This is a genomic window from Gillisia xinjiangensis (genome assembly GCF_046298265.1).
GTDB lineage: Bacteria > Bacteroidota > Bacteroidia > Flavobacteriales > Flavobacteriaceae > Gillisia > Gillisia xinjiangensis.
Window position 1 is genome coordinate 1 of the sequence record NZ_JBKAHK010000006.1, and the last position, 115343, is coordinate 115343.

General features: G+C 37.2%; 94 protein-coding genes (1 of these 94 running past the window's edge). 55 read left to right on the top strand and 39 right to left on the bottom strand.

Annotated features, from left to right (window positions below; all coding sequences use genetic code 11):
• The 3 genes from ACKGJN_RS11095 to ACKGJN_RS11105 form a co-directional block, all read left to right on the top strand.
• Positions 1–2989, top strand: a 2989-nt coding sequence (locus tag ACKGJN_RS11095; RefSeq protein ID WP_409539567.1) for a DUF7507 domain-containing protein, incomplete at its 5' end; no start/stop codon positions are given.
• 49 nt (positions 2990–3038) lie between these two features.
• Complete coding sequence (locus ACKGJN_RS11100; protein WP_409539568.1) at positions 3039–3968, top strand: PorP/SprF family type IX secretion system membrane protein; 930 nt, start codon at positions 3039–3041, stop codon at positions 3966–3968.
• Between the two features lie 19 nt (positions 3969–3987).
• Positions 3988–5913, top strand: a complete 1926-nt coding sequence (locus tag ACKGJN_RS11105; protein WP_409539569.1) for an OmpA family protein — start codon at positions 3988–3990, stop codon at positions 5911–5913.
• A gap of 502 nt (positions 5914–6415) precedes the next feature.
• On the opposite strand, the gene ACKGJN_RS11110 is transcribed toward ACKGJN_RS11105, so the two are convergent.
• From ACKGJN_RS11110 to ACKGJN_RS11135, 6 genes are all read right to left on the bottom strand, one after another.
• Positions 6416–7819 (bottom strand): Ig-like domain-containing domain, encoded by a 1404-nt coding sequence (locus ACKGJN_RS11110; RefSeq protein ID WP_409539570.1) that lies wholly within the window; start codon positions 7817–7819, stop codon positions 6416–6418.
• 55 nt (positions 7820–7874) lie between these two features.
• Positions 7875–9653, bottom strand: a complete 1779-nt coding sequence (locus ACKGJN_RS11115) for an Ig-like domain-containing domain (protein WP_409539571.1) — start codon at positions 9651–9653, stop codon at positions 7875–7877.
• Positions 9654–9687: 34 nt separating this feature from the next.
• Entirely contained in the window at positions 9688–11169 is a 1482-nt protein-coding gene (locus ACKGJN_RS11120; RefSeq protein ID WP_409539572.1) for an SLC13 family permease, read from the bottom strand.
• Entirely contained in the window at positions 11169–11924 is a 756-nt protein-coding gene (locus ACKGJN_RS11125; RefSeq protein ID WP_409539573.1) for a hypothetical protein, read from the bottom strand. The genes ACKGJN_RS11120 and ACKGJN_RS11125 overlap by 1 nt, the downstream gene beginning before the upstream one ends.
• A gap of 23 nt (positions 11925–11947) precedes the next feature.
• Complete coding sequence (locus ACKGJN_RS11130) at positions 11948–13366, bottom strand: SusD/RagB family nutrient-binding outer membrane lipoprotein (RefSeq protein WP_409539574.1); 1419 nt, start codon at positions 13364–13366, stop codon at positions 11948–11950.
• Between the two features lie 105 nt (positions 13367–13471).
• A complete protein-coding gene (locus ACKGJN_RS11135) occupies positions 13472–16720 on the bottom strand; it encodes a SusC/RagA family TonB-linked outer membrane protein (RefSeq protein ID WP_409539575.1) in 3249 nt (1082 codons plus the stop codon).
• Positions 16721–16899: 179 nt separating this feature from the next.
• On the opposite strand from ACKGJN_RS11135, the gene ACKGJN_RS11140 reads away from it, so the two are divergent.
• On the top strand, positions 16900–18045 hold the full coding sequence (locus tag ACKGJN_RS11140; RefSeq protein WP_409539576.1) for a hypothetical protein: 1146 nt from the start codon (positions 16900–16902) through the stop codon (positions 18043–18045).
• A gap of 6 nt (positions 18046–18051) precedes the next feature.
• On the opposite strand, the gene pckA is transcribed toward ACKGJN_RS11140, so the two are convergent.
• Both pckA and ACKGJN_RS11150 read right to left on the bottom strand, forming a co-directional pair.
• Complete coding sequence (pckA, locus tag ACKGJN_RS11145; protein ID WP_409539577.1) at positions 18052–19668, bottom strand: phosphoenolpyruvate carboxykinase (ATP); 1617 nt, start codon at positions 19666–19668, stop codon at positions 18052–18054.
• Between the two features lie 429 nt (positions 19669–20097).
• Complete coding sequence (locus ACKGJN_RS11150) at positions 20098–20523, bottom strand: Lrp/AsnC family transcriptional regulator (RefSeq protein WP_409539578.1); 426 nt, start codon at positions 20521–20523, stop codon at positions 20098–20100.
• Between the two features lie 128 nt (positions 20524–20651).
• Here ACKGJN_RS11150 and ACKGJN_RS11155 point away from each other — a divergent pair, with 128 nt between their 5' ends.
• The 9 genes from ACKGJN_RS11155 (at position 20652) to ACKGJN_RS11195 (ending at position 29935) form a co-directional block, all read left to right on the top strand.
• Positions 20652–21368, top strand: coding sequence for a sulfite exporter TauE/SafE family protein (locus tag ACKGJN_RS11155; protein ID WP_409539579.1), 717 nt, complete (start codon positions 20652–20654; stop codon positions 21366–21368).
• Between the two features lie 928 nt (positions 21369–22296).
• Entirely contained in the window at positions 22297–22512 is a 216-nt protein-coding gene (locus ACKGJN_RS11160) for a helix-turn-helix transcriptional regulator (protein ID WP_409539580.1), read from the top strand.
• A complete protein-coding gene (locus ACKGJN_RS11165; RefSeq protein ID WP_409539581.1) occupies positions 22512–22826 on the top strand; it encodes a HipA N-terminal domain-containing protein in 315 nt (104 codons plus the stop codon). Before ACKGJN_RS11160 ends, ACKGJN_RS11165 begins: the two co-directional genes overlap by 1 nt.
• Positions 22823–23764: a HipA domain-containing protein gene (locus ACKGJN_RS11170; RefSeq protein ID WP_409539582.1), complete on the top strand. Its 942-nt coding sequence runs from the start codon at positions 22823–22825 to the stop codon at positions 23762–23764. Before ACKGJN_RS11165 ends, ACKGJN_RS11170 begins: the two co-directional genes overlap by 4 nt.
• 1194 nt (positions 23765–24958) lie before the next feature.
• Positions 24959–25336: a BfmA/BtgA family mobilization protein gene (locus ACKGJN_RS11175; RefSeq protein ID WP_409539583.1), complete on the top strand. Its 378-nt coding sequence runs from the start codon at positions 24959–24961 to the stop codon at positions 25334–25336.
• A gap of 32 nt (positions 25337–25368) precedes the next feature.
• Entirely contained in the window at positions 25369–26400 is a 1032-nt protein-coding gene (gene mobB, locus ACKGJN_RS11180) for a MobB family relaxase (RefSeq protein WP_409539584.1), read from the top strand.
• A 5-nt stretch (positions 26401–26405) separates the two neighbouring features.
• Positions 26406–28115 (top strand): type IV secretory system conjugative DNA transfer family protein, encoded by a 1710-nt coding sequence (locus tag ACKGJN_RS11185; RefSeq protein WP_409539585.1) that lies wholly within the window; start codon positions 26406–26408, stop codon positions 28113–28115.
• A 160-nt stretch (positions 28116–28275) separates the two neighbouring features.
• Positions 28276–29052, top strand: coding sequence for a type IV toxin-antitoxin system AbiEi family antitoxin (locus ACKGJN_RS11190; protein WP_409539586.1), 777 nt, complete (start codon positions 28276–28278; stop codon positions 29050–29052).
• Positions 29039–29935: a nucleotidyl transferase AbiEii/AbiGii toxin family protein gene (locus ACKGJN_RS11195; RefSeq protein ID WP_409539587.1), complete on the top strand. Its 897-nt coding sequence runs from the start codon at positions 29039–29041 to the stop codon at positions 29933–29935. Before ACKGJN_RS11190 ends, ACKGJN_RS11195 begins: the two co-directional genes overlap by 14 nt.
• 277 nt (positions 29936–30212) lie before the next feature.
• On the opposite strand, the gene ACKGJN_RS11200 is transcribed toward ACKGJN_RS11195, so the two are convergent.
• Positions 30213–30578 (bottom strand): arsenate reductase family protein, encoded by a 366-nt coding sequence (locus ACKGJN_RS11200; protein WP_409539588.1) that lies wholly within the window; start codon positions 30576–30578, stop codon positions 30213–30215.
• Positions 30579–30622: 44 nt separating this feature from the next.
• Positions 30623–31339 carry an SOS response-associated peptidase gene (locus ACKGJN_RS11205; protein WP_409539589.1) on the bottom strand — a complete coding sequence of 239 codons (717 nt, stop codon included), beginning with the start codon at positions 31337–31339 and terminating at the stop codon, positions 30623–30625.
• A gap of 67 nt (positions 31340–31406) precedes the next feature.
• On the opposite strand from ACKGJN_RS11205, the gene ACKGJN_RS11210 reads away from it, so the two are divergent.
• From ACKGJN_RS11210 to ACKGJN_RS11235, 6 genes are all read left to right on the top strand, one after another.
• Positions 31407–31823, top strand: a complete 417-nt coding sequence (locus ACKGJN_RS11210; protein ID WP_409539590.1) for a LexA family protein — start codon at positions 31407–31409, stop codon at positions 31821–31823.
• Position 31824: 1 nt separating this feature from the next.
• Positions 31825–33087: a Y-family DNA polymerase gene (locus ACKGJN_RS11215; RefSeq protein WP_409539591.1), complete on the top strand. Its 1263-nt coding sequence runs from the start codon at positions 31825–31827 to the stop codon at positions 33085–33087.
• A 358-nt stretch (positions 33088–33445) separates the two neighbouring features.
• Positions 33446–33940, top strand: coding sequence for an alpha/beta fold hydrolase (locus ACKGJN_RS11220; protein WP_409539592.1), 495 nt, complete (start codon positions 33446–33448; stop codon positions 33938–33940).
• The gene (locus ACKGJN_RS11225) at positions 33931–34836 is read left to right on the top strand and encodes a helix-turn-helix transcriptional regulator (protein ID WP_409539593.1); all 906 of its coding nucleotides are present in this window, start codon (positions 33931–33933) and stop codon (positions 34834–34836) included. Before ACKGJN_RS11220 ends, ACKGJN_RS11225 begins: the two co-directional genes overlap by 10 nt.
• Before the next feature lie 155 nt (positions 34837–34991).
• A complete protein-coding gene (locus ACKGJN_RS11230) occupies positions 34992–36068 on the top strand; it encodes an AAA family ATPase (RefSeq protein WP_409539594.1) in 1077 nt (358 codons plus the stop codon).
• 200 nt (positions 36069–36268) lie between these two features.
• Positions 36269–37330: a type I restriction enzyme HsdR N-terminal domain-containing protein gene (locus ACKGJN_RS11235; protein WP_409539595.1), complete on the top strand. Its 1062-nt coding sequence runs from the start codon at positions 36269–36271 to the stop codon at positions 37328–37330.
• A 375-nt stretch (positions 37331–37705) separates the two neighbouring features.
• Here ACKGJN_RS11235 and ACKGJN_RS11240 read toward each other — a convergent pair whose 3' ends face one another.
• Complete coding sequence (locus tag ACKGJN_RS11240) at positions 37706–37984, bottom strand: hypothetical protein (protein ID WP_409539596.1); 279 nt, start codon at positions 37982–37984, stop codon at positions 37706–37708.
• Positions 37985–38103: 119 nt separating this feature from the next.
• Here ACKGJN_RS11240 and ACKGJN_RS11245 point away from each other — a divergent pair, with 119 nt between their 5' ends.
• The 18 genes from ACKGJN_RS11245 (at position 38104) to ACKGJN_RS11330 (ending at position 54402) form a co-directional block, all read left to right on the top strand.
• Positions 38104–39525: a PcfJ domain-containing protein gene (locus ACKGJN_RS11245; RefSeq protein ID WP_409539597.1), complete on the top strand. Its 1422-nt coding sequence runs from the start codon at positions 38104–38106 to the stop codon at positions 39523–39525.
• Between the two features lie 210 nt (positions 39526–39735).
• Positions 39736–40017, top strand: coding sequence for a hypothetical protein (locus ACKGJN_RS11250; protein ID WP_409539598.1), 282 nt, complete (start codon positions 39736–39738; stop codon positions 40015–40017).
• Between the two features lie 227 nt (positions 40018–40244).
• Positions 40245–40571, top strand: coding sequence for a hypothetical protein (locus ACKGJN_RS11255; protein WP_409539599.1), 327 nt, complete (start codon positions 40245–40247; stop codon positions 40569–40571).
• Positions 40572–40660: 89 nt separating this feature from the next.
• Positions 40661–41155, top strand: a complete 495-nt coding sequence (locus ACKGJN_RS11260) for a hypothetical protein (protein ID WP_409539600.1) — start codon at positions 40661–40663, stop codon at positions 41153–41155.
• Between the two features lie 16 nt (positions 41156–41171).
• A complete protein-coding gene (locus ACKGJN_RS11265; RefSeq protein ID WP_409539601.1) occupies positions 41172–41606 on the top strand; it encodes a hypothetical protein in 435 nt (144 codons plus the stop codon).
• Between the two features lie 168 nt (positions 41607–41774).
• On the top strand, positions 41775–42233 hold the full coding sequence (locus tag ACKGJN_RS11270) for a hypothetical protein (protein ID WP_409539602.1): 459 nt from the start codon (positions 41775–41777) through the stop codon (positions 42231–42233).
• A 98-nt stretch (positions 42234–42331) separates the two neighbouring features.
• Positions 42332–43441 (top strand): hypothetical protein, encoded by a 1110-nt coding sequence (locus ACKGJN_RS11275; protein WP_409539603.1) that lies wholly within the window; start codon positions 42332–42334, stop codon positions 43439–43441.
• A gap of 373 nt (positions 43442–43814) precedes the next feature.
• Positions 43815–45410 (top strand): hypothetical protein, encoded by a 1596-nt coding sequence (locus tag ACKGJN_RS11280; RefSeq protein ID WP_409539604.1) that lies wholly within the window; start codon positions 43815–43817, stop codon positions 45408–45410.
• Between the two features lie 9 nt (positions 45411–45419).
• A complete protein-coding gene (locus ACKGJN_RS11285) occupies positions 45420–46421 on the top strand; it encodes a hypothetical protein (RefSeq protein WP_409539605.1) in 1002 nt (333 codons plus the stop codon).
• Between the two features lie 11 nt (positions 46422–46432).
• Positions 46433–48970, top strand: a complete 2538-nt coding sequence (locus tag ACKGJN_RS11290) for an Hsp70 family protein (RefSeq protein ID WP_409539606.1) — start codon at positions 46433–46435, stop codon at positions 48968–48970.
• Between the two features lie 10 nt (positions 48971–48980).
• Positions 48981–49574, top strand: coding sequence for a hypothetical protein (locus tag ACKGJN_RS11295; protein ID WP_409539607.1), 594 nt, complete (start codon positions 48981–48983; stop codon positions 49572–49574).
• The gene (locus ACKGJN_RS11300; RefSeq protein ID WP_409539608.1) at positions 49571–51352 is read left to right on the top strand and encodes an AAA family ATPase; all 1782 of its coding nucleotides are present in this window, start codon (positions 49571–49573) and stop codon (positions 51350–51352) included. Before ACKGJN_RS11295 ends, ACKGJN_RS11300 begins: the two co-directional genes overlap by 4 nt.
• An 11-nt stretch (positions 51353–51363) precedes the next feature.
• The gene (locus ACKGJN_RS11305) at positions 51364–51870 is read left to right on the top strand and encodes a tellurite resistance TerB family protein (protein ID WP_409539609.1); all 507 of its coding nucleotides are present in this window, start codon (positions 51364–51366) and stop codon (positions 51868–51870) included.
• An 80-nt stretch (positions 51871–51950) separates the two neighbouring features.
• Complete coding sequence (locus ACKGJN_RS11310; protein ID WP_409539610.1) at positions 51951–52346, top strand: hypothetical protein; 396 nt, start codon at positions 51951–51953, stop codon at positions 52344–52346.
• Between the two features lie 7 nt (positions 52347–52353).
• Positions 52354–52770, top strand: a complete 417-nt coding sequence (locus tag ACKGJN_RS11315) for a J domain-containing protein (protein ID WP_409539611.1) — start codon at positions 52354–52356, stop codon at positions 52768–52770.
• Between the two features lie 3 nt (positions 52771–52773).
• Positions 52774–52980, top strand: a complete 207-nt coding sequence (locus ACKGJN_RS11320) for a hypothetical protein (protein WP_409539612.1) — start codon at positions 52774–52776, stop codon at positions 52978–52980.
• 272 nt (positions 52981–53252) lie between these two features.
• Positions 53253–53687: a DUF1810 domain-containing protein gene (locus ACKGJN_RS11325; protein ID WP_409539613.1), complete on the top strand. Its 435-nt coding sequence runs from the start codon at positions 53253–53255 to the stop codon at positions 53685–53687.
• A gap of 316 nt (positions 53688–54003) precedes the next feature.
• Positions 54004–54402 (top strand): hypothetical protein, encoded by a 399-nt coding sequence (locus ACKGJN_RS11330; protein ID WP_409539614.1) that lies wholly within the window; start codon positions 54004–54006, stop codon positions 54400–54402.
• A 334-nt stretch (positions 54403–54736) separates the two neighbouring features.
• Here the strand turns inward: ACKGJN_RS11330 and ACKGJN_RS11335 are convergent, their stop codons facing one another.
• Entirely contained in the window at positions 54737–55330 is a 594-nt protein-coding gene (locus ACKGJN_RS11335) for a CHAP domain-containing protein (protein ID WP_409539615.1), read from the bottom strand.
• A gap of 259 nt (positions 55331–55589) precedes the next feature.
• Here ACKGJN_RS11335 and ACKGJN_RS11340 point away from each other — a divergent pair, with 259 nt between their 5' ends.
• From ACKGJN_RS11340 to ACKGJN_RS11395, 12 genes are all read left to right on the top strand, one after another.
• Positions 55590–55826 carry a hypothetical protein gene (locus ACKGJN_RS11340; protein ID WP_409539616.1) on the top strand — a complete coding sequence of 79 codons (237 nt, stop codon included), beginning with the start codon at positions 55590–55592 and terminating at the stop codon, positions 55824–55826.
• Between the two features lie 70 nt (positions 55827–55896).
• On the top strand, positions 55897–56457 hold the full coding sequence (locus ACKGJN_RS11345) for a hypothetical protein (protein WP_409539617.1): 561 nt from the start codon (positions 55897–55899) through the stop codon (positions 56455–56457).
• 84 nt (positions 56458–56541) lie between these two features.
• A complete protein-coding gene (locus tag ACKGJN_RS11350; RefSeq protein ID WP_409539618.1) occupies positions 56542–56934 on the top strand; it encodes a hypothetical protein in 393 nt (130 codons plus the stop codon).
• Positions 56935–57346: 412 nt separating this feature from the next.
• Positions 57347–57760: a hypothetical protein gene (locus ACKGJN_RS11355; RefSeq protein ID WP_409539619.1), complete on the top strand. Its 414-nt coding sequence runs from the start codon at positions 57347–57349 to the stop codon at positions 57758–57760.
• An 82-nt stretch (positions 57761–57842) separates the two neighbouring features.
• A complete protein-coding gene (gene rmuC / locus ACKGJN_RS11360) occupies positions 57843–59543 on the top strand; it encodes a DNA recombination protein RmuC (RefSeq protein ID WP_409539620.1) in 1701 nt (566 codons plus the stop codon).
• A gap of 48 nt (positions 59544–59591) precedes the next feature.
• A complete protein-coding gene (locus tag ACKGJN_RS11365) occupies positions 59592–64757 on the top strand; it encodes a DEAD/DEAH box helicase (protein WP_409539621.1) in 5166 nt (1721 codons plus the stop codon).
• A gap of 3 nt (positions 64758–64760) precedes the next feature.
• A complete protein-coding gene (locus tag ACKGJN_RS11370; protein ID WP_409539622.1) occupies positions 64761–67565 on the top strand; it encodes a helicase-related protein in 2805 nt (934 codons plus the stop codon).
• Positions 67566–67810: 245 nt separating this feature from the next.
• Positions 67811–71737 carry an Eco57I restriction-modification methylase domain-containing protein gene (locus tag ACKGJN_RS11375; protein WP_409539623.1) on the top strand — a complete coding sequence of 1309 codons (3927 nt, stop codon included), beginning with the start codon at positions 67811–67813 and terminating at the stop codon, positions 71735–71737.
• Between the two features lie 6 nt (positions 71738–71743).
• Positions 71744–72721, top strand: a complete 978-nt coding sequence (locus ACKGJN_RS11380) for a hypothetical protein (RefSeq protein ID WP_409539624.1) — start codon at positions 71744–71746, stop codon at positions 72719–72721.
• On the top strand, positions 72721–74709 hold the full coding sequence (locus ACKGJN_RS11385) for an McrB family protein (protein WP_409539625.1): 1989 nt from the start codon (positions 72721–72723) through the stop codon (positions 74707–74709). Before ACKGJN_RS11380 ends, ACKGJN_RS11385 begins: the two co-directional genes overlap by 1 nt.
• Positions 74693–75994, top strand: coding sequence for a 5-methylcytosine restriction system specificity protein McrC (locus ACKGJN_RS11390; RefSeq protein WP_409539626.1), 1302 nt, complete (start codon positions 74693–74695; stop codon positions 75992–75994). The genes ACKGJN_RS11385 and ACKGJN_RS11390 overlap by 17 nt, the downstream gene beginning before the upstream one ends.
• 161 nt (positions 75995–76155) lie before the next feature.
• On the top strand, positions 76156–78405 hold the full coding sequence (locus ACKGJN_RS11395) for a type I restriction-modification system subunit M/S (RefSeq protein ID WP_409539627.1): 2250 nt from the start codon (positions 76156–76158) through the stop codon (positions 78403–78405).
• A 56-nt stretch (positions 78406–78461) separates the two neighbouring features.
• Here ACKGJN_RS11395 and ACKGJN_RS11400 read toward each other — a convergent pair whose 3' ends face one another.
• The 18 genes from ACKGJN_RS11400 to ACKGJN_RS11485 all read right to left on the bottom strand — a co-directional run bounded on the left by ACKGJN_RS11400 (position 78462) and on the right by ACKGJN_RS11485 (position 101249).
• Positions 78462–80096 carry a nuclease-related domain-containing DEAD/DEAH box helicase gene (locus ACKGJN_RS11400; RefSeq protein ID WP_409539628.1) on the bottom strand — a complete coding sequence of 545 codons (1635 nt, stop codon included), beginning with the start codon at positions 80094–80096 and terminating at the stop codon, positions 78462–78464.
• Positions 80097–80115: 19 nt separating this feature from the next.
• On the bottom strand, positions 80116–83451 hold the full coding sequence (locus ACKGJN_RS11405; RefSeq protein WP_409539629.1) for a UvrD-helicase domain-containing protein: 3336 nt from the start codon (positions 83449–83451) through the stop codon (positions 80116–80118).
• The gene (locus ACKGJN_RS11410) at positions 83444–86560 is read right to left on the bottom strand and encodes an exodeoxyribonuclease V subunit gamma (protein ID WP_409539630.1); all 3117 of its coding nucleotides are present in this window, start codon (positions 86558–86560) and stop codon (positions 83444–83446) included. Before ACKGJN_RS11410 ends, ACKGJN_RS11405 begins: the two co-directional genes overlap by 8 nt.
• 2 nt (positions 86561–86562) lie before the next feature.
• On the bottom strand, positions 86563–88392 hold the full coding sequence (gene recD / locus ACKGJN_RS11415; RefSeq protein ID WP_409539631.1) for an exodeoxyribonuclease V subunit alpha: 1830 nt from the start codon (positions 88390–88392) through the stop codon (positions 86563–86565).
• Positions 88393–88429: 37 nt separating this feature from the next.
• The gene (locus tag ACKGJN_RS11420; protein ID WP_409539632.1) at positions 88430–89527 is read right to left on the bottom strand and encodes a GTPase; all 1098 of its coding nucleotides are present in this window, start codon (positions 89525–89527) and stop codon (positions 88430–88432) included.
• A complete protein-coding gene (locus tag ACKGJN_RS11425) occupies positions 89514–90677 on the bottom strand; it encodes a YcjF family protein (protein WP_409539633.1) in 1164 nt (387 codons plus the stop codon). The genes ACKGJN_RS11420 and ACKGJN_RS11425 overlap by 14 nt, the downstream gene beginning before the upstream one ends.
• Before the next feature lie 184 nt (positions 90678–90861).
• Positions 90862–91071, bottom strand: a complete 210-nt coding sequence (locus ACKGJN_RS11430) for a DUF6140 family protein (protein WP_409539634.1) — start codon at positions 91069–91071, stop codon at positions 90862–90864.
• A gap of 29 nt (positions 91072–91100) precedes the next feature.
• Positions 91101–91784 carry a hypothetical protein gene (locus tag ACKGJN_RS11435; protein WP_409539635.1) on the bottom strand — a complete coding sequence of 228 codons (684 nt, stop codon included), beginning with the start codon at positions 91782–91784 and terminating at the stop codon, positions 91101–91103.
• A gap of 489 nt (positions 91785–92273) precedes the next feature.
• Positions 92274–92540: a hypothetical protein gene (locus ACKGJN_RS11440; RefSeq protein ID WP_409539636.1), complete on the bottom strand. Its 267-nt coding sequence runs from the start codon at positions 92538–92540 to the stop codon at positions 92274–92276.
• A gap of 412 nt (positions 92541–92952) precedes the next feature.
• Positions 92953–93534 carry a hypothetical protein gene (locus ACKGJN_RS11445; RefSeq protein ID WP_409539637.1) on the bottom strand — a complete coding sequence of 194 codons (582 nt, stop codon included), beginning with the start codon at positions 93532–93534 and terminating at the stop codon, positions 92953–92955.
• Between the two features lie 498 nt (positions 93535–94032).
• The gene (locus ACKGJN_RS11450) at positions 94033–94395 is read right to left on the bottom strand and encodes a YqhG/Tai3 family protein (RefSeq protein ID WP_409539638.1); all 363 of its coding nucleotides are present in this window, start codon (positions 94393–94395) and stop codon (positions 94033–94035) included.
• Positions 94396–94402: 7 nt separating this feature from the next.
• Entirely contained in the window at positions 94403–95272 is an 870-nt protein-coding gene (locus tag ACKGJN_RS11455; protein WP_409539639.1) for a DUF4138 domain-containing protein, read from the bottom strand.
• Positions 95273–95284: 12 nt separating this feature from the next.
• Complete coding sequence (gene traM, locus ACKGJN_RS11460; protein ID WP_409539640.1) at positions 95285–96223, bottom strand: conjugative transposon protein TraM; 939 nt, start codon at positions 96221–96223, stop codon at positions 95285–95287.
• Complete coding sequence (locus ACKGJN_RS11465; protein WP_409539641.1) at positions 96213–96827, bottom strand: conjugal transfer protein TraK; 615 nt, start codon at positions 96825–96827, stop codon at positions 96213–96215. Before ACKGJN_RS11465 ends, traM begins: the two co-directional genes overlap by 11 nt.
• Positions 96828–96852: 25 nt before the next feature.
• Entirely contained in the window at positions 96853–97698 is an 846-nt protein-coding gene (locus tag ACKGJN_RS11470; protein WP_409539642.1) for a hypothetical protein, read from the bottom strand.
• The gene (locus ACKGJN_RS11475) at positions 97698–98267 is read right to left on the bottom strand and encodes a conjugal transfer protein (protein WP_409539643.1); all 570 of its coding nucleotides are present in this window, start codon (positions 98265–98267) and stop codon (positions 97698–97700) included. The genes ACKGJN_RS11470 and ACKGJN_RS11475 overlap by 1 nt, the downstream gene beginning before the upstream one ends.
• 18 nt (positions 98268–98285) lie before the next feature.
• Positions 98286–100691, bottom strand: coding sequence for a TraG family conjugative transposon ATPase (locus ACKGJN_RS11480; protein WP_409539644.1), 2406 nt, complete (start codon positions 100689–100691; stop codon positions 98286–98288).
• 270 nt (positions 100692–100961) lie between these two features.
• Positions 100962–101249 carry a hypothetical protein gene (locus ACKGJN_RS11485; RefSeq protein ID WP_409539645.1) on the bottom strand — a complete coding sequence of 96 codons (288 nt, stop codon included), beginning with the start codon at positions 101247–101249 and terminating at the stop codon, positions 100962–100964.
• A gap of 529 nt (positions 101250–101778) precedes the next feature.
• Here ACKGJN_RS11485 and ACKGJN_RS11490 point away from each other — a divergent pair.
• The 4 genes from ACKGJN_RS11490 to ACKGJN_RS11505 all read left to right on the top strand — a co-directional run bounded on the left by ACKGJN_RS11490 (position 101779) and on the right by ACKGJN_RS11505 (position 104307).
• On the top strand, positions 101779–102462 hold the full coding sequence (locus ACKGJN_RS11490) for a class I SAM-dependent methyltransferase (RefSeq protein WP_409539646.1): 684 nt from the start codon (positions 101779–101781) through the stop codon (positions 102460–102462).
• A 200-nt stretch (positions 102463–102662) separates the two neighbouring features.
• Complete coding sequence (locus ACKGJN_RS11495) at positions 102663–103052, top strand: hypothetical protein (protein WP_409539647.1); 390 nt, start codon at positions 102663–102665, stop codon at positions 103050–103052.
• 187 nt (positions 103053–103239) lie between these two features.
• Complete coding sequence (locus tag ACKGJN_RS11500) at positions 103240–103890, top strand: N-acetylmuramoyl-L-alanine amidase family protein (RefSeq protein ID WP_409539648.1); 651 nt, start codon at positions 103240–103242, stop codon at positions 103888–103890.
• Between the two features lie 165 nt (positions 103891–104055).
• Positions 104056–104307, top strand: coding sequence for a hypothetical protein (locus tag ACKGJN_RS11505; RefSeq protein ID WP_409539649.1), 252 nt, complete (start codon positions 104056–104058; stop codon positions 104305–104307).
• 374 nt (positions 104308–104681) lie between these two features.
• Here the strand turns inward: ACKGJN_RS11505 and istB are convergent, their stop codons facing one another.
• Positions 104682–105401, bottom strand: coding sequence for an IS21-like element helper ATPase IstB (istB, locus tag ACKGJN_RS11510; protein ID WP_093407962.1), 720 nt, complete (start codon positions 105399–105401; stop codon positions 104682–104684).
• 24 nt (positions 105402–105425) lie between these two features.
• Complete coding sequence (istA, locus tag ACKGJN_RS11515; RefSeq protein WP_409539650.1) at positions 105426–106949, bottom strand: IS21 family transposase; 1524 nt, start codon at positions 106947–106949, stop codon at positions 105426–105428.
• Positions 106950–107219: 270 nt separating this feature from the next.
• On the opposite strand from istA, the gene ACKGJN_RS11520 reads away from it, so the two are divergent.
• Both ACKGJN_RS11520 and ACKGJN_RS11525 read left to right on the top strand, forming a co-directional pair.
• Positions 107220–107708 carry an ATP-binding protein gene (locus ACKGJN_RS11520; RefSeq protein ID WP_409539651.1) on the top strand — a complete coding sequence of 163 codons (489 nt, stop codon included), beginning with the start codon at positions 107220–107222 and terminating at the stop codon, positions 107706–107708.
• Complete coding sequence (locus ACKGJN_RS11525) at positions 107696–107935, top strand: ATP-binding protein (protein WP_409539653.1); 240 nt, start codon at positions 107696–107698, stop codon at positions 107933–107935. Before ACKGJN_RS11520 ends, ACKGJN_RS11525 begins: the two co-directional genes overlap by 13 nt.
• Before the next feature lie 112 nt (positions 107936–108047).
• Here ACKGJN_RS11525 and ACKGJN_RS11530 read toward each other — a convergent pair whose 3' ends face one another.
• The 7 genes in view from ACKGJN_RS11530 to ACKGJN_RS11560 are tightly spaced (at most 56 nt apart) and all read right to left on the bottom strand, a layout consistent with a single transcriptional unit that may run on beyond the window.
• A complete protein-coding gene (locus ACKGJN_RS11530; RefSeq protein ID WP_409539654.1) occupies positions 108048–109061 on the bottom strand; it encodes a nuclear transport factor 2 family protein in 1014 nt (337 codons plus the stop codon).
• Positions 109062–109116: 55 nt separating this feature from the next.
• Positions 109117–110115 (bottom strand): ester cyclase, encoded by a 999-nt coding sequence (locus ACKGJN_RS11535; RefSeq protein ID WP_409539655.1) that lies wholly within the window; start codon positions 110113–110115, stop codon positions 109117–109119.
• A 20-nt stretch (positions 110116–110135) separates the two neighbouring features.
• The gene (locus ACKGJN_RS11540) at positions 110136–110876 is read right to left on the bottom strand and encodes an SDR family NAD(P)-dependent oxidoreductase (RefSeq protein ID WP_409539656.1); all 741 of its coding nucleotides are present in this window, start codon (positions 110874–110876) and stop codon (positions 110136–110138) included.
• A 9-nt stretch (positions 110877–110885) separates the two neighbouring features.
• Positions 110886–112496: a sodium:solute symporter family transporter gene (locus ACKGJN_RS11545; protein WP_409539657.1), complete on the bottom strand. Its 1611-nt coding sequence runs from the start codon at positions 112494–112496 to the stop codon at positions 110886–110888.
• A 56-nt stretch (positions 112497–112552) separates the two neighbouring features.
• Entirely contained in the window at positions 112553–113839 is a 1287-nt protein-coding gene (gene hisD / locus ACKGJN_RS11550) for a histidinol dehydrogenase (RefSeq protein WP_409539658.1), read from the bottom strand.
• The gene (locus ACKGJN_RS11555) at positions 113829–114926 is read right to left on the bottom strand and encodes an alpha/beta hydrolase family protein (protein WP_409539659.1); all 1098 of its coding nucleotides are present in this window, start codon (positions 114924–114926) and stop codon (positions 113829–113831) included. Before ACKGJN_RS11555 ends, hisD begins: the two co-directional genes overlap by 11 nt.
• Positions 114923–115343 carry the 3' portion of a cupin domain-containing protein gene (locus ACKGJN_RS11560; RefSeq protein ID WP_409539660.1) on the bottom strand. It continues 596 nt past the right edge of the window, so 421 of the gene's 1017 nt are visible here — the last part of the coding sequence; its start codon lies off the right edge, out of view; the stop codon is at positions 114923–114925. Before ACKGJN_RS11560 ends, ACKGJN_RS11555 begins: the two co-directional genes overlap by 4 nt.

Below are 115343 nucleotides of genomic sequence, written 5' to 3' on the forward strand. Positions count from 1 at the left end.
TACGGACGAAACCTATGCGTTCAGTGTAACGGATGTGACTGCATCAGCAGGCACCGACTATACCGGCACCCCATTGTTCAGCGATGGAGTGATTGACAATGGCGACGGCACGATTACGGTACCAGCCGGGGTGACCAGCTTTACGGTTACCTTCCCAGGATTAACAGACTTGTTGGATGAAAACGACGAGACTTATACCTTAAGTGTAGGCGGACAAACAGCTACCGGTACGATCACCGATGATGATACGGCAGCGGTACAAAGTGTATCGGATGCGACTGAAATCGAGGGTACGGATCTGACTCATACGGTGACGATGACCACGGCTTCGGCTACGGATGAGACCTATGCGTTCAGCGTAACGGATGTGACTGCAACAACTGATGTAGATTATACCGGCACCCCATTGTTCAGCAATAGCGTGACTTATGATCCGATCACGATGACCATCACCGTACCTGCAGGGGTAACAGAATTTACGGTTACCTTCCCAGGATTAACAGACTTGTTGGATGAAAACGATGAGACTTATACCTTAAGTGTAGGCGGACAAACAGCTACCGGTACGATCACCGATGATGATACGGCAGCGGTACAAAGTGTATCGGATGCGACTGAAATCGAGGGTACGGATCTGACTCATACGGTGACGATGACCACGGCTTCGGCTACGGATGAGACCTATGCGTTCAGCGTAACGGATGTGACTGCATCAGCAGGCACCGACTATACTGCAACTCCGGTCTTCAGCAATGGCGTGACTTATGATCCGATCACGATGACCATCACCGTACCTGCAGGGGTAACAGAATTTACGGTTACCTTCCCAGGATTAACAGACTTGTTGGATGAAAACGATGAGACTTATACCTTAAGTGTAGGTGGAATCGAAGCCACAGGAACAATCCAGGATGATGATACGGCAGCGGTACAAAGTGTATCGGATGCGACTGAAATCGAGGGTACGGATCTGACTCATACGGTGACGATGACCACGGCTTCGGCTACGGATGAGACCTATGCGTTCAGCGTAACGGATGTGACTGCAACAACTGATGTAGATTATACCGGCACCCCATTGTTCAGCAATAGCGTGACTTATGATCCGATCACGATGACCATCACCGTACCTGCAGGGGTAACAGAATTTACGGTTACCTTCCCAGGATTAACAGACTTGTTGGATGAAAACGATGAGACTTATACGTTAAGTGTAGGTGGAATCGAAGCCACAGGAACAATCCAGGATGATGATACGGCAGCGGTAGCAATTGTAGTGAACAATGATAACATTGGACCAGTAAACGGTTCAACAGGTAATCCTAATGCAGGTAACATTCTTGATAATGATACTGTAAACGGACTTCCTGCCACTCCAGATAATGTAACTGTGAATCCGATTACTCAAGGACCAATCAGTATTGATGAGAACGGTAATGTAGCCGTGGCTCCGAATACACCGGCCGGTGAGTATGTGGTTGAATACACTGTTTGTGAAGTACTGAACCCAACCAACTGTCAAAACGGTACTGTAACGGTAGTAGTATCAGGAAATGGAGCGATAAGTATTACTAAAACTGCTAATGTAGAAACCTACAATGCGGTTGGTAGTACAATCATTTATACCCTCACGATAAGGAATACAAGCAATGTGAACCTTGTCAATGCAGTGGTAATAGATCCATTAACAGGATTCAACTCAAGCATAGCTACCTTTAATGTAGGTGAGGAAACCGTATTAACAACTACATATATCATAACTCAGGAAGATCTTGATAATGGTAGCCTAAGCAATACAGCCACTGTAACTGCCCAGGATATTAATGGAATAGATGTAGAAGATGAAGCAGAAGTAATGGTAAACGCAATTCAAAACCCAGCTATAGCTGTTGTAAAAGAGGCTGACCTTAACATTGGTGATGATTGCGCTATAATTGGAAACACTATTAATTATAGGTTCACAGTGACCAATCAAGGAAATGTATCCCTAAGAGAGGTGGCCATTAGTGATCCTCTGTTTGAAGCACCAAACGCTGAAGTTGCAATCAATTTTGTGTCTGGAGATACAAATAATGACGGTATACTTGGTGTGGATGAAGTATGGATCTACTCTGCTGCCTATGTGATCACTCAGAATGATATTGATGTCGGTGATGTCGAAAATCAGGCTTTCGTGGAAGCTGTTGATCCGCAGGAAATTCCGGTAGGAGATTTCTCAGGAACAGCAATTGACAATGATGACCCAACCGTGGTAGCAATGTGTCAGGCTGCAGGAATTGCCCTTGAGAAACTAGGTGCATTTGACGATAACAATGGAGATGGCAGTGCTCAGGTTGGTGAAACTATAAGTTATAACTTTAGTATAACCAACACGGGATCTGTAACCTTGTTCAATGTAATTGTAACAGATCCTCTGGTAGCTGTAACCGGCGATCCAATAACACTTGCTCCCGGAGAAACTAACAGCTCTGCCTTCACAGCAGTTTATACCATCACCCAGCAGGATCTAACGAATCAACAGGTGACCAACCAGGCTACGGTGAACGGAGAGAACATATTAGGTGATAGTATAGAAGATCTATCTGATGATCCTTTTGACCAAACCAACCGCGATCTTAACGAAAATGGAAATCCTGATGATCCAACCATAGTAACCCTCCCGGTAGTACTTGATGCAGCAGCCTTTGAGATCTTCAACGGTGTCACTCCAAACGGAGATGGCTTGAATGATTTCTTCAGAATACAAGGAATTGAAAAATATCCAGACAATAATGTTGTGATCTTTAACCGATGGGGAGTAAAAGTCTTTGACAAGGATAACTACAGAAATGAAGAAAATGGATTCCGGGGAATTTCTGATGGTAGGGTTACCGTTAAAAGAGGAGACAAACTTCCAACAGGTACCTACTATTATATAATTAGGTTCACAGGAAGTGAGAATCCAGGTAAGAGCAGTTATGCAGGTTATCTGTACGTAGACAATAAATAAAAAAGAGCCGCAGCTCTAAACCGCTGCGGCATTTAAAAATATTCAAGAAATGAAAAAAGTTTTCATCCTATTAATTGCCGGCTTGTTGGGATCTACATCTGTTGTCCTTGCACAACAGGATGCCCAATATACCCAATATATGTACAACACTCAGGTGGTAAATCCGGCTTATGCCGGATCCAGGGACGCCCTTAGTTTTGCAGGCTTATACCGTTCTCAATGGGTTGGTTTGGACGGTGCGCCTAAAACGGCAACTTTTTCAGTTAACACTCCCATCAGGATCAAAAATGTGGGATTAGGCTTATCCTTTGTTCGCGATGAGATTGGCCCTTCTGAAGAAACATTCATTAATATTGACTACTCCTATACTATCCAGACTTCGGCTTTTGGTAAACTGGCTTTTGGTTTAAAGACCGGGGCCAATATGATCAATATTGACTATAGAAAATTAAATATTAGTGACGGAGGGGATATTTTTGAAAACAACATCAACAACCGGGTGAAATTACAAATAGGGGCAGGTATATTTTACTATACAGACAGGTTCTATGCAGGACTTTCTGTACCCAATTTCCTGGAATCTCAATATTTTGATGAGAACAGTCTGGATAATCCAGATGCCTATATTGTAAGTGAACGAAACCACTTTTATGCCATCACCGGATACGTTTTCGAGCTGTCACCAGATATCAAATTTAAACCTGCGCTCTTGGGTAAACTGGTTACCGGGGCACCACTTCAGGTTGATGTATCTGCCAACTTCCTTTTCAATGAAAAATTGACTTTGGGAGCTGCTTACCGCTGGAGCGCAGCTTTAAGTGCCATGGTGGGATTCCAGATCTCCGATTCTCTGATGCTTGGATTTGCATTTGACCAGGAAACCACAGAACTTGCCAGGTACAACAACGGTTCGTATGAATTTTTTATACGCTATGAAATATTGAAACCAGAAAGGATCTTCTCCCCAAGGTTCTTTTAACCAATTAATGTAATAGAAAATGAAAATATTCTTAAAATATAGCCTGCTTTTAGTAATCCTTTTTAACATTTCCAATGCGTTCGCACAAAAGGCAAAATTAAAAAAGGCTGAAATGCAATATGAAAATCTTGCTTATATCAATTCCCAAAAAATATACCTTCAGGTTGTGAAAAACGGATATACTTCTGCTGAAATTTTTAAAAAACTGGGGAATACCTATTACTTTAATGCCGATTATAAAAATGCTGCTGAATGGTACAACCGCTTAATTACAGAATTCCAATCAGAGGCTGAACCAGAATATTATTTCAGGGCTGCACAAAGTTTAAAAAGCGAAGGAAAATACCAGGAATCTGATGTTTTGATGGAACAGTTTGCCCGTTTGGGAGGAAAAGAACTGGTGATTTCAAACTTTCAGCAAAACCAGAACTATCTATCAGAAATAAGATCAAAACCAAAAAAATATATCCTGGAAAAAACAGAAGTAAGTACCTCCTACCCTGACTTTGGACCCTCTTTTTATCAGGATAAACTTGTATATGCTTCTGCAAAGCCTGATTCCACAACTAAAATAAAAATCCATGAATGGAACAAACAACCATTTTTTAATCTTTATCAGGCCACAATAAATCCAGAGGGCACACTTGAAAACTCTCAAAAACTTTCAGGAGAGATCAACACCAGGTTTCATGAATCTTCAACGACTTTTACCAAAGATGGCACTACCGTATATTTCACCCGAAACAATTTTATGGATGGTCGCAAAGGAAAAGATGAAGATAGAAACATCCGGCTAAAGATCTATAAGGCGACCAAAGTGAATGACCAGTGGAAAAACATAATAGAACTCCCTATGAATGATGCCGACTATTCTGTAGCTCACCCCGCTTTGAGTGTAAATGAGAAGCGTTTGTATTTTTCATCAGATATGCCTGGCACAAAAGGTCAGGCAGATCTATGGTATGTGGAAATTTTAGGAGATGATCAATATGGAACTCCCGTAAATCTTGGAACGGGAATCAATACTGAAGTTCGGGAATCCTTTCCCTTTATAAGTAGTGATAACACCTTGTACTTTGCTTCCAACGGAAGAGCCGGGCTTGGAGGTTTGGATATATTTTTTACCAAACTTGATGCTAACGGAATGCCTACTGAAATCTCTGTAATGGGAGAACCTGTAAACAGTAAGGAAGATGATTTCGGGTTTATCATTGACAAGGAAAGAGACCTTGCTTTTTTGTCCTCAAACAGAAGCAATGGGATTGATAATATTTACGATGATATCTACAGAGCTATACCTTCATGTGAGATCATCCTTTCAGGTTTGGTTTCAGATGTTGATACTAAAGAGATACTTCCTGGGACTCAGGTACTACTTTTTGATGAAAACAATGAAGAAGTTCAAACCTTCCGGTCTGATAAAAATGCGCTTTACACTTTTGATGTAGACTGTAATAAAAATTATTCGGTAAGAGCCATCAAAGATGGTTACACCTCATTGGAACGCTTAATTACAACCCCAGAGGATTCAGCTAATATTGATTTTCCATTAGAACTCAAGCGTGAAGGATGTTCACCTAATGATTTAGGATGCCTGCTTACTTTACAGCCCATCTACTTTGATTTTGACCAGTCAAACATTCGTCCAGATGCTGAAATTGAACTCGCAAAAATTTATGCCGCGTTGAAAGAATATCCGGAGCTTAATATCAATATTGAATCCCATACCGACAGTCGGGGGGGAGATGATTATAATCTTTCACTTTCTCAAAGAAGGGCACAATCTACCATGCAATGGCTCCTTGACAAGGGCATCCAGGCATCCAGGTTATCTGCAGAAGGTTATGGGGAAACCCAGCTGGTAAACAGCTGCTCAAATAGCGTTTACTGTAGTAATGAGGAACATGAATTGAATAGGAGATCTATGTTTATTGTGACTAATTAGTTAGGCTTAGATTAAGCCGCTATTTCCCGAGCAAAGGTTTTATGGATATCATTTAAATACATTTTCAAAATTTCCTTTTACAATTTTATATAATTCAGATAAAAAGCTTGTTTCCTATATATAATCCTCCCTTTGTAAAGGCATAAATATTTTTTAAAATTTAAATCTTAGGATTTTTAATGTTCCTATTATCACCTTATAGATTCCGTTCATAAAGCCCCTAAGCACATTTCCCTCCATTCCGTTGCTCTCCATTCTAGGGAAACCGCTTCGTAAATAAAGGTCTTGGACACAGGCAAAAAAGCGAATCGCTACGTTGCGCTAATCCGCAATCCCGAGAAAATTCGGGAGCGGAACCGCTTCACTACGGAAAGCGCTTTTGTGCCTGAGTCCGCCGGATCTGAACTTCTTTCATGCTAAGTACTCACCCGTACTGCTTATTTATAATTTTGTTAGAAGCTACACTATTAGTAGAAATTTTACTTGTTCTTCGTTTTACAGGTCACATATTTTCTTGCAGAAAAGTTTTAAATTCTGGAGATTTAAACATTGCCTCTCCATCGTGTCCAACATTTGGAACTATAATTTTATGATGGTCGTGTTGCCCATTATAAAAAGTATCCATAAACCTGAACATATTTTCTCCCCGTTGAAAACGGTTTGAGCCTAGCAAAATTGCTGCACAATCTGTAGTGTTCAATGTTCCCGAGGTGGAGGTGTCATTTTCTCCTAATAAATAAATGGTGTTACGGGTGATCTGCTGATCTCTAACAGTAGCTTCCTCTATTCCATCTAAATAAAGAACCGCAAATTCAAATCCATATGGCCAAAAATTATAGCCTGAACAAGTGGAAGGAATAAAGAACTCGCCGGTACTCTCATTAAACCTTCTGTCGTCCGGATAGTAAAAATATTGGTTATTTGCTACAATGTATGTAAAATCAAATGCCTGATATTCATTTTCAGCTTTGTTTGCCAAAGCGTAATGTTGTACATAAGTTGCACCGGAAGAATGCCCGGAAACAAATACCTTTTTAAGATTTGGAAATTTTTGAGGATCAGATAACTTTTTAAGGATTTCGTCTATTACAGAAAAAGAGCTTATGTTTGAACTTACATTTTCTGAATTGGCACCATCACGCCAACCATTACCCCAGAATAAGCCATTGTTTCCTGAAGAATTTTCGCGAAAATTAGGAGCGATTACCAATGCTTTGTTTTGAAGTTCAAGACTACTCACCGTATTGGCCATATATGTGAAATACTCAGCTGCATCTCTGTTCTGACCGTGAACCACAAAGATCACCTCCTCCAGCTCGTCCCAGATATGCTCTTCATCCTCAATGAATTTAAAACTGCTAAAAAAATTAAAATCAAAGGAATTACCTGAACTGTTTTTAATTGTAATACTTTGTTTACAGGAATCTGTCCCAGTTAAACAGGGAGTTATTTGGGTGGTGCCATTTTCCTCTTTGGTTGTAAAAGAGCGAAAAATGCTATTTTGTAATTGTTCTCCTGATCTGCCCAAAACCCCAGATTTTATTTCCATAGTATAAGCAGCAGCAGGAGCAAGCCTTGGTAAATTTATAGTCACTTTGGAAGATGCATTTGAATATTCGGCAGTATAATCGGCAGGTTGTGCAGAAGTTATAATAGAAAAGGAATTTTCGAATTTTTCAGGATCAATCCCGGAAGAAAAAACAATCTCAAGAGTTGAAGCTGTGGGGATTCCATCTGCTCCATCTATAAGGGTTTGGTCATTCATTTTTATTGAACTAACAGTAAGTGTAGTATTGCCTATCTCCTGGTCATTACTATCACTATCACAAGAAACCAATAATGCAGCTAAAATGATCAAAATAAGAAATAACTTCTTTTGAAAATGTTCTTTTAGATATGTCATCATGTTTTTTGATTAAAAAAGGCGGGAAATAAAGTTCACTTCCCGCCCCAAATGTGTCCTATTCACATTGTGGATAGGTACAATTTGAATTTTGTGTGGTTGTAGAACCCGCAGCACAATCCAGGCCACCTGTTGTCCAGTCTCCATTGGTTTTAAATGCCCAGGAGCCGGTATATTCCCAAACCTCTCCAGTTCCATCTACATTGGCATCACCATAGGTTTCAATTACCGCCTCATTTTTAAATAATTCTATGGCATCATCACCATTTTGGCTTACAGAGTCATTTGATTCAAAGACATGGTCAAATGTGTTAATACAGCTGCCGAAGTAAGCAGCAAGGGTTGCTGGTTCCCTGGCTAAAAGAATATCCTCTCCTTCTGATACTGAAATTGCAGGAAAAGTGAATTCCAATCCGTCCGTTCCTCCTCCGTTGTTGGCAATTCCTACTCCATAAATGCTGAGATCTGAAATATCCTTATTGGCTTTTAAATGAATTGCTTTCCCTCCGTTAGTGCCACTTCCTTCCCAGATCAAGGCCAAAACGCCTTTAAGCTCCAATGCTTCTTTACAAATTGGGTACAAGCAATTGGAGGCCTGTGTGGTAGTACTGCCCTCGCTGCAACTTAAACCTCCATAAATCCAGGTTCGGTCTACTTTATAAGCCCAGGAACCAGTATACTCCCAAACTTCTCCCGTTCCATCAACATCAGCATCTCCATAAGTTTCAATCCTTGTAGTGCCGCTAAAAAGTTCAATGGCATCATCACCATTTTGACTTATTGAATTGTTTGCCTCTAGAATGTGTTCAAATTCAATGTTGCAATCCCCGAAATAAACTGAAAGTAATTCTGGGCTTCTTGCTACGAGAATATCATCCCCAGCTGAAACTGCAATTGCGGGGAAATTGTATTCTACACCATCTGTTCCCCCTCCGTTATTTGCTACTCCCAGACCATAAAGGCTTAAATCTGCAATATCTTCATTAGCTACTAAATGTACAGCTTTCCCGTCATTTGTTCCTGAACCATCCCACCTTAGAGCAAGAATTCCTTTTAAAGATATTGGGGAGAGTTCTTGTTTGATAATAAGCTTTAATTCCTGATTACCATCTTCATTTGCATTTTCAACAGAAACTATAGTAATTACAATAGTTTCATTATCGTCATCTTCTTCATCAAGGTTGGTAGTTATTTCTATACTTCCTGAAAGGCTTCCTGCAGAAATAACAATACTTTGAGAAGAAACAGTATAATCTGCATCAAGAGTCGAAGTTCCGCCAAAGGCTAAAGTTACAATTACCTCATTTTCAGTGGTTTTATCTAAAGAAACCGTTACGACGGCAGTATCAGAATTTTCTTTTAACTCGCTCACATCGCTTGCCAGTTTTACCACTGGTGGCACAAATGCTTCTGTTTTAAAACTAAGGGAAATCGGATCCTTGATCGCTTCTCCGTTAGCTCCGTACGTGCCGGCTGGCAATTCCACTGTATAAGTGGTAAGATAATCCAGTTCCTGATTTCCCGATATAATTACCGTTGAATTTGTATTCGTGAATTCAAGAGAATAATCCACAGGACCGTTGGCGGAAGAAACTAAAATTGCTGAGGCCAACTTCTCTGTATCTAGAGAGTGAGAGAAAACAATTTCAATATTAAGATCTGTGGTAACATTATCTATACCTTCAACAAATTTGCTGTCATTTATGGTATTGGTTAGTACTCTAAGTAACCCGTCATCTAAAGAAGTTACTTCGTCATCGCTTTGACAACCGACAAAAAGCAGTAAAATAACTGATAGCAATACTGCTGAGAATAATGAGTTTTGTATTTTTTCCATAATTTAAGTTTTATACAAGATTGTTTACTAGGTATTAAGGTTGTTTAACTATAAATTTTTCAGAGACTCCAAAAGGATCAAAATCCCATATAAATGGCAATAAGAAATATACCATAGCCGTAAGTATTAGAATAGAGATTAAATTCATCCATATTCCTGTTTTTACCATATCGGGGATCCTTAAGTAGCCTGATCCAAAAACGACAGCATTTGGCGGTGTAGCTACTGGTAGCATAAAGGCACAGGAAGCTGCCACTGTGGTGGCTACCAGGAGCATATAAGGGTTCAAATTCAGGTTTATTGCTATTGGCGCTAAAATTGGCAAGAGCATAGCAGTAGTGGCAAGATTGGAAGTTAGCTCTGTTATAAAATTCACACTAAATACAATAATGAGAATTAAAAGGAGCAGCGGTAAAGCCTGTAGAAGGGTCATCTGTGTTCCAAACCAAACCGCCAGTCCTGTTACTTCAAATCCAGACGCCAAAGCCATGCCCCCACCAAAGAGTAATATTATTCCCCAAGGCATTTTAACTGCTTCTTTCCAGGTTATTATTTGTTTTCCTTTTTTTTCCGCAGGGATAGTAAACAGCAGTATACCTGCCATCATAGCAATTATAGTATCATCAATACCAGGAAGAAATGCTTCCAAAAAGAAGGATCGGGTAATCCAGCTTAAGGCGGTAAGGACAAAAACTGTTAAAACAATTTTTTCCTCTCTTTTCATAGGACCCAGGTTCTTCAAAAGAGCTTCGATCTCATTTTTCCCACCAGGAAATTTTTTCTCCTTAAATTTAAATGCAACCCTGGTAAGATAGAACCAGGAAATCACCAAAAGAATAACTGCAATAGGAAGACCAAACTGAAACCATTGCCAAAAACTAATCTCGATGCTGTAAATTTCCAGCATATACCCTGCAAACACCAGGTTGGGAGGAGTTCCAATAAGGGTTGCAATTCCGCCAATCGAGGCACTATAGGCAATTGCCAGCATTAAAGCTTTCCCAAAAACCAAACCTTCATCTTCGGCTGTTGCAGGATTATCTTTTAACTGGGCAACAATTGACATTCCTATAGGAAGCATCATTACAGATGTGGCTGTATTGGAGATCCACATCGATAGAAATGCAGTTGCCAGCATGAATCCAAGGATGATCTTGGTAATATTGGTCCCAATGAGCTTGATGATGTGTAAAGCTATCCTTTTATGCAAGCCCCATTTTTCAATAGCAATGGCCAGTATAAAACCACCGATATAGAGGAATATATATTTATGTCCATAGGAAGCAGTAGTAGTCGAAATATCCAGGGCTCCCGTTAACGGAAATAACACAATTGGCAGTAATGCTGTAACTGCAATTGGCACTGCTTCAGTAACCCACCAAATTGCAATCCAGAGAGTTGCACTTAAAACGGCATAAGCACTTTCAGACATTCCCACAGGTGCATCAAGACTTTGCATGATAAAAAACACAGCAGGTCCTAAAATAAGAGATAAAGTTTTTCTCTTTGAATTCATCAATTTGAGATTTTTAAAGTTTCCATTTGAAATTCCTCAACAAGTTGTCTGAAGAAATTTCCATTTTCGGAAGTAACAAATGAAAGGTAGATATTTTCCCCCTCAGCATCTTTTGTAGTTAGCCTGTTAGGTAAAGCATCTACCGAACGGCCAGTTAGATATTTATAAAAAATAAGGGCTACAAGATAAGATCCATCCGGTGAGGGATGCTTATCATCAAAATACATTTCAAGATCTGGCCTTAGATGCATAGCTTTTGTAAAAATTTCTCCTACAGGAATTGTTTTAACCTGAAGCCTTTTTCCCATTTCTGAATATTTATTGCTTATCTCTCCTAACATTAAGGGATTAGATTTATATCCCCATGTCATAAAAAAAATAGGCTCTGCTCCTCTGCTCTTCACAAGATCTGTCATTTTTTGACTGTATTCCTCAAATCTTTCAGGAGTTTCAATAGTACTTGAACTGTGGTCCTGAAGAATCACATAATCAAATTTTCCATTTTCAAGAATTTTATTTGTTTCAGTTCCTTTTTCTCCTTTGTAATGTTGCTCAAGATTGCTACCACCTACAGTGGACTGGCTGGTGATAAGAGGAATGCCCTGATCTTTTGCCATTGCTTCCACCAATTGAGGCATGTTCCAGAAAAAGGTGAAACTATTACCAACAAACAATACTTCAGTGACATCTTCCTGCTGAGCATATCCCACAATAGGAAGGAATATCATTAATAAATAAATCTTTAATTTTCGCATTTGGCTAAGGTTTATTTCAAGATTTAAAGATTAATATCTGTAGGTTCGAAAAAATCCGGAATTGGAGTAGTTAAATTATCATTTCTGTCAATTTCGGTTTGCGGATAAAGGAATCGTTGCGGCAGGTTGTTACCTACATTTGGTGTCACCGGTACGCGTACAATATTTTGGTTTAGGGTTCTTCTCACATCATTAAAAGGTTCAATTTGCCCAAAAAGTGTAACATACCTTTCCTGAAGAATTTCCCTTAACAGCGCATTTTCCTTACTTATTCCATCTGAATTTTCAATTCCACCTGTTTCAAAATCTGCTTCTGTATAAGGTTCATATTTTAGCTGCGATGCATCTATATTTCGTAGATAACCTCCGCTACTCATAAAGGTTCTGAAATTGTTCAATTGCTCAAGACCTGTTTGAAAATCTCTAGATCTCAAACCAGCTTCTGCCAGGATCAGCAGATTTTCTTCATAAGTAACTAGGGAAGCAGGAGCAGATTGCTCTGCAAAACCATTTACCGTATTAGGTTGTACCCCGATACCGGTATTTTTAAAATAAAAGTTGTATCTGGCGGTTTCATCAGTTTTGCTGTTGCCGCGATAATTTGCCGGTATGGGATTCGAAGCTCCGGGCGCTAATAGGCTAACCATGAAATCTGATACAATTAGATCTGCCTGCCTTACCTGTACTTCAAAAAATTGATAATTTAAATTTGAATTCTCGGCAGCCGTACCATGAGGAGCATACATACTATTATCTAGAGAACTAATTCCATTTAATGCAGCTTCATACGCCTGATTATAATTTTTGGTGTGCAAATAAAATCTGGCTTTCAATGTATTTGCAGCCTGTGCCCATTTGATCGGATTGCCATCAAAATATATTTCAGAACCTCCTGTTGGTCTTCCGGCGTTAGATTGGAAATTAGCTATTCCCTCGGTCAGGAGGCTTTGAATTTTAGCATAAATTTGTTCCTGATCTTCAAAAACAGGATTAGTGTTTTCAATGATTCCTGCTTCCTCAAAAGGAATATCTCCATATAAAGACGCCATTGTTCCAATGATATGGGCCTGAAGCACCTGAGTTATTCCCTGGCTTACCAGGCCTACATTTTCATCCAATATACCTTGTTGTGCGACAAGTGCATTTCTAAAGGCGTTAACGTAGCCATCGTACCATAGACCATCAAAGTCACTTGTAGTTACATTGTATTGCGAAAATCCCAAATGTTGTCTGTCAATCCCCGTGTATTGGCCAGCAAAAATAGCAGCCCGTCTTGCTGATTCCCCTGTTTGCAAAACCACATTGCCTACTTCAGCCCCCGTAAGGATGTTTCCATAAGAGCTTTGGGTAATACTATTTGGATTTTCGTTGATTCCTTCCACTGCTTTGCTGCAGGAATGGAAAATCACAACTATGGCGAATAAATAGATATATTTTTTCATATGTAGTTATTTATTGTTTTTTATTGGTCATATGTAATTCGCATATCTTCATCGGTGTTTGTATCGAATTTCCGTTATGCTCATTTCATAATAAAATATTATTTTTTAAAGTTTAAGAGTCAGATTAAAAACAAAAGATTTGGTGCTGGGGTTATTAAAATAATCAATTCCCCTGGCCGCACTAACTCCTGAAAGATTGGTGTCAGGATCATTCCCTTCAAATTCCGTCCATAAAAAGAGATTTCTTCCGGTAACAGTGAATTCTGCAGATTGTAATTTGGTCTTATTCCTAAGCCACTCATTGTTCCATAAATATCCAAGACTGAGCTCTCTTATTCTTGACCAGGAACCGTCTTCAACGTATATTTCATCAATTCCGCCGCCAAAGAATCCACCGAGGCCATTGTACCAGCTTTCAGTCAAAGCAACCGGCCCTGCTCCAAAATCCTGAACATTTCCCCGAAAAGTTTCTCCAATAAAAATTACATTTCCTTCCGAGGTCAGATAATTTCTTTCCGCAGTTGTTTGGTTACCGGTGTCCTCCCAAACCCCAAGGTCACGAAGTACAGACTTTGTACCCGCATAAATATCAGCTCCCTGGTAAGTTTCGAAAAGAACGGAAACACTGAAATTTTTATACCTGAAGTTACTCGACAAAGCGCCCTGCCAGTCTGGATTAGGATCCCCTATTACTCCTTCTACCTGATCCTGAACGGGAAATCCATTTTCGTCCAATACTATAGATTTATCTTCATTTCTCAGGATCCTTGAACCCCATAAAACTCCTAAAGGATATCCTTCTACCGCACGGGAACTTACCGCCGATAAACCTCCAAGATTAAAAGACTCAATCCCGGCAAGGTTGGTAACTTCATTTTTCAGGCTGGTAAAATTGGTATTGACACTCCACGAGAAATTTTCGGTAAGTAAGATCTGGTAGCCAAGATCCAGTTCTATTCCATGATTTTGTATTTCAGCACCATTGGCATAAATGGATCTATAACCTGTAGAGTTTGGAACAGGGAAATCAAGAAGTACATCTTCAGTTACATTGTCAAAATAGGTAGCACTAAAACGCAAACGATTGTTGAAAAACCTAAGGTCTGTACCAACTTCCATTTCCTTTTTTCTTTCCGGCCTTAGGGAAGAATTTCCTCTGCTGGCACTGGGAACAAAACCACCATTGCCATATAGACTAATATCAAGATCACCTCCAAAAGAATCACCAAAGGAAGGTGAAACAAAGGTATTGGATGTATTATATCTTCCCGGTTGCACACCTACTTCTCCATAGGAAGTTCTCAATTTTCCAAATGAAAAGAAGCTATCCTCTAGATTAAGCAATTCGCTAAATTGCCACGCCAGTGAAACTGAGGGAAAAGCAAAAGTATTATCGGAGGTGTTTCCAAAAGTAGAAGCAGATTCCACCCTTACAGTTCCATTAAGAAATAACATATCAAAGGCTGAAAGGTTTAATGCAGAATAAACACCAGCTGTTCTCTCGCGGCCCTCCGAACTTGTGACTGATCTATTTTCGGGAAGAGAATTACTTACATCCCTAATACCACTCGCAACATCTATAAACTGAATAAAATTTGTTGCTTCGACGCCTTCGACTACTCTTAATTTAGAATTGTAATTAAATCCTACTAAAAATGAACCTCCCAAAAAATCTGTTAGATCAAATTGAGATTTAGCAATATAATCCATGTTTAAAATGGTATTTGTAGCCAATGACCTGTCCAAATAACCCGATCTATATGCACCGGCAGCAGAACCCGGAGTAAGGAATTCATTTCTTTTTTCACTGTAATGATCTATTCCAACCCTGGCGACAAGATCCAGCCAGGAAGCAGGAGTTGCCGTCAATTCAAAATTGGAAATAAAACGATCGACTTTGGAATCATTTTCCTGCTCATTGATTGTCCACAACGGATTGTTATAAGTTGGGGTATCATCGGCCCCCAGAGGTTCTCTGTAAGATCGGTGTCTGTTGGGAATGGGAGATGAATCCCCTGAAGAATAATAGTCCCCGCGGTATCCTGAAATATCAAAATCGGCAGGAGTCCTTAAAAGACCCAGATATAAACCTGAAGAACTGGCACCTTTACGTATCCTGTTTGAATTTGTTTGTACATAGGTGGAACTTAATTTAAGATCTATAAAATCATTAAATTTATGCTGAGCGTTAAACCTTGCAGTAGTTCTTTGATAATCTGAATTGTTTCTAATAATCCCTTGTTGATCAAGATTGCTCATGCTAAAAAAGGCTGTGCTTTTTTCATTTCCACCGCTTAAGCTTAAGTTATTTTCAAAAAAATGTCCATTGTCAAAGATCTGGTCAAAATTAGAGTCGTTATAAATCTCCTGAGAATTTTTGTTGATAATGGGGTAATAGATACGCCCGTCCTGATCTTCATAAAACTGGCCCGAGGTATTGAAATCATCTTCACCACCACTTCGATCGGCAATCAGGTCTCCATAGGAATCCCTTGCTCTTTGATTATAAACACCATTATCTCCTTGTCCATATTTTGTTTGAAGAGGATATTTCTGACTAATTTGATCATAAGAATATGTTGAAGAGTAAGAAACCGAAAGTGGTCTATTATAATTACCGCTTTTAGTTGTAATAATTATCACTCCACCAAGAGCCTGGGTACCCCATAAAGCAGCCGCAGATGCACCTTTTAAAATCGACATGCTTTCAATGTCGTTGGGGTTGATGTCATTTAATCTTGATTCCTGGCTCACTCCACTCCTGTCACTGTTACCTCTCACATCATTACTGATGGGAACCCCGTCCACGACAATTAAAGGCTGGCTGTTTCTTGTAATGGAAGATAAACCCCTTATTTGAATATAAGCCCCTGCTCCAGGATCTCCGGAATTTCGGGAGATTCGTACTCCTGAAGATTTACCAGAAAGGCCATTAAGCAAAGTACTCTCTCCAGATTCAACAACTTCTTCACCCTTTACCGTTGAACTGGCATAACCAAGTTCATCTTTGTTCTCTTTAAATCCAAGGGCAGTGATCACTACATCATTAAGTGATTCAACATCCTCTTCCATGGCAACATTAATAACACTCCTTCCTGCTACCTTTAAGATTTTGGTTTTGAATCCGACATAACTAAAAGTAAGTGATGGAGTAGGTGTCGTTACGGTAATGGTATAATCTCCTTCAAAGGAACTCACAACACCATTAAAAGTTCCAGTTTCCAATACTGTAACCCCAGCCAAAGGTTGCCCGAATTCATCCTGTATAGTACCGGTGATAATTTGTTGTGAAAACACAAAAGGACCGGCCAGGAAGGCTATAAACAAAAAAAGTTTCTGCGAAAGACATTTCATTTGGTTGACTTTTTAAATTATTATAATTAGTTGTACATTTGATAGAGAAATACGACAACCTTAAATTTTGTGTATTAATTGCAGCAATTATATAATAAAATAGATGAATTATTATCGTTTTAGTGATTTTTATCAATTTTTATTGAATTCAACCTTGTATTTTATCTATTTTTTAATTTATGAATGAAGAAAACAAAGCGGAAAATTACCATAGTTCTTTTATATCCCTTTTAGAAAAAAAATATGGGGGTTTTACTCCAGATAAAAATAGCTTTGAAGCGACAAGCAACTCCAAAATTGCCAGAGATCTTTGCTATAGTGACTCTCAGTTTTCCCGCTTAATAAATAATACTGCTTCCGAAGGAGAATTTATAAGAGCTTTGAGAAACGTTAACCGTTTACTCAACGAAGCAAGGCTTGAAGAAAATCAAACCAACCCTCCTATAGAGACAAAATCAAACAAACTCATACTGATTTCTATCGTAATCCTTTTTATGTTGGCGTTGGGATTTCTAGGTTTTTATTTAGGTAAGAGCAATTTTAAGGAGGTTGAAAACAAAGAGAATTCCAATTCCAGGTACGAAATGTTGCAGTGGAGTTTTGAAAATAAATATATCAAGCCCTATGTAAAATTAAAAGAGTTACCAGCAGATTGTAATTACCCCTGTTATAAATACCAAGGCAAATGGGTCCTTAAAAGTGAGTATAAAATTCCTTTTTTCAGGGAGAGAAATGGTTTTCATTACGTTGCTAAAGATGCTGTAATGTATGTGCGTTGTATAGATGAACGGGATAATTCAGGAACTTTATTTGAAGGTTATGAATATCAAAAACATGAGATCTGGTATGATAAAAGAGAAATGCCCATAGATTCCTTTCTTACCGGAGGCCAGAAAACCAAAGTGAGAGAAGACTATAATTCATTAAACCTCGAGAATGATCCCAATTTCATAAAGCTCGCCTATGTACACACATTCTTCAAAAATGAATTCAACCTTGATAGTACTTTAATTTACAGATCGGGGAAAGTAATTGGTAGGGACATTGAATTTTTGTCTGATGAAATTCTTCAGGAAAAAATAGATTCTTCCAAATTAATAGCTGAATTACAAAATGAAGTCAATTCTATAGCCAAGAACAGGCTGGAAGATTTTTCAAAGCCTGTTGCATGTGAACCTACAACAGTTCCAAAACTTGATTTTCACCTCATAGATGAAGGAGATGAGTTAAACTTTGGCTGTCAATTTACAACAGGAAGGTTTCTTGTTGACTATAATAAGGTTTTTGTTCTGGAAGACCAGTACATCAACAACTACTGCCGGTAATTTCTATTAAAATACAAATCTTTGAGGTCCTCCACGACGAATCTCGTCACTTGCATTTGATTCAAATTTTTTAAAATTCTCTCTAAAAGCATTCGCAAGTTTAAATGCTGCTGAATAATATGCCTGATCATTATCCCAGGTAGATCTTGGGCTTAAAACTGAATCTGGAACTCCCGGACATTTTCTGGGTTGAACCACACCAAATACAGAATGAATATGGTATTTTTCATAAGAATAAGCCGGGTCAATGTCACCATTCAAGACCGCATTAATCATTGCTCGTGTATATTGTAGTTTAATACGCGTTCCAATTCCATAGGCTCCTCCAATCCACCCGGTGTTCACCAACCAAACATTCACTCCGGAATCCTTAATCTTATCATTTAACATCTGTGCATACTCAGCAGGGTGTAAAGGCATAAAAGGCGCTCCAAAACACGCGGAAAAAGAAGGTTGTGGTTCTATTACACCTGCTTCTGTACCAGCCACTTTAGCTGTATATCCAGACATAAAATGATAGGCAGCTTGCCCTGGGGTTAATTTTGAAAGCGGCGGTAAAACCCCAAATGCATCAGCCGTTAAAAAAAAAATGTTTTTTGGATTTTTACCAACGGAAGGATGCTTCGCATTCTCTATATATTCAATGGGGTAGCTCACCCGGGTATTCTGGGTAATGGAGGTATCCTCAAAATCTACTTCACCATTCTTTATTACCACATTTTCCAAAAGAGCTCCTTTTTTAATGGCATCATAAATTTCAGGTTCGCTTTCTGCAGAAAGATTCATCACCTTTGCATAACATCCTCCCTCAAAATTAAAGATCTGATTCTTTTCTGTCCATCCATGTTCATCGTCGCCAATAAGTTTTCTTTGTGCATCCGCCGAAAGGGTTGTTTTTCCGGTTCCGGAAAGTCCGAAAAATATCGCGGTATCGCCATCCTCGCCTATATTTGCAGAACAATGCATAGGAAGTGTGTTCCTGGTAACCGGCAGCTCAAAGTTAAGTGCGGAAAAAATTCCCTTTTTGATTTCTCCTGTATACCCTGACCCTCCAATCAAAACAATTTTCCGCGAAAAATTCAAAATTGAAAAATTATGCTGCCTTGTACCGTCTACCTCTGGATTAGCAAGAAATCCCGGAGCATTTATTACGGTCCAGTCGGTTTGAAAATCTTCGAGCTCCTTTTCTGTAGGTCTGATAAACATATTATACGCAAACAGATTTGACCAAGGGTATTCATTCACAACCTTGATACCATATTGATAGTCCTTTAGTGCACAGGCAAAACAATCCCTCACATATAATTCTTTTCCGTCTAAATAATTAACCACCTTATCATAGAGTGCATCAAATTTTTCAGATTCAAAAGCAACATTTATATTACCCCATGACACTTTGTTTTCAGTAAGGGCATCTCTAACTATAAATCTGTCCATAGGAGACCGACCTGTAAATTCTCCTGTATTTACTACTAATGCTCCCAAGGATGTTTCTTCTCCCATTCCTTTTTGCAAACTTAATCTATGAAGCTCTGCTGGCGATAACTGGTAATAAATCTTAGAGGCCGTTATTCCGTAATCTTTTAAAGTATTAGAAGCTTCATTTGTAGCTAGATCTTTCATAGGGCTAAGAATGTCATTAATAAAATATTAAATTAATTATGTCCAATAATAACAAAACATTTAAGAAACAAACCTACTCTATCAATTTTTATTAAAATTTAAAGGATTTTATTGTATAATCAACTTTTCTGGGGTAGGAAAATGTCCTATTTTTAAGCCCCAACCCCTCAGCACATTCCCCTTCATTCCATTGCTCTCCATTCCGGGGAAAGCGCTTCTTCGAAAAAGTCTTGGACACAGGCAAAAAAGTTGATCCCCTTCGTTTCGCTAATCCGCAAACCCCAAAAAAGTCGGGAGCGGAACCGCTTTACAACGGAAAGCTCTTTTGTGCCTGAGTCCGCCAGTTAATAACTAACTTCATGTTTTGAAATTAATCCGAATGCTTTATTCCTATTGAAGATTATCAAATTTAGAAACTTATTCTTACTTCTACTGGTTAGTACTCTCTAACTCAGATAGGATCAAAAGAGTTGTAGGTTCTCCTAAAGTGATTAATTTATCTATGAATTGCTGAAGATGTAACTGATCCCTAAGTGCCACTCTTAGATGAAAATTATGTGGGCCGGTTATTCGATGGGCTTTAAGGATTTCCGGATATTTATTCAATTCAACAATTACATATTGTAATTTGCCTGTGAAAACCTTCAGAAGTATAAATACTTCCAGGTTGTTGCCCAGCAGTGCCTGGTCTATCTCCAGACTATAACCCTTTATTGCTCCTAAATCTTCCAGCTTATTAATTCTTTCCCGCACAGAAGAAGGGGAAAGGGCAACTTTTTTGCTTATTTCTGCAAAGGAGGCTTTGGAATTGACTTTTAATAGTTCTATTATTTTTCGATCTGTCTTATCTATCATCAAACCATTGGTTTTAGGTGAAAATACCATTTTTTATTTGGAAATTCAATCATTTCACCATTGTTTCCGTTATGTATTTTATGCTCTTGCTATTAATTTTGAACAACTTTAAATTTCTCCGCTGCCTTATGGATGCCGAATTATTGATTCTTCTTGGAACCGCAATCTTCTGTGGATTTTTTGTACAAACGGTGGTGGGATTTGCCGGATCCCTGATCGCTTTACCTATTCTTTTGATAGGTTTAAACCTTCCGGATGCTATTGCCTATATCTCTATATTTTATCTTTTTTCCAGTATTTCCCTTGTGTACAAGGAGTGGAAAATTATAGACAAAAGTGTTATAGGAAAATTGAGCATTCCCTCGATCATCGGCGTATTGGTTGGAATTTTGGTCCTCACTTACAGTCAGCCCATAATCTTAAAAAAAGCTCTTGGCGTTTTTATACTTTTATATGTAGGCTATGTGGTAATTGGAAAAATAAATCTCAAACTGGGAAATAAGGGTATTATGTTCTTTGGTGTCGTAGGAGGATTTTTTTCCGGAGTCTTTTCAACCGGAGGTCCGTTGTATGTGATTGCTGTAAAAAATTCCGTAGATGAAGTCAAAATTTTCCGGGCAACGATGATTGGCGTTTTGGCTCTTTTAACAATTGTGAGAATACCTTCCCTGGCCCTTGGCGGGGTGCTGAATATTGGGCATCTTAAAATGAGCCTTATTATTTTTCCGATTTTTCTCCTGGCGCAGTTTTTAGGAAATCATTTTTTTCTGAAGATTAACGAAGTCTTGTTCAAGAAGGTCCTGCTTGGACTTTTATGCCTTTCCGGAACTGCGTTGATTTTTTAGGAAGGCAGAAGAATAGTCTTTAAGCAGCTTTTATATAACTCTTAAACCCAATTTATTTTATGTCTATTGCAATTTCAATTAATAGCAACCTTTATGTTCCTTTGGCCGCTGCAGAAATTGCTGTGATTTCTATGTCTTCTGGTTCATCTCCTATTTGCTTCAATAGCTATTCAGTTGCCCATTCCAACTGCTGATCTCCTCCACTGGCTAGAGCAAGGATATGACATAAAGACCATTTCCATCATCATTCTGAAAAGTACTATTTTGCCTGAGTCCGCCTGACCTGTACTTCCTTCCAGTTTCATTCTCAATCTGGCTCCATAATAACTTTATAAGACTTTTAATTTACTATAAAAGCCTTCAAAAAACACCTAACAATTAATTTTTAAAACAGATAATTCCCTTAAAATATACTCCCAATTGCACCCAGGGTAAAATTATATATAGAACTACCCACCCCTCAGCACATTCCCCTTCATTCCGTTGCTCTCGATTACGGGGAAAGCGCTTCGTAAAAAAAAAGTCTTGGACACTGGCAAAAAAGCGAATCCCTTCGTTGCGCTAAACTGCAAACCCCAAAAAAGTCGGGAGCGGAACCGCTACACTACGGAAAGCTCTTTTGTGCCTGAGTCCGCCTTATTTGAACTTCTTCCATGCTTTGTACTTCCCCAAACCAATTAGAACTTCACCTGTTTACTGATTCACCTTCCGAGCCATTTTACCGGTTACTATTTTTTAAAAAAGCAAAATTCCCGGTTAAAAGCAGATCAAAAAATGGTAACAGCTAATGGCCTCTATGATTTTTAGACAAACCGTAAATTATTCATATACCTTTTCAGGTATAATATGTTGTAAAAAAAAATCAATATACCTTTTCAGGTATAGAGTATCAAAAATTTTATATATTGCACCCGTAAAGGTATATCTTATGGAAGACTGGAACCGGAATAATCCAATAGCTGAATATGTCCGAAAGCAACGGAAAGAAGGCAAAATGACTCAACCTGAACTCTCTGATATCACCGGCGTGGGACTTAGGTTTGTTAGGGATCTTGAACAAGGTAAGCCAAACTTAATGACAGACAAAGTGAATCAGATATTAAAATTCTTTGGATCTACATTAAAACCTCAACCTATTGACTAATGCGGCGAGCTGAAATTTTAATCGATCAACAATTAGCAGGGATTCTTACAGAGACCGAAGATGCTTATTCTTTTGAATATGATAAAACTTATTTGAAAAGCAAGCCTCAAAAAGCAGTGAGTTTAACCATCCCTCTGCAAGAAGAACCTATAAAATCAGATTATCTATTTCCGTTTTTTGACGGTTTAATACCTGAAGGTTGGTTATTGGAGCTTGTACACAAGAACTGGAAACTTAATCCGCGTGATCGCATGGGATTGCTCTTAGCCACCTGTAGAGATTGTATTGGAAATATAAGTGTAAGACCGCTATGAAAAATTGCCTTGCCTGTTTACAAGCCTTGGGGAAGGATGAGATTAAGTATCATCCGAAATGTCTTGCGGAATTTTGGCTGGAAGATACACCTGTACTCCAATTAGACTATTCTCTTTCAGACCTGGAAGAGCTCGCCAAAGAAAATATCGCCCAACGAATTATTGTCCCCGGGGTACAACCCAAACTCTCTTTAGGATTTACCGGGCAACAAGAACATAATAGATTGACAATAGTAGGAGCTTTGGATGGCAGATATATTTTAAAACCTCCGTACCCACTATATCCCCAGATGCCGGAAATTGAATCTCTATCAATGCTTATGGCCCAGGCTTGTGGAATTGCAACAGTTCCATTTCTATTAATTCCTTTGAAAGACGGGGAACTTGCATATCTAACCCGAAGAATAGATCGGGATAGAAAAGGAAATAAATACGCCATGGAAGATGCCTGTCAATTTACAGAAAAACTAACTGAACATAAATATCGAGGTTCTTATGAAAAGATTGCTAATGCAATATTGAAATATAATGGAAATCGGTTAATAGATGTAGTACGCTTCTATGAACAGGTAATCGTGTCCTATCTTATAGGTAATAATGATATGCATTTGAAAAACTTTTCTCTAATAGCAAAGAAACAAAGCTCTTACGAATTAGCACCCGCCTATGACATCCTAGCTGTTCAACTTCTAATGCCGGAGGATGATGAAGATCTTGCACTAACCTTAAATGGGAAAAAGAATAAACTAAAAAAATGCGATTTCGATACAGCTATGCTTAGTTCCGGCATACCTAATAAGGCAGTGGAGAATTTATGGGGGAGAATAAATAAAGGTTCTGAAAAATGGAGTGAACTTCTGAAAAAGAGTTTTCTGAATAAAGAAAATAAAGCAAAATTGGAGGAGCTTCTAATTTTGAAAAAAGAGCGGATACAATAACTGGTTTAATAGTATTTCTAAGATTTAATCAACTGAATTTTTGGGTACATTTCTAATACCTGAAATAATATAACGTCACCAATGCCAGTCCGGCACATCGATTTAAAATTAGCAACACTATAACATAAAATCTCAGGTGGACCTACCCCTCAGCACATTCCCCTTCATTCCGTTGCTCTCCATTCCGGGGAAAGCGCTTCGTAAAAAAAGGTCTTGGACACAGGCAAAAAAGTGAATCCCTTCGTTGCGCTAATCCGCAATCCCGAGAAAATTCGGGAGCGGAACCGCTCCACTCCAGGAAGCACTTTTTTTCCAGAGTCCGCTGGATCTGAACTTCTTTCCTGTTTTGTACTATACCAAACCAATTAGAACTTCACCTGTTTACTAATTCACCTTTCGAGCCATTTACTGTTTACCATTTTTTGAAAAAGCAAAGGTCTAGAATTTAGAAATTAGCCGGCCTTACAGGGAAATTATCTTCTGTTCAGGATTCTCTTGCGGCCTATCCTAATTCTAAATTCCGGGATAAAAGCAGATCAAAAAATGGTAACAGCTGCCGGCTCTATGGGAAGTAAATTAAAACCCGGCAGAGCTTTTTTCAGTTCATTCTATAGTTCCATTTTTCATCCTGAAAATCAAAAATGGAAAACGCTCCGGATATAAAAAGTAAATCTGCAAAAAGTTTTTGAAAAATTTTAAAATACAGATTGATGTTCTTTGGTGCCTTTTGTAATTCTCCTTCTACCCAATCGGCAATAAATACACCAATTCATATCATTGAACATCAAATTTAATTTAAATAAATATATAGCACTTAAATACCTTTAAATCAAAATATTAACTACTTTTAAAGAGCTATATTAAAGTAGTTTTTGAAGTGCTTAATTGTCCAAATTTTTTATTTGACTTCGCTGACAATAGTACACATCTAAAAATCATTATGGGAGTTCTTGCCTTTTAAACCATGCATCGGTTGAAGGAAGAATGGTATGAAATTTTTGTCCCTTGGGGGACAAAAAAGGAATAGCAAGAGGGTAACGGGCAGAGCCACGTTATGGATTTCCTTTTTTGTTTTAAAACACTCTAATACAGCATTTTAGCCTATCGTATTGAGATTATAAATTAAGCGGAAGATCTTTTTTTTACTAAAACCCTTCCGAAACCCTTGAAAAAGCGGCAAAATTTTACTAAAAAATGGATGAAGAGTATAAAAATGAGAAATTCGAGACCTTAAAGATTAAGTCTTCTGTAGTTAAAAAATTTAGACGGTTCAGCCGATCTATTTCTAAATCCCAGTCGATGGCTTTGTTGTCAATGATTGAATTTTTTGAAATGAACGGTATTTCTCCAAACGAAGTGATAGGCCCGAAAATGAAAACATTGGAAAGCCTTATCAAAAAAAGGATCAATGGGGTTATTGCGATTCTGAAAGATATCGAGAAATGCCAAACCAAGCCAACGGTTGCCATGATGCAATCTCTTTTTGAAGAGGCCGAACCTAAAAAGAAACCACTGATTCTGGAAAAAAGAGTACTTGAAGAAAAGCAAAAAGTTGGTTTTCGGGAGAAGTAAGCTCGGGATAAAGAACTATAAAATATCAGCTTATGTATATAACAATCACACCACAAAAATTGGGGGAAAATTATTCCAAAAGTTCAGCCGGTTTTGTCGATTACCTCGGGAAAGAAAATCAGGGTTTGGAATTAGAGAAGATGGAACACTTTTTCAATCAGTCCGAAGATGACATTTCTGCAGAAGAAGTGATAAGGGAAATTGATGGGAATACCGCGAAATTGGAGAAAACTGAACCCCGGTTTTACTCCATAACCGTTAGTCCCTCCAAATATGAACTCAACAGGCTGCAGGATAAAAGCCAGGACTTAAAGACATACACCAGGGAATTGATGAAGGATTACGTTTCCTCATTTAACAGGGAAATTAATGGCCGGCCGGTTGAGCTGGGGGATATAAAGTATTACGCAAAGATTGAGCACCAGCGGAGCTTTAAGGGTAATGATAAGCAGGTTCGGGAAAACCAGCCTTTTGCGACCAAAATCCTGGAACTCAAAAATGAGATTCGGAAAATCGAACGGGGCGAGATCGAAGGGAATATTAAAACCCGGGAAAAACAGATCCTTAAACTGGAAAAAGAAGCTCCCCATCAGCAGAACGGACAGCGTATTGTTCAGGGAATGGCAAAAGACGGACCGCAAAGCCATATTCATATTATCGTCAGCAGGAAAGATGCCTCCAATCGGTATAGTTTATCACCAGGGAGTAAATATAAATCTTCTGAAGTGGCACTGAATGGGAAAACGATCAAACGAGGATTTGATAGGGATAGGTTTTTTAAAAATGCGGAGAAGACCTTTGATAGAACCTTCGGTTACCAGCGGAATTTTATTGAATCCTATCAATCGAGAAAGGAATTTATAAGAAATCCGAAGCTATATTTTTCCGCATTAATAAAGCTTCCCACAAACGAGAAAGCGATTGCTTTTAAAATTCTTCGGGAAACCGGAATGCCTATACCGCCGGGAATACCTACCAACAAGGCACAACTGGCTATAAAAGTGTTCAATAGATTGAGGAAAGGTGTTGATATAGCTATAAAATCAAGTGCAATTGGAATTTAAATAAAATGGAAGCTTATAACCTCAAACATATCGCTTTCTTACTTATCCTGGCCTCTATACTTTTCTACCTAATGTACCGGCTTTCCAGGTATGCATTTATTTTAAATACGGTTTTACTTTCTGTAGGGATCTTCTATTTATTTTATCCTGAAGGATTCGTAAAAGCAGTACTTTATCTGGGATGTCCCTTGCTCCTCCTCAATACGATCATGTATGTCTTTCTACACAAGAAAACTTCACATCCAGTTGCCGAAGAAAGGTATCAGGTAACATTTAAATCAGATCCCCAGGATTTTAAAATTGATAATATAAAACGTGGCGCATCCATTATTGGATCTGCCGGAAGTGGTAAGACCGAGAGCGTGGTCTATGGATTTTTGAAACATTTTCGGAAGCATAATTTCTGTGGGGTCATTCATGATTATAAGGATTTTGAGCTTACCGATATGGCATACCCTCTTTTTAAAAATTCTCAAAATCCATTTTATATCATATCTTTCGATAAGATCATTCACCGGGTAAATCCAATTGCACCCCGATATCTCGAAAATGAAGAAAGTGTGAATGAGATTTCCAGGGTACTTCTTGAAAATCTCCTGGAACAACGGGAATCTGGAGCTTCAGGAACCTCCAAATTTTTTAATGATGCAGCTGAGGGACTCATAGGAGGACTAATCTGGAAACTAAAAACATCTTATCCCGAATTCTGTACCTTACCGCACCTAATCGCAATTTACCAATATTTAGACACCGATAGCCTGATAAATTTTTTAGAGACCAATACAACCTCCAGGGCGATGGCAGACGCTTTTATCAGTGGCAGAGAGTCTGAACGACAAACGGCCGGAGTAAAAAGCACCCTTGCCAATGCACTGAAACGCATAAGCACTCAGAACATTTTTATGACCCTATCCGCAGATGATGTGCCTTTAAACATCAATAGCCCGGAAAATCCTGCTGTTGTTTGCGTGGTGAACAATCCCAAGTTCGAAACCTCCTATTCTCCCGTTATCGCAACAATAATCCATACCATTGTTAAACAAATGAGTGTGCGGAAAGCAGAACCTTCTTTCCTATTGATGGAAGAAGCGCCAACCATCCGCTTATTAAATATGCAACGCATCCCGGCTACTTTAAGAAGTTATGATATAGCGACGATATATGTAATGCAGGATAAGATCCAGAACGATATGATGTATGGAGACAAAGCAAGCAAGGCCATTTTAAGTAACCTTTCCTACCAATTCTTCGGAAAGGTAAATGATCCAGATACTGCCAAATACTATGAACGCTTCTTCGAAATAGTAAAAAAACCAACCACCAGTATTAATCGTGGATACAGTTTGGATTTTGACACCCGTATCACCACAGGAGAAAGAGAGATTCCTAAAATAAGAGCAGATGTGTTTTTTCGATTAAAACAAGGCGAGTTCATCACCTTTGCTGATGGCGTGGACAAAAAAGTACAGTTTAAATTACCCAACATTAAACGGGAATTTCCGGATATAGGAAAGCAGTATTCGAAGGCTGATTTAGAAACTAATTTTGATCGGATTCATGAGGAAGCGACATCACTATTTAAACTACCGAGCAGCGAAAGTGAAATAGAAAATACTTCGGAGGAAGAAATCAATGAAAATTATAAAAAGATTGACAGAGAGGTTCTGTCTATCTGCAAGGTCAAAAAGCAAATAAAGATTGATGAGGGGATTTGAGTTGTGGATCCTGGTGATAACAAAAATACCCGTTGTTTAAAAAAATTACAATCTATATACCATTAGTTTATATATTTGATTATATTCAAACTACGATGGGTTTATATGTTTTAATATAAATAAACTCCTGCATGTTTATACTTATCCAAATATCTATACTATGGGTTTACATAATGAAAGTAAAATAAACTCCCTATTGCAGCAATGGCAACCCGGGACTCCTGCCCAGACAGCCTGGTTACGAGAACTTGGTTATAGTGACCAGTTAATTAATAAATATAAAAAAAGTAACTGGCTGATACCTTTCGGGATCGGAGCGTATAAAAGACCAAATGACAAGATCTCTTACATCGGGGCCCTGCATGCGTTACAGCAACAAACCAAAATGACGGTACATCCTGCCGGACCAACTGCTTTAATGATGTTGGGAAAATCACATTATCTCGATCTGGCGCAAAAGCAGGTATTTCTTATGGGAAAACCTCAGGAGAAATTACCTGCCTGGTTCATAAAACATCAATGGGATATAGATTTTAATTATGCGACAACTTCATTTTTACCATCAGGATTGGGCATGGTCGTTCAGGATGAAACCAATTTTAGTCTTCAGGTCTCAGGAGCAGCCAGAGCTATGATGGAATGCCTGTACCTGGCACCAAAACACCAGGATCTCATTGCCTGCTATGAACTCATGGAAGGTCTGAGCAATCTCCGTCCCAAAGTTATACAGGAGTTGCTCGAGGCATGCACCTCTGTCAAAGTAAAGAGATTATTCCTTTATATGGCAGAAAAAGCCGGACATAGCTGGTTCAGGTTTCTCAATTTAAATGATATAAATCTGGGAAGTGGTAAACGTAGTATAGTTTCTGCAGGGGTTTATTTACAAAAATATCAAATTACGGTACCTAAAAAATTAGAAGAATATGGCAGGATATAGAGACCAAGTAGCTTTATTGATCCAGATCATTCCAGAAATAGAAAAAGTTCCGGTATTTGCACTGCATGGTGGGACCGCGATTAATTTATTTATTAGGGATATGCCCAGACTATCGGTCGATATTGATCTTACCTATATAAATACAGAAGCCCGGGAAACAGCGATGCTTAACATCAGGAAAGGACTGGCAACTATTCAAAAGAATATTGAACAGAATATCCCGGGTGTGAAGGTTAATTTTCTGGAAGAGCAACTAAAGATCCAGATTTCTAAAGGAGGTGCTGTTGTAAAAATAGAAGTTAACCAGGGAATTCGTGGTTTGATAAATAACCTGAATGAGCTCATATTGTGTGAAAGAGCACAGAAAGACTTTGATGCCTTCTGTAGCATTCAAGGGGTGCCTTTGGGCCAACTATATGGTGGAAAAATTTGTGCCGCTTTAGATCGGCAACATCCCAGGGATTTATTTGACGTTCACTATATGCTGGAGAATGAAGGAATCACAAAACCCATAAAAGAAGGTTTCCTGTTTACCTTATTCAGTAGTGGGAGATCAATGCAAGATATTCTTTTTCCGAACAAAATTGACCAACGGGCTACTTTCGAAAATCAATTCAAAGGAATGACCCTGAAATCTTTTACTTACGGCGATTTTGAATTTACCAGGAATCGATTGCTATCTTCCCTTCACGATTCATTGACCAAAGAGGATAAAGAATTTATTTTGGCCTTTAAAAATGCCACACCTAATTGGGATTACCTGGACTTAAAAAAATTCCCGGCTGTACAATGGAAACTGGATAACCTTTTAGCGTTAAAAGCATCGAATCCTAAAAAACACGAAGAATTGGTTTCACGACTTCGAAAACAGTTGGAAATTTAAAGATGGAAATCAAATCCCGGAAGTTTCTGAATAACCTGTTCCAAAATTTAAAGTGATTTCGATTACATTATTTCCCTGATGAATAGAATAAAAACCCATTTCAACATTATAAAAGTTCTTTGATTATATGATTCAGAATTACCGTTCCACTGATTGAAATTGCCATTTTGAAATCAACTTATTATGCTATTTACATCCCAAAATTCACAAGAGTGGGACAATATATATCGTACTTGTAAACAAGTAATTAATCAGAAACTTTTTAATTGAAACGGATTTATAATTTGAGAATATCTGTTGGGGTAAGAACAAGAACAGTAGTATCTCCCCGAAGTGCTATAGGTTGCCGCATTATTTCAGGATTGCTCCTTATCATTTTTATCCAGTCATCCGTTGAAAAATTATGTGGCTCAAATTTTAATTTATATGAATCATGTTCCTGATCTACAAGATCCTTGACTTCCATATTCAACCGGCTGGATAACTCGGCTATTTGGGTTCCGGTCAAAGGGGTTTTTAAAATGTCTATTTCCAGAATTGTAAACCCCTCTGCCTTGGCAAAAATCAAAGTTTTTTCGGCAATAACTGATTCCGGATTATAATATATAGTTATTTGTCTGTTAGATGTGGCAATTTCTCCCATTTATTTTTAGAATAAAATTATCATATTTTTTTAATTAAAATGAATCACTCTTCAAACAGATTAGTGTTCCCCCCTACTTTTTCCAATATTTCCGGGGTATTCGTATCTATCCCACGTTTATATAAGTCTCTGGTTACCGGGTGCACAATAAATGGTTCTCTCATAAAGCTATTGGCCAGAACTTCTTCAATCCCTTTATCCTTAAGATCCGGGTTCAACCACTCCCCTTCAAAATCAGGATCTAAAACAAGCGGCATTCTTTTTTTCTTGTTGTGGATCACCGCAAAAAAATCGTCGGCTTCCTTGGTAATTATGCTGCAGGTCCAGAAATCGTGATCATTGGTATTGTAAATCCCTGCGAAACTAAAAAGTTTCCTTTCTTCCAAATAGCAATAATAAGGCTGAGATGGCCCGCTTAATTTCTCATAATGCGGTTTAAAAAATCCATCTGCGAGAATTAAACAGCGGCGTTCCCGGACAGGTTCGCTGTACATTTTGCTCGTTAGCAGCGTTTCTGCTTTGGCGTTAAGAGTATTATATTTCTTCCGGAATTTCAGTACATCTTCTCCCCAGGGTGCAACCAGTCCCCACTCCATCGGTAAAATAACAGCCGGTTCGTCTATTGGAATGCAAAACATAGTAGGATGTGAAAATCCCGACAAATGATACCAGGGTTCGTAAACTTCCGGATACCGCATAACCGCACCGGTATGTTTTTCAATAGCTGCCAGTTTTTTAGTAAGGCTTGTTTCGTAACACATAATATTTATATTGGAATCTATCCATTTATATGGAATTTTTCCTAATTTTGTTTTTTAATCTTAGCTAATGAAAATTTACAAAAAATATTCTTTACATAATTTAATTATGCCTCTTTGTACTAATGGAATTTCCGCCGGTTTCCCCTCCCCGGCCGAAGACAACCTGGAAGATATTATAGACCTTAACAAACATCTGATAAAGAATAAAGAGGCAACTTTTTTTGGTCGGGCGGAAGGCGATAGTATGATTGGTGCCGGGATTGGGAACGGTGATCTGCTGGTAATTGATAAGAGCTTAAGGCCAAAACATCAAAATATCGCAGTATGCTTTTTAGATGGAGAATTTACCGTTAAGCGCATTAGAATTGAAAAGGAGATGATCTGGCTGGTAGCCGAAAATGAAAAATATCAGCCGATTAAAGTCAGCCGCGAAAATGATTTTGTGATCTGGGGAATCGTTACTCACTGCATAAAAAACCTGTAATATGTTTGCCCTGGTAGATTGCAATAATTTTTATGCGAGTTGTGAACGGGTTTTTGATCCTTCCCTCCGGAATAAACCGGTTGTTGTTCTTAGCAATAACGACGGTTGTGTAATAGCACGCAGTAATGAAGCGAAGGCAATGGGCATTCCCATGGGTGCGCCGGCCTTTCAATTTGAAAAAGATTTTGAAGCAAAAGGAATTTCGGTTTTTTCCAGTAATTATTCCCTTTATGGAGATATGAGCGGCCGGGTGATGAATATACTTGCTCAATTCACTCCTGAAATTGAAATTTATTCCATAGACGAATCTTTTCTCAAGTTTAACGGCTTTGAATTGTTCGACCTGGAACGTATTGGGAAAGAGATCGTAGAGCGCGTATTCAGGCACACCGGTATTCCTGTAAGTGTTGGGTTGGCTCCCACAAAAGCTCTGGCAAAAATCGCAAATAAGATCGCGAAGAAATTCGCCGATCGCACCGGTAGTGTTTATGCCATTGATTCCGAAGAAAAGAAAGAAAAGGCACTTCGCTGGACCAAGATTGGCGATGTATGGGGGATTGGTCGCCAGCATGAACAACGATTATTAAACATTAACGTAAAAAACGCCTGGGAATTTATCCAGTTACCGAATGATTATACCCTGAAAAAAATGAGCGTTGTAGGCTTAAGACTGAAACGGGATCTCTCTGGTGAAAGCACCCTGGATTTTGAGCAAGTGAAGAATAAAAAAAACATCGCGGTGACCCGAAGCTTTGATAAAATGTACGGTGAGTTCGATGATCTTCGGGAGCGGGTAGCTACCTATGCGGCAAAAGCCGCAGCAAAACTTCGCAAACAGGATTCAAATTGCACCCTGCTCTATGTGTTTTTAATCACTAATCCTTTTAGGACAGACCTTAAGCAATACCGCGCCAGTATGGTGGTGAAACTATCCAACCCTACCAATTCTACCATGGTATTGACTAAAGCCGCATTATATGGCCTTAGAAAGATATTCAAACCCGGCTACCAATACAAAAAAGCGGGAGTAATCATTATGGGTATCACCCCGGCTTCTGAAATTCAGCTTTCTTTATTTTCTGCAGTGGATCCCCGGCATCATATCCTAATGAAAACTATAGACCGGCTGAACAAAACGGAAAACGGAAAAGTAAAATTTGCCGGAATGGATCTTGGCCGTACCTGGAAGATGAAACAGGAACGATTGTCAAATCGCTATACCAGTAGGATTGATGAAATTATTCGGATAAGGTGTGATAATTAGTAGTATAATTTTTGAATTTATGGTGAAAGATTAAGGGAAAGAGCAAAGAATTCAGAAAAAAATAGCTTCATTACGGAAACCCGTAATTATTTCGCTATATCCTGTCGTACTTTTATAATTATGACAGACGAAATACTGAAATATTATATTCCGAAATCTTTTATAAAGAAAGAGATGCGCTATAATTTTTTAGTCGGGTTTGTTCTTGGCATGCTATCTGCATTTGTTCTAGGTGTTTTTATAGCACTATTCTTTCTCTAATTCCCTTAACCAATACAACATCAAAATTATTTTCTATCACGACCTATTTTGTCGCCTTCTCTTCGTTTCTTTACTTCACTAACCAAGAGAAGCGATTATGAACATACTTTACCTGCACGGCTTAAAAAGCAAATTGAACGAAGAGAAAAGCACAATCCTGGAGAACTACGGAAATGTATTCGCCCCCGACATTGATTACTCCAGGGAGCATATCCAGCCCCTGCAAATCCTTCAAAATTATCCCGAAATAGAATTTAATGTGATCATTGGCAGCAGCATGGGTGCTCTAAATGGGTATATCATCTCCGACTGGATTGGCCGTCCTGCCCTTTTGTTTAACCCTCCCCTATCCAGACATCCGGAAAATATAAACCTTCCCAAAGAAAAGTTCACCAGGGTAGCTTCCTCAAAACAAATTATTTTAGGGGGAAAAGATGAAGTGGTGGATCCTAAGGAAACTTTAGCTTTTTTAAGTAATCACTTGCAAGAAGATGAACTCGAGCTGAAAATTTATCCCGGGCTCGGTCACCGGATCCCACCTAACCTTTTTGAAGAGCAGGTCTCTCATTTCTTTTCTAAACTATGTTATTAATCACTATGGCTGTACATCAAACTATTAAACGTTATACCAGGATCATTTCTATCCTTCGAAGGAGACCCATGAGCTATGATGAAATTCAAAGGGAAATAGCCCTAGATCATAGCTCGATAGAAGAAGACCTTCTAACCTCCCAGCGAACATTTCAACGGGATATTAAAAATATAGCTACGATCTACGATATTGAAATAGGATCTGACAAAAGCACCAACAAATATTTTATTAAAGATGATGTTGAAGAAATACATTCCCGCCGCCTGCGAGAGAATTCTGAAATTGTAAACGCAATCCGACTGTCCAAAGGTTTTGGTGAAAGCTTGATTTTTGAAGAGCGCAGATCTCTGGGCACTGAACACATGGCAGGACTTATTCACGCTATACAGAACCGCTTATCCGTCAAATTTGAATACCATAAGTATTGGGATGAGTCCGTTAGTGATCGGACTGTAAACCCCGTTGCTTTAAAGGAAGCGCGCAACCGTTGGTATTTGATTGCACAGGACGGAGATAAAGTCAAAAATTTCGCACTAGACAGGATTAAAAATTTAGTGATTTCTGAATTCCGATTTGCCCCTATTGAATACAATGTGCATCAGGAATTTGAAAACAGTTTCGGCATTATTAACGGTACGAATGAAGAAGCTGAAAGAGTCGTGCTTTCTTTTACTCCTCAGGAAGGTCGCTATGTGGAATCCCTCCCACTACATCACAGCCAGGAATTGGTCCTGAAAAATGAAGAGGAAATCAGGTTTAGCTATTTTATCCGGCCTACGTATGATTTCAGAATGGAGTTGCTTTCCTATGGAGATCAGGTTAAGATATTGAAGCCGGAAGGCTTGAAAAAAAGCATTAAGTCACAATTACAAAAGGCTTTAAAAGGCTATAAATAAATAAATAATTTTTTTGGGTGTCATTATTTGGCGCGACCTATTTTCATCTTTGGGCTAACTAAGAAAAAGGTCCTTCCTTTTATAGAAATAAACAATAAAGCAGTTTAATTAAATCCGTCCTGGACGGAATTTTGTCTAATTTTTAAATTGATCAAATGAACTACGGAAATAATACAGAACCCGATTTTTTACCGGATTTCAATCTTCAGCATGTAAACCATCTGATACATTTCTATCAGGTACAGAAAATGTACCTGGGCTATTTCGGGAAAGTTCCCAGCAGCTATACATTTTCCAATCGGGACATCGAGAAGTTCCATGGAAAATTTCCCGAAAAGTTCGAAACCAATATTCTGGGGAAGCATTTTAGACACTGTATTGAAAAAAAAGATCACGCAGCCGAAATTATCTATATTCTCAAAAATGAAATTATTTTAGAGCAGGAGCCAGATGAAGTTCATTTGTATTTTCACGATGAGAATTCAGCGCATTTACATCAGCTCCTGGAGTTTTTAAAAGGATTTAAAATAGAAAAACCAGACAAAGCTCATATCAATCTTATCATAATGCAACAACATGGCCTCGATAATAAAAAGATAGGTTTTACCAAACCAGATCTTGACCTCTCTATCAGTTATAATGATGACTTTCCTGAATTTCATGATAAAATGCTTAAGATCTTAAAGCAGGACAATAAAAGTGGCCTCCATCTGCTCTACGGAAAACCCGGAACTGGAAAAAGCACCTATATCAGGTACCTGTGCGGACTTGTAAAGAAGGAAATCGTATTCCTTCCGGGACAGATGGCCCAGAATCTTGATAATATCGCCATGACCAAATATCTTATTGATAACCCAAACTCAGTATTGGTCATAGAAGATGCCGAAGAGCTCATCGTTTCACGGGACAGTCAGCGGAATTCAAACCTTGCAATGATCCTAAATATTACAGACGGCATTCTGGGAGAATCCCTGGGCATACAGATCATCGCCACCTTCAATACCGATGTCCAAAATATAGATCCCGCCCTCAAACGAAAAGGCCGGTTAAAATCGGCATATGAATTCAGGGCACTAGTTCCAGATAAAGCAAATCGTTTACTTATTGAGCAAAATATGAACTATTCTACCGATAAAGAAATGACCCTCGCGGAGATCTACAATATTAGTGAAGAAGAGCAATATAAGAGCCCGGAGAGAAAAGTGGTTGGATTTAGAACTGCATTAGTTTAATTACCTGCTGTGCTATTGTGAACTTTAATATCCTTGCGAGGGTAATGATCTATGAATATTTTCGGGAAGTTGGGGAATAAAAAATACGGATTAATATGATGTGAAGTAACTGATGCTATTTTTAGTATATTTATATGAAATATTGGGTAAAAAAACCATTTTAGAATCCCTACGAGCAAAAATTAATTATAGTAAAAATTATGGATAAGGACTTATGGGAAGAAATATGTTTTATTCTAACTGAGACAATTCCTTCTAATGTATCTGAACAGATTTACGAAAACAAGGTTATTAGAGTTTTTGAAAAATTAGGATGGAGTCAATATAAAAAGGAACTTTCCGTACGAGAATCTATTCAATTTGGCGCGGCCAACCGTATGTGTCCCGATATCATAATTCGTAACGAAAAATCTGAACCTGTCTGTGTAATTGAAATCAAAAAACCAACTGAAGATTTAAATTTTTCCGGACATGTAAATCAACTTTCTTCTTATATGAGGATGCTCAGAACTCCGGTGGGAATCCTAATTGGAGATAGATTTAAAGTCTTTACTGAAATGTCCGATTCAAGAGCAAATGATATTCATCTTGTAGAAGAAATTCCTTTAAGGAAATCCTCTGAAAAAGGAGTGAAGTTTGTTGAATCTTTTAAGAAATCTGAAAGTACTACCACCTCAATTGAATTCTACGTTCAAAACGGATTAAAAAAATACAACGAAAAACAGAAGCTAAGGGATATTGAAAACAGAATAATACAGCAAGGGTTTAGTGATGAAATTTTCGATTTGGTAAGGAAAAAACTGAGTGAGTTTTATGATTCTGATTTGGTAGATAGAGTTTTGGAAGATTATGATTTCGAACTCAAATCCAAAACAATTAATCATGAATCTGAAACTTATATTTCGAATAAATTAAGAATCCCGAGAATCAATTCTAATGATATAGATTCCAAAAGGACTAAAGAAGGACTTAAAATTGGTGAGTATGTTCAGAAAACCTTCAGAAACTTATTTGCACATGGTAAATTAAATTCCAATGATATTCAAAATTTATTAAATCCTGATTATTCTAAGCGGGTTTTAAACGCAGGATATCCTGTTTTAAGAATAAAATCTCAAGGTCGGGCTGATCATAAAGGATGGAATAGGTATTATAAAGAAATTTATGGTGATAAATATTACCTAAGTGCACAATGGAATGTCTCACACTGGGATCTGTTTGAACCATGGTTAAAGGAAATTAACCGACAAGGTTTACCATAAAAAAATTATTTTCAAGGTCCTTTCTCCAATTTCACTTGCACCACCTCTATATTGACCGATTATCCAGGGATTTTAAAATTTCATTCCGCCAACAAGGCAAAAAATTCCATAGCAAAAATGAGATTTGGTGAGGAGGCATAGGGATAATTTCGAATTTTTTATTTCAAGGTGAATTTTAAGTGTTACAGTGTGTTTTCACTAAATCTGGAATGGATCTGATAAATTTCAAATTTAAAGTTCATTCGGCCAATCCGTTGGCAGCAGGACAAATAAGAGGATTGTTGAATAATTATATAAATTTTTAGCGACAGGTGCAAAATGCTTTCAATTACCTTCCTTCTACATTTATTCAGGAAATTCATTTCAACTAAGGTATTAATCCCTCATTTCGATAATCATGTATTCAGGTTCCATCCATGCTGTAAAAGAACCATCAATTTTCACTTTTCTGAATTTACAGCATTGGCCATCAAAGCTATATTCAAAGGCTGAAATACCCTTACTTTTTAAAAAACCCTGTTGCGGTTTTTTCTTGATTTTTATTCTCCAGCTTTGATGGGTGCCAGGGAGCTTGAAAAGCAGATATTCAGGATAAATCCCGGTCCTTTCAAATTCGCGCATTCCGCCCTGGACATGAGTTATATATAATGACATAATCTTTTAAGGGAATTACTACTATTAAATTATTTTCTACGACGGTAATTGACGTATCTAATATATACATTCGGTGTTCAAATTAATGAATTTCATTGTAAAGAATCTTAAAGATCCGAATGTTTGTAAACGTAGATAATATTGAATTCCAACCGTCTTTCAGAAGAAGCCCTGAAAAATCAATGCAGGATGAATTCCGTTTATCGCGTAATGAATTTGAAATTATAGAAAGGGTTCTCTCTCTGGCATCAGATAAATTTTATTTGCAGCAGGGAATTCACAAAACCCTTGAAATGATTGATCCTCTTCAGAAACTGCGCTTTTTTAAATGGTTGGAGTTTCTCTTGGACAATTCTTTTTTGAGGTCAAAGCTCTTTAATGAGTTTCTGAGCACGGTCATTTGGGCGGTGAGAAAAAAACTATTTCTTTTCCGGCAGACTCAATATCAGTTTGATAGTTGCAAGTACTATTTGAATATTATTTTCAAAACCGATGTCAATTTCATGCATCTGCAAAAGTGCAGGGAAGCTTTTTTATGCATTTGCATCCTGGCAGAACGACCAGATTTACAAATCACGTCATTTACCAAAGCTTTGCCTTTGCTTGAAAATGTATTTGAACCCAAAGGAGTTCAGTTTTTTGATCACCTTTTTAATGATAATACCCGGCCATTGTTTTTCAAAGAACATTTGATCGACTGTTCCTTTGATGAAATAATATTATTGATAGCTTTATTAGAAGGAGGTTCACCGCGGAAGTTACTGGACCCTATATATAGGATATCTAAAAGGGAGAATGCACTACTTCATAATCTACAATTGAACCTTACTGCCTTTCATACAGAAGTTATTGACAGATATATTCTGGCAGCAAGGTTGCTTAAAGAAGCTCCACATGCGGTCTTCACAATCCAGTCACTTCTTGAAACCAGCCATAAATTTGAGGAAGATCCCGTGGGGTTCGCGAAGGATATTGATTTTTGGAAAGATGTGGTAAGGTTAATTTCAACTCCAGAGGAAAGTCTGACCTATCACAGCAATATCAGGGCACTAATTGATTATCTGGAGTATCAACGATACGGCGGGAATGAAATTCTGGATTATACTTTAAAAGGAAGAACATTAAATTCTCTCATAAGAGTTGTTGACGAATGGCATTTTGAAGCGGCTTTTGATCATACTGAGGAAGACCTGGAGGCAACCTGGATTTCTTTGGGTATTCCCGATTATAAAAAAACTAATCCCAAAAATATTTTAAGAATAACCGAGATCACCTCCGGTAAGCGATTACTTAAGGAGAGTGAAGAGATGAAACATTGTGTATTTAGTTATCTGGGGATGTGCCGGACAGGAAAAACCCATATTTTCAGCTTAACGGAAGAAACATTATCAATTGGAGAAACCATTGAAAAGCCTCTTGTTACAATTGAAGTAAAAGAAAGGAGATTGGTGCAGGCTTATGGGGAAGGAAATTGTTTTCCTGCCTCCGATTTAGTTGTTCTAATTTCTGATTGGTGTGATAAGAACGGGATTGAGAAATGATAAAGAGAAAAAGCCGAAAATAGATATAATGAAAAATTTCAACGGTTATTTAAGTTTAGGTGAAAGAATTATAAACGTCATCTTTTGGCGTCATCTCCCAATATATTTGTAAAACAAAACCATGAGCGATGAAAAAACCTTAAATCATTTTAAAAACCAACATCTTTCTTAATAAATTAACTTCTTATAACTAATAACAAAATAAATCCGATGCAAAAATCACAGGTTGTAACTCACGGAGGATTAACATTAGATGTTTCCCAGATTAAATCCTTTCATATAGATGGTTATATCCCCCGGGAAAGAGGCCACATTTTAAGAGTGGAATTGAAATCCCGGTATGAATATTTATGGAACCCCGGCTCCAAGGAATATGAAAAATTGCTCATCAATGATTTTATAGAGCACCCTTACTCCGATTATGAAACGGCAGTGGCCTACCGGGATGAATGGCAGGAGATCTGGGTGGATTGTTTGCAGGAGAATAATTAAGAAAAATTACCTGGGCTAACCTTAAGCAATCATTATAAAAATTTAAAACGGCCTAATGGACTTATTGATCTATCTCACAGCAGCTTTATTGCTTGTTTCCAAATCCCTGGATTGCTATACCACACAGTTGCGCTTTGGCGGCAACATTGAAGCGTCACCAACGGATCTGCATATGAAGATGAAGTCGAATGCAGATTAGCTGAAAATTAACCAAAACCAAATACCATATGAAGCAGATCTGTTTAAACCGTGAATTCGAAAACCTATATTGCCCCATCACCGGGCAGCAGGTATTGCAACCCGATGATTATTTTCCCTCTCCCGCCCTAAATTTCATTTACCTCGATGAGTTTCAGTGTTTTCAATATATGAGGCCGGAGCTCATGGCCAAATATCCCGAGCATTTTGAGGACAACGAAACTATAAAAGGAAAAAAGCTTTTGAAAAAGCTTAAATATGATCCGGTTTTCAGTAAGGATAAATTGATCATAAAATATGGAAACCTGAGTGTGGCAAGATTGTGCTTTGATCTGGGGTACGAAGTTGAAGAATAACCAATCCGGACCCTTTGTGTGCATATCTACTGCACACCCCAGTTTTATCTTTGTTAATAATTGCCAACCTTTCTAATAACCCTCCCATTATGGATTACTGGATTCAAAACTCCCATTCCTTCCTGCACCAGATTTTTATGCTCGTTATGGCCGGCTTGTACGCTTCCGCCTGGCTATTTGGGGTTTCATATAAGGCGATTAATATTTACTTTTATTTTGTCCTTTTCCCCTTATCCTTCACACTGCTCTTAAGAGGATGGAAAAAATTTATTTTCATCCCTGTATCTTTTCTGTTTTTTATCATCCCAGATTTTGAAGTGTTGTCAGTAAAATTTTTCGATCTGTGCGTAGATTTCCTTAACCGATCTGCAGAGACATTCGATACCAATTACATAGCGATGTCTGTTTACCTCTGCGTGCTGGTGCCAGTGGTATTATATGTTCCGCTGCTCTGGTATAAAGCGGGAAAAAAAAGAGCGCTGTATGTGCTTGGAGGCCTCGCGGCATTATGCGGGATCTATTTGATCACTATTTATCCAAATTTCAAGTCGATTTTGGAATTTGCACAGCAAAAATATTTCTGAAACCCAAATCACAACCATGAGCTTTAAAACTACTGCACCCGTACTTACTGTCGATCAAACAAAAATGTTCCTAAAACAAATGGACCTGGCTTGCAGGTTGCTGGATGTAAACATTCTGAAGGAAGTCATAGAAAGATTTAATCTTGAAAATTTAGAAGACATTCCGGAATTCCTTCAGGATGCTCCTGAAAAATTTGAATTCCAAAAAGAGATCAAACCGGTACAGATCATGGGAGTACTTCCATTTTCCTCACGATGTATCGCCTGCGTCTACGGAAAAACAGTGATGGGTTACATCATTCGGTACTCGGTTGAAGGCCCCGGAAACAGCAGGATCAATTATGAGCGGTATTTCGCGATGAACTATTTGATCGTGAAGGACCGGCTTACCGATTTTGGCTGGTGCCACTCGTTTCTGGATCCGGAGGAAGTGGAAGAACTGAAAAAGTAATAATTGATGATGAAACAGGTGTTTTATGAAATGGGCATAAGAGAAATGCGATACAAAAACCGATGAACCCGCCTGCCATCGGGCAGGGATATGCGAATTTAATATGTCCAATGAAAAACAATAAGGACCAACATATAAAAAAAAAATTAAGATCAAACTATGAAAAATATGGTCAAACAAAACTTAGAAAAATTCTTTGAACTACCCGCAAACTTCATTACAGATGAAGCAGACCTTTACATTCTCACGATCCTGTCTATGTACTTTAAGGAGGGGCAGGCAGAAAGGGATGGAATTAAAAAGTTCGATATCGATGTAAGCAAACTCTACCTTTCCCGTAAAGATCTTAGGATGGATGAAGATGGAAATAAATTAAATATTTATTTAAAAGAACTTCTAAAAGAGGAGCTGCACGCTTCAGTAAGAGAAAAAGCGCATTACCAAGATGATATAGGGCAGGATGGTTTTAGTGGCCACCTGCTGGAAAGTATTCTTTGCATGATGGAGATCTCATCTATTTTTACTTGTGGCTACATGGAGTTCCCGGAAGATGATGATAGCAGAATGCAGGTGGTTGATCTGGTGAAATTTGTGGTACAGGGAAATTCTGAAATTATCAAAAATTAGTATTTGATGACAGCTGGGAATACTTGTGCTTTAAAATGCCTGTATTAAGTGAACAGCACCTTGAACATTTGAACTAAATAAAGATCAAAAATCCAAAGATGAGCAAAAAAGACTCTTTTAAACCGGACATTCAAATAGAAGATTACGGCATCTCCATATCCAACCCTATTCTATCGAGCAGCATAAGAGCGGGATACAACTTTTGTGACAGGTTGAAAAGTCTAGATGAAGATCTTGAATATACCAGAAAAGGCAGCGACAGCTCCCCTAAATTTGATGAACCTGTTGATATGTATGAGTTTAAGTACTGCGGAAAAACCTTCTGCACGGTTTATATTTATGCCTATCACACAGAAGATATCGAGGAAGTGCCCGATGCTTTCATAAAGCTAGGGGAAGAAGATATAAATTTAGACGACCTATGCGATGGTTTTGAAATCGTTGAGGAAGGTGGAGAGGGAACAGATGAGATCTTTCAGGCCTTAATGTTGGACGAGAAAGAAAATCATCCGCCCAGGGAGGAACTTTTTGAATCCCTGGTGCGAAACATCCTTGCAAAGCAATCTAAAGATTTTTGGGTTGAAAATGATGAGCAATGGCTGAGATTCCAAATAGAGGAACTGGGAGCGAATCCGCTGATAGAGCCTCTCATCCTTCAAGAATGGGAGGATTATCTTAAGAGAACGCACAGGCCCCATCAGGAATTCTTTGTGCAAAGCTTTCTCCCCTCCTACCATCATGGCAAATTAGCGGCCTTCCTTCCAAAGAAAGCACAGGAACAAAATCTTGAAATTCAAAAAGCGTACAACAGCCTTCTGAAAATGATCAATAGCATTCAATTTGTCGCAGGCGAGGATTTGCAGGAAAGAATTGAAAGTGAACGGGGAGCGGAACAAGGCTACTGGTCCTTGCTAAAACAATGCAGCACTAAATTTTGTGTGCTACAGCTCAACAGCGACATTTCCTGCAATAGCAATATCGATTTCTGGCTGGATGCCGATATTTTTGAAATGCTCAACCTGAAACAGGGAAATGCATTGTTGCGCAGCATCTATAAACTAACCCCCGGACTCGATGAACAGATAACTTGCAAATCCTTAACTTATGACTGTGAAGCCTGGTTCATTGCTATGAAAGAGGAGGCGAAACATGGAGTTGAGCACCGGGTAGTAAAGGCGGAAGAGCCGGATAAGGCCATAGATTTATAACACTTTTAAAATTTAGGACTTTAATCTGTATTCGGTTTACCTCAAATTGGAGAGAAGCAGTAATTCCGCGCATAGCCAATTTTAACATCTTTGAAAAAATGGAGTTTTTTGGGAGGAAGGCATAAAATTTTGACAAGGGAAAAAGAAAACCTTTAATTCTATGAAAACTCCACAATTATGAATTAAAATTCAATGTTTAAGATAAAAAACTTAAATAAATCCTATTTTTTTTGCTCCATTTACGGAAAACCGTAAAATATTCCCATCCAATGGTATTAGATTTACTTTATAAGAATAAAATTGTTTCACCTCTTACAAATTATTTTAATAAGTGAAACTATAAGAATTAACCAAAATTAACCCCCCCTCATTGATGGATTTAATTCATTATAACCCATATCGTACTGCCGGCGTTTATTCTAATGCTACCACCAAGGAAATTCAAAAAAATAAATCAAAAATCACATCATATGCCAATATTGGGAAGGATCTCAGATTTGGCACCGACTTTAATTTTTTAAGAGTCCTTAAACGGGACACACCAACCGCAGATAAGGCTTTTGCCCAACTTCAACAAAACCAGGATAAACTTAAACACTCTCTGTTCTGGTTTATTAATAGTGGTTCCTTTGATTCAACCGCACTTGAATATCTTGAGAATGGCAATAAAGAAAAAGCAATTGAGATATGGAAAAAGGTAACTGATGGAAAGGAAGTTACCGCAAAAAATTTCTCCTATTTCAGTAATTTAGGAACTCTTAACCTAGCCAGTTCCTTCCTTAGTGAAATACAAGTGGGTATTGCGGCAAAAGTTAAACTTATAGAATCTGGAAATTTTCCATTGTTTGCTCAGCTTGTAACTGATGATACTTACCTGATAGACCAAAAATTACAATCCAAACAATTTATTGATGAAATTCTTCTTCAATTTCAGCAAAAATATAGCGGCTCTGAAGCTATTTCTCTTTTCAGCCTATGCAATGGTTCCATTCAAAAATATCTTACAGGTAAACTTGCAGAAGAACCATTACATTTTATCAACAATAAGATTGAAACCACTAAAAGAAAGCGGAAGTTGGATGAAAAAGAATCTTACCAATATGGCCTTTTACTATATCGAACAACAAAAACCACTATTACTGAGCTTAAAAAGATAATTGGTGTCAATGACTTAAGGTTTAAAAGTTCCGCCGACAGTTTAAGCAAAGAGATCCTGCAATGTGGAATAGATTACTTTCAAGAATATAAAGCAATTACCGATCCCAGTACCAAAAGTTTAGAATTAATAAAATATGCAGGGTTTATGGCTGTTGGTTCCCAGATAAAAGAAAGAATCCATGACAACAAAAAAACGATAGAAGATTGGGCTCAAACAGCTGCAATCCAGGAAGAAATAAAATTTATTACCACAGAGTTATCTGAGTTCCAGAATAAGACAGATACTACAAATAATGCCCAACAGTTAATCCATAATTGTAAGCCAAAATTGCTTACAATTAAAAATAAATTAGGAGCTACAGATGAGTTTTATTTAAATATAAGTAGTGCTGTGGCTAATAATGCTCAAGGTATGTTAGTCGCTGCCGTAAATTCCGCGCAGGAAAAATTAGGAAGTTCCAACAGCTATGATAGTAAAATATTAATTATTCTTAAACTTAAACAAATTCTGCAAGAGGCTCTAGCTGTTTCTAATTCAATAGGTTCATTAGATATGAATCCAGAATTACGATCCAGGTATAACGGTAACCATTCAACCTTAAAATCTCTTGCGTCTCAAATTGGTGATTCAGGCAGTCCAACTCCGCGACCAACTCCTCCCCCAGTTAGAACCACCGGAAGACAAAATACTGGATCAAACAATTCAACAAAAACAGTTGAAACCTTCTCTGCCAATGAAGGAATTCCTCCCTTTGTATACATAATTGGGGTCATTATATTGTTTTTAATTCTTGCTAATGCCTGCTCATAAATAAAAAAAATGAAAATAAAACTACTATTCCTATTCTTGCTGTTCTCAACAGGTGCAATTGCTCAACAAGATTCAATACCTGTGCAAAATTTTGAAAAACTGGAAAGAAATTTTCAGGAAATTTCTCTTACTATTAAATCCCTCTCTGCAGAGGTACAAAGCTTGAATTCTAGAATGAATGAACTGAGTAAAATCAATACTACTCAAAATAATGAATTAAAAGTCTTTCGAAATAAAAACTCTCAACAGGAGACTGAAATATCTGATCTAAAAGAAACCAATAAACTTTATAAGGATCAATTGGATTCTCTTGAAGTTTCTATTAGGGAAAATAATGAGGCAATTGTTGAAAGTTCAAAAAATCTCAACAATTTGTTGACAGAGGAAACTACCGCTGTAAGAGCCAATTTTTCAAGAGTAGATGAAACTTTAGACCAGAATAAGTTACTATGGATCATTGGAATATTAGGCTTTCTGATTATTGCCGGATTGATCTATTTTTTACTATCCAAAAAAATCAATTCTTCCAAAATAGATATGGAAGGTCAGATCATCCAAACCCGCACTTCTTTGGAAGAGGAAGCTATTAAGCTGGATGAAAAACTTCTTGAGATTCTTAACACCCAGTTAAAACTACAAAGTGTACCAGTGTCTGCAGCTCCCGCCCCACTGCCCTCTTCTAATGGAACAGATCATAAACTGGCATTGAAGGTAGCCGATGAAATAATCCGGATACAAAAAAATCTGGAAAGAATGGATGAAAACACCAAAGGTCTCAAACAATTAAGCGCATCAGTAAAAAGGATTCAGGATAATTTTGCTGCGAATGGTTACGAACTCGTTGAGATGATTGGTAAGGAATATCATGAAGGGATGAAAGCTTCTGTGAATTTTATACAAAATAAAGATTTTGATGAAGATAAGAAGATAATAACACGAATAATAAAACCGCAGGTAAACTTCAATGGAACAATGATTCAAACTGCACAAATCGAAGTAACTGAAGCTTAATAAAAGAAATTATGGCAAGAACAAAAATAGATTATGGAATCGATTTAGGAACAACTAATTCAGCCATATCCAGAATGGAGAACGGGGAAGCAGTTATTAGAAAAACTGATACACTAAAAGATACAATGCCTTCCTGTGTTTACATAAATAAAAAAAAGGCTTTCCAGGTTGGGGATAGTGCATATAATGCCCTCAAAAGAGATAAATTAAAGTCAATGACTGAGATTGAAAGCCATTCCAGTAATTCCTTCATTGAATTTAAAAGAACAATGGGGTCGAATCAAAAGTATTCCAGTTCAAATCTTGGTAAAGAGCTCACTTCAGAGGAATTATCTGCAGAAATCTTAAAAACTCTAAAATCCTTTATAAAGGATGAGAGTGTAAACTCCGCAGTTATTACAGTTCCAGCAGCTTTTAAAAATAATCAAATCGACGCCACAAGACGTGCTGGCCAATTGGCAGGATTTCAACACGTAGAAGTACTACAAGAACCTGTTGCAGCCGCAATGGCGTATGGTCTTGACAGCAAAAAGAAAAACGGATTTTGGATGGTATTTGATTTTGGGGGAGGAACCTTTGATGCGGCACTATTAAAAGTAGAAGATGGAATAATGAACGTAATCGATACAGAGGGAGATAACTACCTCGGTGGTAAAAATTTAGATTATGCTATAATAGACAAGATAATTCTTCCCTATATAGAGGATAATTTTGTAATTGATTCAATACTGGAGGATGAAAATAAAAAGCAGATTCTTAGAAATGGGATGAAATTTTACGCAGAAGAAACAAAAATAAAATTATCCTTTAACGAAACTCACAATATACTTTCAGATCTGGGAGATATTCCGGGAGAGGATGACGAGGGTGAAGAATTCGAACTTGATATCACAGTTACCCAAAATGATGTTGAACAAGCTTTAGGGCCGGTTTTCCAAAAAGCTATAGATCTCAGTTTGGAATTATTAAAACGAAACAATTTAAAGGGAGACTCCATAGATTCTCTTATTCTCGTGGGAGGCCCTACTTTTTCTCCGGTTTTAAGAAAAATGCTTGAGCAACAAATTTGTAAACCCGATACCTCAGCAGACCCAATGACGGTGGTTGCAAAAGGGGCAGCCTTATATGCTTCCACAGTTTATGTTTCTGAAGATATTCAGGAACAGAACCGGGATAAAACCAAAATTCAACTTGAAGTAACCCATGAGTCTTCTACGGTCGAAATTGAAGAATTTGTAACCGTAAAAATTCTTACAGAAAAAACCGAAGGAGAAATCCCGGAAAATGTTTTTGTCAATATAACGCGTGCCGATAAATCCTGGTCCAGCGGAAAAGTTGAGATCAATGCAATAGGAGAAGTAATTGATGTGTATTTAAATGAAGGTAAAACCAATGTTTTTGAAATCCATTTATATGATCCAAGTGGAAACATCTTAGAAAGTGAGCCCTCTAATTTTAGCATAATTCAGGGGTCTAAAATTGGAAGCGCAACCTTACCCTATAATATTGGAATTGAGATTAAAGATAGAGCCAGTAGTAAAATCATTTTCCGTACAGTTAATGGGTTAGAGAAAAACAAATCTCTTCCTGCGACCGGGACTGCAAACGCGTTGAAAACCCAGAAACAAATAAGACCGGGAAACAGTTCAGACTTTATTAAAATCCCCGTTTACCAGGGAGAATACGGTGCAGACAAAACAAGGGCTATTTATAATGAACATATCTATGATATTATAATTAGTGGTGATGACCTACCTGATCTTTTACCAGAGAAGAGTGATGTAGATCTAACCGTGAATGTTGACAAATCACAAAATATCACAGTAAATGCATATTTTCCTCACCTGGATCATACCGCTGAAATCATAGTTCCTACAGATACACTTCAATCTGTAGAAACCAAATGGCTCTCTAATGAGTTAAAGAAAGCAAGGACTGCGGCTATGGAATTAAATAATTCAGGAAATACCTCAAATGAATTCAAAAAAGCTGAAAAGCAAATTGATGATGCTAAGGAACTTTTTGAAACAAATAAAGAGGATTTGGATACAAAACAACAGGTTTTATCCAATCTAAGAAAGGCACTTAAGGTAATTGACAAATTAAAGGATGAAAGAGCCTGGCCAGAATTGGAAAAAGAACTTAAAGAAGCTTTTTATGAGCTCGAAAGCGTTAATTCCAATAAAGGTAATGAACAAACAACCCAATTGATAAACAGGATCAAGAAAGATGTTGAGGAAGCCATATCATTAAAATCTGAAAAAATTGCATCTCAATTAATAGAAGATATTGGCCACATTTCCTTTGAACTTGAAAGACTGGAACATCTAATGGGTTTTATCTTCTTTGTTGAAAAAGATTTTAGTTCAATCCAATGGAAAAATGCAGCTTCTGCACGGTCTGCCATAAACCGAGGAAAGGAGATTATCTACCAAACTCCCAGCATAGATAGTATACAGCCAGTAGTAAACGATCTATATGAAAATGGAGGTTTTGATAAAAAATCCCATACTGCAGGAGGAATTGATATTGATGTATTAGAAGGTTAAAGAAATGATTATGAAAAGATATTTACTATTTATTTTGCTATGTTCCCTTGGTTTATTCTCCTCTTGTGAAACTGAATCTGACAAGAAAAAACGGCTTGCTTTAGAACAACATGTGCGCATTGAACTCGAAGAAAAAAGAATTCAGGATGAGCAGGAAAAAGAAATTTATGATGCGCTATTGCAAAATTCTTTGGCTACAGGTTCAACCCCTTATGCATATTGCTATGGTAAAGATAATTCGTGTAATTCCTCTGGATGTTCTGAATTGAAGGTAAAAACTCCCAGTAATTCAGATGTTCTGGTGACAATAAAAAGAAATAATGAAGTTTACCGACATGCATATATCAAGGCGGGATCCAGTTATACCTTTCAACTTCCTAATGGCACTTATCAGCCATTTTTTTATTACGGTAAAGGATGGGATACGGATAAGGTCATGAAGGAAACCTCCTGTGGCACATTAAAAGGAGGATTTATTGCTGATGAGCACGTAGGGAAGGATTCACCTCAAAACCTTAACAATGATATACTTGGTTATGAATTGATTTTACAGCAAAATGGAAATTTTTCAACCCAGGCAAGTAATCCTCAGGAAGCATTATGAATCTAACGCCTAAAGGCCTTCTGCAAAAAGGTTTTAACATCGAAGGAAAATACACAGTCACTTTTTTTTTAAAAAAAGGAAGTTACGCCGAAACCTATAGGGTCAAAGATAAAGAGAACCATACAAGGCTTCTAAAACTAATCTCCTTTTCCAAACTGGATAAAACCCAGTTTACGGCTGAAGGTGAAGTCCTCGAAATCCAGATCCTGAAAGAAATAAAACACCCGAATGTGGTGAGCTTGATAGATTCCGGAACATTAATCCTGAAAGGTCAAAAATTTGCTTTCGGTATTCTCAATTTTATTAGTGGCGAAACTCTTGCCGATAAGATGCGGAGAGACCATACTTTTAATCCTTATGATTCTAAAGATGTTATCTGTGATGTTTTAAATGGATTGGAATATCTCCACAGCCTGCGTATTCCCGTAATCCATAATGATATTACAAATCTAAATATCATGACAGATCTTTCAGGGGAGAATCCTGTAGCTAAAATCATAGACTTTGGGTATGCCCGGTATTTAGATCAATCCCAAAACGCCTTTAACCGGAAAGGCCTGAATCCATTTTATATGGCTCCCGAAAGTTTTAACCGGGTTTTTTCTGTTCAAACTGATATTTTTTCTGTGGGTGCTCTTTATTATCATTTGTTATTCGGTTTGCCACCCTGGTTTGTGGAAGTTTCAAAGTATAAAAACAATGCAGATAGAGTTTCTGAATTAATAGAAGATGAAAGAAGAAAGCCGTTGCGGGTAATTGACACGAATTCACAAATAACCCCACAAACCCTTGCCATAATTACAAAGGCATTAAGTATTCATTCAGAAAACAGATTTACCTCCACCACAGAATTTCTTAAGGCTTTAAATGGAAAAATAATATTAGACAATACACCAACCACCAATGCCACTGTATCGAAACCATCCAAAAAAGAGGTGAGAAAAGGGGAAGGTTTTAAGGCAATTGCAGGTATGCAGGAGCTTAAAGAGTTATTACAACTGGATGTTATTGATGCTTTAAATGAACCTGAGCGTTATGCGGAATATGGTCTAACTATTCCCAACGGAATGCTTTTATATGGCCCGCCAGGTTGCGGTAAAACCTTTTTTGCTGAAAAGCTGGCTGAGGAAATTGGCTTTAATTTTTACCAAATAAAACCTTCCGATATTCAGAGCAAATGGGTTAACCAAAGTCAGGAAAACATTGCAGCACTTTTTAAGGAAGCAAAGGAAAATGCCCCAAGTATAATTTTCATTGATGAATTGGATGCTGTTGTTCCCAATAGGAATGATTCCAATATAAATCATATGAACACAAGCGCGGTAAATGAATTCCTGGCGCAAATGAATAACTCGGGAGAAGATGGTGTTTTTATAATAGGGGCAACGAATAGACCTACCGCAATCGATCCTGCGGTTTTACGGGCAGGTAGACTTGATAAGATCATATATCTCCCACCACCAGATATGGAGGCCCGCAAATTAATGTTCCGTTTATATCTTGAAAAACGGCCACGGGAAATAGGATTGGATTATGAAGCACTTGCTTCCGCTACTGAAAATTATGTATCAAGCGATATAAAATTTTTAAGTGATGAAGCTTCCCGAAAAGCCCTGAGAAGTAAAGAAAGAATTACAAAGGAGTTGGTTCTGCAAACTATTAAAGAAAACAGGCCATCCATATCACTGTCAGAACTACAAAAATATGATGGAGTAAGGGCAAAACTCGAAGGAATTAAATCTAATACAACAGAGAGGCCTACTATAGGCTTTAAATAAAAATTTCACTTATGGAAAATCATAATTTTAACCAATTACTTCTTAAAACAGGTTTCTCTTGTATGGCCTGTGACGGCCACATCGACGATAGAGAAGTAGAATTAATAAAATCCCTTTCTAAGGAGAAAAACTTTTTTGGAGATCTGGATACCAGTACTGAATTACAAAAATTAATTGAGAATATTAATGATCACGGTCACGGTTTCCTAAGGCAATACCTAAAGGAACTCGATGATGCGCATCTAAATGAAGAGGAAGAATTGAAGGTGATTAAAGTCGCTATAGATGTTATAGAAGCCGATAAGGAGGTAGAATACAGTGAAATTAAATTTTTTAAAATAATTCGTACACATTTGGATATTTCAGATGAGAATGTTTTAAAGTCCTATCCTGAATTCGAAGAATATTTAGAAAAAGATGTGATTAGTGATTCATATTATATTTCCCTTCAAAATGATTTTTTTGAAAATTACAAAACCCCACAATTTGAATCTCTTAAAATTGATGAAAATCTATAGAGTTAATTATGGAATGTAAGATCAAAATCTTTAAATGAAAATGCATTTTTATAAACTATTTAAAAACCAAGTAAAATAATATGTGGTATAAATTTATAGATATAGCTGAATGGTTTGGTGAGTTAGGTGAACGCTATAATGTTATGAGAGAATTTAATAAGGCTGCAAAATTCGCTTTTATAAGCGGTCAGGCTTTGACTTTATTAAATGCTAAAACAACAATTGGCGATAGTAATTACAGACATGCATTCTCCAAATGGATGTCAGGCGGTTTTCGCATTAAAGCATTATCCGGCAGATCATTACCAAAAAGTGAACTTATTGAAATTGGCAAAATTGTCTTAGACAATGAAGCTCTTGTAAGGAAGTTAATTGCTTTGGGTTGGGATACCCTGGAAGTACACGACGATAAGGGATTCCAGGGGGTGAAATTCCCTTTAAAAGAACACGCCAATATTGGTGGCTTTCTAAATTAAATAAAATATGGAAAAATTTTTAAATATTGCAAGCCAAGCTCAGCAAGCAGATGCTGGTTTAGAAACAGCTACCACTTTTAGCTGGTGGTTATTAATAGTGTTATTTCAATTCATCATTATAACTTTTCTATTATATAAAAACAGGAAATTGAGGCTCGCTCAGGTAAACTCAGATGAATTTGGTGAATTAAAAAGCGCGAAAACCTCAGAAATTAATATGACGGATTTGATGAATGATATTAATAATTCCAGGGATGAGTATAAAATTTTGAGTCGAAAATGCCATCCTGATAGATTCCAGGATGAGGAGGAAAAAAGAAAAGCCGATGAGATATTTCAGGAGATTTCTATGCATAAAAGAAATCATGCAAAGTTATCAGAGCTTAAAATCAGAGCAGAAAAAGAATTAAATATTACATTTTAAAGTATGGAAACAGAAGCAGCAACAGTCTTAATTCAGTTAGCTCTAAGAATAATTGGCGCCGTAGTTTGTACTCAAAGGGCAGAAAAATTAAATAGAAGTCAAACAGGCTGGGGAATATTTGGATTCATATTTCCAATTATAGCAATGATTGCCGTCTATTTTATGAAACCAAAAATGGTATGGGAAGACCGCAGTGAAGAAGGAGCTTAGAAAAAATCAAGAAACATTTTTCTATTCCGAACGACATTTTGTTTTGCCTTTATCTAGCAAACGGAGGCTTGAATCAATTATCATAAAAAATGATCACAATTTCAGAAAGTGATTTAGTTCTTGAAGCATAGAGAGGTAATGTAATTGAACTCATACTGCTGCTAAAATATAGAAATGTGAATGTCATACAAATGGAAAAAAGTAAGGTCAGGAAACCATCGGTATATATTTAAAAAGACCTATATCAATTCGGATTGAAAAACGATTTTAAAATGAAAGACCAATACAATTTACAACGCTTCCTCGATGCCCAGAAACATGATTACTCTATCGCATTACAAGAGATTAAAAATGGCAGAAAACAGTCACACTGGATGTGGTATATTTTCCCACAATTAAAGGGACTTGGATGCAGTTATAATGCAGACTATTATGGCATTGCTGATCTTTCTGAAGCTATAGCTTACCTGGAAAATAAAACGATGCGTGAAAGACTCGAAGAAATCTCTAAGGCTTTGCTTGAAATTATAGATAATGATGCTTTATTGATCATGGGTAACCCAGACCACCATAAATTAAAATCAAGTATGACTTTATTTTCTTCCGTTCCAGGTTCAAACCCGGTATTTGAAAAAGTACTAATTAAATTTTTTGAGGGCAGAAAAAGCAGAAGAACATTAAAAATATTACAGGAAGGAGAGCATTAATATTATAAATTCCTATATGTCTCCCGAGGATTAAAACAATTGATTTTCCTAATACATAAAGCCTATTAATTAACCCCACAAAATTAATAAAAACCTTAATTAGCCTTTTACTCTTAACCACAATTCTGGTTTCAGTGAGTTGATTATCCATGCTCGGAATTGAACGAGGATATCAACACAGGCAATGGTTCCAAAAAAAAATGAAATTACTGGCCATAATAATTGCCGACAAGACCTATCTGCTGCAAAATATAAACTACTCAAATCGGGTTTCGTGATTCTTTAAAAATCAATAATCACTGTAATTCAAAAAATTATGAAGATATTCCTTAGAAATATTTCAATTTTAATTTTCCCCTTTCTGGCAATGATACTTATTAATGAAATTGTAAGACCGACAATTAAGGAAACAAAACACTCAACTTCCGGAATAACTGCAATGAACTCGGCTGCCAGAATTACAGATAAATGCACGTGGATTTGCCATAACGATACCAATTATTGTATGATGAATCATGTGAAATACCTGGAGCCATATTCTAATTATACAAATATCCTATACTTTGGAATTATTGGTATGTTAAAAATGACAGGAAATTATTGGTTGGCAAATATTGTATTCCTGGTCATTCTTATTCCCTCTTTGATTTGGTATTTTATAATTAAATCTATGAGTATGCAGCATCAAATCAATAAACTAAAGAATAAACAATGAATGAAATAGTAAAATTTGGAATGTATGTATATTCCTACTGTACAGATTTCGTGATCAACCTGGCCAATACTCTCAATCTGTCTTACTATGAGATAAACTTCATAGTATTCTGTATACTCTATCCTTTCCTAATTATTTCGTCATTAGGATTTTATATTATGCAAAAAATAAGATTGAATAAATATTCCTACACAAAAACTATGTAAGCGGTTTTAGCACAAACTGGTCTTAACCATTCTGATTTTACACAGCAAAATAATTTTTTTAATCGACAACCGAGAACTTGCAACCGAAGACTATTTTAAAACCATCACATCATCAAATAATCAGAGAATCACTCCTTCCTCAACCACCCCAATACCTGATTATTTTGAATTCTCCATTTCCCTCTATGCTTTTTGAGTTTAAAGTTTTCCCTACTGGAAGCAAGCACGCCTGGATTCTGCTGGATAATATCGATCTCATTATCACTTACTGCAGAAATTATTGCGACGTGCCCATAACTATTAAACTCCGTTGCTTTAAAAATCAGGAGATCGTTTACTCTGGGTTTTGTACTACTCCCGTTGGTGTACTGTATCAGGTTCCTATCGACGTTATTTTTTCCATTTGCAAGACGGGAATCAAAAAAGTCTTTTGCATGTCCATAAGAGTTGGGCATTTTATGATTTAAATGTTCAAAGTAATACCTCTTGACAAATTCAACACATTGATATTTCAAACCAAGATTGTATCCGTCAGGCGCTAAGTTCCTCCCTTTGACATTACCCACTTCCCCATTGTAATATACCGCAACTCCATTAAACTGATCAATTTCCTGGCCTGCCGTTTTTGTGGGATGCAACCCGGTCCTACTATAGATATAAAACCCACCCGCCCCCAACAATAGAACAAGTAAAATAACCGAGACCTTTTTAATAATTCCCAAATAACTAATGTTTAAAGTTTAGTTGAAATCTTTTCTGTAGGGATTACAATCTATAAAAAAAATTCTCAGTGTTATATCCCGGTAGCTAATTTAAAATTTAAATCCCTCTGCTCTCTCCACTTGCGTAATTTACCGGGTTCCGGCAAGCTCAATTTGAACTGAGAACTGCCAGCATCACACCATCAAATCATTATATAATCAAACCACGTCACCCCCTGTCGCTATCTCCACATATATTTGTAAAACAAATCAAAATCGTATGCCCAAAATCGAGATCACTTTAACCGAAGAACAGTACCAACATATTCAGGAAGAGATCAAATATCACAACCGGGTTCACCTTTCTGAAGGGGTTTTTGGCGGATACGAACTGAGCCTGCTCGTGGGAATTCCCGATGTATTTGGAAGTACGCTGGAAATGAATGTTAATGAAAACATTGAATTGGGTGAGGTAAAGTGGAAGTTTGTTCGAGCGACCAGTGACGAGAGATTTTAATATTATGGAAATCCGAAAGGCATTCTTCCGCTACCCTTTTATATTTGTTCAATCACCTAACTATCAAAAAATGAATTACACCCTGGCGTTAACCGGTGACATCTTTCATATTTTCACTGAAGCAGGAACCTTTAACCTCTTTTATAAAATAGAGAATGAGCAACTCCTTTTAAAAACAGAATACCTATATGATTTTGGCCATCCGCATACGACTGAGGAGCATACTTTTAAGATCCAGGATCCCAAACTTTCAGACAAACAAATTCTGAGAAACTTCCTCAATGAAAAATTATATACCCGCTTTTTTTCTGAGCAGATCATACGGCAGGAAAGTGTTTTTTTCTCTTCTGAAGAACTGGAGGATATCAATAATCTTGCACGTAAAGCAAGAAAGGAAAAAGAGGAGCGAGCGAAAATGATGCACCGGGATACCGAAATCATCCAATATTGCGAAAGGGAACAAATGAATCCCCGACTCGCCGGACTGGATCTAAACCAGTGGTTTGCAAATTGTCCCGGGGGCCGGCATCCATTAATGATTGCAGCAGACAGCGGTACCCGGGGATGTGGTTATTGTAAAAAGAAAGGGGAATTACCGGAACTGGAAAAATGGGTTGATGAAAAGAAATAGCCGGGACTTTCCCAACTTTTCAATGACGCCACGAAATGGCGTGATCTCTTGCTAAATATGCAACATTAAATAACTCAACCTCTCATGGAAGTACCTGAAAAGCCTGAAGACAAAACTCTTTATCAGCAGCACCCCACGCCTTTTGATCTCCTGGAGATCAACACTCAGGGTAAATCCATTCCTGAGCTCTACCGGGAACTCAATTCCCTGGCCCGGGAACATTTTATGGAATACTGTTACCGCAGTAAAAAAAACTTTACCTACTTTAAATTCCAGAACACCAATTTTTATCGCAGGTATTTTTACTTGCAGCAACATCTCAAAGGGCTCACCTACTGGCTTTACAACGGTAAGGAAAACCTTCCCGAAAACATGTTTATGCTCCTACGGGAAGAACCGGAATATGACAACCCCTGGGGTACAAGGGCAAATTTTGACAGATTGGAAAAGAAGGATTTTTTTGGAAAAAGCAGGTGATCTTTTTAAGAAATACTGATGGGAAAATTGAATAATATATGCTGCTTACTTACCGGTGAATTAATAGCTGGATTTTACAATTTCGGGAGCAAGTATTAAAATAAATCTTAATTTTTTTAACTGTTTTACGGTTTCCCGTAAAACTAAGCAAATACATATACCTACTTTAGATGCTCAGTTTTAGTGAAAATCAGAAAAAACTGCGCATTATGGATCTAAAAATATTTTAACACACATTTTAGATTTGTTGAGTATTATTAACTAAGTTTGAAATACTGTTCTTTTGCCCTAACCTCAAGGATATCTTTTATTTAAATTAACCTACGAATGAATAGATATTTTCCATTTTTAAAACCCGTTTTTTTTGGTCCGTTGACAAAATTGTAATGAATTTATTTAATACAAATCGAACATGAAAGAAACAGAATTTAAACTTGAATTTGAAAATTTTTACTGCCCCGTTACGGGCAAACACGTATTGGATCCGGGGCAATTCAATCCATCTCCAGCCATGGTATTCCTGTTTTTGCATTCGGAAAGAAGTTTTGAATTTCTACGAAAGGATATAAAGGACAAATTTTCAAAACTTTTTAATGACGATTTAAAACACGGGGAGCTATACTTACATTTAACCGAGAAAGAATTTATCGATAAAGAAAATTATTGGTGGATAACCCATGGTGGGCCTCCATTTGGATTTGTAAGTATGTGTTTTGACATGGAATATGTGGACGAGAATGAGGTGAAGGAGCAGCCTTATTATTTGGAAGATTCGATTCCGGATGAAGATAAACCAAATATAAAAAATCTATTCAAAATTAATTAATGAAAATTACTGCACTTTATACTTTCAGAAATTCACCTTGTCTCAGAAGAAAATGTAACTAAAAATCAAAACCAATTTTCATATGGATATATATATGCTTATAACAGTTGCCGTTTTAGTCCTTATATCAATCATCCTTATATTTGTTTTTCGTCCCAAAACAGAAAGTAATGGTGAAAAGAATTACCAGCTATTACAGGATAAACTTGATGATTTGTTTTTTACTGTGGAAAAACTTCAGGGTGGTTTAAAAGAAGATTTTAGAATTAATCGGGAAGAAAGCGCAAAACTTTCCAAAGAGGATAGGGAAGAATTAAATGACACGCTTAAAGACATACAAAAAGATCAAAAGGAAAATTTAAAAACTATTTCTGAGGATAATGTTAAAGCTTTTGATAAACTTACCGAAAAACTTGAAGAAAAATTGACCGCTTTAACCAATAAAGCAGATGAAAATGCTAAAGAAAACCGGGATGAAACAAAAACTAGTTTTAAAGAATTTCAAGAAAGTTTTGCTCAGAAAATAAAAGAATTTAATGATGTTCAAAAAGAAAAATTTAAAGATATAAATACAAAACAAAAAGAACTGGTTGATACCACTGAAACAAAATTGGAGAGTATACGAAAAACTTTAGAAGAAAAATTAAAGGAAGTTAACGACCAATCAAAGGAAGATTCAGAACTTCAACGTACCAATCTCACAAAAGAAATAAAGGCATTTCAAGAGGCTTTTGATAAGAGCGTTCAATCATTTAACGATTTGCAAAGAGAGAAATTTGCAGACTTAGATAAAAAACAAGATAAACTCATAGAAGGTACAGAAAAGAAACTTGAAGAAATGAGGGAAACTGTTGACGAAAAACTTCAAAAAACTCTTAACGAACGCCTTGGACAATCGTTTGAAACGGTTGGTAAACAACTTGAAGCCGTTCAACTTGGTCTGGGTGAAATGAAAAACCTAGCAACAGATGTAGGAGGTTTAAAAAAGGTTTTAAGTAATGTAAAAATGAGAGGTGGATTTGGAGAAGTTCAATTAGGAATGCTATTGGAACAAATTTTGGCTCCAGACCAATATGAGGCAAATGTCAAAACAAAATCTGGAAGCAGTGATTCTGTTGAATATGCCATCAAATTGCCCGGTAAGGATGAAAATGGAGGGCAGGTATGGCTTCCGGTCGATGCTAAATTTCCAAAGGATATCTATGAGCAACTACAAAACGCACACGAAATTGGAGATATAGCCAGAATTAAATTAGCGGATAAAAACCTGGAAAGTACCATTAAAAAAATGGCGAAAGATATTAGTGAGAAATATCTTGATCCACCCAATACTACCGACTTTGGAATAATGTTTCTTCCTTTTGAAGGAATCTATGCAGAGGTTGTTCGTAATGCAAGTTTACTAGAAACTTTACAGAGAGATTATAAAATAATTGTAACGGGCCCTACCACTCTTGCTGCAATTTTAAATAGTTTGCAAATGGGGTTTAAAACTCTTGCAATTCAAAAAAGAAGCAGTGAGGTTTGGCAAGTACTAGGGGCAGTGAAAACTGAGTTTAAGAAATTTGGAGGCCTTATGGATAAGGCACAGAAAAACATTCAAATTGGGCTTAATCAATTAGAGGAAGTACAAGGTAAAAGAACTAAAGCAATTCAACGAAAATTAATCTCAGTTGAATCTCTTGACCCTAAAGGAACTTCTAAAATTTTTCCTCAGCTAAATAAAATAGAATCCTTGGAGGATCGCGATAATTTAGAACCGGATGAAGTACAACAAAACTAATTTTTATTATTTAAGAGCTTTATTTTAGAATAAAATACCTCAAATAAAATGGACGCATTTAAAACTCATAAGAAGGTAATTGAAAACTACCGAAGCTATCTAGAATCTTTTTTAAGCATAAGTGATGAAAGAATAAAAACAGAGGTTCAAAAAGCTTTCAATGACGAGGGGTTTATTCCCCAACCATTGATTCAATTTAATCCCTCTTATAAAAGAGACCAATCATTATTAGATCTGGTCACTGAAGGAAAAATCCATAAGGATCTTCCAAAAGCCTTTGGAGACTTTAATTTATACAAACATCAAATTGAAGCGATAAAAAAAGGTATTCAGGATCAAGGGTTTATAGTGACATCCGGAACAGGATCAGGAAAATCCCTGACTTTCATGGCTACCATATTCAATCATATCTTTGAGCTGGGAGATAAAAAAACAAAAGGAATAAAAGCGATTTTGGTTTATCCAATGAATGCTTTAATCAACTCGCAGGAAATCGAAATTAAAAAATATGCCGAGATCTTTGGTGATGAATTTCCTGTTTCTGTTGCTACTTATTCCGGGCAAAACAGCAATGCAGATCGGGAGAAAATTCAGGCAGATCCACCTGATATTTTATTAACCAATTATATGATGCTGGAATTAATTATGACCCGGCAAAGGGAGAGTTGGTTAAGGGATTCTCTTAAAGATTCCTTGAAATATTTAATTTTTGATGAGCTTCATACCTATCGTGGCCGGCAGGGTTCAGATGTGAGTATGCTCATAAGAAGAATAAAAAGTATTTGTAATAAAAAATTGGTCTGTATTGGTACTTCTGCTACTATGGCTTCCGACGGAAGTGTAGAAGAAAAGAAAAGAGCTGTTGCCAATGTTGCATCAACAATTTTTGGTGAATCCTATACTGAAGATCAAATCATTAGTGAATATCTGGAACCCTGTACAAGCGGAAAAAAACCTACTAAAGAAGAACTAATTAAATATTTGGAAGAAGAACTTCGTGGTGAGACTGAAACTGATTTTATTACAAGTCCTCTAAGTATTTGGCTGGAAACTCAAATAGCTTTAAAACATAATGGTACTACGCTGGAAAGAGGGCTTCCCCTAACTATAAATGAAATTTCTGAAAAATTAGTTGATTTCACTGGTATTCCTTTCGAAATATGTGTAGATAAAATTACCCGACTTTTAAAATGGACCGAAAAATTAAATGAAGAGAATAGGTTGAAAAATACCCGCCGCACTTTTCTTCCCTTTAAGTTTCACCAGTTTATTTCTCAAACCAGTACAGTATCTGTATCCCTGGAATCACGATCAAGTCGGCATATTACAATAAAATCAGGAAGATATGCTTTGGAAGATGGGGCAGAAAAACTATTGTTTCCAGTACTTTTTAGCAGGTATTCCGGAGTGGATTTTATTTGTGTGGAAAAAGATGTTCAAGAAAACACCCTTTTACCCCGTAATCCAGATGAACACGTTGAAACGCTAACCCTAAAGGAAGGAAAAGGTGACAATTTAAATGAATATAATTTTAGATCAGGTTATATTGTTTTGGATGAGGGTGAAGGTTTTTGGCAAGATGACCCTATCGACATGGTTCCGGAATCCTGGTTAAAACCAAATCGAACCGCACTAAAACCGTATTACCACTGGCATATGCCTAGTGAGATCTATTTTGATTTAGAAGGCAACTATTCCGAAAGCCCAGTATATCCTTTAAAAGGATATTTTATACCTGTAAAACTTAGAATCGATCCCACTGCAGGTATTATTTATGATGATGCTAAAACTAATGAAAATACCAAGTTAATGCGTCTTGGGAATGAAGGTAGAAGTACTGCAACCACAATTACCAGTTATGCAATAATCAATTCCCTTTTCGAGCAAAATGAAAATACAGCAGATCAAAAACTTTTAAGTTTTACTGACAATAGACAGGACGCTTCGCTTCAGGCTGGTCATTTTAATGATTTCATTTCTACCGTTAAACTTAGGGCTGCACTGCACAAAACAATAAAAGATGCAGGTAGCGAATTAAATATTGAAAATATTGCTGAAAAAGTTTTTAAAACCCTCAATTTAAAAGAGACAGATTTCGCAAATCCCAACTTTTTAAGCAGCGATCCCGATTTTCCGGAATTACAAAATATTAAGGCTATCAAGCAATACATTTTGTACAGACTTTTTCAGGATTTAAAAAGGGGTTGGAAATATACGTTACCAAACCTGGAACAAACTGCTCTTCTTAAAATTGAATATTTCAGATTAGAAAAACTGGCATCTTTAGAACACAAATTTACAAACATAGTCCTATTTAATACTTCCACTTCTGAACAGAGGTTAAGCATGCTTAAGCAATTTTTAAATTTCTTTAGAACAAATTTTGCTTTATACCATAGCATTCTTGCTGACAACAGGATGGAAACAGAAAGTTTGCTAAAAAACCGGTTAGATGAAAAAAAATTATGGTCCCTGGATCATAATGAAAATATGGAAAGCCCTACTTTTATGGTTACCCGGGTTCCGGGAAAGGCAATTCAACAAGGAATTTTCTTTTCTTCAATTGGACTGCGTTCTGGTATTGGGAAATACTTTAAAAAGAAATTTGCCGATGCACAGCTGGAAAAACCCGGAATGGATGATTTTACTTTATTCATGGAGCAGTTATGTGATCTTTTGAAGGAAACAGGATTTCTAACTAAAACAGAAAATTTACGGGGAAAAAATGGCACTGTTACCGGTTATCTTTTAAGAGCAGATAATCTTCTTTGGTTACCAGGTGATGAAAGCACCGTGCCCATAGATGAAACCCGAACCAGTACCTATAGACCTTTAGCTTTAAAGCCTAATCAATATTTTCAGGATCTTTATAAGACCGATTTTTCTAAGTTTAATAAAGAGATAATTGGAAAAGAACATACAGGACAATTATCCAGTGGAGACAGAATAGAGAGGGAAGAGGATTTCAGATTAGGCAAGGTTTCTTCCCTTTTCTGTTCCCCAACTATGGAATTGGGAATTGATATCGCCAATCTTAATATCGTCCATATGCGAAATGTACCTCCCAACCCGGCAAATTATGCACAACGGAGTGGCCGGGCCGGAAGAAGTGGTCAAACAGCATTGGTTTTTACTTATTGTTCTGGATGGTCCCCGCACGATCAGAATTATTTCAAGGCCGCACAAACTATGGTAGCCGGTTCGGTTGTTCCACCAAGAATCGATTTGGTAAATGAAGAACTTTTAATATCTCACTTTAACGCCTATATACTCATGGAGTTATCTATAGGTCAATTAAATACTTCTGTGTCAGATTTACTAGATATTACTAATGAGCATGAACTTGCACTTAAACAACAAATTATTGATCATATAGATCACGGGCTTAATTTGCACAAGAACGAATGGCTGCTACAGTTTAAAAAAGTTATAAAGTATATGGAGAAGGATTTATCTGAAGTCTGGTGGTATTCAGATACCTGGCTTGAGAAATGCCTTAATTCTTTCACTGAAAGGTTTGATAAAGCCTTTACCAGATGGAGAACGCTTTATAAAGTGGCAAAAAGCATGAACCATAAAGCTCATTTGACGCTCAATGATCCGCATATGACACAGGGAAACCCTTTATATAAAGAAGCAAGAAGACAATATAATATCGCCTTAAAACAAATTGAATTACTGCGTAACCAAAACAACCGGGAATTTGGCGGGGAATCAGAATTTTATGTTTTCCGCTACCTGGCTTCCGAAGGATTTCTTCCGGGTTATAATTTCACCCGTCTTCCTGTAAGAGCTTTTCTTGGATATAAACATCAAGACGAGGGTGAATTTATTTCCCGCCCCAGATCTGTAGCCTTAAAAGAATTTGGCCCTACAAACATTATTTATCATAATGGAAGTAAGTATGCCATCAACAGAATGTCTATTCTTGATTCTCAGGAGCTTCAGCAAAAAATAAAAATTTCCAAAAAAACAGGATATGTTTTTCTTAATCAGGAAGCTGAAACTGCTAATAATGATCCAATAACAAAGGCTGAATTGAGAGGAGACAATTTTGATTTCAAAACAAACCTGGTGGAACTTATGGATTCTGAAGGTGTTCCCCGTGAAAGAATTTCCTGTATTGAAGAAGAGAGAAGATCTGTAGGTTTCGACATACAGGAGTATTTCAGGTATAGTTCAGGAATTGAACATACCAAAAAAGTGATTATCAAAAAAGCTGGGGAGCCATTACTTAATTTAATTTTTGACCAAGCCACTGAGCTTATTAAAATCAACAAAAAAGCACGCAGAGCCACTGGAGATATCGATGGATTTCCACTGGACCTAAGAAATGGAAAATGGCTATCCAAAAAGGATTTAGAAAACAAAGAAACACTTGAAAACAAACAAGATGTAATGCTCTTTGTAAGGGATAATGCTGATACTATTTATTTACAACCTTTGGAAAACCTTAATCTTTCTGCTGATGAGATAATCACTCTTAGTTACGCTTTAAAAAGAGGTATTGAAAAACTTTTCCAGGTTGAGGAACAGGAAATTGGTGTGAGCGTAATGGGGGACAGAGAAGATCCTAACTTATTAATATATGAATCTTCAGAAGGAAGTTTGGGTATTTTATCGCAATTGGTGGAAGATCCTATAAAACTTCATGAATTGTTTAAAGTCGCCTATGAGTCTATGCACTTTGATCCGGAAACCAGGGAAGAAACAGACTACGGTAAAACATTGCCAAAAGCAACCTATGAAGATCTTCTTTCTTACTACAACCAAAGGGATCATGAAATTTTAGATCGTTATAGCATTAAATTGGCCCTGGAGCAGTTAATGGACTGTGAAGTTTCTCCAGTCCAGCAGGGTAAGGATTATGAGGCTCAGTACGAGTTTATGCTGGATTCTTATGATAAAAAAAGCAATACAGAACTAAAACTTTTAAGGCACTTATATAAAAACAAACTGGCTTTACCAGATAAGGCCCAGGTAAATGTAAAGGATTGTTATGTAAGTGCAGATTTTGTTTATAATACTGATAATGGGCCCGTCCTTATCATGTGCGATGGGAACATTCACGACATTGATACGGTTTCTGATTCCGATGATGAGAAACGAAAATGCCTGCTTAATGCGGGTTATGATTTTATTGCATGGCACCATTCAGAAAGAGTTGAGGACCTTGTTGAAAGAAGAAAAGATATTTTCAGAAAAATAAGATAAACTATGCTAACTACACATAAACCGGGAACCTTAGTTAATTACCGAAACAGGGACTGGATGGTACTTCCATCTGCCGATAAAGATTTGTTAAGAATAAAACCATTGGGAGGTACCGAGGAAGAAGAAACCGCTGTTTATTTACCTCTTCAACTTCCAGGAGAAGAAGTTACTTCAGCCAGTTTTCCTTATCCAAATCCAACAGACATAGGTTCTTTTCAAACTGCACGATTGCTTTATGATGCTTTTCGCTTATCATTTAGAAATGCAGCGGGACCTTTTCGTTGTATGGGAAAATTGTCTTTCAGGCCTCGTTCCTATCAGCTAGTGCCTTTAGTTATGGCATTAAAAATGGAAGTAATACGCCTCCTCATAGCAGATGATGTGGGGGTTGGTAAAACCATTGAAGCCCTAATCATACTTAAAGAAATGATGGAACGAGGGGAAGTCAGGAAATTTGCGGTTATATGCCCTCCACATTTATGCGAGCAGTGGGAAAAGGAATTAAAAGATAAACTGGATATTGATGCTGAAATAATACGATCCAGTACAGTTTCAAAACTGGATAGAAAAATCCCCGATGATCATAGTCTTTTCCATCACGTAAAAGCACAGGTGATATCCATAGATTATATTAAATCTGAAAGACGTAGAGGAATTTTCATTAATGATTGCCCAGAATTTATAATTGTTGACGAAGCCCATACCTGTACGTTACCTGATGGCGCCAAATCTAAGTCTCAGCAACAACGATATGCTTTATTAAGTGACCTGGCACAAGATGAAAACCGTCATATATTATTGTTAACAGCTACCCCACATAGTGGTAAAGACAGTGAATTTACCTCACTCCTTGGTTTACTTAAACCGGAATTCGGAAAATTAGATTTTGAAACTATCGACCAAAACGGAAGGCGAAAACTTTCCAAGCATTTTGTGCAAAGAAAAAGGGAAAATATTACCAGGTGGTTGAATGAAAAAACTGAATTTCCAGAAAGAGAATCATTGGAAGTTGGATTTGGATTATCTCCTGAGTACCAATTTTTTTACCAAAACCTTATTCGATTTGCAAAAGGTTTATCCCAGAAGGAGACAAAAAACGAGCAAACAAAACTGATCCGTTCCTGGGCTGCGATCGCACTTATTAAAGGCGCAATGTCCAGTCCTGCTATGGCCGCTGAAATGCTTGAAAACCGTAAAAACAAATTGATCTCAGAAGAAAATGTTGCCAATTCAGATCTTAGTGAAACCTTGTTTGAAAATATAGAAAACACCAATGATGTTCCCCGTCAGGATTTAATGGAAAGCATAGATTTCGAAAATGAGGAATTAATTGAACTGCAAACCCTGCAGAAAGAAATTCAGGGTATTTCAAAGCAAAATCTGGATCAAAAAATAACGGCAACAGTTAAGGTTCTTGAGAATTGGATCAAAGAAGGTTATGATCCTATTGTTTTTTGTCATTATATCCCAACAGCAAATTATGTAGCTCAAAAATTAAAGGAAAAGTTTTCAAAAAATATACACATTGAGGCTATAACTTCTGAACTGAACGACGAACAGCGCAAGGAACGAATTGAGGTAATGGGCAAAAGCAAAAAAAGAATTTTGGTTGCTACAGATTGCCTAAGTGAAGGAATAAATTTACAGGAACATTTTACCGCAGTACTTCATTATGATCTTCCCTGGAACCCTAACAGGCTGGAACAAAGAGAAGGGAGAGTAGACAGGTTTGGGCAGGTTGCTCCTATTGTTAAAACTTATCTGCTATATGGAGAGGACAATCAAATGGACACCTTTATATTGGAAGTGCTCATTAGAAAGGTTCAGGAAATTAAAAAATCCACAGGGGTTTCAATTTCAATTGGGGAAAACAATGCATCTTTAATGAAAGAGGCAACAAGAAGGTTGTTTCTTGATGAGGATAAAACCCAGGGAGTACAGCAAAAACTTTTTGCAGAAGAAACGATTTCCAAGGAACTGGAAAATGCAAGGAGAAAAGGAGAAAATCTACGAAGTATTTTTGCCCACGAAACCATAGATCCTGAACTTATTAAAAAGGATTTGGAAGAAGTAGACGAAGCGATTGGTGACATAAAAACTGTAGCTGAATTTGTACGTAATGCAGTTCAACTATTGGGTGGAAATTGTATTCCAGATAGAAAATCCGGATTTATTCTTGAACCACAAAATATGCCTACGCATTTAAAAAGGGCATTGGGTAATATCCCTTCCATTAAAGTAAGTTTTAATTCACCTACACCAAAAGGTTATAGATACATTGGCCGTAATAACCGTTTCGTGGAATTATTATGTCAATATCTTATTGCCCTTGCCTTTGATCATAAAGAAAAACATGGCAAGATAGCCAGGGTAAGTGAGATCCAAACCAATGCTGTTCAAACCCGCACAACCCTGGTAGTTTTCAGGGTGAGGAATGTAATAAAGGAATTGGCTACAAACAAGGAATCTATTGCCGAGGAAATGTATCTCTGGGGTTATGAAGCCCAGGACAACAAATTGAAAACCCTAAGCTTTGAAACTTCAAAAAACTTATTGGCTAATGCTGAAAGCTTATCAAACCTTTCGGTGGAAAGACAGGCGGCAGATATTGGGGAAGAACTGAAACGCTTCATAACAATGGAAGATGAATTTATGAAAATGGCAAATGAACGTGCAGATAAACTTGTGGGTGCTCACGGTAGATTCAAGGAACTGGTGGGCGGAAAACGATATGAAAAAGCTACCCCTGTTTTACCTCCGGACCTCATGGGAATCTATGTTTTATTGCCAAAACCTAAAGCGCTTTAATAATGAAATATTCAGCAATAAACATCCAAGGGAATATTCTTACAAGTGAAATCCTTGAAAAAATAAGAAGAGAGGATATCAGGCATCAAAAACCTTTGGATTTCAATCTTGACCCCAATACCACGGTTAGGGACGAAATTAGTTTAGCCTGGTCTATGGCAACTTCAAACTGGAAAGCTTTTCAACAAAAAAGGGAGAATTTTCGAGATTCTGATACGGGTACCACAGAAACAAGAAGATTCTGGATGATGCCGCTTTTGAATTTAATGGGATATGACATAAGTGTTGCCACAGCAGAAATCATAAATAATAAATCATATGCAATAAGCCATAGGGCAAGTAACCTTGAAGGTTTTCCAGTACATATTGTAGGGGTAAATCAATCATTAGATAAACGAGCTGAATCTGGTGGAGCGAGATTGTCACCTCATGCCTTAGCCCAAGAATATTTAAATAATCATGAGCATTTATATTCTTTAGTAACCAATGGTAAATATCTAAGGCTTCTCAGGGATGCCACTCTTTTAAGCAGGTTAAGTTTTGTAGAGTTTAACCTGGAGCAAATTATGGAGGAGAATCTCTATGCGGAATTCGCTCTCCTTTTCAGGTTGTTACATGCTTCCCGAATGCCTCAAAAAATTGAGAATGGGCCGGAAAGTATTTTGGAATTTTATCATGTGGAAGCCCTTGCCTCGGGATCACGAATCAGGGAACGATTAAGCAAGGCGGTAGAAATTTCTATCCGGGATCTGGCCAATGGACTATTAGCCCATCCTGCCAATAAGGATCTACGGGAGGCTGTTCTGGATCAAAAAATTTCTGCGAAGGATTTTTATTTATACAACCTAAGGATCATTTACCGATTATTGTTTCTTTTGGTTATTGAAGATCGTAAACTGATATATCCCGAAAAGACAAATGATGAACTATCTAAGAAAAAAGATTTTTACTATAAATTCTACAGTCTGCAAAGGCTCACAAATTTGGCTGAAAACCTTATTTATGTAGATCCTAAAAAAACTGATTTATGGAGTTCATTACTTACCACCTTTTCACTTTTTGAATACAAAGACTATGGAGAAAAACTTGGAATTGCTCCTTTAGGTTCAGGGATTTTTCATCCCAATGCATTAGGATTAATAAGAAATCAATTATTAGATAACGAAAATTTACTTAGTGTTTTACGTTACCTCGTGTCTTTTGAAAATGAAAACTACCAACGGGTGAGGGTTAATTATGCCGACCTTGATGTGGAGGAATTTGGATCTGTTTATGAAGGTCTTTTGGAATACGAACCAATATTTGAAGAGAATTTGGGTTTACCTGTATTTACATTTGTACAAGGAGATGAGCGTTCCAGTAGTGGATCCCACTATACACCTGAAGAACTTGTTAAACCTTTAATTGATCATTCTCTGCAGTACCAGATTGAAGAAAAATTAAAGGAAAGCGATCCTGAAAAAGGCCTTTTGTCATTGACGGTTTGTGACGTTGCCTGCGGGAGTGGACATATTTTACTTTCCGCAGCGCGAAGAATAGGTTTTGAACTGGCAAAAGTAAGAAGCGGAGAAGACCAACCTACTCCTACCCTCCTTCGTATTGCTGTGCGGGATGTTATTAGAAACTGTATTTATGGGGTAGATCTAAACCCTTTGGCGGTGGAATTATGTAAAGTTGCACTCTGGCTTGAAGCCCACCAACCGGGAGAACCACTTAATTTCCTCGACCACCACATTAAGTGCGGGAATGCCATTGTAGGTTTGGCACATTTTGAAGAATTGAAAAACGGTATTGCCACGGAAGCATTCAAAACCCTGCCCGGTGATGACAGTGAAGTGGCGGCTACTTTTAGAAGGGCAAACGAAGACCAGCGAAAAAAGAAAGGCCAGTTAAGCCTGCACGATTTAGATAAAGTAGAAGCCAATATAAAAGAAATACAGAATGATTTTATTGCCTTTCTATCCATGCCAGAACATACCCCACAACAGATTGAAGCGAAAACAAAAGCTTATGAGAGTTTAACCTCCGGAAAAAAATGGTTTAGGATAAAACAACTGGCCGATTTACAGGTTGCCCAATTCTTCATTCCTAAAACTGCTGAAAACAGAGAGAAGTTAACCACAGAAGCTACCTATCAAAATTATTTAAACTCCGGGGCTCAAATCCAGGATAGAGGTGCGGCTATGGCAATATCTGCAGAAAAGCGATTTTTCCATTGGTTTTTGGAGTTCCCGCAGGTATTTAGCAAAGGAGGATTTGATTGTATTTTAGGAAATCCGCCATATTTAGGTGATAAAAAACTTAAGAGTAATTACGGAGAAAGTTTTTTGAATTTAGTATTATTTTATTTTCGACCAATTGGCGCCGTCGATTTGTCTGGATATTTTTTAAGAAGAATTTATGAATTAATAAATAATCAAGCCTTCTTATCTATAATCACTACGAATAGTATTTCTCAGGGAAATACAAGGAAAGGTGGCCTTGAATATTTACTTAAAAAATCAGGTCATATAAATCATGCGGTATCAAGCATGAAATGGCCAGGAAAAGCAGCTGTAGAAATTTCTTTATTGACTGTTACAAAAATTGATTGGAAAAAATCATATTATTTAAATGGAAAAATAGTTACTACTATTTCTGCCCTTTTGGATGATTCAGAAATAATAAATAGTCCAGTTTTTTTAAACAGTAATAAAAATAAAAGTTTCATTGGATCATATGTTTTAGGTAGTGGCTTTGTACTTGATTTATCAATAGCAGAAAAGCTAATACGAAGTGATAGTAATAATAAAGAGATAATATTTCCATTTTTAAATGGATATGATTTAAATAACGACCCTAAATATCAACCCAGTAGATTTGTAATCAATTTTTTTGATTGGCCAGAAACTAGATATAGTGCAAATGAGTGGAAAGAATTAAAACCGTTTGATAAAAAATCAATATTAGATAAGATAAAAGAGCACAAATTTATCCCTAAGGCACCACCGAATTATGTAGGAAAAGTAGCAACTGACTACCCATTATGTTATAATATAATCAAAGAACTTGTAAAGCCTGAAAGACAAAGATGGAAACTTGATTCAAAAGGGAATGAATTAATAGGACAATATGCAGTTAGGGATCCAATGCCTGAAAGATGGTGGATTTATGGAGAAAAGAGACCAGGTTTATATGGACAACTGAAAAAATTTTCTAGAACTCTCACTGTTGCATTAACAAGTAAAACAGTTGGTTTCGTATTTCTTCCCACTAACATAGTTTTCTCTCACGCGACAGTTGTGATTCCAAGCGAGAAAGAATATGACTTTGCAATTTTACAATCCAGTATTCACCGACTTTGGGTGGATAAATATTCTTCAAGAATGAAAACAGATCAAAGATATACTCCATCTGGTTGTTATGAGAATTTTCCTTTTCCTATCATTCGAAATGAAACTGCTAATAACCTAGAACAACTGGGTAAAGAATATTATGGATTAAGGGATTCAATTCTTCTTAAGAATCAAATAGGATTGACAAAGCTGTACAATCTTACAAATGATCCAAATTATCAGGAAGTAGATGAGCTTAGAATATTGATCAAAAAATTAGATGAAGTGGTATTAGAAGCTTACGGTTGGAAAGAAATACAATTATGTCATGATTTTTATGAATTTGACTATTTGCCAGATAATGATAGAGTGCGCTACACCATTCATCCAGATGCTAGAAAGGAAGTTTTAAAACGTCTTCTTAGTTTAAATCACAAACGCTTTGAAGAAGAAGCAGCTCAAGGATTACATAAAAGGAAAAATATAGAAGCGTATTTTAAAGAAAAAGGTGAAGAAATTCCTGAAGAGATAGCTGTTCAATTCCCAGAGGGAAAAGATAAACCTTCAAAAAAGAAGTCCTCACCCAAATCAAATAAAGTAGAAGAACCTTCGTCTAATTATAAAATGGATTTTGAAAACGGCACAGTGGTTTCTGAGAACTGCAAAGTCCAGATTAAAAACGGCACTGCCCGTGAATATCTCTATCACGTCACTCCAAAAGCCGTGAAAGATGAATTTACAGGAGAATTTAAACAAATAAACCCTTCTACTACTTTAGCTAAATCTATGCTGGGTAAAAGGGTTGGTGAACGTTTTGAGTTTGGGGAGTTGGAGTATGAGATAATTGAAATAATTTAATTTAATATGAAGAAAAACATCTTTAAAGAAGAATTTAACTGGCTTTCGAGGCATCTACCGGAAGCCTTAATTCAAACCCCGGGACAGGGTAATTATGAAAATGTTATTCAGTCGATTATTCAGGAATTACAAAACAATCAGGAATTCGCTAATGATTTAATAGAAGTAAACAGGTTACCTATTCACGTGCCAGAAATTACCCGATGGGAAAGCAATGAGGTGAGCTTTGAAAGTTTATTTGAAACCTTACTCGAAATGTATAATTCAAGTGAAGGTTCCATTTCCATGGAAACCTTGTCGGCGCTTACAGAAGATCTCGGAAGGGAGGCTTTTGGAATGTATCTGCCTATGCATTATTATTTCCAAAGCAGGAAAAACCCATGGGGTGTATATTTATTTCCCGAAGCGATTTTTCAATGGGCAAAAAACCTATACCAGGTTAAAGGAAAAAGTTTAGGACTTTCTTTGAGGCAGGTTGAATTGGCTTTTACCTATGCAGTATTCCGCCATGAGTTATTTCATCACCAGGTAGAATGTTTCTCCACTAAACAGGAAGTTCTAAACCATAAAGTGAATTATAATGCCTACGGTGATAATGTAAATGGGCCATGTAGTAAGTCTGAAGACTGGCTGGAAGAAGCTTTAGCAGAAGCAACCGTTTTAAACAGTAAACACGTCTATCACAATACGAAAATAAAAGCGCCAATCTTCCGCAAGCTTTATGAATTTGATTTAAAAAGAATGCCTGCTGGATATAGGGATTACCACTGCAGAAAATTCGGTGGGCCAGAAAAAGCCCATAAACTTTTTGCCTCACAAATTGCCCAATGTAAAATCAATCCCATACCCGCTCCAGCAACGAAAATGTGTACAGTAAGTGCTAATGAATTTTCCAATTCATGGAAGAAGGTTCCTATTTATATGGTGAATTTCAAGAAACCGAAATCAATTAAATCTCCGCGAGAAATATTTAATTATAATTAATGAATAAGGATATAAATTATTACGATTGGGTACCTTTTTTTGGAGAGATCTGCGAAAAGATTCAAGAATTTGCAGATGACGAAGCGAATAGAGAATCAAAACTTTTGGGTTTTGCTGAAAAAATATTTCCCACAGGACACAATCTTTTATTATACGCGACCATTGATCCTTTTTCGTTTATTTATGCCTTAGCGCAACGAAATACAATTCATCAGAGAGAAGAATTCTTCGATAAGGCTAGGATTGCTTTTGGTTTGGACAGCAGCCTGCCAACCGATAACCTTTTCCCTACTCCTACACCAAATACTCCTTCTAGCTTTTTTAAAAAAGGGATTTATAAAAGTATACAGGGTAAGGAAGTGGGAAATAATTGTCTTTGGAATTTATTTCAGCAGGTTAAATATAGTAACCAAGTAGATTCTAATTTATTCAAAAAAGCACTATCTCTAAAGTATGTCGGCATTTCAAAGTTAAGCCAGGTTTTCTTCTTGATAAATCCTTCCGTTTATTTCCCTTTAGATTCACAAATGAAATCTTTGCCCTTACCTGAAATAGGTGAAATTATTGAAATAGTAGAAACAATCGAATCAGAAGGGATCATTGCTTATTTCAAAGCTTTGGAAAAAATTAAAAAATTCTTTCCAAAATGTTTGCCATATGAAATTAACCTACTGAATTACCTGGTAAATTTAAATACTACCGGGCAACTACTAATAAAGGATAAATATTGTCAGGTAAGCAGCTATGTTCAAGGACAAAATAAACCTGATTATTTTGAAGAATTTGTAAAACAAAATGGTGTTTGGACAGGTGGGGAAGAAAGTACCAGTGGTTTTAAAACTTATCCAGTTATCGATTTTACAGTAGGAGATATTGTTTTGGTAAGAAGAGGAACAAAAAATTTGGGTGGAATTGGGGTTATTGTGAATAACCAATATCTGCCAAATGGGTTTGAGGAAAATAAAATGCTACAGATTATATGGTTAAATAAAGAATATAGGTATACTCCTGATGCGTTGGCACAATGGGATGGATTCAGCAAAGCCTCGGCAAAAACTCTGGATATATTTAAAACAATTTACCCGGAAACTTTTAAAATTCTTAATCTAATCAAAGAGAGACAAAAAAAGATGATCAACTTTTCTAAAATAAAACATAAGAATTTCATTCTTCAGGGACCACCGGGAACCGGAAAAACTAGATTAGCAAAGCAAATTGCACATTGGCTATCAACTGAGGGCGAAAAGGAACAAACTGTATTCGAAGTAGTTGAAAAACAATTTTTCACAGAAGAAGCAGATATTGAAGGAAACGAACAAATAAAGCTAATTCAATTTCACCCATCTTACACCTACGAAGACTTTGTCCGTGGTATCGCTGTCAATGCAGATAACGATAAGTTAAAATACGAAGTAAAAAACAGACTTCTTGCTGAATTTGCTGAAGAAGCTTCTAAACCTGAAAATCAACAGAAGGCTTTTATCTTAATTATTGATGAAATAAATCGTGCAAATCTTCCCTCTGTCTTAGGTGAACTTATTTATGCCTTAGAATATCGTGGCAAGTCTATGAATTCAATCTATAAATACAAGAATAGTCATGAGATTATTCTTCCACATAATCTATATGTCATAGGCACCATGAACACAGCTGACCGAAGCGTTGGCCATATTGATTATGCTATTAGAAGAAGATTCGCTTTTATAGATATACCAGCTCAACGTAAAGTAATTGAAGAAAATGCACCTCACGCTCTAAAATTATATGACGAAGTGGAGAAACTATTTTCCAATGATTCTATGGCTAGTGATTTTGAAGCAAAAGATGTAAAGCTTGGTCATAGTTATTTTCTCACCGAGAACATTGGCGATCTTAAAGTCAGATTCAAATATGAAATTCTTCCAATTCTGCAAGAATATAGAAAAGACGGTATTCTCACTAAAAATACCCAAAAAAAAATAGAAAAACTCGATGAGCAACTTAATTGAAAACCCATACTCTGTGTGGGAACATTTCAATGACACCACAGATCTCTTTGACGAAGAAGACAGCTTTTATGCTGAGATAAAATTTCCGAAAAGAAGAGAGGATGGCTTTTGTGCGGTGATAAAGAAGACATCCGGTAAAAGCAGCTTTCTGCAAACAGGATATTTTATTGGAGTAGATCGATTCCCGGGTAGAGATCAATGCATCTACGTGCAACCAAAACTCAATAAAAATACTGGGGGAGAAAAGAAAGAATTGGTTGAAGTCGATTATCTGAAAATGCTCTTTGAAAGCATACGTAGCCCGGAATTGGCAGAAAATCTGGAGGAGCTATATATAGTTAAATGGGATGAAAATGAAATCGAACTGGAAAGTAAAGATGACTTCTTAACACCCTTTCTTATAGTTCAGTTTTTGGGAGTTCTTAAATCCATAGTCAAAAAGGGACTTAAGAAATCTTATTACCGGGTAAAGCAAAACCTAAATAATCGAATAAAAGGTAAAGTCCTGGTGGGGCAAACCATAAAAAGAAACCACTTCAGGCAAAATTTCCTCAGTAACGTATGCAGCTATGAAGAATTTGGAGTAAACGGTATCGAAAATCGGCTGCTCAAGAAAACGCTCGAATTTGTAAAACCATATTTACATAGCCATTCTGGTTTAATGAAAGGAAATAAAGGTTTCGAGGATCTTTTAAATTTCATTAATCCTGCTTTCTCACTAGTTTCCTCAAATTTTGATTTTTCTGAATTAAAGAAAGTCAAGAAAAATCCATTCTACAAGGAGTACATTACTGCAATTGATTTAGCAGAAAAAATCCTAAGACGTTTCGGTTATAATATCGCCAATTCCAGTAAAAAGGAATTAAAGACCACTCCCCCATTCTGGATTGATATGAGCAAGTTATTTGAGCTATATGTACTGGGACTTCTTAGAAAAGAATATGGAAATGTCGTTCAGTTTCAATTTCAAGCTAAATACAATGAACTTGATTACATCCTGAAGAATGAAGAGTATAAAATGGTCATAGATGCGAAATATAAACTTAAATATGAGAACAGTTATCATATTGAAGACATTAGGCAAATAAGTGGATATGCGAGGTTAGAAAAAGTAAGAAAAGAGTTAGAATTGAAAACAGAAGAAGAGGTACCCGATTGCCTAATCATTTTCCCGAATGTTAACCTCAAAATAGAGGATTTCAAATTTGATAATTTAAAAAAGGAACCAATTCCAGGTTTTCATAATATTTTCAAACTTAAGGTTCCTATTCCTTTACAGGAATAGAAAGAGAATTGTTGTCTAAAATCACTTATGCCGAAAAAAGTTAGATAAAAAGGAAGCACAATACTGGTAAAAAAACAGGAGTAGATAACTATCAATAATAGAATTGATATTCGCGAGACAATGAATAGATTTTTGAGCTTTTACCAACAGAAAAATAATTGATGATTATAGAAGAATTGAAAAAGAAGGGGATCAATAGTCGAGAAAATGTCATTGATTATCTGAACTCTAATCAGAATGAAATAAATTTCCTTCCTGACCACCTTTCAGAATTAATTGCGGAAATAATACTATCTAATACCCCGAAAAGTATAATAAATCTAAATTCTAATATAGGTGAAATATTATCCAGATGTTCGGGTATAGAAAAGGTCTTTGGAATAGACAAGAATAATGATAATGTGGAGTTAGCTAAATACTTATATCCACATATACATTTTTCAAATTCAAACCCATTAGACTTAACAACCTACGAAAAGTTTGACGCGGTTGTTTGTTTTCCCCCAGTAGGCGAAAGAATTAATATTAATGGCAGAATAAGAGGCACAGGGGATCTATATATTTTAAAATGTCTAGATTTGATTAATGAAAAAGGAACCGGTATTTTCATATTACCCCAAAATTATCTCACTGCCCCAGCTTTTGAGAATTTAAGAAGACATATATCAATAAATTTTGGAATCCAAAAAATTATATCTCTACCTCACAGAATTTTAAGAGGAGTGGGCCCTGAACTATCAATTATTACTCTCACAAAAAATCAGACTTTCAGTACTTACTATTGGGAACTCCCAAACATTAATTTCTATCAATCAAGTATAAATTTTTCAGTTCCGGACTTTACAGTTGAAAAAATAAAGTTAACAAATAGATGGGATTATAACTTTCATAATCCTACAAACCAAAAATATGAACAGCAATTAAGCGATTGTAAATCCAGGCCGATTAAAGATTTAGTAGATGTAGTTCTTGGGGTGCCTTTCAAATCTGATGAAAGCGGTAATTCAGGCAATTTCCAGATATTATCACCGAGAAATATTCCAGAAGGTCTTTTTGAAGAATCTCGCAACGATAAATTTATTCAAAAAAAAGAATTAAATAAATGGGAAAATGAGGCTGTTCTAAGAGATGGTGATTTAATTTTTCCTCGTTTACTAAGGAACAAAATACAGGTTTACAAACATACATTAAATGAAAATAAATTTATTGCAAACCAACATTTAATAATCTTAAGGGGAAAAAACGCTGAATACGTAGCTACCTACCTAAATACTAAAAGTGGCTTGCGACTATTTAACCAGCAAATTAAGAGACATTCAAGAGGAAATGTAACACCTATTATATCAATTTCAGATCTTAAAAACATTCAAATTCCAATTCTTCCAGTTATTGATTTGGAACTAGCTTCTAAAAATAAACTTGAAAAACTTACGTATGAAGAATTACTTGAGATAAAGAATAAATACTCCACTCTAAAAAAGGAATATAACAAACTAAAGTCTAAATCATCTATTTCTGCTCACGAGGCACAGTTAAGTGGTATGCAAACGCTTCTAAATCAAGTTTTAAATAATCAAAAGGATATATCCTTAAAGTTAGATGATATTAGAAACACCTTAATTGAATTATCTAACGAATTCAGGGAGATTAAAAAAATGCCTCGGGATATTGACGAAAAAATTATCAGACTAAATAATAATTTAGATGAAAAACTAATCATTCTGATAAAAGACCAAAACCAAATAGAATTTTATGTCCAGGAAATCAAACGTTGGTTTGATTATTTTGATATTTTGGAGTTAAAAAGCCAAAAATATTTGCCGGAAGCTGAATATATATTTGATCAAATATCAAAACTTGAAAACCCAGATTATTCACCCTTCATACTTCAGTATTGTAGGGCTCTAGAAAATGAGCTTTTAAATAAAATTTTCAGATCATATGTTCAATCATTGCTTGATAGAAATTTGAATCTTGAAACCGAATTTGCCTGGGATTTTGAACGAAAAGATTCAGGAAAATATAATAATGACAACACATTGAAACTCGGCCTTCATTTACAAAAATGCCTAAAAAGAAATCAGGAAGAATGGTTCTTTGAATTGGGTTCAATGGAAGTTAATTTAAGATATTTAACAGGAAGAACCGTTGAAAAGAGCCCTCTTCTAAAAGATTTAAAGTCCTTTGTATTACATAACTTTCAGGAGGAAATTTTAAATATTGAATACTTAGATGAAATAAATTATATAATTAGAGATTATAGAAACCAATCCGCACATCCAAATTTAATAGATACCGAAAAAGCTATCTTATTTCATAAACTAATTAAGGAATGCTTTATTAGATTAATGAAAAACTATAAGAACCAAAAAATTAAAAAAATAAAAGTGGGAATAGGTTTTGTAAAATAAATTTTACTTTTATTTCATAGGAATTTAAAGATTTTATCCCATGCTATTTTTCCCCATCATTTCTCTGGCTCCAATACATACAACAAACTCTTAGCACGGCTAAGCTGGGTATAAAGCACATTAGGATCCTCATTTTCCACCAGAGGCTTTTTAAGGATCAGGATCACTACTTCAGATTCACAACCTTTGAATTTGTGAATGGAGCTGTAATACACTTTCTTCTTATCTATTGTTTGGTCTTCAACCAGCAATTCGTAGCTAAAAGTGGGGTTGCTGTATTGCTCTAATTCCCATCCCGCAGCAGCTCCATCTGTAATGATCTTGATATTTTCCAGGGGAATATGTCCCATAGTGTGTAACTCGCTAAGAGAGCGGAACAAGGCGCTTCCAATTTCTTCAGTCCTGTATTCCCTTCTCCTTACCTTCTCCCCTTCCGGCACCTCGCCCGAGGTGAAATTGGTATCCAGGGTTTCATTGATAAAGGCATTGATCTTTTTGGTATTCCGGTAATTATAGGTCAGGGGAATTTTGGTCCATTGCTCGCTAATGGGCAGGTCAAATTTACTCCTGAAAATATTTTGCTTCCTGTCATAGAAAAGGATATACTTCCCACCCGGTTTTATGAATTTTAAAAACGTATTGAGCCACGAAATATCCATATCCTGGGCTTCGTCTACCAGGAGTGCATCGTATTTTTCGGCTTCGGTAACCGGATACTTTTGCAATACCTCCCTAAACTTCCCCGGAAACTTTGCATACATTTCATTTTCAGGTAAATTTTGTTGGCTGTACCATTGTGGCTCCCTTGAGAAAATAAAGTCTTTCATAAAACCAAGTGCATCATTGGTTTGTATCTCGTCGCTGAGTTCCTTTTCTACCCGGGCTTTCAAGTAAAGGTTGTAACACAGGAACAAGACTTTATCGCCTTTCTCGTGCAGCATTTCAGCAGCGCATTTTGCAAGAATGGTTTTTCCGCTTCCTGCACAACCTTCTACTGCAAGTCGGGGGATGTTGAATAAGCCGGTAAAGAACACCTTTTGGTGGGTTTCTGCCAGCTCAATACTTATCTTCATTTCCTCCAGCAACGTCCTGAGGTTTGTTGAAATTCCCAGGTTTTGGGTGAGATCTTTTTTTATAGTTCCCTCATATTCATCCGGGGAAATTCCCTGATAATGATTGTGGCTGCTTTCCTGTTCCAGTTTTGCTTCATCAATAGCGGTAAGTGGATCGTCCAAATTTATCTGGTCCAGAACCATCCAGGGTAATAGCTGAGTCGGCAAGGCAGTTCTATCCAGGACCCCATCCGGAAACCACAACAGCCAGGTAACCGGCACCTTGTATTCAATGGCCTCTCTATACCTTTTAATAACATTGGAGGCGCAGGACATTGCCTGGTGATCAGGATCTGTATCCATTTCCCTTCCGGATTGGTACCACTTATTTTCTTCAGCTTTAAACTGTAAATTCCCTCCCTTCACCTCTATCACGAAAATATGGTTCAGGGTCTCCTCCCGGAGATCAAATACCAGATAGTCAATCTCATAAAGATCTTTTTCCTCCTTTGTATTCCCCGCAAATGTCCTGTTCCAGAAAATATCAAAATCATAAGAATCGAGTTTCTTTAAAGCATCAAATACTTTACGCTCTGCACGATTTGGATGGTGACTGGGGAAATTTTCGGGGTACATCATAATTTTAGATTTTAGATTTTCATGCTAAAACAGGTTTCTTAAAGATCCTTTCCAGTGCTTCAACCTGCTCAAGAGTGGGCCTGTTGGTATAGATCCCGTGTTCTGTTCCTTTTCTCGCTCCGCGCAGGTATACATAAATAGCTCCACCGAAATCTCTATCGTAATCGAAATTATCTAAACGGGCTTCCAAATAATTTTTAACCGCCATGGAATATATGAGATACTGAAGGTGATAATTACCTTCATTCAAGGCTTTTTTCATCGTATCACCTTTGGCATAATGCTCCAGGTTGTCTCCCAGGAAATTAGATTTCCAGTCCAGGATATAGTATTTGCCTTCGTGCACGAAGAATAGATCTATCAAGCCGGTGAGCAATCCTTTTTTTGTATTGATCACCATATTACAGTTGATATCAATACCATCCCCTAAATCAAAGCCTTTCAGATCCTCCAGGTTAATATCTGAAGTATTGAAATCAAATTCCATTTCATTGAGTTTATCAGCGGAATCCAGGTCTTTTAACAAGATGCTGATGCCATCAGGGAATTGAATCTGTGAATGAAGCACATGATCTACCATTTCTAAAAGTCGTTCCCTAAGTAATTCCTTTTTGGCAGGATAATACCTGTTCACCAATTTATCAACTTCTGCCTGGTGACCTTTTGGGTTTGTGAAATCTATGTTTTCGAAGAGGTAATGCAGCATAGTCCCCATATTCTTACCTCCCGGGATGTCTTTGAAAATGAATTGATCGTAAGCAGTTTCATACTTATCCAATTTCTCAGGTAAAGCATGTAAACTGTGAGCGCTAAGGGCAGAGAAGCTGAGTTTGCCGTGGTGTTTGTCGGCCAAGTCCAATTTATCAAGTTCGAGACCTTGGCCCCAGGTGGTTGGTAAAGGCACAACATTTTTTTCAAGGGCACCCTCCGGGTGATCAAACCATTTTTGGGAGTCAAAAGGATAATCTTTAACTATAAACTGGGTCAAGCAAGATGCTTGCACCCTATCTCCTGATGTTTTAAATAAGAAACAATTGTACTTAGCACGAGTTAAGGTTACATATAAAAGTCTACAATTTTCCTGATCTAACTGTTTCTTAAACAGCGAAGTTTGCTCGGTATTACGATAAGGTTTACAATAAAATTTATAATTCTCGTCAACACCTGATTCTCTAAAAGAAAAAATATCTGAATGATAAGATTTTTCGTGGTTAATCAGATCCAAAAATGGTGCGATAACTATCGAATATTCCAAACCTTTTGCTTTGTGAATAGTCATAATTTTTACGGCTTTTTCATCGCTTTCCATCCGCTGAATATATTCATCGCCTTCCTGAACATTTCCAGCTATTTGAAGCCCTAAATAATTATACAATCCTATGGGCTTCAATTCTTGCTTATATTCTGCCTCTTGCAATAGTTCAAGGAGCTGGGTAAGATTGGATAGAATTCGCAGACCATTTGCAGAAGCATTTTTCATTAAATGCTCCATTACCCCAAAATGATCCATATATTTTCTCATCATGGAATAAAACCCAGATCGGGTCCATTGCTCCCGAAACTCTCTAAACAAATCTGTGAATTCGTCTTTTTTTAATTTAAAAACCTCATCAAACTGAAATCCGGTAAAATCATTTAAAAGAGCTTTGCTAATATTTTTTTCAGAAGTTTTCAATACGGCCTCCATGATGTATCGAATTGATTTTGCTTCCTGGGAATCTTCAAACACTTTTGTGTCATCAATTGTAACTGCATGAATTCCCCGCTGAGCTAAAACACTCTTCACCATTTTGCCCTCTTTATTCGTACGCACTAATATTGCAATATCAGAAGGCTCTATAACTGAACTGTCAATTTTATAAGGCTTTTCTTTATTGAGGAGTTCACCGACTAACTTCCCAACTTTAACCTTTATAGTATTTTTGTTGCCACCCTCAAATATCTGAAGAGGGTTTATTTTCAAATCTGGGCGCTGTAATCCCATTTTGTTTTGTGCTGCTGATGCCACTTTTACATACTTAATGTCAAGATCAGTACCATCGGTGTGAAAAGGATCTTTGCCCAAATCATAAAAGCTTTCAACTGCACTTATATAATGAGAAGTAGATCTAAAATTAACCGGCATCTCGTAAATTTTATCTTCTGATATCTCTTTTCGGCATTTGGCATAGGTATATAGATCGGCTCTTCTCCAGGCATATATTGACTGTTTTGGATCGCCTATATAAAATAATAGATTTCCTGAATTAAAAAGTCGATTATATATTTCATATTGAAGCTTATCGGTGTCCTGAAACTCATCTATAAAAATCGCTTTGTATTTTTTCCTAAGGGTATTTCTGAATGCATCATTATCTTTAGCATGGACTGTTTTGTGCATCCGATTAATAATTTCATCATAAGTAATCAAATGCTTATTTTGAAGTTTCTCTTCAAGTTTCGCCTTGACGTAATTAACACAATCAGTAATCATACTGTGAAAGCAATTTTCTTTGAAGGAATTTATCTCTAAAGCATTATTACGTTCAGGTAACAAACAAGATTCTGCAATTTTTTTATGCGTTATACTGCTATTCACAAGAAAATCCCAATATGCTTTAAAGGAGATAATTTTATCTGCTTCTTTGTTTAATGTCTTTTGACCAACTCCATCTATATTCTTCCAATCAGCAGTTCTAATTTTTTCTATGATCGTTTCCTGCCTGGCTTCAAAATCATTTTCGAAGTCCTTAATTTTTTTGCTGATTTCATTGGTTACAAATTTACTTTCTTCTTCATAAGCATATTCTTTACCGGCGATAACTTCTTTCGCTGCTGCATTTAGATTTTTTAGTGAAAGGCCAGTTAATTCAGCAAAACTCTCTTTTTCAATTTTAGTAACATTGTTCCTCCAATATTCCTTGACAAATGAATCAACATCATCAAGAATATTCGGTTGAAGACTCAATCCAAAAGGTTGACCTGAGACTAAAGCAAAATTGTTTAAAGATTCCTGACAGAAACTGTGAATTGTTTGAATTGAGGCCTCATCAAGTTCAGACAAGGCTACTTTTAATAAATTTAAAGTCTCATTATCCTTGTATTTATTTATAATAGCCACAATTGGTTCCTCCTGATTATTATCCCCTTCTGCAACCTTAATTCCCTGCTGAATAAAAGAACGAATACGGGATGCCAATTCAGCCACAGCTTCATTGGTAAAAGTCACCATTAGGATCTCCTTAATCTTATATTTTTTTTCTACCAGCAGTCTTAAAACCAATAATCCTATAGAATAGGTTTTGCCTGTTCCAGCACTTGCTTCTACAAGATTTACGCCTTCCAATTTTACTGTAAGAGGTTCGAATTTATTCATTAGATTGATTTTTTCTACCAAAGGCAATATCTACTGCGCCAAAAATTCGGCTATATAATTTTTGAAGTTCATTTAACCTCGAAACACTTTTATCTCCTTCAAAGAAACCTTGCCTGTATTCTCTTATAAAATAATCAGATGGATAAAATCCTAGATAAGCATCAACTTTTTCATCTATCATTTCTTTCATAAGGATCGCCTTTTCTTCTTCGGGTTTTCCAGAAAGTTCTAAAATTTCTGAAACTTCAAAATTAAATTCAGGATAAAAAGAAACTATTCCCCGGTAGTTCTGCACATACAATTGCAATAGTTCCCTTAACTCTTGAATTGCCTCATTTTTGGAAACCGGTTTGTTTAATTTAGTATAAAAAATTCCATCTCCTTCTTTTTCAAAACAACAGTAATGCACACCTCCATCTAATCCCATCGCTTTCATTATTAAAAGCCTTAAATAGGCAGAAAGTTCATATTTTTTCTTTTCGGCTTTTGAAACAAACAGATAATAAGAATCTTCACCAAACATGTTCAATTCCCCTGTAAGTTTCAAAACCTTATTCCCCACATTAAAATCAAGCTCAAAATTCAAATTATGGTGTTCCTGATTATTCGTATGCTTATTAAGTTCTGTCCATAAAGTTTCAATTTCCTCTGTGACTTCCTCCAATTTCATCTCCCCCGGAACTTTTAATGGCAATGCACTCTTCACTATCATTTCTTTTCTTGCCTCAGATATCAGATCGTTATTTAGTTCTAATCCATCCAATTTTTTCTTGAGGAAAAAATCCTTGAGAGCCCAATTCTCTAAGGTTCCAATTTCAAAGAGCTCCCATTCAGGTAAAATTTCAGGATTTTCAAAATAAATTTCAAGTACCTTATTATAGTGATGTTTGAAAGGGTCTCTTAAAAAAATTTCCAGGATATGCAAGGGGACATTATCTGGCACTTCCTTTATTCTATCAGAATTATAATCGAGAGTTAACTTTTCCTTTTTATTTGCCGTAAACGTAAAAAGATCCTTTTTTTCAGAATCAAAATAACCCGAATTAAATGAGTGCAAGGGATGTTTAATTTGTTTGATTACCGCCCCAGCCTTTTTAGAATATTCCTCCAATTCACTTACAATAGCAGATGATGGTATTTTAGAATTATTTTTTACATCCTGTCCTATATAACTCAAGAGCACCCGGTTTCCTGCATTCAAAAAAGTTTCCAAAAAGGCACCGCGATCTTTAATACGGCTGCTTAGTTTCTTATCCTCCGGAAGAAGATCGAAACTCAGCTCCTGAGACTTTCGGGGAAATTCCCCAAAATTCAAGCCCAGGAATGCAATCACTTTTTTGGGCATACTCATCCCGGGATAGAGTCCGCTAAACACAATCCCTCCTATGCCCTTTATTTGTTGCAGATCTTTGTTTTGAAGCTGATCTTTTAACCTAAAAAAGAAGGTGTTGAAACCGATTACTTCTTCACTTGAATCCTCCATAGAACCCAGCTCTTCCATAAGTTCGCTGAACTGGTTTTGCTGCCAGTCTTCCGGCTGTAAAAACTCTTCGGTGATTCTCATCAATTCTATGTGCCAGGCTCCTGCAGTTTTTGGTGTCTCTTTTAAGGTGAGGAACTCTTGTAGCAGTTGCACAAGGTGGTGCAATCTAAAAAGATCCTGAGCCTGTTGTCCTTCAGCAATATCTACAGGGTATATTTTCTTCCCGTTGATCACTACAGGTTCTTCACTTCCTAAGCAGAAACCGTAGATAAGCCTTTCGAGTCCGTTGCTGAAGGAGGAAAAATTGGTTTCCAGATCTTTATCTCCTTCATATTCCCTGCGGATGTTCGCATCGATAAATGCTTTTTTGAGGAGGTCGAGATCTGTAAACCCAAAGGCTTTTTGCACCGGCTGCATTTCCAGCAGATTAAAAACCCCGGGGGCAGTAAAATTCTCTTCCTCAAAAGCCAGCACCTGTTCCAGGGCCGTCCAGAAACTCTCTTCCCTGCCGTAGCCCTTTGTGACCAGTGTGTATGGAAATTCATAGGGAGCAGAATCAAAAACAGTCCTGATGGCTGAAATATAAGGGTCAAGGTTGGATATGCACACCATAATATCCCGTGCGCCTAATTTCTCTTTACTTTCATCTACAGTTTTCACCAGGTAATTATAAAGCGCTTCTATCTCCCTCACACGAGTAAAGGAATTGTAGATAAGCACAGAATCATCTGCTACCAATTTATCTGAAATTGAATCGGAGCATATATCCCTTTGAATTTGATTCAACAGATTTCCGCCTTCGGAAGGAAAATCCATTTCAGGTATTGTCCCTATCTCTTCCAGTTGCTCATTGGTTTTCACCGCCAGTTCTCCCCAGTTCTGGGTGAGGGGATTATTTTTCCGTTTTAGATTGAGGTTGGTGCGATACAAATAAATGCTAAACCCCTTTTGTTCTTTTAGAATTTTTAAATATTGGAGGTATAATGGGCTAAGGCTGACATTTCCACAAATATATAAGGAATGATATTTTTTAAGAATTTCAGGTTTCAAGCGAATAAATTCTTCAAGCTTTTCGGGAGACATTTGATTAGTTGAATATCCGCATTGTTCATACAGGTATTTTTGCCACTCCAGATCGGGGTGATCCTGGCTTTTCCATTCCTCTGCAGGATCGAACTCCTGGTAACTATCAAACAGTCCGGCAACTTTTTGTGCCAGGGCAAGGCGTTTGACCTCATCTTCCCCGCAATAGTTTTTAATATTTTCGAATTTATTCTGAAATTCAGTTTTGCCCATCTCAGTAAAAAGCTTCCAGATGAGTTTTTCTCCCGATGGTTTTTCTTTAAAATTAGGATCAAGGTTTTCAATTAATTCCCTGAAAAAAGAATTAAAACTGTGTTGTTTAAGGTTTCCAATAAACCCAAGATTTTCGGCCAGTTGTTCCTTTAACCAGTTATGCTGTGCTTTATTGGGAGTGATGATATGAACCGATTGGAATACCTCACCTTTAAAAGTCGTTTCAATATGATCTGCAAGTTTGGAGGCCAGATCTATATTGGAAGCTCCGGAATAAAAATTGATTATCGTATCTCCATCAGATTTAGGTGTGTCTGTAACTGTTTCCATAATTATATCCTGTTGGTTATTCCGGAAGCCCTTCTTACCCTTGCCTCTGCCGATTTTTTAATGACTTCCATTGTTCCCTGGATGATCAGGCTTTCTTTAGCCCGGGTGATCCCGGTATACAGCAACTCCCGCGTGAGTAGTGGCAGGTCTTCAGACTTCGGCATCACAAGCAGGACTTTGTTAAATTCAGATCCCTGGCTTTTGTGAACGGTCATCGCGAATACTGTTTCCACATCGGTTAGCAAACCGGGAGAAAAACTGCGGATTTTTCTTTCCTGTACTTCTCCTTCTTGCTTTTCTTCTTCCAATTGCTTTTCCTCATCCAGAAACCAGATGCGTATTTTACCTGAAACCTTATCCTTTCGCACCAGACCCACATCACCATTAAAAAGGTTAAGGTCCGGATGATTCCGTGTAACCATTACAGGACGGTTTTTATAGAAAACCTGACCTGGATTTATTTTTCTTTTTTTCGACAAATATTTTTCCACCCGGGTATTGAGTCCTTCCACTCCATTTTTTCCCTTACGGATCACTGCAAGGATTCGCAGCGCATTGAATTTTTCAATGGCCTTTGCGATATCATCTTCGGCTATATAATCCTCAAATCCCTGAATAAAGCTTTCAAATTTACTTTCCTTATATTGATTGTCTACAACAATTTCCCCTTCAGGTCTCCCTTCCTCAAAAAAGCTTTCTATTTTCTCCTGCTTATTATCGATCACTGCCTCACTTAGAACCCCAAAATCAGAATCTCCTTTAAAGCGATAGGAATGCTGTAGCTTAACGATTTGATCCTGCAGCAATTCATCTTTTCCGGTGTTTTGCTTGAGAATTTGTTCAGGGAAAAGTTGTTTTAGAGAAGAAATGGTCGCAGAAGAAAATTTGTTTTTCTCCCCAACCGTATTACACAAATCTCCCAACAAACTACCCGCCTCTACTGAGGCCAGCTGGTTTTGGTCGCCTAACAGGATGAGTCGGGTACGCGGATCTACAGCATTGATGAATTTGGCAAAAAGCGCCACATCTATCATAGAAGCTTCATCAACAATAATCACATCTGCATCCAGTTTGTTTTCCAGGTCGCGTTTGAAGTAAGGTGACTGGTGCTTAACCTCAAGCAACCGGTGCAAGGTATAAGGTTTCAATGCCCCTATTTGTTCCCTGAAGTCCTCCGGCACCTGCTTATTGGCAGCCAAAGCTTCCTTCATCCGCATAGCTGCTTTCCCTGTGGGAGCAGCCAGCTTCACATTAAGATCCGGGTTTTCTTCATACAGTAGACTCAGAATTTTGGCAACCGTAGTAGTTTTTCCTGTTCCCGGTCCGCCGGTGATAATGGTAAAATTGTTCAGGTATGCCATAGCAGAAGCCACCAGCTGCCAGTCGGTTCCATTCTTTTGATCTCGACTTTCAACCAGCTTTGTGAATTCTCGAGAACCCTTTAACCTTTCCAGCCTTTGTGCCTTCTCTCCTTCTCCTTCAGTAATCAAACCTTTGATGCCTTCAATGATCTGAGTTTCGTAGTTGAAATAGCGGGTGATGTAGAAGTTATCGCCTTTAAGTACAAATGGTTTATCTTTTTCCTCAATCTCTCCTCCTTTGGCCACCAGGCCGGTTTGCAGTAGATCAACTGTAGAAGAGAAATTATCCCCCTCTATAATTTTCTTTTTATACCCTTCAAATATCCCTGCCGTCCCTTGCTTGTCCTGTAAATCGACACAGACACTGCCATGGGACAGGTTACGGGAAACGGCGTAGGCGTAGGGTTGGATGGCTTTTTCCTCTTCCTTTTTGAAGAAGTTGGCGAAGTGGTGGTGGGAGGAAATAATCATGGAAATGATTTTAATTATTATTTTATATGTAGCAAACTTAGATTAAGATTTTTCCAGTCCTTTTTTCTGGTAATAATTGATCTTTAAATACTCGTAAAACTTCTTTGGATGAATACATCGGAATCTTATTCATAACGGTAGGTGCAATTTTATCAAGAATAAAAAAGATAACACTCGGTATCAGGGTGACAGGTATTAATGCGATCAACCCCGCATTGGCAACTATATTCGCTAAGATGACTTCTGGATTATCTTTTTTTTGCTCTTCCAGTCCAAGAGAATACTTGAGGTCACTTCCCAGGTCAACTTCAACAGAATTGACTATTGTATCTTTATAGAACTGTTTTGCTTCTGTCGCTATCTTCAAAAGCTCGTTGGAAAAAACTCTATTTTCACTTTTCACAGTTTTATTTAAGGATCTTTGAATTTTATCTAGATTCTCTTTAGATGCAAAACCTAAAAACGAACATTTTTCAAGCTCATATTCCAATGTTTTACAGAGCCTTTTCTTTAGAGCTTTTTTCTTTGAAGCAATTTTTGTATCAAATAAGTGTTTTATTCTGTCTGCTAATGATTCAGATGTAGAAAATTTAATTTTCTTCACCAGTTCCTTCTTCCCAAAGGGTTCCGAGACGGTTTTGAATGCTCCGAATCCTTTCGTTTTCTCAACATTATTTATCAGTATGGTTTCCACCCCAAGTATCAAGTCAACATCCTCAGAAAATTTTTTGGCACCTCTTGAATCACCCTTTGTAATCACAATAACAGGTTTCAACTTTTCCTGTTGAATCGCCTTAATTGTCCTAATCTCAAAATCTTCAATTCTCTTTCCTTCTCCTGAGATACAATAGATCACTGTATGAAGCCATTTTTTTACATCCTCTTCCTGCTGCTTTTCCTTTTGAAACTTTTTAAACTTTTGCCGCCAGGTTTCTTCTTTTCCGGCCTCGAGCCCCCAGGAATCATAAATATTAACTTCATTACCAGAAATTGAACCTTTTTTCAAATGAAAACCTTCCAAAGTAACAGGTTTCCCCACTCCAACATCAGCTTTAATTTCTCCGAAAAGATAATTAAGTAGAGAACTCTTCCCAACTCCAGATTTCCCAATAACCGAAATATTATATCCCTCCATTGTTTTTTGCTTTTAATTTGAAAAATTGACTAAAGAGTTCAGCGAAGAGAGATTCAAAATTTTCAATTATATCATTTGCTTTTTCTATTTCCCCATTTAAGATTTGGGTATTTAATTTAAACATAACCTCAGATGTTGCCTTTCCCATTGCGTATGTAATTGCAGAAGCTATAACCGCATTGATTAATCCTCCAATAACAGTCCCCACTCCTGGAATCAACTTTAATAAATTACCGGCTATGCTACGACCAATATTTGAAATCACCAAGGAAGCTCCTGAACTTGCCATAAAACCTGTGGCTATTTGCTTGTAATTTTCAAAATCATATACATAAAGTATTCTGGCAATCATTCCTGCTTGGCTGGCAATAAGTACTGGTGCATCGGAAAAAGGGATAGGACTACCGCCAATTAAAGCATTTCCTGCAGTATGCTGATTAATTATTGAATTAGCTTTTTGCCTTTTAGCCTCTATATTTATCATCTGAGCACTGATAAAAGCTAATTCTAATGAAGCCGGTAAATTTTTGATAGACCATTCAACTACTTTCGAAAGACTCAGGTTTTCTTCCGCTTCCAATTGTTCTTTATGATCGGTGGTAAAAAATGGAGAATTGTTAGAAACAAATGCATCGTTAAAATTTGAATTAGGGTTTATCACCTTTACCATTGCTTCAAGATCGTCCTCATTTACTTCATCACATTTGCTAAAAATTAGAGCAACAGGTATCCTAGATTCCTGAAGTTTTTGATTAAGCTCCTTGTCATAAGTGGTAATTCTGGCGGAACTAGCAGATATCACATGCCAAATCAGGTGTATTTGTTCTTCAACTGGTTTCTCATTCCTCTTTCCTATAAAATCAAAAATTTCAGACTGAAATTTTTGATCTTTACCTATTTCAAAACCTACAGTATCAAATAAAGTGACATCTCTGCCAGGCAAATCGATTTTTTCGATTTCTTTTGTAACCGGCATTCCTTCTCCTACCGCTACTGTTCCTTCTCCAAATATTTGATTAACAATGGTACTCTTACCTACCCCTGTACCACCTACGATTAAAATATTGGGCCTTTTAACTTCGGCCTCAATTTTTTTAAATTCTTCTTCAAACTTGGAGGAAATTTGCTCTTGGCTGTCTGCTGTTATCATTTTCTTTGTTTTTATTTAATTAATAATTAGTGATTCTTTCTTGTAATATTTCTTTCCACTCTAAACTCCACTCATGCCTCTTGTAGCCTCAAATTTAAGTTCATTTTAAAACCATAAGAACAAAAAAGATTTGGTCCATCCCGTCCTTCCGCTTTTGGAGTAAATCCATGTTCGCTCACCCACATCAAATTGTTCTATACTCCAAAAATCCCGTATTCAAATATCCTTCTGTTTTCAAATCCAAACCATGTACCCTCATAAAGGCATTGTGAACTTTCTCTTTTTCATCCAGTGGATTGGCAAACATTGAACTTATTTGTACAGAAAGTCCTCTATCTATATATTCTCCTTTAACATTTATGGAATGCTTAATTTTAATTTCAAATGTTGCCATATTATTCAGCTACCTGTTTAATATTATTATTAACTTTTTGCAGTTGATACCATCGTATTAAAAGCACTTATTATCTCCTCTTTTCCAATAATACTCCCCTGATTCCTCTTATATCCCAGTACCTTCATCCCTTCTGGAGTCATAAATGATCTAACAGATTCCGAACTCTCCACCTGCAGTTTCTTCAGGAATAGAACAGCAATTTCATCATAAGCCTTAAACCCTTCCGCTACTATCATTTCCGGCTGTAAACCATCAATCATTTGCCTTGTCCAAACTCTTGCCTGGTGAAAAATCTTTTGGCTGAGTTCATCAGGAAGCAATTTCAATAGCCTGTTAAAGTCGGCTACATTATCTGTTGCCCAGCAATAAAAATTTGTTTTTACCGTATGGTTTTTAAGGTCTTCTTCCCTGCCCGCCTGCCGGAAAAGATCTTTGGTTTGTTCGCCCAGGGAATGTTTGTTCAGGTAATATTCTAAAGCCTGCATTGGCTCGAAATTTTCAGCAATAAAACCGTGGTGTTTAGAATATCCCCCTCCCGGATTAAAGCCTATAAGTAGAATTTCAGGTTTATGGATCAACGGACTAAAAAGCAATTGACATCCCTTATACAGAGACTTAATCTCCGCATTCCCTTCCGTAGCTATCAAGATCTGTTTATGCAAAAAGAGAGCTTCTTCAGAAATTTCTGAAAAGATGGAAGTAGGTGCCATTATTGTTTATGTTAAGTTCTAAATTTTAAGAACATGTCTTAAAATTTTCTTAAATGTAAATAATTAAATTTTATGGTGTTTACGGGAAACCACATTTACCCTTTTATTTTTTATTGATTAAGCCAGTCGTAATGCCTATTCCGTCCTAGTACCTTTTTAGATAAGCTCACATTCCACTCTTAAACCCCCGAACATCAGAAGAATACATTTTTAACAAAAAGGTATCCTTTCTCCTTTCCACCAGCTTACCTGGCAAAAATTATTTTTAACTTTTTTAATTTTTTCTGGAATGAGTAAATCCTGCTTTATATGATTATCTACTACCAAATTGTACCACCAGATAATCTTCATCACGAAACCAGATTAATCCCCTATCCCCGTAAACGATTTCAAATGAAGATATTTATTGTTTTTTATTTGTTATAGGTAATTCGCATATCTTAATCGGTGTTTGTGTCGTGTTGCCGTTATGCTCATTTCATATCTAAGCTATAGCCGTCCAAGAGAGAGAACACCTATAAGTAAAATCCCAATAACCCACCCTATATAATATGGAACTCCATTGTGTGTTTCTGCCATTATGCCAATATCAGCACCAAACAATTGTCCTATAAAGGAAAAAGTAGCAATAAAGCCATGCCAACACCCTCCAAAAAATCCATATTCATATTCCGTAACACCTGCAGGAACACAGGATGTTAGGCTAAGAATTAAAAAAAGAAATAAAACTATTGTAATCAGTCTTTTAAATTTCATAAATGTTTTTTATTTAAGTTTAATTCCTCACACCCTTCCCTGGTGATGCTTTTTAACTACTATTAAGGCTCCAAATAATTTTCTTCTCCAGAATTGCTGCCATCGTCCAACGGCTTGGGATACCTTCAAAATAATAAACCGCCTCAGCATAATTGTCTTCTCTCCTTAATACCCTACTACCAAGAAAATATAACTTTCTGCCAAAGCGGTTATTTTGATCTTATTGTTTAGAAAATATTACTTTTTCCCTACCTGCTTTCAGATCTAAATACAATTAGTATGATCCAAAAACTTCTCATTTTTCTTTCTTAGACAAACATATTACTTTGGTGCGCCAATGGGCGTCGTCATCTTGATCTACAAAATAACTTTGTGATAGTTGATCAACAAGACGGAAACTGCCGGGGAATTATCAGTCATCAACTCCTAAAAAAGCATTCCACAAACTTATTCCACCCGCAAAGATGAGCACCTCTTTATTGATATGTACATAGTCCGGGATCCAAAGGCTCAGCAACCATAAAACCACAAGCAGGATGATAAAAATAAACACCAGCAGGTACAGGAATTGCCAGATATGCCTTAAACGTCCCCAATCTGTATAAAATATCAACTGCCATCCTTTGGGATATTGTTTCTCATTGGTGATATCCCAGATTGCATCGGGTTCTTTTCCTTCTCCATTTTCAATCCCCGGATTTCTTGCTTCATTTATGGTTCCACCTGAATTATTTTGCAAACCGCTTTCCACAAGCCTAACCAAACCTGTAACAAGCTGTAAAATGCCCAGCAGGATAAGCAGTGATACGCTAAATACCAGCTGAAAAACCATACTGATAAATGCAAGATCACCGGATATGGATCTTGGCTGCGCTTTCCTTTGTACTGAAGAAACTGCATTGACCCACTTTTCCGCTTCCAGGGTATAGCGCAGATTGGTTCGGGCAGAATTGTCGTTGGGCCTCCATTGGAAACCATTATCGGGCATTGGCATAATTGAACTCTTTGAAGGTTTTCGCCCAACAGGCTATCTGTTAGCTTAATACAAGTGCTAAATTAATACCTAATAGCGCCAATATGTGTCGTTTAAATAACTTACCTAATTAAAAAGATTTCCTGGCCATATGAGGATTTGTGTTTAGAGCAGTTGAAACCAGAAAAGTTAGCACGGTTTAAATTCTAAAGATTTGCAATTCCGTTCTTATCAATGATGAAGTGGAATTGAGTCATTTAATTTTTGGGGATAAGTTAAAAGCTGAAGTTGAAGCTCGAAAAAGAAAAGATTTTGATATATTAATTACAGGTCGGAAATTTGTTGTTAACCTTTTATCCAGGAAAAGTACTTGATTGCAAAACAATTTCCAGTCAGTTATTCATAGTCTTGAAAACATGATTAAATATCCCATAGAAATTAAAAGTCTTAGTAAGTAATCCAGGTTTATCAACACAATAAGCCAGACCCCATTATTTTTTTGGTAAAACCCTTTAACCATCAAAACGGCACCTTCTCCCCCATTTCAATTTCCGTCACCTTCCAGCTACCTTCCTCTTTTTTCAACTTAAAAGTTTCGGGCTGCTCTTCATAAATAGTTGAAAACTGAACCCGGGCGGTATCCTCATTTTCGGTTTCCTGAATCACTTTAAAATGAGAATCCCGGTTATCTACCTTAGGAACTATATCCTGAATGTACATAAAGGAATAATAGCTATCTTTTGTGGTGTGCTTTTCAAGAACGGGAAAATCCTTTTGATAAAAACTCTCAACCACAATTTGGGCGGTCGCAGTATGGAACCTTTCAGCTTCTGTACAGGCGAAGCAAATCACCATTAACAAAAGGAACAACATCTTCTTCATAATTTCATCAATTTGGGTTATTAATAAATTTCCTTTTGACCTTCAACTTTATATCCCGCTCCCCGTTTTGTTCCTTGAGATCAATCACCACTACTTTATCTTCAGCAATAGAAAACTTCGGCAGGACATATACAAATCGGCTGATTTTACCTTTAGCAACTTTCTCTGGCACCTGATATCTAAAAACCGGCTCCTGAATCAGTTTCTGCATTGATTTTTTCTTTCCTTTTTTCCTGGTCTCTACTGAAATATCCAGCAAGCTCAGATCATAATCAATGGATGATCGGTTATTGATTTTCAGCACAAAATACAGCTCATCCCTATGGAAGACAATATTCTCCACTTTTAGAAACACATTTTCCTGGGCGGCTTGAATGTTGCCAATCTTGCGTTTACTTCTTAATATATAGGAACTGAAATTCTGATAATAGGGTTCTTTATCAGCTAATACCTCTTCAGTTTTAGTGGCTGAAATTAATGCAACATCTTTGTGTTCCTCATTGAATTCAGGATTCTCATTCCCGATCTTTCCGGAGTCTGAAATAAAATAATTCAGCTGATCCAGTCGTTCGGAATACATTAAAATATACGAAAAAATTGAACCATTTGTACCGATTACCAGTAAATTACTTTCTTTTCCCGGAGTAGCCTGAAGCAATCCCAAATGCTGGTATTGCTCGCGGTTATAGGTAAAAACAAAATCCTCAGCCCCCGTAATTCCCTGCCGGATAGGTTCAGGAAAAAACAAGGCGACGTTTTTATGTTCGTTGGCATAGATGGTATCCAAAACAGGGTTTTGTACTTTTATCTCCTGTGCTGCAAGATTTGCAAATCCCACAATAATTAGAAGGCCTGATATAAATAAATGTTTTTTCATAATAATGAGTATTTAATTCCCTTGCGGGGATTTTAAAATGAGTTTATAATTATTAGTTATGGTTACTGTTACGTTCTTATTATTCCTTTGGAAAACTTTTTTGATCCCCCCCACTTGTGGTAGCCCGGCAATATTGATATCCTGAATAACATCATCAATTACCTCCCTGCTGGCATCGGCCCGAAAGCTGTTTTCCACATAGATGCCTTCGCTTCCGTCCTGAAGATCATACGCCTTTAGCCTGACCGGTTGATGGTCTATATTTTCGATTTCAATCAGGGCGCGGTTGGTTTGAAAGCTGATAAAACCATATACAGAAGTATTTTTAGCAATGGTTCTATTTTTTATAATTGCCGGTTCAGTGAGCCGCATCTTCAACCGAAACCCATTTTTAACGGTCTGGTTCCCGTCAACTTCCACAAGGATTTCATTTTCAGATCTTGATGAACTTTCAACCTCATTGGTAAGCACAGGATTGGTACTGTAAAAAAGCTGATGTTCAAGTCCCAATTCCTTTGCTGAAGCAGGTTCTTGCAGTTCTTCTTTAAGAATATTTTCTTTAGATTGTGGCTTTTCAACTTCTGGCTTCTCCGAATTACTCCGATAGCTATTTTGGGTATAGTTAATCCGACCCGAATTGTAGATGCTGTCCACAATTTTCATTTTTTGCTTCTCCCTTAGATCCGGATCATAAAATCCCAGGGAATCCAGCAGTTTTTCATCGTAGATACTGGGAGCGTTGGTCTCACGCACTTCCTTCAATGCGTTCACAGCATCGAGCTTGGATTTGTATTCCTGCTGTTCTTCTCCCAGTTCGGGAACCAGGGTTTCTTTGAGTACTTTATTTTCATCGCCATTGCCTCCCAAAACTAAAGCGGAATACGAAACGATAAAAATTATCACTACTGCCAGCACAGAACCAAATACGATTTTATTCTTTTCAATTTTCATTGTTTATCTTTTTTAAGGTGTTTTCAAAATAATTGGTGATCAGCAGCCCGTGGGTGTTTGTTGGGTAATTCCGGTCCACAACAATGAGATTTCCGGAGGATACCAGCTCATACCTGTCCACAACGGTTCCTCTGTTGATCTCAAAAATGGTTGTTGTTTTGAATTGATAAGGCTCGGCCTGCAGGTCCAGTTGTGATTCTATACTCAAAACTTTCTGCACCAGGGAATACTGGAGCAACCGGTTATAAACCCCATCGGCCTTTTTCTGTCGGTATAGATTATCAACGGAGCTGTTGCCAAGCCAAAGTGCTTTTTCGAGGTTCCGCAGATAATTACTGGTATCTATATTATAGAAGTAGGTATGGAACAATTCCAAATGCGCCAGGGCCTCGACTTCCAGATTTTCTTTTTGGCTGACCCATTTCAGGGGGATTACACTGCCGTCGGTATTTATTGCGAAGGAGTTATTTAAAGCCATGCGGTGCATATCATACATAAGCCAGCCAAAAAATAGGCTCGAAATCAATGCTCCCGATACAACGGTTATTACCACAAACCGGTTGGTCTGCAGAACACTGTAAATATTTTTGTAGGGTGTTTTCATGTTATTTTTCTTTGTTTAAGCTGCCTTAGGCAGTAAATAGTTTTAAAGTGAACGAAGTAGCTCTGGTGTATAATTTGAATTTCAGGAATACGATAAAAGCGATGGAGCCTGCCTCGACTATAATCTGGATAATGTTATTATCGCTCGTGGTTCCCAAAAGGTTCGACCAGAAATTAGTGTTGATCTCGGCATACAGGTTATTGACAAATACATTGACCAGGAAAAAGGCCGGAACCAGCATATAAACCGCGGCATACAACCTGAAAAAATTGTAGGCCATGGTCCTGAACTTTTCAAATACCGCCAGACTTATTACCAATGGGAAAAACGCCTGCATAATTCCGAGGAGGAAATAACGCTCCGCCAAAAAAAGCGGATAGATAAACAGGTCCAAAACCCACAAGAACAGCCCCATCACAAAGGAAATTACCTTGACAGGATATAAAGGAGTGACCAATGCATCATAAAGCAATGCCATTGCTTTGGCTGCGGCATCCCAGGCTCCTACATCCTGCTCAATATCGATATCCTGTAATTGAAGAGGGATTAACGCAGGGGCCGTATCGGTGTATTGTGTTTCAATGGCAACTAAAATTCCATCAAAAATGCCAAGTATCTGGGTCGAAAAAATAACCAGCAATACAACAGCGAAGTTTTTGGCAAGTTCTCCCGGGCTCAAACCCCAGGTATATCCATCCTTATCTGCAATACCTTCATTGTATTTTTTCAGGATATTGACAAGGAAAAACAGCACCGCGAGGGTTTTCATCCCGGTAATGGTGTACTGCGAGAAATCGCTGTTTTTGATGGTTTGGAAAACAGCATCCACGTATTCCAGACCTATTCCTAAAAATATTCCCCCGGCCACCATCAATACCCGATTTCCCTGTTATTGACCTTATCCTGCATTTCCCGGAACGAAATAATATCCCGGTATCGCCTGGTTTTCTGTTCAATCTCCGCGACCATTTCCCTGGATTGAAGTTCTTTTTCCTTGAGCACCATTGCTCGCTCGGCATCGGTCATTTTCAAATAATTGCTGGTAAGAATCTGATCAATGAAATCCAGATCTTCCAGGGAATTTTCAATTATGGTATTGAATGAATCTGAAATGCGGGTCACCTCTTCGGGTTTGATATACGGAGAATTTAAGATCCCCCGCAAGTCATCCCGGATCACCTCGAAAAGGATCTGGTTATTCCGGGCAAGTTCCTGTACAGCCTTTAACTGTTTCACCACATCATTTACCTTCTCGATATTCTCTTTTTGATCTTTGAGAAAATTCACTGTTTTTAGCAGTTGCGAAGTTTGCTTTGCCGATTCAATCAGTGATTTTGCAAGGCTTATAAAATTTGTGTTGTCATAAACCGGCATTCCCTGGCCTACCGCTTTTCCGCTTAGCAAGATGGCCATAGCGAGGATTAAAATTTTTGTTTTCATGAGTTATGTATTTAGTTGTTATTTGGTTTGTTTCGTGAATTGTAATATGGCCTTCTCCATATCCCCATGTTCCTCGTACATTTTCATGATGGCATCATTTTCAGCACCGTCGGTCAGGTAAGCGGCATACACTTCTTTGGGGACTTCCAGCCGAAAAACATTGCTCTCCTTCCCTATTTTGATGAACATCTCAGCATACTTTCTGGTTCCGGTGAAGTTGTTCCTGATGGATTTCAGCTGATTTAAATCGTGGTTGGAAAGGTTTAATCGTTTCCGGAGTTCATCGTAGCCTTTTTCATTCTGAAGGCTGTAGATAACCTGGGTGTTTTCAAGGATACTGGCCGATGTTGAATTGCCGGGAAGCTGATTGATGGATTGGAGGATAATCCCGATTGCCCCGTTTTGCTTCCGGATCGCCTGATAGTAAAACTCCACGCTTTCCAGTACATTCTCAAACTTCAGTTGCTTGGCAAATTCATCAAAAAGGATGATCCCCTTTTCAGCCTTGTTTTTCCAGATAGTACGTTGAATGGCCGATTTTATCAGCTTCAGCATCACCGATAGGATCTCCTTGTTGTCCTTTACTTCATCCAATTCAAAAACAATGAGCCGCTTATCCTCTATTTTATAGGTTTGATCCTCCCCTGCTTCAAATAGGAAACTGTAAATCCCATCCCCAACATATTCAGACATAATGTGGAGGAAATTATTGATGTTGAAGTAATCCGGATGGATCTTAAGATCCTCCAGGAGATCTACCCTGTGTCTCTCAACATAGCGGTAGAAGCTTTGTAGCGAATAGTTACCACTTACATTTAGGTAATAATCACGCAGGATTTTTTTTATGGAAACAGACTGCGCTTTTGTTATCTTGAGATCTGAAGCAAATAACTCGAACAGAAACTCCGAAAGGTCCTCAAGGCGTTCTGCAGTTAGATCATTTTCATTACTGATGTAAAAAGGGTTGATCCCTAAGCTCTTTCCGCTCTCATAGCGCAGGATGGTATACTCTTCAGGGTAAAGCTTCGCGAATTTCGTGTAGGATCCTCCAAGATCGATAATCACAAGGCGAACCCCGCTTTCAAAATACTGCCGGAGGATGCTATTGGCCAGAAAGGATTTGCCTTCTCCTGTAGGGGCGAAGATGGCAAAATTCCTGGCTTTGATACGCTTCTTTTTATCGTCCCAGACATCTTTCAAAACCGGGATATTATGTTCCCGGTCATTAAAGATAATCCCGGTTTCATCCGATTTATAATTGGTGTTATTGATAAAAAGGCACAAACTATGTTTTAGATCTGTGACGTACAGATCTTCATTGCAAAAATTGGAAGAGAAACAGAAAAAACTGTTGAGGAAGTAATTTTTGCGCTCCTCTCCCTGGGGGAAATAGGGGGATATATCCAATTCCTTAAATTCGGTTTTAATCCTGGAACCAATTCTGCTTAGGTTTTTAGTATCCCTGTCCCAATAGATCACATTGAGATGCCCGCGAATAATCCTTGAAGTATCATCTGCATTAATCTGATCCAGGGTATGCTGTATCTTTTTAAGGACGACCTTGTTCTGTGACCCAAAATTGGAGCTCTTATTGAGCTCTTCAATTTTCTTGTCCAGCAGCTTGCGCCATTTCTGTTTGTCATCCAGGTAAATAACCTGATTTACAATGTGGTTTTCATTTAGTGAAAGCCCTAAACCATCGATAAATCCCTGGTGAAAAACAAAATCATCGGAAGTAAAACGCTCATTGTTTTTACTGGTTTGAACACTTTCGCCAAAACACAATTCACTGTTTACCGCCAGGACATCAAAGTAATTTTCGCCAATATTGATAGGCCCCTTATCCAAAACAATGTTCGTATCAAAACCTTCATTGAATCCGTTGAAATATTCATTGGCAAGGCTATGGATCTCATTTTCTGAAAGGGGAAGCAGTTCTAGCTTCCTGCTGTTATTGATAAAGGAAACAGAATCATTAACCGCATTGAGAAAAACCTTCATGTTTTCCTCAAATTGCCCGGGAATGCCCTTGTTGATTTTCCTGAAAGGATTGACATATTTTGGATTATTCAGGCTCTTGTTGTCAGGGAGTATAAAAAACAGATAGCTTCGGTGTTCTATATATTCCCGATCTTTGAAATACCGATGCGTTGCCTTTTCCAAAAAGCTGCTATTGGGCAAATTTTCAGATGAATATGCCCGCTTTACATAAATATCCTGCTTATGCACCACGCAGCCCGTTGGCAACGATTTAATTGCCTGAAACCAGGAATTGTGGATTTCCTCAAAATCATTCTCAGACAAGGAATAGATCTCGGGGAGATTTGCCTGGTATCCAATTACCACATTGCCATTATTCGCGAAAATGATATTTCCCTGAATATCCACTATGGGCCTAAAATATGCGAGATTAATTTTGGTCATAATTGAAAAGGCTTGATTTTTTGTTGGTGATATTCTTCGGAAAAACACTTCTGAATTCAAAGTATCGTGAAAAGTTTGAAATCCTGGTAAGGCCTATATAGAGGCCTGTATTGAAAACAAATACACCGATTACAATTGAAAAGCTGAAAGAAAAAATAATGACAAGCAGCGATGCGATTACCGAAATCATCATCAGGGCGAAAAGGGAAATGGAGAGCCCCCAGATTAGCGCTTTTTTTCTAATATTTCTATAGATCTCAAAGCGCTTCATCAGACTACAATACTTATGAGGTACGTGAAAATTCCCACTACTGCGCCGGCAATGAGCACAAAGACCAAAACACGGGTGATGCCTTTTTTCAAATCGGCATTTTCCCCAAAGAAATGACCTGCATTGAATAGGAACCCGACCAGAAAAATAACCCCGAGTAGAATGGGGAAAATAATCCGGATGGTATCCGAAATCTCGGCTACTGAATTTTCAATCCCGCCAATCTGTGCGAAAAGCGGATATGAAAACAGCGATAAAAGAATTGTTGGGTAGATTGATTTTTTCATAACGTTCGTTTTTTGATCTGCTAAAGCAGAATGGCCTGATGAGGACCCTTTGATGGTTAATTTTTGAGAAATTTATTATGAAAAGGAAAGGTTGGAACAAACTGCTCAATATTTAACGTGAGTTGATGCTCAAGACGATAAAATTCTTATTAAACCGAATGAATCTTTGAATTTTATTTAAAGGAAGAAGAATTTAAGAAGCTTAGGAACTCGGTAATTGGAATCTTATAACAAACAACCTGGCATATTCCCACAGGTAAAAAATACTATTAGATGGAGAAAAAACTTGTTGAGAATTAGCTGGTACTGTTTATTTATATTTCTCTGGGTAAATTTGAAACTTAGATGAAGTGATTAGAAACACTGTGTTTATCCCAGGAAAATTTTAGGATAAAAGTGTATATTATTCGGAATATAACAGGTTAGCCTTCATTATTTGGAATGCAGCGTTCCTAACTTTAATATTAAAGCTCTTTAAGAATAATAATATAATTATCCTACATTTATAGGAATCAACTTAATTTCAATAATGAAAAAAAGAGAGAACATAGCCTTGGAATTTAATGAATTTTCTAAAAATTATACCAATGATATGAATGGCTGTGTACCTCATTATTTACAACTAGTTGCAAGCTTTGTAAAATATCTTCCTGACAATTTTAATCCAACTTCTATTCTCGATCTTGGCTGCGGTAATGGAAATATTACAGGGCAACTTATTCCTTATTTTCCAAATGCAACTTTTACACTTATAGATGCATCTAAGGAAATGATTAATCTATGTCGACACAAGTTCAACGGTTATAATTTTATTTATCACAATAAATATTTCAAAGACTTTATTTTCAATGAAGAAGGTTATGACTTAATAGTTGCGGGTTTTAGTCTCCATCATATAGATGATAAAGAGAAACAATCGATTTTTAAGGATATAAACTCTTCCTTAAAACAAGGCGGTATATTTTCGTACAGCGATTTAATGATAAGTAAAACTAATCCTGACCATCCAATGTTTTTGGAGCAATGGAATAAATTTGTGAATATCAGCTTTCCGGACGGTGAAAAATGGAAATGGATCATCGAGCACTACGAAGCATTTGACAAACCAACAGATTATATGAACCAAATAGAATGGATAAAAATTGCTGGATTTAAAAATACTCAAATTCTATTCAAAAAAGGATACTGGGTGTATCTTCAAGCAGTAAAATAAAATTAGGCTATAATAAGTCTTTTAAAGAAAAGAAAGGTTTTGGAAATAACGAAGGCTAAGTCGGTTAAGAGCAATTAGCGGGACCAAGTAAAAAACAACAAAGCCGATAAGTTCGCGTCCCTAATCCACGCCACTTGCCTTGACCAAGAACGTTAGCGGCAACCCTCGATCTGAAATTATCTATCCGAAAATAGAAATCCATGCTTGAAATACTCGCAAAATTTACGATTATAGGTTTTGGTATTTTTTTTACTTTTACAGGATTGCTTATGTTATTTCAACCTCAGAAAGTAAGGTCAATTTTGCAAAAAGCAGGAAGTACAACTTTCATTCACTATACTGAATTAGCAATTAGAATCATTCCCGGATTAGCCTTTCTAGTCTATGCTGAAAGTTCAAAATTTTCAATTGCTTTTCAGATAATTGGATGGTTCATTCTAATTCCCTCTTTGATCCTGATGATTATCCCAAGAAAGTTACATCATAAATTTTCAACCTCTTCCGCTGATATTCTTAAGCCATTTTATTTTCAATTGATATCTCCATTATCAATATTAATTGGCATATTAATAATTTATTCAGTAATATAATTTGCTAAAATAATTCTACAAAGGAGCCGCAGATAAAGAACCCTCCGCGCGGATGTTAATGGCAGATTTAATAGATTCTTGAAAGAAACTTTATCAGAAATATAAAAATCACCAGATACTCACGTTAATTTTTCCATCCCGGAACAGAAATTAAAAGGTGTGATTCATTTTTGAATAAAATTCTAAAATGGAGTCTAAAATCATATCCCGAAACCTGTTTCTAGTTGTTATTCTCTTAGTGGCTTATCCTGCTCTGGCGCAAATGGCTCCAAATAAAAAAATAACAATTGTTATTGATCCCGGCCATGGTGGAAAGGACAGTGGTGCAACAAGATATTATGAATTAAAAGAAAAAGATATCACCTTGAAATTAGGCCTTGAAATCCTTAACCTAAACTCAAAACAAAATCTTCTGGACATTTACCTTACCAGAACTACAGACACCCTCATTTCGCTTCACGACAGAGGCAAGCTTGCTAAAGCTTTAAAACCTGACCTCTTTATTTCCTTGCACTTAAATCATTCCCTAAATGCATCTGCAACAGGAACGGAGGTATTTGTAGCAAGAACACAATTGACCGAAAATCTAAAGGAATCAATAATTATTGCAAACGAGATACATACCTCACTTACCTCAACCCTTGGGTTCAAATCCAGGGGAGTCAAGTTCGCGAATTTTCAGGTACTTCGGGAAACGATACACTTTGTTCCTTCAATCCTCGTAGAGTTCTGTTTTATATCCAATAAGGATGAAGCCCAATATTTAAGTGAAAATTCCAACCTAAAAGCGCTGGCATACTCAATCCTGAACAGCTTAATTAAATCTTGGAACTTATGAGAGCATTATTTGTGTTGTTAGCCGGACTGGCTAACGCCCTTGCCCATAACTTCACTAAAAAGATACCACAACAAGAGTATGACCGGGAAAGAGAATACCTGAACCCTTATCCCCCACTGATTATTGAGATCAAACAAACCAAGACTTATCATGTAAGAAAGACCAATGCCATTGCCTATAAAAACAATTTTTACAGTGTTCCGATGGGTACTCACAAGGGCACCCACACCCAAGGTGATTCTCAAAGAAGCAGCTGATATCCTGGAAATCTACACTGCTGATCAGGAACTGATCTGCACCCATAAAATCTCTTCCAAAAAAGGACAGCTCATCGCCAATACCAACTACAAAAGGGATACTCCCAAAAGCCTGGATCAAATGATGCTCCTGGCAACCTCTTATTTTACTGATAAATAAGCAACCATAAGCTACCAAGATACCTCAGGGACCATCCGCAGGTTATTTTAAAGGCGTTCAGCCGACAGTGCCCTGGATTTTTTGTTTAGAAAATGAAATTCTAAGTGGGTATGAGTTTGAACAGGTACTCTTTGTTGAGGATCCCCAGATCCCTTTTTTACAAAAGGGAATCCGGCTCCTAGATAAAAACAATTTAGAAAAAGCCCACCAGATTCCGGAGAAAAGTGATACGGAACTATGAAAATATCATTAACCAATAATGCAACTATGACTTAAACAGAACAAATTGGATATTCCGGTGATGCTGACCCCCCCGTTCAGGCCATACTGACCCCCCTAAGGATTTTGGTCAAAAAGATAAGATAATGACAATATTACAGTTTTTTTCTTAGACTTTCTCCCTTCAATTCTATTCGATGTGAGGTATGTACTAATCGATCTAAAATTGCATCAGCGATGCTTGCTTCCCCAATTATTTCATACCAGCTTGCCACTGGGAGCTGGCTGGCAATAATAGTGGATGATCTTCCATGGCGGTCCTCAATAATTTCCATCAGATCCATTTGCTGTTTTCTGTCCAGGTGTGCCAGGCCAAAATCATCCAGGATCAACAGGTTTGCCTTTGCCAGCTTATCAAAGAATTTCAGGAAGCTTCCGTCAATACGGGTCATTTTGGTCTTCATCATTAACTTTTGGGTATTATAGTATAGCACTTTATGCCCCTGACTACAAGCTTGATGTCCTAAGGCTGATGCTAAAAAACTTTTTCCGCAACCAGTAGCGCCGGTCAATAGGATGGATTCTCCTTTTTCAAGATAGGAACCACTGGTGAGTTCTGTGATTTGTGTTTTATTGATCCCTCTAGAGGCATCCAGACTCAGCTCCTCCACGCTAGCCTGGTACCTGAACTGTGCACTTTTTTTCAGGCGTTCAAACCGGCGGTGGGTTCGGTCTTCTGCTTCCGCTTGCAATAAAACTTCCAGGCCTTCCCCAAAGGAGAGTTCGTGGTGCTGCCGGGTTTCTACCATGGCTTTCCAGCTGCTGTGCATGCCATTAAGCCGTAGCTGTGTTAATTGATTTTCAATGGTACTCATAGGTGTATTAATTTATTAGGTTACTTATTTATAAGATGATGCTCCCCGGATATTCCCATGGGGTGGCAGGGATTTCACTACAGGCTCCTCGGGGTATTCAGTCATCCTGTTTTCCAGGACTTGTTGTAAGAACTTGTAAGAGTAATTCTGATGTTCCAGCGCTATGGCGCAGGCTTTGGTAAAAGGTTCGAGGTTTGTTTTTCGAGCCAGGTTCAGGACTCCTTCACAGGTTTTATAAAGTTGCTCGGGATATTTATCTTGTTTAAATAAGGCCTCCATATACTGATACAGGGTCTCTGAATGATTATAGCCGCGTTGCAGATAATACGTAGGACTTCGTTCTTTGTAGTACTGATGATGAGAACACAGGTGTTCCTTGCGGGTGGTATACCCGCCTTTCCGGTGGTTCCTGGGATGTGTGGCAATCAGATTTGCTTTGTGGTATATCTTTACCAGGGATCGGGTGTAGATCACCTTAACTCTCATCCCGATATAGGTGAAGGGTACACTGTAATAATGCTTATCCATACCCAGATAGATATGATTGTTCTTGGCCACCTTATGCTCTCTATAGTACTTGATCTCGAAGGGCTCCGCAGGCAAAGGCTGTAGGGTATGTTTCTCATCAGCCAGGAATTTTTCTTCCCTGCAGTATTCTTTCTGTTGCATACGGGTTTGGTTATGATCTTTAACTTTCTGGGCAATAGCCTGGTTCAGTGAAGGAAGATCAAAAAAAGTAAGGTTGCGAAGTTTAGCGTATACCCGGCTATAGATAAGCTTCACCTGGTTTTCCACCAACGATTTATCCTGAGGTTTTCTCGGGCGTGCAGGGGTCACCGAAGTCCCAAAATGATTGGCAAAATCCTCCAGTGCCTGGTTAATATCCGGTTCATAGGGATCGGCTTTAATCACGGCAGCTTTAAGATTATCCGGGACCAGGGTTTGAGGTACTCCGCCAAGTTCCTTTAAGCAACAACCCAGGGCATAGATAAAATCTTCCATCTTTTGGCTGGGTACAGCCATCGCGAAGCAATAGTCGGAATACGGCAGGCAGGCCACAAAAACCTGAACTTTAATCTCTTCTCCAGTCTGCCTGTCAACATAGGATAAAAGTTTCCCAGCAAAATCCACATACAGTTTATCGCCCGGTTTATGATCCAATACCATGGATGGTTTGCTACTGCGCAGGTATTGCTGAATATGGTAACAGAACTGGCCGTAGCTGTAAGGACTGGGGTTGCCAGCTTTATATTCTTCCCACAGCACCTGGCGGTTAACACCTACTTTCTTAAGTTCTTTGCTAAAATAATCCAACTGAGCTTTGAGCTGATCGTAGCGATCGTCTTTGTAGGCAGGGTTTCCAGAACATAATTTTCCCTCTAATACAGGATCCTCCAAAGCCAACAAAACATCTATTACGAGATTGCTTTCTGTAGCTTTTTGAATATAATCTTTCACGGTATTTTTACTGATCGACAGGACCTTGGCAATGGTTTTCTTTCCTTTTCCCTGTTGGTGCAGGCGAAGTATTTGTTTTACTTGACTCATTGGTTTTGGTTTTCCAGCCATTAGTTATCTTTTTGATGGTATTCACCAAATAAACCAAAACCAGAAAGAAAATAGCCAAGGGGGGGGTCAACATGCTCCCAAATAAATCATCCAGAGGGGTCAACATGCTCCGGAATAATCTAAAATTTAGCTATCTTCTTTTTTCTAAGGGGGGGCAGCATCCGCCAGAACGGCAGCTGCCTATAAGGTGGGCTTCAGGGGGGTCAGCATGCTCCAGTGTATCCACAAATCAAGCAACATTGTAAACAGTTGAAATTAACTGCCCTGGCATCCCATCTGGAGACTACCATAGCAGAAGCTAAAAAGGAAAGCACCAACTATTTAGAACTGATCAACAGGCTTATGAAAAAGGAAGTGGCTCCTCGAGGAAAAAAGAATCTGGATAGATGCATTGTACAAGCCCCCTTGCCAATGAGCTCCAACCTGGACTTGTATGACTTCAGTGTTTCCAATAGTCTGGAGAAACAACATCTCAACCAGCTAAGGGAACTTCAATGGCTGGAGCAAAATATTAATATCATCTTACTTGGTCCATCCGGGGTAGGAAAAACGTATCTCGCGGCCGGAATGTGCTTTGATGCGGTGGATAAAGGCTACAGAGTCTATTTCAAGAGCATGGAGAAGCTGACAAAAAACATTGAAGCTCAAGGACGTTACAAGAACTGCTGCAGCGCAATACGAACGTATTCTCGCACACACACCTGCTGGTCATTGATGATATTACGATGTTCCCTGTGACACAGCAGGATGGGGTAGCATTTTTCAATCTCATCAATGAACTCCACGATAGAACCTCACTGATTATTACCAGTAATAAATCCCCCCAACAATGGGCCGATATGCTTAAGGATGATGTCCTAACAGCATTGTCGGATCGTATATTACACCGCTGTGAGATCATAAAATTAAACGGTAAGAGCTATCGGGAACACCGCAAAACCATATTTGCTAATAAAGAAAATTAACCTAAATTGGACTCAAAATCGTACATCCTTATTTTCCATTTTTACTACATCCTTAATTGCCGAAAACCATACATATTTGTTTTCCGGTAACATTCAATCCAATATTTTGGTGTTATTTGCTTTTCATTTCTTTCATTCTTCCCAATACATCAAGCCCTTGCTGATATAAGTAGTACAAAATATCAATATATACCCAGTTTTCTGCCAGTTTATCATTTTCTCTTCGATAAATATCAACGATTCTCATTTCGGCTATAACGTCACTTTTCGGGAGTCCTAAAAATCCTCCTTTGTTTTTATTATTTAAATTTGGCCAGCCAAAAAAACCGCAATAATTGCCTTCTGCAAATCTAGCTATGTGCCCATTAAACACTTTATCTGATAGATTCTCTCTAAAAGGATACTGATGCTGTTTTTGATACCGCTCTATAGTATAGGAGGCTCCTATCCCTGTAGGTCCATACCATATCATATCTTCATTCCATGTTCTTGCTAATAATTCTGGCGGGCACTTATCATTTTTAGATTTGTTAATTTTGTCTAAATCAGCAATCATTTTATTGAGTACTTCTATAGTCTTTTTAGCTTCTTTTGGATCTTGTTGATCTAAAAGGATACCATCATGAGTACGAGGACCTGGATAAATAAAAGCAGTTCCTGTCATTTGTGGAAGCGGATAATGTCCAGCTTGATCCATGACACTTAATACATCACAAAAGAGGGCCGTCTCAGCAATTTTATTTCCTTCAACACGATGAAATTCGGCATAACGCAAAAAAATCATTTTCCCTGTATGAGGTATTCCTAACCAATCTTTATCAAACAACCCTAATAGATTGCCCACACTTACTACCCATTGTGTTTCTCCTTTATCACAATCATTGGCACCTGCAAAAAACATATCTTCTCTCCTTTGTATAGGAGAAAACGATTCCCTTAAAGGTTTCCAAAAGGTTTCTACTACAGCTTCAGCCCCGTATTGTTCATAAAAAGGATGCATACCGCGCCATTGGTAATTTTCGGTAGTATATTTCTGTAGTACCGCTTCCATTTCTGCATCTGCTGCACGGTCAAAATCTGCTATATAATCTCTAACAATCTGTTTTATTTCTTGAAAATCTGCCATTATTAATATATTTTAGAATAATTATAAAATGTGAACCTATTAATAAAGGTATCAGCTAAATCAACTCCTTCATCCTAGAAAATACATCAACCCCTATTTGATGATAAACAGATAAAATATCTATCAAGACCCAGTTTTCTCGAATCACGCCATTTTCACAACGCCAAAAATCAAGACTTCGTAAGGTTATTTTTTGATTCGAAGGAGCAATACCCAGCCAGCCGTCTTGCTCTATCACCATTTGCATATTGGGCCAACCCGTTACCGCGACATAATCACCCTCCGCAAAAAAGCATGTATTTTCTTTTATAGTATTTCGGTTTGGCATTGCTTTCAAAAATGGTATTTGATGCCAATTCCGAAATCCACTAATTCCGCGCATAGCGCCAATACCAGCAGGCCCGTACCAATTGAATTTTGGATGCCAATATTGATCTAATGCCATAGCTTCTTCACCTTCTTTGTTACGACTAATCCCGTTCAGCATGTCTAAAACCAACTTCAGGCTGGTCTTAGCATGTTCCGCTGTTTTAAATTCGTATGACAAACCGTCTTGAGTGGCTGGAGCAGGAACAACACATTCAAGTCCTAGACTAGGTGTCATGGGCCAAACCTTTGCTTGCATCATCACTTGCGGGATATCCCAAATTGCCTGCATTTCTACCACTTTTTCATCTTCGATTTTAAAATACTCGTGATAACGCATAAAAACTAAGTGCCGAGTGGGAGGAATATCCAACCACGGTTGCTGAAAAGTACCTACATAATGACCACCACAACCTACCCAGTTACCACACTTTTCAGAAGACCCTGCTATAAAAATAAAATCTCTTCGTTCTAGGTCTGGAATAGCCGTTAATAGAGGTAAATAGGCGGTTTGAAAAAGTGCTTTGGCATCTTGTAATGTTTCAAAGGGAAAGGATAAACGGATGATTGCCTCTTTTGCAAAAACAGTTTGTAGCTGTGCCTCTAAAGTTGCAATGTCACAATCGTATAAGGCATCTCTAAAACGTTGGATAAGTTGCTTATTTTTATGATGAATACATTTGCTCATAATGCTGTTTTTTTTTGTAATCATGAAAGCGGTCGACCGCCATCTACTGGAAAAACACAGCCAGTAGAAAAAGTAAACGTTTCTATAATACTAATTAAAGCTTTGGCGATATCTTCTGCTTCGGCGATGCGTGCCAAGGGGGTTTTGTCTTTTTGTTCTTGAATATAATCTTCTGAAAATGTTTTAGCATATTCGCCCATTACCCAGCCCGGTGCTAGTGAAACAACTCGCACATCTGGTGCTAAGGAACGACCAAGCGAACGCGTCATAGAATCCATGGCGGCTTTCGAGGCGCAATAAGCGACATTGCTGCCCACACCAGTTCGTGCTGCAATAGAAGAAATATTAACTATTATTGCATTTTCTCCTTTTTGTAAAAGTGGGTAAAAGGCTCGAATACAGGCAAAAGCACCTCGCACATTGACTTGAAAAATACGGTCAATCCATTCATCTGTTAAGCCCTCTAAATCGCCATGTGGAACTGGCTTTGTTATGCCAGAATTATTAACTAAAACGTCTAATTTCCCGTACTGTGTGGTTACAAAATTTACCATTTCTTGCAGCTCCTGACTATTGGTGATAGAGGCTTTAAAAGTAGTATGATTAGCGGGTTTTAAACGTGCTAAAATCTGGTGCGCTTTGGTACTATTAGAATTATAATTAACAATAACTTGATAGCCGTGCTCAGCTAATTGATAGCAAATTTCTGAGCCTATTCCCCCACTTCCTCCTGTTACTAATGCTGTTTTTTTTGATTTCATTTTAAACTTTTAATTAATAAGATTTTCCATTAATAGTAAAAATGCTATGGTAAAAACAAAGAATCCTAACAAATAGTAACTTACCTTGTCTAGCTTACCAGGAATAACATACCAACCATTTTCTTTTGCTGGTTTGTTTTCTAATTTAGCCTGGGCTCTTTGTCCAGGTATTGAATATAGCGACCATTCTTTTTGTTTGCCATCGATGATAATACTCGCAATGATTGAAACAAAAACATTAACTAAAGCACCAATAACTGCATACCATGTCCATGCTATATCTGTGAATTGTTGTACAAATAACAGTACAATAAAACCAACACCAACACCAACCAAAAGTCCTTTTTCGGTGGTTTGTTTAGAATAAAACCCTAAGACATACATGCTTAATTTAGCTCCTACAAAATAAGAACCAATCTTAGTTAAGAGTTCTAATATTGAACCCGTAGTACTAGAGAAAGCAATAGCAGGTATAATGATTATAATAGCCCAAAAAACAGTTGAAATTCGTGCTACCTTTAGATAATGTTGTGGTGTTTCGTTAGGCCTATAATACTTCTCGTAAAATCCATTTGTTGAAATTGTTGAGAAAGAATTTAACGCAGATGACAAACTAGACATAGTTGCTGATAGTACTGCCGCAGCTATAATTCCTATAAAACCAGGAAACCCTTGTTTTTCAGCGAATTCTAGCATAATTGTATTATCATTATCAAATACTCTTCCTTGATAGTATTGGTAAAAAAGAACACCTATAAATATGAATAAAAAGTAAATGAAAAATGCTCCAAAACCCATTAAAGCCAAAGATTTCTTTGCATCACCAATATTCTTCGCACCCAAAGTTCTTTGCATCATCATTTGGTTAGCGCCATAAATCGTTACGTGATATACCGTCATGGCTATAATACCGGCCCAAATAGTTGTATCTACCGTAGGATCTGTACTTAAATTTATGGGGTTAACTTTACCTTTTTCTTTTAGAATAGAAAGGGTATCAATTAAAGATTCCGGGAGTTGATTTATGAGTATAACAAGTACGATAATCCCTCCAGCAAGGAAAATTCCCGATTGCAACACATCTGTCCAAATAACAGCAGTTATACCGCCTAAGGACGTGTAAATCAACGTAACAATAGATACTATAATTATACTTACAATAACATCTATACCCGTTATATACCCAATAACAAGTGCGCCCCCGTATAAAACAGCCGCAGAAGATAGTAATTGAGTAAGCATAAATATTACTGAAATTACTACTCTTGAGGCATTACCAAAACGCTTCTCTTGATATTCATAAATAGAAACAACACCCGTTTGCATAAAAAACGGAACAAAGAGAGACATCACTATAATAATAACTAGTGGATAATTAAGATGAATTGCAATAACGGATAATCCTGATTTATAAGACCAGGCAGGAGCACCTAAAAAAGTCATAGCGCTCACGTATGTTGCTAAAACAGAAATACCTATAGCCCACCAAGGTGTAGTTTTTTGTCCAATATAAAAATCGTTAGCTGAAGTAACTTTTTTCAATAAAACAAATCCTAGTAATAAATTTGCTAAAAGATAGATAATAATAATTGACCAGTTCAAGCCTCCTAGCTTGTCCATACACAGTATTTTAAATTGATATAATCAGCTTTAATTTTTAAATGATAGCTAGTAATTTACTTACTATATCTTTCAATTCGGATATCTGCTTGTTTTTTATGGCCTGCAAAACCTTCAATTTCACATAGACGAGAACAGTAACCCCCTACTAAAACACTTGCTTCATCTGTTGTTATTTTTTGATAGGTGCAAGTTTTAATAAACTTACCTACCCATAATCCTCCTGTAAAACGTGCTGACTTTTGAGTGGGTAATGTGTGATTGGTGCCAATAGCTTTGTCTCCATAAGCAACATTGGTTCTATTTCCCAAAAATAGGGCCCCATAATTTGTCATGTTATCTTTAAAATACTCAGGGTCTTTTGTGTTGACTTGAACATGCTCACTAGCAATATCATCTGCCACTTGAACCATTTCTTCATAGCTATCCACTAAAATGATTTCGCCGTAATCATCCCATGATTTACTTGCCAAATCAGCTGTTGGCAATACTGCTAGTTGTTTCTTGACTTCATCTTCAATTTGCATTGCCAATGCTTCACTATTCGTTAATAAGATAGCAGGAGAATTTGGGCCGTGCTCTGCTTGCCCTAAAAGATCGGTAACTACCATTTCTGCATCGGTAGTATCATCGGCAATAACTAAAGTTTCTGTAGGACCTGCTAATAGATCAATACCAACACGACCAAACAATTGTTTTTTTGCTTCAGCTACATATTGATTCCCAGGACCTACAATCATATCAACTTGCTGCATACCTACAAGACCATAAGCCATAGCTCCCAATGCTTGTACTCCTCCTAGAATATAAATGTCATCTGCTCCTCCTAAATGCATAGCTGCCACTGTTTCAGCCGGTGGAAAACCTGTTTTTGGATCAGGTGGTGTGCAGGCAATAATCCTTTTTACTCCAGCAACTTTGGCTGTAAGTACACTCATATGCGCAGATGCTACCATAGCATATTTTCCTCCTGGAACATAACAACCAACGCTATTTACAGGAACATTCTTGTGCCCTAAAATTACTCCCGGCAGAGTCTCAATTTCCACATCTCTTAAAGCAGATTTTTGTATTTGAGCAAAGCGACGAACCTGCGCTTGAGCCCATTTAATATCTTCAATTATTTCTTTAGGAATAGTTGAAATTATTTCATCAATCTCATTTTCCGAAAGTCGAAACGATTTTGGGCTCCATTTATCAAATTTAGATGATAACTCACGTATAGCTTCATCGCCTCTTTGTTCTACATCAGATAGAATACTTTCTACTATCTGTCTTGTTTTTAATTGGTTTGCTGCAGATTCATCTGCTGCCATTCCCTTTTTAATATATTTAACTGCCATTTTTATTGATTTTTGTTGTTATTATTTTATTAAAAAAATCTAAATCTCTTTGAATTGCCATAACTCTATTTTCATCTTTAAAAAGATGGTTTTTACTATTATAAGTATAGAACTCAAACTTTTTATTATGTGTAAATAATTTTGATGCTAATGCTACTGACCATTGGTAAGGAACCGATGTTTCCCATTGTGCATGATGTAAAATTAAAGGGGCTTCTATATCTTCTATATAATTAATGGCATCTCCAGAGTTTATATCATATTCAAAATCTAAATTACTTATAACTTCATTTAATTTGCTTTTATAATTTTGAATGGATTCATTGGTTATTTTACTATTATTTTTATCATAATATTTGCCATAGTACAATGCCTGCTCTATTGTAGATGCTGAAACTCCTGCCCAAATACTAGCTGCTTTAATTTGCTTTGAGACTAGTAGTGTTTTTAATCCTACATCTCCTCCCATAGAATGACCTAAATAAAATACATGGTCTGTATTACCTTCTTCTAACTGGTTTAATGCAGAAATAAGGTTTAATACATCTATTGCATAAAAAGTGCTTGCCAAGTAACTTGTCTGGGTGTATTCAAAACCTTCAGAAATATTGTGTCCTCTATAATCTGGTGTAATCACCAAAAACCCATTTTCAGCATAGGTTTCTGGAATCCCTCGATAATAGTCTCCTGGTCGCCAATCTTTACCTGTTTTTGTGCTTAAACCATATTTTTCAGGTTCAGGATGAAATCCATGCCCAAAAATTAATATGGGAAACCCTTTTTTAGGTTTTTCTGATTTTGGAATTGTAACCAAAGCATATACTTTAAGGTTATCGGACAAATAAGATATAAGTTTAGATTTATAGTTATCAGAATCTTCTAGGTTTTTCTCAAAGCTCATTTCTGAAATGTATGAGCGCTCTTGCAATCCTTTTATTGAAATAGGTGCTACTTTGTTAATTATCTCTTTCTCTATCTTAACCTTTGCTTCTTTTTTACAAGCAAAAACACAACAAGAGAATATAAGCAAACACATCAATAGTGATTGTTTGCTTATATTACAACTGTATGTAGTGTGTTTTTTCATGAAACCAATTTTGGTGCTTTAGGGTAATCTTCACCTACAACAAAATATGCAAATCCATAGGTTTTAGCCTTAATACTCCTTATTGCTCCTTTTGGGAAAGTAAAAATATCACCATTTTTTAGGGTGGCACTTATTTCTTCCCCATTATGCGAACAGGATATTTCGAATTCACCACGGTGGACCAACATGACTTCAACCTCATTACGACTGTATTTACCTGTTCTTCCAGAACTATCACTTTGTAATCCATAGACATTAAATCCATCTCCATTAGGATCTCCTGGATTAGCTGAAAATTGATGGTCACGACTATCTTGCGGTCCTAAAACATCTATCCATCTTAACGTATTTGGAGTTTGATTTGCAAAATGCTTATAGGTAGACTCTTTGTAAGTGCCAACAAAACCTACATGCTCT

What these genes read in the sequence shown, in the direction of transcription:
- ACKGJN_RS11100 (WP_409539568.1), top strand. Translation starts at nt 3,039, where the DNA reads ATGAAAAAAGTTTTCATCCTATTAATTGCCGGCTTGTTGGGATCTACA.
- ACKGJN_RS11105 (WP_409539569.1), top strand. Translation starts at nt 3,988, where the DNA reads ATGAAAATATTCTTAAAATATAGCCTGCTTTTAGTAATCCTTTTTAAC.
- ACKGJN_RS11110 (WP_409539570.1), bottom strand. Translation starts at nt 7,819, where the DNA reads ATGATGACATATCTAAAAGAACATTTTCAAAAGAAGTTATTTCTTATT.
- ACKGJN_RS11115 (WP_409539571.1), bottom strand. Translation starts at nt 9,653, where the DNA reads ATGGAAAAAATACAAAACTCATTATTCTCAGCAGTATTGCTATCAGTT.
- ACKGJN_RS11120 (WP_409539572.1), bottom strand. Translation starts at nt 11,169, where the DNA reads ATGAATTCAAAGAGAAAAACTTTATCTCTTATTTTAGGACCTGCTGTG.
- ACKGJN_RS11125 (WP_409539573.1), bottom strand. Translation starts at nt 11,924, where the DNA reads ATGCGAAAATTAAAGATTTATTTATTAATGATATTCCTTCCTATTGTG.
- ACKGJN_RS11130 (WP_409539574.1), bottom strand. Translation starts at nt 13,366, where the DNA reads ATGAAAAAATATATCTATTTATTCGCCATAGTTGTGATTTTCCATTCC.
- ACKGJN_RS11135 (WP_409539575.1), bottom strand. Translation starts at nt 16,720, where the DNA reads ATGAAATGTCTTTCGCAGAAACTTTTTTTGTTTATAGCCTTCCTGGCC.
- ACKGJN_RS11140 (WP_409539576.1), top strand. Translation starts at nt 16,900, where the DNA reads ATGAATGAAGAAAACAAAGCGGAAAATTACCATAGTTCTTTTATATCC.
- pckA (WP_409539577.1), bottom strand. Translation starts at nt 19,668, where the DNA reads ATGAAAGATCTAGCTACAAATGAAGCTTCTAATACTTTAAAAGATTAC.
- ACKGJN_RS11150 (WP_409539578.1), bottom strand. Translation starts at nt 20,523, where the DNA reads ATGATAGATAAGACAGATCGAAAAATAATAGAACTATTAAAAGTCAAT.
- ACKGJN_RS11155 (WP_409539579.1), top strand. Translation starts at nt 20,652, where the DNA reads ATGGATGCCGAATTATTGATTCTTCTTGGAACCGCAATCTTCTGTGGA.
- ACKGJN_RS11160 (WP_409539580.1), top strand. Translation starts at nt 22,297, where the DNA reads ATGGAAGACTGGAACCGGAATAATCCAATAGCTGAATATGTCCGAAAG.
- ACKGJN_RS11165 (WP_409539581.1), top strand. Translation starts at nt 22,512, where the DNA reads ATGCGGCGAGCTGAAATTTTAATCGATCAACAATTAGCAGGGATTCTT.
- ACKGJN_RS11170 (WP_409539582.1), top strand. Translation starts at nt 22,823, where the DNA reads ATGAAAAATTGCCTTGCCTGTTTACAAGCCTTGGGGAAGGATGAGATT.
- ACKGJN_RS11175 (WP_409539583.1), top strand. Translation starts at nt 24,959, where the DNA reads ATGGATGAAGAGTATAAAAATGAGAAATTCGAGACCTTAAAGATTAAG.
- mobB (WP_409539584.1), top strand. Translation starts at nt 25,369, where the DNA reads ATGTATATAACAATCACACCACAAAAATTGGGGGAAAATTATTCCAAA.
- ACKGJN_RS11185 (WP_409539585.1), top strand. Translation starts at nt 26,406, where the DNA reads ATGGAAGCTTATAACCTCAAACATATCGCTTTCTTACTTATCCTGGCC.
- ACKGJN_RS11190 (WP_409539586.1), top strand. Translation starts at nt 28,276, where the DNA reads ATGGGTTTACATAATGAAAGTAAAATAAACTCCCTATTGCAGCAATGG.
- ACKGJN_RS11195 (WP_409539587.1), top strand. Translation starts at nt 29,039, where the DNA reads ATGGCAGGATATAGAGACCAAGTAGCTTTATTGATCCAGATCATTCCA.
- ACKGJN_RS11200 (WP_409539588.1), bottom strand. Translation starts at nt 30,578, where the DNA reads ATGGGAGAAATTGCCACATCTAACAGACAAATAACTATATATTATAAT.
- ACKGJN_RS11205 (WP_409539589.1), bottom strand. Translation starts at nt 31,339, where the DNA reads ATGTGTTACGAAACAAGCCTTACTAAAAAACTGGCAGCTATTGAAAAA.
- ACKGJN_RS11210 (WP_409539590.1), top strand. Translation starts at nt 31,407, where the DNA reads ATGAAAATTTACAAAAAATATTCTTTACATAATTTAATTATGCCTCTT.
- ACKGJN_RS11215 (WP_409539591.1), top strand. Translation starts at nt 31,825, where the DNA reads ATGTTTGCCCTGGTAGATTGCAATAATTTTTATGCGAGTTGTGAACGG.
- ACKGJN_RS11220 (WP_409539592.1), top strand. Translation starts at nt 33,446, where the DNA reads ATGAACATACTTTACCTGCACGGCTTAAAAAGCAAATTGAACGAAGAG.
- ACKGJN_RS11225 (WP_409539593.1), top strand. Translation starts at nt 33,931, where the DNA reads ATGTTATTAATCACTATGGCTGTACATCAAACTATTAAACGTTATACC.
- ACKGJN_RS11230 (WP_409539594.1), top strand. Translation starts at nt 34,992, where the DNA reads ATGAACTACGGAAATAATACAGAACCCGATTTTTTACCGGATTTCAAT.
- ACKGJN_RS11235 (WP_409539595.1), top strand. Translation starts at nt 36,269, where the DNA reads ATGGATAAGGACTTATGGGAAGAAATATGTTTTATTCTAACTGAGACA.
- ACKGJN_RS11240 (WP_409539596.1), bottom strand. Translation starts at nt 37,984, where the DNA reads ATGTCATTATATATAACTCATGTCCAGGGCGGAATGCGCGAATTTGAA.
- ACKGJN_RS11245 (WP_409539597.1), top strand. Translation starts at nt 38,104, where the DNA reads ATGTTTGTAAACGTAGATAATATTGAATTCCAACCGTCTTTCAGAAGA.
- ACKGJN_RS11250 (WP_409539598.1), top strand. Translation starts at nt 39,736, where the DNA reads ATGCAAAAATCACAGGTTGTAACTCACGGAGGATTAACATTAGATGTT.
- ACKGJN_RS11255 (WP_409539599.1), top strand. Translation starts at nt 40,245, where the DNA reads ATGAAGCAGATCTGTTTAAACCGTGAATTCGAAAACCTATATTGCCCC.
- ACKGJN_RS11260 (WP_409539600.1), top strand. Translation starts at nt 40,661, where the DNA reads ATGGATTACTGGATTCAAAACTCCCATTCCTTCCTGCACCAGATTTTT.
- ACKGJN_RS11265 (WP_409539601.1), top strand. Translation starts at nt 41,172, where the DNA reads ATGAGCTTTAAAACTACTGCACCCGTACTTACTGTCGATCAAACAAAA.
- ACKGJN_RS11270 (WP_409539602.1), top strand. Translation starts at nt 41,775, where the DNA reads ATGGTCAAACAAAACTTAGAAAAATTCTTTGAACTACCCGCAAACTTC.
- ACKGJN_RS11275 (WP_409539603.1), top strand. Translation starts at nt 42,332, where the DNA reads ATGAGCAAAAAAGACTCTTTTAAACCGGACATTCAAATAGAAGATTAC.
- ACKGJN_RS11280 (WP_409539604.1), top strand. Translation starts at nt 43,815, where the DNA reads ATGGATTTAATTCATTATAACCCATATCGTACTGCCGGCGTTTATTCT.
- ACKGJN_RS11285 (WP_409539605.1), top strand. Translation starts at nt 45,420, where the DNA reads ATGAAAATAAAACTACTATTCCTATTCTTGCTGTTCTCAACAGGTGCA.
- ACKGJN_RS11290 (WP_409539606.1), top strand. Translation starts at nt 46,433, where the DNA reads ATGGCAAGAACAAAAATAGATTATGGAATCGATTTAGGAACAACTAAT.
- ACKGJN_RS11295 (WP_409539607.1), top strand. Translation starts at nt 48,981, where the DNA reads ATGAAAAGATATTTACTATTTATTTTGCTATGTTCCCTTGGTTTATTC.
- ACKGJN_RS11300 (WP_409539608.1), top strand. Translation starts at nt 49,571, where the DNA reads ATGAATCTAACGCCTAAAGGCCTTCTGCAAAAAGGTTTTAACATCGAA.
- ACKGJN_RS11305 (WP_409539609.1), top strand. Translation starts at nt 51,364, where the DNA reads ATGGAAAATCATAATTTTAACCAATTACTTCTTAAAACAGGTTTCTCT.
- ACKGJN_RS11310 (WP_409539610.1), top strand. Translation starts at nt 51,951, where the DNA reads ATGTGGTATAAATTTATAGATATAGCTGAATGGTTTGGTGAGTTAGGT.
- ACKGJN_RS11315 (WP_409539611.1), top strand. Translation starts at nt 52,354, where the DNA reads ATGGAAAAATTTTTAAATATTGCAAGCCAAGCTCAGCAAGCAGATGCT.
- ACKGJN_RS11320 (WP_409539612.1), top strand. Translation starts at nt 52,774, where the DNA reads ATGGAAACAGAAGCAGCAACAGTCTTAATTCAGTTAGCTCTAAGAATA.
- ACKGJN_RS11325 (WP_409539613.1), top strand. Translation starts at nt 53,253, where the DNA reads ATGAAAGACCAATACAATTTACAACGCTTCCTCGATGCCCAGAAACAT.
- ACKGJN_RS11330 (WP_409539614.1), top strand. Translation starts at nt 54,004, where the DNA reads ATGAAGATATTCCTTAGAAATATTTCAATTTTAATTTTCCCCTTTCTG.
- ACKGJN_RS11340 (WP_409539616.1), top strand. Translation starts at nt 55,590, where the DNA reads ATGCCCAAAATCGAGATCACTTTAACCGAAGAACAGTACCAACATATT.
- ACKGJN_RS11345 (WP_409539617.1), top strand. Translation starts at nt 55,897, where the DNA reads ATGAATTACACCCTGGCGTTAACCGGTGACATCTTTCATATTTTCACT.
- ACKGJN_RS11350 (WP_409539618.1), top strand. Translation starts at nt 56,542, where the DNA reads ATGGAAGTACCTGAAAAGCCTGAAGACAAAACTCTTTATCAGCAGCAC.
- ACKGJN_RS11355 (WP_409539619.1), top strand. Translation starts at nt 57,347, where the DNA reads ATGAAAGAAACAGAATTTAAACTTGAATTTGAAAATTTTTACTGCCCC.
- rmuC (WP_409539620.1), top strand. Translation starts at nt 57,843, where the DNA reads ATGGATATATATATGCTTATAACAGTTGCCGTTTTAGTCCTTATATCA.
- ACKGJN_RS11365 (WP_409539621.1), top strand. Translation starts at nt 59,592, where the DNA reads ATGGACGCATTTAAAACTCATAAGAAGGTAATTGAAAACTACCGAAGC.
- ACKGJN_RS11370 (WP_409539622.1), top strand. Translation starts at nt 64,761, where the DNA reads ATGCTAACTACACATAAACCGGGAACCTTAGTTAATTACCGAAACAGG.
- ACKGJN_RS11375 (WP_409539623.1), top strand. Translation starts at nt 67,811, where the DNA reads ATGATGCCGCTTTTGAATTTAATGGGATATGACATAAGTGTTGCCACA.
- ACKGJN_RS11380 (WP_409539624.1), top strand. Translation starts at nt 71,744, where the DNA reads ATGAAGAAAAACATCTTTAAAGAAGAATTTAACTGGCTTTCGAGGCAT.
- ACKGJN_RS11385 (WP_409539625.1), top strand. Translation starts at nt 72,721, where the DNA reads ATGAATAAGGATATAAATTATTACGATTGGGTACCTTTTTTTGGAGAG.
- ACKGJN_RS11390 (WP_409539626.1), top strand. Translation starts at nt 74,693, where the DNA reads ATGAGCAACTTAATTGAAAACCCATACTCTGTGTGGGAACATTTCAAT.
- ACKGJN_RS11395 (WP_409539627.1), top strand. Translation starts at nt 76,156, where the DNA reads ATGATTATAGAAGAATTGAAAAAGAAGGGGATCAATAGTCGAGAAAAT.
- ACKGJN_RS11400 (WP_409539628.1), bottom strand. Translation starts at nt 80,096, where the DNA reads ATGATGTACCCCGAAAATTTCCCCAGTCACCATCCAAATCGTGCAGAG.
- ACKGJN_RS11405 (WP_409539629.1), bottom strand. Translation starts at nt 83,451, where the DNA reads ATGAATAAATTCGAACCTCTTACAGTAAAATTGGAAGGCGTAAATCTT.
- ACKGJN_RS11410 (WP_409539630.1), bottom strand. Translation starts at nt 86,560, where the DNA reads ATGGAAACAGTTACAGACACACCTAAATCTGATGGAGATACGATAATC.
- recD (WP_409539631.1), bottom strand. Translation starts at nt 88,392, where the DNA reads ATGATTATTTCCTCCCACCACCACTTCGCCAACTTCTTCAAAAAGGAA.
- ACKGJN_RS11420 (WP_409539632.1), bottom strand. Translation starts at nt 89,527, where the DNA reads ATGGAGGGATATAATATTTCGGTTATTGGGAAATCTGGAGTTGGGAAG.
- ACKGJN_RS11425 (WP_409539633.1), bottom strand. Translation starts at nt 90,677, where the DNA reads ATGATAACAGCAGACAGCCAAGAGCAAATTTCCTCCAAGTTTGAAGAA.
- ACKGJN_RS11430 (WP_409539634.1), bottom strand. Translation starts at nt 91,071, where the DNA reads ATGGCAACATTTGAAATTAAAATTAAGCATTCCATAAATGTTAAAGGA.
- ACKGJN_RS11435 (WP_409539635.1), bottom strand. Translation starts at nt 91,784, where the DNA reads ATGGCACCTACTTCCATCTTTTCAGAAATTTCTGAAGAAGCTCTCTTT.
- ACKGJN_RS11440 (WP_409539636.1), bottom strand. Translation starts at nt 92,540, where the DNA reads ATGAAATTTAAAAGACTGATTACAATAGTTTTATTTCTTTTTTTAATT.
- ACKGJN_RS11445 (WP_409539637.1), bottom strand. Translation starts at nt 93,534, where the DNA reads ATGCCAATGCCCGATAATGGTTTCCAATGGAGGCCCAACGACAATTCT.
- ACKGJN_RS11450 (WP_409539638.1), bottom strand. Translation starts at nt 94,395, where the DNA reads ATGAAGAAGATGTTGTTCCTTTTGTTAATGGTGATTTGCTTCGCCTGT.
- ACKGJN_RS11455 (WP_409539639.1), bottom strand. Translation starts at nt 95,272, where the DNA reads ATGAAAAAACATTTATTTATATCAGGCCTTCTAATTATTGTGGGATTT.
- traM (WP_409539640.1), bottom strand. Translation starts at nt 96,223, where the DNA reads ATGAAAATTGAAAAGAATAAAATCGTATTTGGTTCTGTGCTGGCAGTA.
- ACKGJN_RS11465 (WP_409539641.1), bottom strand. Translation starts at nt 96,827, where the DNA reads ATGAAAACACCCTACAAAAATATTTACAGTGTTCTGCAGACCAACCGG.
- ACKGJN_RS11470 (WP_409539642.1), bottom strand. Translation starts at nt 97,698, where the DNA reads ATGGTGGCCGGGGGAATATTTTTAGGAATAGGTCTGGAATACGTGGAT.
- ACKGJN_RS11475 (WP_409539643.1), bottom strand. Translation starts at nt 98,267, where the DNA reads ATGAAAACAAAAATTTTAATCCTCGCTATGGCCATCTTGCTAAGCGGA.
- ACKGJN_RS11480 (WP_409539644.1), bottom strand. Translation starts at nt 100,691, where the DNA reads ATGACCAAAATTAATCTCGCATATTTTAGGCCCATAGTGGATATTCAG.
- ACKGJN_RS11485 (WP_409539645.1), bottom strand. Translation starts at nt 101,249, where the DNA reads ATGAAAAAATCAATCTACCCAACAATTCTTTTATCGCTGTTTTCATAT.
- ACKGJN_RS11490 (WP_409539646.1), top strand. Translation starts at nt 101,779, where the DNA reads ATGAAAAAAAGAGAGAACATAGCCTTGGAATTTAATGAATTTTCTAAA.
- ACKGJN_RS11495 (WP_409539647.1), top strand. Translation starts at nt 102,663, where the DNA reads ATGCTTGAAATACTCGCAAAATTTACGATTATAGGTTTTGGTATTTTT.
- ACKGJN_RS11500 (WP_409539648.1), top strand. Translation starts at nt 103,240, where the DNA reads ATGGAGTCTAAAATCATATCCCGAAACCTGTTTCTAGTTGTTATTCTC.
- ACKGJN_RS11505 (WP_409539649.1), top strand. Translation starts at nt 104,056, where the DNA reads ATGCCATTGCCTATAAAAACAATTTTTACAGTGTTCCGATGGGTACTC.
- istB (WP_093407962.1), bottom strand. Translation starts at nt 105,401, where the DNA reads ATGAGTACCATTGAAAATCAATTAACACAGCTACGGCTTAATGGCATG.
- istA (WP_409539650.1), bottom strand. Translation starts at nt 106,949, where the DNA reads ATGAGTCAAGTAAAACAAATACTTCGCCTGCACCAACAGGGAAAAGGA.
- ACKGJN_RS11525 (WP_409539653.1), top strand. Translation starts at nt 107,696, where the DNA reads ATGTTCCCTGTGACACAGCAGGATGGGGTAGCATTTTTCAATCTCATC.
- ACKGJN_RS11530 (WP_409539654.1), bottom strand. Translation starts at nt 109,061, where the DNA reads ATGGCAGATTTTCAAGAAATAAAACAGATTGTTAGAGATTATATAGCA.
- ACKGJN_RS11535 (WP_409539655.1), bottom strand. Translation starts at nt 110,115, where the DNA reads ATGAGCAAATGTATTCATCATAAAAATAAGCAACTTATCCAACGTTTT.
- ACKGJN_RS11540 (WP_409539656.1), bottom strand. Translation starts at nt 110,876, where the DNA reads ATGAAATCAAAAAAAACAGCATTAGTAACAGGAGGAAGTGGGGGAATA.
- ACKGJN_RS11545 (WP_409539657.1), bottom strand. Translation starts at nt 112,496, where the DNA reads ATGGACAAGCTAGGAGGCTTGAACTGGTCAATTATTATTATCTATCTT.
- hisD (WP_409539658.1), bottom strand. Translation starts at nt 113,839, where the DNA reads ATGGCAGTTAAATATATTAAAAAGGGAATGGCAGCAGATGAATCTGCA.
- ACKGJN_RS11555 (WP_409539659.1), bottom strand. Translation starts at nt 114,926, where the DNA reads ATGAAAAAACACACTACATACAGTTGTAATATAAGCAAACAATCACTA.